The organism is Pseudomonas sp. JY-Q, from assembly GCF_001655295.1.
Taxonomy (GTDB): Bacteria; Pseudomonadota; Gammaproteobacteria; order Pseudomonadales; family Pseudomonadaceae; genus Aquipseudomonas; species Aquipseudomonas alloputida.
This window is the reverse complement of record NZ_CP011525.1, coordinates 5,307,093-5,418,646: the sequence shown is the minus strand read 5'-3', so window position 1 is coordinate 5,418,646 and position 111,554 is coordinate 5,307,093. Positions and strand designations below refer to the sequence as shown.

102 protein-coding genes, 8 tRNA genes and 5 pseudogenes (2 of these 115 cut by a window edge) are annotated in these 111,554 nt (G+C 61.2%); 53 read left to right on the top strand and 62 right to left on the bottom strand.

The annotated features are described in order from the left end of the window. A protein-coding gene (gene thiO / locus AA098_RS24320; RefSeq protein WP_004577282.1) for a glycine oxidase ThiO crosses the window boundary here: on the top strand, positions 1-279 show its final stretch. It extends 819 nt beyond the left edge of the window; the window shows 279 of its 1,098 coding nt (coding positions 820-1,098); its start codon lies off the left edge, out of view; its stop codon occupies positions 277-279. Positions 280-637: 358 nt separating this feature from the next. Here the strand turns inward: thiO and AA098_RS24315 are convergent, their stop codons facing one another. From AA098_RS24315 to AA098_RS24270, 10 genes are all read right to left on the bottom strand, one after another. Continuing rightward, positions 638-2,047, bottom strand: a complete 1,410-nt coding sequence (locus AA098_RS24315) for an amidase (RefSeq protein WP_064615062.1) — start codon at positions 2,045-2,047, stop codon at positions 638-640. A gap of 1 nt (position 2,048) precedes the next feature. Beyond that, positions 2,049-3,326 carry a Zn-dependent hydrolase gene (locus AA098_RS24310; protein WP_064615061.1) on the bottom strand — a complete coding sequence of 426 codons (1,278 nt, stop codon included), beginning with the start codon at positions 3,324-3,326 and terminating at the stop codon, positions 2,049-2,051. A 113-nt stretch (positions 3,327-3,439) separates the two neighbouring features. Continuing rightward, entirely contained in the window at positions 3,440-4,135 is a 696-nt protein-coding gene (locus tag AA098_RS24305) for an ABC transporter ATP-binding protein (RefSeq protein ID WP_003247569.1), read from the bottom strand. Continuing rightward, a complete protein-coding gene (locus AA098_RS24300) occupies positions 4,135-4,887 on the bottom strand; it encodes an ABC transporter ATP-binding protein (protein WP_060538610.1) in 753 nt (250 codons plus the stop codon). The genes AA098_RS24305 and AA098_RS24300 overlap by 1 nt, the downstream gene beginning before the upstream one ends. After that, positions 4,887-5,906 (bottom strand): branched-chain amino acid ABC transporter permease, encoded by a 1,020-nt coding sequence (locus tag AA098_RS24295; protein WP_003247567.1) that lies wholly within the window; start codon positions 5,904-5,906, stop codon positions 4,887-4,889. The genes AA098_RS24300 and AA098_RS24295 overlap by 1 nt, the downstream gene beginning before the upstream one ends. Position 5,907: 1 nt before the next feature. Continuing rightward, complete coding sequence (locus AA098_RS24290) at positions 5,908-6,768, bottom strand: branched-chain amino acid ABC transporter permease (protein ID WP_003247565.1); 861 nt, start codon at positions 6,766-6,768, stop codon at positions 5,908-5,910. 65 nt (positions 6,769-6,833) lie between these two features. Beyond that, on the bottom strand, positions 6,834-8,036 hold the full coding sequence (locus tag AA098_RS24285) for an ABC transporter substrate-binding protein (RefSeq protein ID WP_003247562.1): 1,203 nt from the start codon (positions 8,034-8,036) through the stop codon (positions 6,834-6,836). 90 nt (positions 8,037-8,126) lie between these two features. Continuing rightward, positions 8,127-8,891, bottom strand: coding sequence for a FadR/GntR family transcriptional regulator (locus AA098_RS24280; RefSeq protein WP_003247561.1), 765 nt, complete (start codon positions 8,889-8,891; stop codon positions 8,127-8,129). A 221-nt stretch (positions 8,892-9,112) separates the two neighbouring features. Next, positions 9,113-9,343: a PP0621 family protein gene (locus AA098_RS24275; RefSeq protein ID WP_003247559.1), complete on the bottom strand. Its 231-nt coding sequence runs from the start codon at positions 9,341-9,343 to the stop codon at positions 9,113-9,115. 94 nt (positions 9,344-9,437) lie between these two features. Then, positions 9,438-10,457, bottom strand: coding sequence for an outer membrane protein assembly factor BamD (locus tag AA098_RS24270; RefSeq protein WP_004577276.1), 1,020 nt, complete (start codon positions 10,455-10,457; stop codon positions 9,438-9,440). A gap of 147 nt (positions 10,458-10,604) precedes the next feature. On the opposite strand from AA098_RS24270, the gene rluD reads away from it, so the two are divergent. The 8 genes from rluD to AA098_RS24230 all read left to right on the top strand — a co-directional run bounded on the left by rluD (position 10,605) and on the right by AA098_RS24230 (position 16,005). After that, on the top strand, positions 10,605-11,567 hold the full coding sequence (rluD, locus tag AA098_RS24265) for a 23S rRNA pseudouridine(1911/1915/1917) synthase RluD (protein ID WP_064615265.1): 963 nt from the start codon (positions 10,605-10,607) through the stop codon (positions 11,565-11,567). After that, positions 11,564-12,304 (top strand): peptidoglycan editing factor PgeF, encoded by a 741-nt coding sequence (gene pgeF, locus AA098_RS24260; RefSeq protein WP_003247552.1) that lies wholly within the window; start codon positions 11,564-11,566, stop codon positions 12,302-12,304. Before rluD ends, pgeF begins: the two co-directional genes overlap by 4 nt. 249 nt (positions 12,305-12,553) lie before the next feature. Continuing rightward, complete coding sequence (gene clpB / locus AA098_RS24255; RefSeq protein ID WP_064615060.1) at positions 12,554-15,118, top strand: ATP-dependent chaperone ClpB; 2,565 nt, start codon at positions 12,554-12,556, stop codon at positions 15,116-15,118. Between the two features lie 444 nt (positions 15,119-15,562). Next, positions 15,563-15,638 (top strand) — tRNA-Asn (locus AA098_RS24250). Positions 15,639-15,642: 4 nt separating this feature from the next. Beyond that, positions 15,643-15,719 (top strand) — tRNA-Pro (locus tag AA098_RS24245). A gap of 6 nt (positions 15,720-15,725) precedes the next feature. Then, positions 15,726-15,801 (top strand) — tRNA-Lys (locus AA098_RS24240). A 46-nt stretch (positions 15,802-15,847) separates the two neighbouring features. Continuing rightward, positions 15,848-15,924 (top strand) — tRNA-Pro (locus tag AA098_RS24235). A 5-nt stretch (positions 15,925-15,929) separates the two neighbouring features. Next, positions 15,930-16,005: transfer RNA gene (locus tag AA098_RS24230), tRNA-Lys, on the top strand. Positions 16,006-16,195: 190 nt separating this feature from the next. Here AA098_RS24230 and AA098_RS24225 read toward each other — a convergent pair. The 4 genes from AA098_RS24225 to AA098_RS24210 all read right to left on the bottom strand — a co-directional run bounded on the left by AA098_RS24225 (position 16,196) and on the right by AA098_RS24210 (position 18,998). Continuing rightward, a complete protein-coding gene (locus tag AA098_RS24225; RefSeq protein ID WP_003247549.1) occupies positions 16,196-17,491 on the bottom strand; it encodes an NAD(P)/FAD-dependent oxidoreductase in 1,296 nt (431 codons plus the stop codon). Positions 17,492-17,575: 84 nt separating this feature from the next. Next, positions 17,576-17,749, bottom strand: a complete 174-nt coding sequence (locus AA098_RS24220) for a DUF3094 domain-containing protein (protein WP_008091951.1) — start codon at positions 17,747-17,749, stop codon at positions 17,576-17,578. Positions 17,750-17,881: 132 nt separating this feature from the next. After that, a complete protein-coding gene (locus AA098_RS24215; RefSeq protein WP_003247546.1) occupies positions 17,882-18,511 on the bottom strand; it encodes a DUF1780 domain-containing protein in 630 nt (209 codons plus the stop codon). A gap of 55 nt (positions 18,512-18,566) precedes the next feature. Continuing rightward, complete coding sequence (locus tag AA098_RS24210; protein ID WP_060538607.1) at positions 18,567-18,998, bottom strand: hypothetical protein; 432 nt, start codon at positions 18,996-18,998, stop codon at positions 18,567-18,569. Positions 18,999-19,108: 110 nt separating this feature from the next. Between AA098_RS24210 and AA098_RS24205 the strand changes: the two genes are divergently transcribed. Beyond that, on the top strand, positions 19,109-19,792 hold the full coding sequence (locus tag AA098_RS24205; RefSeq protein ID WP_003247542.1) for an energy-coupling factor ABC transporter permease: 684 nt from the start codon (positions 19,109-19,111) through the stop codon (positions 19,790-19,792). Between the two features lie 109 nt (positions 19,793-19,901). On the opposite strand, the gene yacG is transcribed toward AA098_RS24205, so the two are convergent. From yacG to AA098_RS24185, 4 genes and pseudogenes are all read right to left on the bottom strand, one after another. Next, positions 19,902-20,102 (bottom strand): DNA gyrase inhibitor YacG, encoded by a 201-nt coding sequence (gene yacG, locus AA098_RS24200; protein WP_064615059.1) that lies wholly within the window; start codon positions 20,100-20,102, stop codon positions 19,902-19,904. Then, positions 20,099-20,722 carry a dephospho-CoA kinase gene (gene coaE, locus AA098_RS24195; protein WP_004575721.1) on the bottom strand — a complete coding sequence of 208 codons (624 nt, stop codon included), beginning with the start codon at positions 20,720-20,722 and terminating at the stop codon, positions 20,099-20,101. Before coaE ends, yacG begins: the two co-directional genes overlap by 4 nt. Continuing rightward, positions 20,722-21,588 carry an A24 family peptidase gene (locus tag AA098_RS24190; RefSeq protein WP_003247536.1) on the bottom strand — a complete coding sequence of 289 codons (867 nt, stop codon included), beginning with the start codon at positions 21,586-21,588 and terminating at the stop codon, positions 20,722-20,724. Before AA098_RS24190 ends, coaE begins: the two co-directional genes overlap by 1 nt. 2 nt (positions 21,589-21,590) lie before the next feature. Then, positions 21,591-22,798, bottom strand: a pseudogene (locus tag AA098_RS24185) (type II secretion system F family protein). A 216-nt stretch (positions 22,799-23,014) separates the two neighbouring features. Here AA098_RS24185 and AA098_RS24180 point away from each other — a divergent pair. From AA098_RS24180 to AA098_RS29965, 3 genes and pseudogenes are all read left to right on the top strand, one after another. Then, positions 23,015-23,425, top strand: a complete 411-nt coding sequence (locus AA098_RS24180; protein ID WP_012051131.1) for a pilin — start codon at positions 23,015-23,017, stop codon at positions 23,423-23,425. Positions 23,426-23,496: 71 nt separating this feature from the next. Continuing rightward, positions 23,497-23,572: transfer RNA gene (locus AA098_RS24175), tRNA-Thr, on the top strand. Positions 23,573-23,733: 161 nt separating this feature from the next. Then, positions 23,734-23,928: pseudogene (locus AA098_RS29965) on the top strand (integrase arm-type DNA-binding domain-containing protein); the annotation flags it as partial. Between the two features lies 1 nt (position 23,929). On the opposite strand, the gene AA098_RS29370 reads toward AA098_RS29965, so the two are convergent. From AA098_RS29370 to AA098_RS24155, 5 genes are all read right to left on the bottom strand, one after another. Continuing rightward, positions 23,930-24,550: a hypothetical protein gene (locus AA098_RS29370; protein WP_156747533.1), complete on the bottom strand. Its 621-nt coding sequence runs from the start codon at positions 24,548-24,550 to the stop codon at positions 23,930-23,932. A 173-nt stretch (positions 24,551-24,723) separates the two neighbouring features. Beyond that, positions 24,724-25,212 (bottom strand): hypothetical protein, encoded by a 489-nt coding sequence (locus AA098_RS28935; RefSeq protein WP_082916925.1) that lies wholly within the window; start codon positions 25,210-25,212, stop codon positions 24,724-24,726. A 338-nt stretch (positions 25,213-25,550) separates the two neighbouring features. After that, positions 25,551-27,290 carry a hypothetical protein gene (locus tag AA098_RS24165; protein WP_156747532.1) on the bottom strand — a complete coding sequence of 580 codons (1,740 nt, stop codon included), beginning with the start codon at positions 27,288-27,290 and terminating at the stop codon, positions 25,551-25,553. 116 nt (positions 27,291-27,406) lie between these two features. Then, the gene (locus tag AA098_RS24160) at positions 27,407-28,435 is read right to left on the bottom strand and encodes an IS30-like element ISPsp7 family transposase (RefSeq protein ID WP_011911495.1); all 1,029 of its coding nucleotides are present in this window, start codon (positions 28,433-28,435) and stop codon (positions 27,407-27,409) included. A gap of 37 nt (positions 28,436-28,472) precedes the next feature. Next, on the bottom strand, positions 28,473-30,581 hold the full coding sequence (locus AA098_RS24155) for a hypothetical protein (protein ID WP_064615056.1): 2,109 nt from the start codon (positions 30,579-30,581) through the stop codon (positions 28,473-28,475). Positions 30,582-32,019: 1,438 nt separating this feature from the next. Here AA098_RS24155 and AA098_RS29960 point away from each other — a divergent pair. The 3 genes and pseudogenes from AA098_RS29960 to AA098_RS29955 form a co-directional block, all read left to right on the top strand. Continuing rightward, positions 32,020-32,421, top strand: a complete 402-nt coding sequence (locus tag AA098_RS29960; RefSeq protein ID WP_371914708.1) for a HipA domain-containing protein — start codon at positions 32,020-32,022, stop codon at positions 32,419-32,421. After that, a complete protein-coding gene (locus tag AA098_RS24145) occupies positions 32,418-32,855 on the top strand; it encodes a helix-turn-helix domain-containing protein (protein ID WP_064615054.1) in 438 nt (145 codons plus the stop codon). Before AA098_RS29960 ends, AA098_RS24145 begins: the two co-directional genes overlap by 4 nt. 500 nt (positions 32,856-33,355) lie before the next feature. Further along, a pseudogene (locus AA098_RS29955) lies at positions 33,356-33,522 on the top strand (integrase); the annotation flags it as partial. A gap of 170 nt (positions 33,523-33,692) precedes the next feature. On the opposite strand, the gene AA098_RS29365 reads toward AA098_RS29955, so the two are convergent. The 3 genes and pseudogenes from AA098_RS29365 to AA098_RS28920 all read right to left on the bottom strand — a co-directional run. Beyond that, complete coding sequence (locus AA098_RS29365) at positions 33,693-34,157, bottom strand: hypothetical protein (RefSeq protein WP_156747531.1); 465 nt, start codon at positions 34,155-34,157, stop codon at positions 33,693-33,695. A 45-nt stretch (positions 34,158-34,202) separates the two neighbouring features. Next, entirely contained in the window at positions 34,203-35,024 is an 822-nt protein-coding gene (locus AA098_RS24140; RefSeq protein WP_064615053.1) for a hypothetical protein, read from the bottom strand. A gap of 125 nt (positions 35,025-35,149) precedes the next feature. Continuing rightward, positions 35,150-35,387, bottom strand: a pseudogene (locus tag AA098_RS28920) (IS3 family transposase); the annotation flags it as partial. Positions 35,388-35,595: 208 nt separating this feature from the next. Here AA098_RS28920 and AA098_RS24135 point away from each other — a divergent pair. The 3 genes from AA098_RS24135 to AA098_RS24125 all read left to right on the top strand — a co-directional run bounded on the left by AA098_RS24135 (position 35,596) and on the right by AA098_RS24125 (position 37,579). Next, positions 35,596-35,835 carry a DUF2188 domain-containing protein gene (locus AA098_RS24135; protein WP_064615052.1) on the top strand — a complete coding sequence of 80 codons (240 nt, stop codon included), beginning with the start codon at positions 35,596-35,598 and terminating at the stop codon, positions 35,833-35,835. 587 nt (positions 35,836-36,422) lie between these two features. After that, positions 36,423-36,635 (top strand): hypothetical protein, encoded by a 213-nt coding sequence (locus tag AA098_RS24130; protein ID WP_014589611.1) that lies wholly within the window; start codon positions 36,423-36,425, stop codon positions 36,633-36,635. 245 nt (positions 36,636-36,880) lie between these two features. Beyond that, complete coding sequence (locus AA098_RS24125) at positions 36,881-37,579, top strand: hypothetical protein (RefSeq protein ID WP_047605121.1); 699 nt, start codon at positions 36,881-36,883, stop codon at positions 37,577-37,579. Between the two features lie 96 nt (positions 37,580-37,675). On the opposite strand, the gene AA098_RS24120 is transcribed toward AA098_RS24125, so the two are convergent. Further along, a complete protein-coding gene (locus AA098_RS24120; protein WP_064615051.1) occupies positions 37,676-39,061 on the bottom strand; it encodes a GntP family permease in 1,386 nt (461 codons plus the stop codon). A 432-nt stretch (positions 39,062-39,493) separates the two neighbouring features. Here AA098_RS24120 and AA098_RS24115 point away from each other — a divergent pair, with 432 nt between their 5' ends. Beyond that, positions 39,494-40,423, top strand: a complete 930-nt coding sequence (locus AA098_RS24115; RefSeq protein WP_064615050.1) for a malate dehydrogenase — start codon at positions 39,494-39,496, stop codon at positions 40,421-40,423. 105 nt (positions 40,424-40,528) lie between these two features. On the opposite strand, the gene AA098_RS24110 is transcribed toward AA098_RS24115, so the two are convergent. Together AA098_RS24110 and AA098_RS24105 are read right to left on the bottom strand one after the other, a co-directional pair. Then, positions 40,529-41,350, bottom strand: a complete 822-nt coding sequence (locus tag AA098_RS24110) for an amino acid ABC transporter permease (protein WP_003247513.1) — start codon at positions 41,348-41,350, stop codon at positions 40,529-40,531. Beyond that, complete coding sequence (locus AA098_RS24105) at positions 41,347-42,168, bottom strand: ABC transporter substrate-binding protein (RefSeq protein ID WP_003247511.1); 822 nt, start codon at positions 42,166-42,168, stop codon at positions 41,347-41,349. Before AA098_RS24105 ends, AA098_RS24110 begins: the two co-directional genes overlap by 4 nt. 118 nt (positions 42,169-42,286) lie before the next feature. Between AA098_RS24105 and AA098_RS24100 the strand changes: the two genes are divergently transcribed. Continuing rightward, on the top strand, positions 42,287-43,171 hold the full coding sequence (locus tag AA098_RS24100; protein ID WP_177342687.1) for a homocysteine S-methyltransferase family protein: 885 nt from the start codon (positions 42,287-42,289) through the stop codon (positions 43,169-43,171). Positions 43,172-43,318: 147 nt separating this feature from the next. Here AA098_RS24100 and AA098_RS24095 read toward each other — a convergent pair whose 3' ends face one another. The 3 genes from AA098_RS24095 to AA098_RS24085 all read right to left on the bottom strand — a co-directional run bounded on the left by AA098_RS24095 (position 43,319) and on the right by AA098_RS24085 (position 49,947). Continuing rightward, positions 43,319-44,272 (bottom strand): arsenic resistance protein, encoded by a 954-nt coding sequence (locus AA098_RS24095; protein ID WP_064615049.1) that lies wholly within the window; start codon positions 44,270-44,272, stop codon positions 43,319-43,321. A gap of 285 nt (positions 44,273-44,557) precedes the next feature. Then, positions 44,558-45,811 carry a serine hydroxymethyltransferase gene (gene glyA / locus AA098_RS24090; RefSeq protein ID WP_003247505.1) on the bottom strand — a complete coding sequence of 418 codons (1,254 nt, stop codon included), beginning with the start codon at positions 45,809-45,811 and terminating at the stop codon, positions 44,558-44,560. Between the two features lie 305 nt (positions 45,812-46,116). Continuing rightward, entirely contained in the window at positions 46,117-49,947 is a 3,831-nt protein-coding gene (locus AA098_RS24085; protein ID WP_064615048.1) for an EAL domain-containing protein, read from the bottom strand. A 248-nt stretch (positions 49,948-50,195) separates the two neighbouring features. On the opposite strand from AA098_RS24085, the gene AA098_RS24080 reads away from it, so the two are divergent. From AA098_RS24080 to gdhA, 3 genes are all read left to right on the top strand, one after another. Then, positions 50,196-50,600: a hypothetical protein gene (locus AA098_RS24080; RefSeq protein ID WP_004575714.1), complete on the top strand. Its 405-nt coding sequence runs from the start codon at positions 50,196-50,198 to the stop codon at positions 50,598-50,600. 304 nt (positions 50,601-50,904) lie between these two features. Continuing rightward, complete coding sequence (ettA, locus tag AA098_RS24075; protein WP_003247499.1) at positions 50,905-52,572, top strand: energy-dependent translational throttle protein EttA; 1,668 nt, start codon at positions 50,905-50,907, stop codon at positions 52,570-52,572. Positions 52,573-52,794: 222 nt separating this feature from the next. Further along, positions 52,795-54,135, top strand: coding sequence for an NADP-specific glutamate dehydrogenase (gdhA, locus tag AA098_RS24070; RefSeq protein WP_003247498.1), 1,341 nt, complete (start codon positions 52,795-52,797; stop codon positions 54,133-54,135). A gap of 216 nt (positions 54,136-54,351) precedes the next feature. On the opposite strand, the gene AA098_RS24065 is transcribed toward gdhA, so the two are convergent. The 4 genes from AA098_RS24065 to AA098_RS24050 all read right to left on the bottom strand — a co-directional run bounded on the left by AA098_RS24065 (position 54,352) and on the right by AA098_RS24050 (position 57,840). Further along, positions 54,352-54,849: a GreA/GreB family elongation factor gene (locus tag AA098_RS24065; protein WP_060546121.1), complete on the bottom strand. Its 498-nt coding sequence runs from the start codon at positions 54,847-54,849 to the stop codon at positions 54,352-54,354. 67 nt (positions 54,850-54,916) lie between these two features. After that, the gene (locus AA098_RS24060) at positions 54,917-55,273 is read right to left on the bottom strand and encodes a lipoprotein (RefSeq protein WP_003247495.1); all 357 of its coding nucleotides are present in this window, start codon (positions 55,271-55,273) and stop codon (positions 54,917-54,919) included. Between the two features lie 153 nt (positions 55,274-55,426). After that, entirely contained in the window at positions 55,427-57,280 is a 1,854-nt protein-coding gene (locus tag AA098_RS24055; protein ID WP_004575711.1) for a DUF4105 domain-containing protein, read from the bottom strand. 71 nt (positions 57,281-57,351) lie between these two features. Further along, positions 57,352-57,840, bottom strand: coding sequence for a DUF3015 domain-containing protein (locus AA098_RS24050; protein ID WP_003247492.1), 489 nt, complete (start codon positions 57,838-57,840; stop codon positions 57,352-57,354). Positions 57,841-58,089: 249 nt separating this feature from the next. On the opposite strand from AA098_RS24050, the gene AA098_RS24045 reads away from it, so the two are divergent. The 5 genes from AA098_RS24045 (at position 58,090) to AA098_RS24025 (ending at position 62,845) form a co-directional block, all read left to right on the top strand. Then, positions 58,090-60,528: a Lon protease family protein gene (locus AA098_RS24045; protein ID WP_004575710.1), complete on the top strand. Its 2,439-nt coding sequence runs from the start codon at positions 58,090-58,092 to the stop codon at positions 60,526-60,528. A gap of 162 nt (positions 60,529-60,690) precedes the next feature. Beyond that, complete coding sequence (locus AA098_RS24040) at positions 60,691-61,029, top strand: hypothetical protein (protein WP_003247487.1); 339 nt, start codon at positions 60,691-60,693, stop codon at positions 61,027-61,029. Between the two features lie 190 nt (positions 61,030-61,219). After that, positions 61,220-61,708: a TIGR00645 family protein gene (locus AA098_RS24035; RefSeq protein ID WP_003247486.1), complete on the top strand. Its 489-nt coding sequence runs from the start codon at positions 61,220-61,222 to the stop codon at positions 61,706-61,708. Between the two features lie 128 nt (positions 61,709-61,836). After that, positions 61,837-62,142, top strand: a complete 306-nt coding sequence (locus tag AA098_RS24030; RefSeq protein WP_003247483.1) for a DUF6482 family protein — start codon at positions 61,837-61,839, stop codon at positions 62,140-62,142. Between the two features lie 85 nt (positions 62,143-62,227). Next, entirely contained in the window at positions 62,228-62,845 is a 618-nt protein-coding gene (locus tag AA098_RS24025) for an FKBP-type peptidyl-prolyl cis-trans isomerase (RefSeq protein WP_003247482.1), read from the top strand. A gap of 26 nt (positions 62,846-62,871) precedes the next feature. On the opposite strand, the gene AA098_RS24020 is transcribed toward AA098_RS24025, so the two are convergent. From AA098_RS24020 to AA098_RS24010, 3 genes are all read right to left on the bottom strand, one after another. After that, complete coding sequence (locus AA098_RS24020) at positions 62,872-63,072, bottom strand: hypothetical protein (protein WP_256545467.1); 201 nt, start codon at positions 63,070-63,072, stop codon at positions 62,872-62,874. A gap of 129 nt (positions 63,073-63,201) precedes the next feature. Next, positions 63,202-63,543 carry a zinc ribbon domain-containing protein YjdM gene (locus AA098_RS24015; protein WP_003247477.1) on the bottom strand — a complete coding sequence of 114 codons (342 nt, stop codon included), beginning with the start codon at positions 63,541-63,543 and terminating at the stop codon, positions 63,202-63,204. A 159-nt stretch (positions 63,544-63,702) separates the two neighbouring features. Continuing rightward, positions 63,703-64,671 (bottom strand): polyprenyl synthetase family protein, encoded by a 969-nt coding sequence (locus AA098_RS24010; protein WP_003247469.1) that lies wholly within the window; start codon positions 64,669-64,671, stop codon positions 63,703-63,705. Positions 64,672-64,915: 244 nt separating this feature from the next. Here AA098_RS24010 and rplU point away from each other — a divergent pair, with 244 nt between their 5' ends. From rplU to AA098_RS23985, 5 genes are all read left to right on the top strand, one after another. Then, on the top strand, positions 64,916-65,230 hold the full coding sequence (rplU, locus tag AA098_RS24005) for a 50S ribosomal protein L21 (RefSeq protein ID WP_003247466.1): 315 nt from the start codon (positions 64,916-64,918) through the stop codon (positions 65,228-65,230). A 38-nt stretch (positions 65,231-65,268) separates the two neighbouring features. Beyond that, complete coding sequence (gene rpmA / locus AA098_RS24000) at positions 65,269-65,526, top strand: 50S ribosomal protein L27 (protein WP_003247464.1); 258 nt, start codon at positions 65,269-65,271, stop codon at positions 65,524-65,526. A gap of 188 nt (positions 65,527-65,714) precedes the next feature. Continuing rightward, complete coding sequence (cgtA, locus tag AA098_RS23995) at positions 65,715-66,941, top strand: Obg family GTPase CgtA (RefSeq protein WP_003247460.1); 1,227 nt, start codon at positions 65,715-65,717, stop codon at positions 66,939-66,941. An 85-nt stretch (positions 66,942-67,026) separates the two neighbouring features. Next, positions 67,027-68,145 (top strand): glutamate 5-kinase, encoded by a 1,119-nt coding sequence (proB, locus tag AA098_RS23990; RefSeq protein WP_003247458.1) that lies wholly within the window; start codon positions 67,027-67,029, stop codon positions 68,143-68,145. Beyond that, on the top strand, positions 68,142-68,603 hold the full coding sequence (locus AA098_RS23985) for a CreA family protein (RefSeq protein WP_003247456.1): 462 nt from the start codon (positions 68,142-68,144) through the stop codon (positions 68,601-68,603). Before proB ends, AA098_RS23985 begins: the two co-directional genes overlap by 4 nt. 92 nt (positions 68,604-68,695) lie before the next feature. Here the strand turns inward: AA098_RS23985 and mksF are convergent, their stop codons facing one another. The 3 genes from mksF to mksB are packed head-to-tail and all read right to left on the bottom strand — an operon-like array spanning position 68,696 to position 73,510. Next, entirely contained in the window at positions 68,696-71,527 is a 2,832-nt protein-coding gene (gene mksF / locus AA098_RS23980; RefSeq protein WP_003247454.1) for an Mks condensin complex protein MksF, read from the bottom strand. Further along, complete coding sequence (mksE, locus tag AA098_RS23975) at positions 71,524-72,231, bottom strand: Mks condensin complex protein MksE (RefSeq protein WP_003247452.1); 708 nt, start codon at positions 72,229-72,231, stop codon at positions 71,524-71,526. The genes mksF and mksE overlap by 4 nt, the downstream gene beginning before the upstream one ends. Further along, entirely contained in the window at positions 72,221-73,510 is a 1,290-nt protein-coding gene (gene mksB, locus AA098_RS23970) for an Mks condensin complex protein MksB (protein WP_003247449.1), read from the bottom strand. The genes mksE and mksB overlap by 11 nt, the downstream gene beginning before the upstream one ends. A 238-nt stretch (positions 73,511-73,748) precedes the next feature. Between mksB and AA098_RS23965 the strand changes: the two genes are divergently transcribed. The 3 genes from AA098_RS23965 (at position 73,749) to AA098_RS23955 (ending at position 75,700) form a co-directional block, all read left to right on the top strand. Beyond that, positions 73,749-74,534: a hypothetical protein gene (locus tag AA098_RS23965; RefSeq protein ID WP_003247448.1), complete on the top strand. Its 786-nt coding sequence runs from the start codon at positions 73,749-73,751 to the stop codon at positions 74,532-74,534. Next, a complete protein-coding gene (gene rimI / locus AA098_RS23960) occupies positions 74,531-74,986 on the top strand; it encodes a ribosomal protein S18-alanine N-acetyltransferase (RefSeq protein ID WP_003247446.1) in 456 nt (151 codons plus the stop codon). The genes AA098_RS23965 and rimI overlap by 4 nt, the downstream gene beginning before the upstream one ends. A 138-nt stretch (positions 74,987-75,124) precedes the next feature. Beyond that, a complete protein-coding gene (locus tag AA098_RS23955; RefSeq protein WP_033725220.1) occupies positions 75,125-75,700 on the top strand; it encodes a D-Ala-D-Ala carboxypeptidase family metallohydrolase in 576 nt (191 codons plus the stop codon). Here the strand turns inward: AA098_RS23955 and AA098_RS23950 are convergent. Beyond that, positions 75,640-76,557 (bottom strand): annotated as a pseudogene (locus tag AA098_RS23950) (LysR substrate-binding domain-containing protein). The gene AA098_RS23955 and the pseudogene AA098_RS23950 sit on opposite strands and share 61 nt — an antisense overlap. Positions 76,558-76,784: 227 nt before the next feature. Here AA098_RS23950 and AA098_RS23945 point away from each other — a divergent pair. After that, positions 76,785-77,399 carry a LysE family translocator gene (locus AA098_RS23945; RefSeq protein ID WP_004575706.1) on the top strand — a complete coding sequence of 205 codons (615 nt, stop codon included), beginning with the start codon at positions 76,785-76,787 and terminating at the stop codon, positions 77,397-77,399. Between the two features lie 130 nt (positions 77,400-77,529). Here AA098_RS23945 and AA098_RS23940 read toward each other — a convergent pair. Together AA098_RS23940 and AA098_RS23935 are read right to left on the bottom strand one after the other, a co-directional pair. Next, positions 77,530-77,606, bottom strand: a tRNA-Met gene (locus tag AA098_RS23940). Positions 77,607-77,701: 95 nt separating this feature from the next. Next, positions 77,702-78,625 carry a FecR domain-containing protein gene (locus tag AA098_RS23935; RefSeq protein ID WP_054888541.1) on the bottom strand — a complete coding sequence of 308 codons (924 nt, stop codon included), beginning with the start codon at positions 78,623-78,625 and terminating at the stop codon, positions 77,702-77,704. A 193-nt stretch (positions 78,626-78,818) separates the two neighbouring features. Between AA098_RS23935 and AA098_RS23930 the strand changes: the two genes are divergently transcribed. From AA098_RS23930 to AA098_RS23925, 3 genes are all read left to right on the top strand, one after another. After that, positions 78,819-80,033 carry an MFS transporter gene (locus AA098_RS23930; RefSeq protein WP_003247436.1) on the top strand — a complete coding sequence of 405 codons (1,215 nt, stop codon included), beginning with the start codon at positions 78,819-78,821 and terminating at the stop codon, positions 80,031-80,033. Positions 80,034-80,136: 103 nt separating this feature from the next. Beyond that, complete coding sequence (locus AA098_RS29615; protein WP_003247435.1) at positions 80,137-80,274, top strand: hypothetical protein; 138 nt, start codon at positions 80,137-80,139, stop codon at positions 80,272-80,274. An 83-nt stretch (positions 80,275-80,357) separates the two neighbouring features. Continuing rightward, positions 80,358-81,515, top strand: a complete 1,158-nt coding sequence (locus AA098_RS23925) for an MFS transporter (protein WP_019750431.1) — start codon at positions 80,358-80,360, stop codon at positions 81,513-81,515. 7 nt (positions 81,516-81,522) lie between these two features. On the opposite strand, the gene AA098_RS23920 is transcribed toward AA098_RS23925, so the two are convergent. Together AA098_RS23920 and AA098_RS23915 are read right to left on the bottom strand one after the other, a co-directional pair. Then, positions 81,523-82,479, bottom strand: a complete 957-nt coding sequence (locus tag AA098_RS23920; protein ID WP_064615047.1) for a FecR domain-containing protein — start codon at positions 82,477-82,479, stop codon at positions 81,523-81,525. Then, positions 82,466-82,981, bottom strand: coding sequence for a sigma-70 family RNA polymerase sigma factor (locus AA098_RS23915; protein WP_003247432.1), 516 nt, complete (start codon positions 82,979-82,981; stop codon positions 82,466-82,468). Before AA098_RS23915 ends, AA098_RS23920 begins: the two co-directional genes overlap by 14 nt. 171 nt (positions 82,982-83,152) lie before the next feature. On the opposite strand from AA098_RS23915, the gene AA098_RS23910 reads away from it, so the two are divergent. Genes AA098_RS23910 through AA098_RS23900 form a run of 3 tightly spaced genes read left to right on the top strand, consistent with a single transcriptional unit; the run spans position 83,153 to position 87,347 of the window. Beyond that, positions 83,153-83,779 carry a DNA-3-methyladenine glycosylase gene (locus AA098_RS23910; RefSeq protein WP_003247431.1) on the top strand — a complete coding sequence of 209 codons (627 nt, stop codon included), beginning with the start codon at positions 83,153-83,155 and terminating at the stop codon, positions 83,777-83,779. A 47-nt stretch (positions 83,780-83,826) separates the two neighbouring features. Next, positions 83,827-84,879, top strand: a complete 1,053-nt coding sequence (gene ada, locus AA098_RS23905) for a bifunctional DNA-binding transcriptional regulator/O6-methylguanine-DNA methyltransferase Ada (protein WP_060538633.1) — start codon at positions 83,827-83,829, stop codon at positions 84,877-84,879. 56 nt (positions 84,880-84,935) lie between these two features. After that, positions 84,936-87,347, top strand: coding sequence for a DUF3772 domain-containing protein (locus tag AA098_RS23900; RefSeq protein WP_064615046.1), 2,412 nt, complete (start codon positions 84,936-84,938; stop codon positions 87,345-87,347). 24 nt (positions 87,348-87,371) lie between these two features. Here the strand turns inward: AA098_RS23900 and AA098_RS23895 are convergent, their stop codons facing one another. The 5 genes from AA098_RS23895 to AA098_RS23880 all read right to left on the bottom strand — a co-directional run bounded on the left by AA098_RS23895 (position 87,372) and on the right by AA098_RS23880 (position 92,591). Beyond that, entirely contained in the window at positions 87,372-88,589 is a 1,218-nt protein-coding gene (locus tag AA098_RS23895) for a DUF3422 domain-containing protein (RefSeq protein ID WP_003247428.1), read from the bottom strand. Positions 88,590-88,986: 397 nt separating this feature from the next. After that, positions 88,987-89,148 carry a hypothetical protein gene (locus AA098_RS29360; protein WP_156336270.1) on the bottom strand — a complete coding sequence of 54 codons (162 nt, stop codon included), beginning with the start codon at positions 89,146-89,148 and terminating at the stop codon, positions 88,987-88,989. 17 nt (positions 89,149-89,165) lie between these two features. Beyond that, a complete protein-coding gene (locus tag AA098_RS23890; RefSeq protein WP_060546132.1) occupies positions 89,166-90,596 on the bottom strand; it encodes an aldehyde dehydrogenase family protein in 1,431 nt (476 codons plus the stop codon). Between the two features lie 13 nt (positions 90,597-90,609). After that, complete coding sequence (locus AA098_RS23885; RefSeq protein ID WP_004575698.1) at positions 90,610-92,109, bottom strand: cytosine permease; 1,500 nt, start codon at positions 92,107-92,109, stop codon at positions 90,610-90,612. Between the two features lie 92 nt (positions 92,110-92,201). Next, positions 92,202-92,591 carry a nuclear transport factor 2 family protein gene (locus tag AA098_RS23880; RefSeq protein ID WP_004575697.1) on the bottom strand — a complete coding sequence of 130 codons (390 nt, stop codon included), beginning with the start codon at positions 92,589-92,591 and terminating at the stop codon, positions 92,202-92,204. Between the two features lie 210 nt (positions 92,592-92,801). On the opposite strand from AA098_RS23880, the gene ycaC reads away from it, so the two are divergent. From ycaC to AA098_RS23845, 7 genes are all read left to right on the top strand, one after another. Further along, on the top strand, positions 92,802-93,422 hold the full coding sequence (gene ycaC / locus AA098_RS23875; RefSeq protein ID WP_003247424.1) for an isochorismate family cysteine hydrolase YcaC: 621 nt from the start codon (positions 92,802-92,804) through the stop codon (positions 93,420-93,422). A gap of 106 nt (positions 93,423-93,528) precedes the next feature. Next, on the top strand, positions 93,529-94,344 hold the full coding sequence (ppk2, locus tag AA098_RS23870; protein ID WP_010951960.1) for a polyphosphate kinase 2: 816 nt from the start codon (positions 93,529-93,531) through the stop codon (positions 94,342-94,344). A 36-nt stretch (positions 94,345-94,380) separates the two neighbouring features. Further along, positions 94,381-95,577 carry a monovalent cation:proton antiporter-2 (CPA2) family protein gene (locus AA098_RS23865; protein ID WP_064615045.1) on the top strand — a complete coding sequence of 399 codons (1,197 nt, stop codon included), beginning with the start codon at positions 94,381-94,383 and terminating at the stop codon, positions 95,575-95,577. Between the two features lie 40 nt (positions 95,578-95,617). Continuing rightward, on the top strand, positions 95,618-96,715 hold the full coding sequence (locus AA098_RS23860) for an AI-2E family transporter (RefSeq protein WP_003247421.1): 1,098 nt from the start codon (positions 95,618-95,620) through the stop codon (positions 96,713-96,715). A gap of 3 nt (positions 96,716-96,718) precedes the next feature. Beyond that, on the top strand, positions 96,719-98,233 hold the full coding sequence (locus tag AA098_RS23855; protein WP_064615044.1) for an efflux transporter outer membrane subunit: 1,515 nt from the start codon (positions 96,719-96,721) through the stop codon (positions 98,231-98,233). Then, entirely contained in the window at positions 98,230-99,327 is a 1,098-nt protein-coding gene (locus tag AA098_RS23850) for an HlyD family secretion protein (RefSeq protein ID WP_003247419.1), read from the top strand. The genes AA098_RS23855 and AA098_RS23850 overlap by 4 nt, the downstream gene beginning before the upstream one ends. After that, positions 99,317-100,339, top strand: coding sequence for a DUF2955 domain-containing protein (locus AA098_RS23845; protein WP_003247418.1), 1,023 nt, complete (start codon positions 99,317-99,319; stop codon positions 100,337-100,339). Before AA098_RS23850 ends, AA098_RS23845 begins: the two co-directional genes overlap by 11 nt. 19 nt (positions 100,340-100,358) lie before the next feature. Here AA098_RS23845 and AA098_RS23840 read toward each other — a convergent pair whose 3' ends face one another. Further along, the gene (locus AA098_RS23840; protein WP_004575691.1) at positions 100,359-102,071 is read right to left on the bottom strand and encodes a SulP family inorganic anion transporter; all 1,713 of its coding nucleotides are present in this window, start codon (positions 102,069-102,071) and stop codon (positions 100,359-100,361) included. A 38-nt stretch (positions 102,072-102,109) separates the two neighbouring features. After that, positions 102,110-103,033 (bottom strand): LysR family transcriptional regulator, encoded by a 924-nt coding sequence (locus tag AA098_RS23835; RefSeq protein WP_004575690.1) that lies wholly within the window; start codon positions 103,031-103,033, stop codon positions 102,110-102,112. Positions 103,034-103,149: 116 nt separating this feature from the next. On the opposite strand from AA098_RS23835, the gene AA098_RS23830 reads away from it, so the two are divergent. Beyond that, positions 103,150-103,998, top strand: coding sequence for a type 1 glutamine amidotransferase domain-containing protein (locus AA098_RS23830; RefSeq protein WP_054888548.1), 849 nt, complete (start codon positions 103,150-103,152; stop codon positions 103,996-103,998). A gap of 15 nt (positions 103,999-104,013) precedes the next feature. Next, positions 104,014-104,736, top strand: a complete 723-nt coding sequence (locus AA098_RS23825; RefSeq protein ID WP_047605079.1) for an SDR family oxidoreductase — start codon at positions 104,014-104,016, stop codon at positions 104,734-104,736. 123 nt (positions 104,737-104,859) lie between these two features. On the opposite strand, the gene ychF is transcribed toward AA098_RS23825, so the two are convergent. From ychF to AA098_RS23785, 8 genes are all read right to left on the bottom strand, one after another. Further along, positions 104,860-105,960, bottom strand: a complete 1,101-nt coding sequence (gene ychF, locus AA098_RS23820) for a redox-regulated ATPase YchF (protein ID WP_003247414.1) — start codon at positions 105,958-105,960, stop codon at positions 104,860-104,862. Between the two features lie 24 nt (positions 105,961-105,984). After that, positions 105,985-106,569: an aminoacyl-tRNA hydrolase gene (gene pth / locus AA098_RS23815; protein WP_003247413.1), complete on the bottom strand. Its 585-nt coding sequence runs from the start codon at positions 106,567-106,569 to the stop codon at positions 105,985-105,987. Positions 106,570-106,648: 79 nt separating this feature from the next. Beyond that, entirely contained in the window at positions 106,649-107,242 is a 594-nt protein-coding gene (locus AA098_RS23810) for a 50S ribosomal protein L25/general stress protein Ctc (protein ID WP_003247411.1), read from the bottom strand. 118 nt (positions 107,243-107,360) lie between these two features. Then, a complete protein-coding gene (locus AA098_RS23805) occupies positions 107,361-108,302 on the bottom strand; it encodes a ribose-phosphate pyrophosphokinase (RefSeq protein ID WP_003247410.1) in 942 nt (313 codons plus the stop codon). A gap of 48 nt (positions 108,303-108,350) precedes the next feature. Next, a tRNA-Gln gene (locus tag AA098_RS23800) sits at positions 108,351-108,425 on the bottom strand. Positions 108,426-108,445: 20 nt separating this feature from the next. After that, entirely contained in the window at positions 108,446-109,306 is an 861-nt protein-coding gene (gene ispE, locus AA098_RS23795) for a 4-(cytidine 5'-diphospho)-2-C-methyl-D-erythritol kinase (protein WP_019750445.1), read from the bottom strand. A gap of 4 nt (positions 109,307-109,310) precedes the next feature. Continuing rightward, positions 109,311-109,928, bottom strand: coding sequence for a lipoprotein insertase outer membrane protein LolB (gene lolB / locus AA098_RS23790; protein WP_003247402.1), 618 nt, complete (start codon positions 109,926-109,928; stop codon positions 109,311-109,313). A gap of 4 nt (positions 109,929-109,932) precedes the next feature. Beyond that, positions 109,933-111,554, bottom strand: partial view of a tetratricopeptide repeat protein gene (locus AA098_RS23785; RefSeq protein WP_003247399.1) — the 3' portion only. The gene runs 100 nt beyond the window's last position; the window shows 1,622 of its 1,722 coding nt (coding positions 101-1,722); its start codon lies beyond the right edge, outside the window; its stop codon occupies positions 109,933-109,935.

Sequence of the window (111,554 nt, the reverse complement as noted above, 5' to 3'; positions counted from 1 at the left end):
GCGCTGGAAAGCCTGAAGGCATCGGCGGTGGAGTTGTTGCCTGAGCTTGAAGGCGCCACAGTGGTGGCGCACTGGGCGGGGCTGCGGCCGGGGTCGCCAGAAGGCATCCCTTACATTGGGCCTGTGCCAGGGCATGAAGGGTTGTGGCTGAACTGCGGGCATTATCGCAATGGGCTGGTGCTGGCGCCGGCTTCGTGCCAGCTGTTTACCGATTTGCTGACAGGGGCCGAGCCGATTATCGACCCGGCGCCGTATGCGCCAGAAGGGCGTTTGGGCTGAGGGCCTCTTCGCGGGTAAACCCGCTCCTACAAGTACGTGTAGGAGCAGGTTCACCCGCGAAAGGGCCGCAGAGGCCAATACAGATTTCAGCCAGTAATCGGTGCGTGTAGGAGCGGGTTCACCCGCGAAAGGGCCGCAGAAGCCCATACAGATTTCAGCCAGTAATCGGTGCGTGTAGGAGCGGGTTCACCCGCGAAAGGGCCGCAGAAGCCCATACAGATTTCAGCCAGTAATCGGTGCGTGTAGGAGCGGGTTCACCCGCGAAAGGGCCACAGAGGCCCATACAGATTTCAGCCAGTAATCGGTGCGTGTAGGAGCGGGTTCACCCGCGAAAGGGCCGCAGAGGCCCATACAGATTTCAGCCAGTAATCGGTGCTTGCAAGTGCCGGCTCGGATAATGCTGCTCATACACCTTGCACACCCGCAGCACTTGCTCATCGGCAAAGCGCCCGGCCACCACCTGCAGCCCCACCGGCAACCCCTCGCGGGTAAACCCGCAGGGCACCGAGGCTGCCGGCTGCTGGGTCAGGTTGAACGGGTAGCTGAACGGCGTCCACTCCATCCATTGCGCCATCCCCGACCCAGGCGGCACGTTGTGTCCGGCTTCGAACGCCACCAACGGCAGCATCGGCGATACCAACACGTCATATCGCTGATGAAAGGCATTCATCTTCGCAATCAATTCTGCCCGTGCCTCTAGCGCCTGGGTGTATTCGCCAAGGCTGATCTGTGCGCCTTGTTCGGCAATCCAGCGCAGCCCCGGGTCAAGCAACGCTTTCTGCTCATCGCTCAAGGCACTGGCCAACCGCGCCGCACCGGCAAACCACAGGGTATTGAAGGTTTCCAGCGGGTCGCTGAAGCCCGGGTCCACTTCCTCTACCTGCGCACCCAACCGCACCAGGCGCTGCACCGCTTGCGCCACCAGTGCCTGGATCTGTGGGTCGACCTGCACGTAACCGAAGTTGGCGCTGTAGGCGATGCGTAGCCCACTCAGATCTTGCTGCTGGCTGAGCCAAGGCGCCTGCCGGGGTGCGCCGGCCAAACCGTCGCGGGCATCGGGGCGCGCTACGCAGTCGAGCATCAGCACCGAGTCGTCCACGGTACGCGTCATCGGCCCCAGGTGCGACAGCACGGTCATGGCGCTGGCCGGCCATTGCGGCACATAGCCGAAGGTCGGTTTGATGCCGAAGGTGCCGGTGAAGGCGCAAGGGATGCGAATCGAACCACCGGCATCGCTGCCCTGATGCAGCACCCCCAGGTTCAGCGCGGCGGCTGCCGCAGCACCACCAGACGAACCACCGGCAGTCAGCCTGGTATCCCAAGGGTTGCGGGTAATGCCGTACAGCGGGTTGTCGGTCACGCCTTTCCAGCCGAACTCCGGCGTGGTGGTCTTGCCCACCAGCACAGCACCGGCTTCACGCATGAAGGCGCTGAAGGGCGCATCGATTTCCCACGGGCCGGTACCCGAGGTTGTACGCGAGCCTTTGCGGGTGGGCATGCCGCGGGTCAGGGTCAGGTCCTTGATCGAGGCGGGTACGCCATCCAGTTGGCCACAGGGCTCGCCGCGCTGCCAGCGTTGTTCGCTGGCGCGGGCGGCGGCGCGGGCACCTTCGCCGTCGACATGGCAGTAGGCGTTGACCGCCGGGTTATGCAGGTCGATGCGCGCCAGCACATCGTCGACCACCTCGACGGGTGACAACTGGCGGCGCTGGTACAGTTCGAGCAGTTCGACGGCGGTGAGTTCGCCAATCGCGGTTTTCTGGGTCATTTCAACGGGCTCCTGGGTTGGCGGCCTGGAACATGGCGCGCAACAGGACGTCGCAACCATCGGCCAGGTCCTGGGGCGCGGCATTTTCGATTTCGTTGTGGCTGATGCCGCCTTCGCATGGCACGAAGATCATCCCGGCCGGGCCCAGCTCGGCGAGGAAGATTGCATCGTGACCGGCGCCGCTGACGATATCCATGTGGCTCAGGCCCAGCGCACGCGCCCCCTGGCGCACGGCATCCACGCACTGCTCGGCGAAGTACAGCGGCGGGAAGTCGGCTGTCGGGGTTAGCTGATAGCTCAGGCCATGTTTCGCCGTGCTGTTTTCGATGGCTGCGCGCACTTCGCTGACCATGGCGTCGAGGTGCCCAGGGTCGAGGTGGCGCAGGTCGATGGTCATGTGCACCTGGCCGGGGATGACGTTGCGCGAGCCTGGGTGCAAGGTCAGGCAGCCGACCGTGCCGCAGGCATGTGGCTGGTGCGCGTGAGCGACGCGGTTGACCGCAGCCACCACCTCGGCAGCGCCGACCAATGCGTCCTTGCGCAGGTGCATGGGCGTGGGGCCTGCATGCGCCTCGACGCCGGTAAGGGTCAGGTCGAACCATTTTTGCCCCAGGCAGCCCTGGACCACGCCGATGGTGGTGCGTTGGTCTTCCAGCACCGGGCCTTGCTCGATATGCGCTTCGAAGTAGGCGCCCACGGCATGCCCGGTGGGCACGCGCGGGCCGGCGTAGCCGATGCGTTGCAACTCAGCGCCGACCGACAGACCTTGGTCATCGACCTTGTCCAGGGTTTCCTGCAGGCCGAACTTACCGGCAAACACGCCCGAGCCCATCATGCAGGGCGGGAAGCGCGAACCTTCTTCGTTGGTCCATACCACCACTTCCAGCGGGGCTTCGGTGGTCAGGTGCAGGTCGTTGAGCGTGCGCATCACTTCGAGGCCGGCCATGACGCCGTAGCAGCCATCGAACTTGCCGCCGGTGGGTTGGGTATCGATGTGGCTGCCGGTCATCACTGGCGCCAGGGCAGGGTTACGGCCGGGGCGGCGGGCGAAGATGTTACCGATGGCGTCGACGCTAACCGTGCAGCCGGCCTCTTCGCACCAGTGGACGAACAGGTCGCGCGCCTGGCGGTCGAGGTCGGTCAGGGCCAGACGGCATACGCCGCCCTTGGCGGTGGCGCCGAGTTGGGCCAGGTCCATCAATGATTGCCAAAGGCGCTCGCGGTTGATCAGAGGGCCTTGGCCGAGCAGGTGCTGCGAGGGATCGATGCGGGTGTTCATGGTTCAGCTCTCCTGAAAGTAATCAGTTGCTTGTACTGGCCTCTTCGCGGGCAAGCCCGCTCCTACAGGTCATCCACAGGCCAGAGGTCTTTGCGGGCGTGCTTCTCTGCTGATCAGGCGCTAAGGGCCAGGTAACGGTTCTTGATGCTCGGGTCCTCGCGGAACTGCGCTGCACTGCCTTGGTAAGCGACGCGGCCCTGCTCCAGCACATAGTGGCGATCAGCAAGGGCATCGCAGACCATCAGGTTCTGCTCTACCAGCAGGATCGACAGCCCTTCGTCCTTGATCCGCCGCAATATCTTCACCAGTTCATCGACAATCACCGGGGCCAGGCCTTCGGTGGGCTCGTCGAGGATCAGCAGCCTGGGGCCGTTGAGCAGGGCGCGGGCGATAGCGAGCATCTGTTGCTCGCCACCGGACAGGGCAAAACCACCGTTGCGGCGACGCTCCTTCAGGCGCGGGAACATGCTGTACACGTCCTCCAACTGCCAGCGGCTGGTCTTGCGCACGGCAATCTTCAGGTTCTCCTCGACGCTGAGCTGGCGAAAGATGCCGCGGTGCTCCGGCACCAGGGCAATGCCCTGCCGGGCGATATCGAAGATTTCGCGGCCGACCAGTTGCTGGCCGTTGAAGCTGATCTGCCCCTGCCGTGGGCGGACGATGCCAAGGATGCTGCGCAAGGTGGTGGTCTTGCCTGCGCCGTTGCGCCCCAGCAGCGTTACCAGTTCGCCAGCCTCAACCTTGAGCGAGACACCTTCGAGCACATGGCTCTTGTCGTAGTAGGAATGGATCGAATCGACGTTGAGCATCAGGCGGCCTCTCCAAGGTAGGCGGTGCGTACGCGCTCGTCGTTGCGCACCTGTTCAGGGGTACCCTCGACCAGGATCTGGCCGTGACTCATCACCGTGATGCGCTGGCTGATCGACATGACAATGCTCATGTTGTGCTCGATCAGTAGCACGGTATGGTCGCGGCCAAGGTCGCTGATCAGGTCGGTCATCACCGGGATGTCGTCGATGCCCATGCCCGAAGTGGGTTCGTCGAGCATCAGCAGGGAGGGCTTGGCGCAGATCGACATGCCCACTTCCAGCACCCTTTGCTGGCCGTGCGACAGCTCGCCCGCCAGTGTTTCGGCACGGGCGCTCAGTTTCAGGCGCTCCAGCACCTGGTCGGCGGTGTTCCAGTGGCTGCGCTTGTGCTCGACGCTGCGCCAGAAGTTCAGCGCGCCCAGGCCATCACGGCCTTGGGCGGCCAGGCGCAGGTTCTCGCGCACTGAAAGGTTCTGGAACAGGCTGGTGAGCTGAAACGAACGCGCCATGCCAAGTGCCACCCGCCCGTGGGACGGCTTGCGAATGATGTCCTGGCCATTGAACAGGATCTTGCCGGCAGTGGCCTGACGTTCGCCGGTCAGGCAGTGGAACAGGCTGGTCTTGCCGGCGCCGTTGGGGCCGATAATGGTGTGGATGGTGCCGGCTCGCACTTTGAGGTCAACGCCCGCGACCGCCTTGAACGGCCCGTAGGCCAGCTCCAGGTCGCGGGTTTCCAGGAGGTAGTCGCTCATCACAGGGTCTCCTTGGTCTTGGCCTGGGGTTTGTCATCGGCATTGCGGGTGGCCAGCAGGCGCTTGCCCAGTTCGGTCAGGCCGCCCCACAGGCCGCCACGCATGAACACCACCACCAGAATCAGGATCACCCCCAGCAGCATCAGCCAGCGTGGCCAAAGTTCCGACAGCACGTCACCCAGCAGCACGATGGCGCCGGCCCCCAGCAGCGAGCCGAACAGTGAGCCGGTGCCGCCGACGATGGTCATGATCAGGATGTTCTCGCTCATCATCAGGTCGATGTTCGACAGCGGCGCAAAGTGCAGCAGCATGGCGTACAGCGCCCCGGCGATGCCGGTGATGGCGCCCGACAGCATGAACACCAGAATCTTGAAATGGCGGGTGTCGTAGCCGATGGCGGCGGCGCGGGTCTCGTTCTCACGGATAGCCAGCAGGGTGCTGCCGAATGGCGAACGGATCACCCGCAGGGCTGCGGCGAAGATCAACAGGAACAGCACCGCGACGAACACATAGAAGTGCCGCGGATCGGCCAGGTCGACCAGCACATGGCCGGCGATTTCGATATTCGGCCGTGGCACATCAAGCAGGCCGTTGTCACCGCCGGTCCAGCCGCTGAGGGTATAGGCCAGGAAGTAGGCCATCTGGCTGAAGGCCAGGGTCAGCATGACGAAGTAGATGCCCGTGCGACGGATCGCCAGTGCGCCCACCAGCAGCGCGAGGAAGGCGCCGAACACAGCTGCGCCAAGCAGCGCGGCGAACATGCCCCACTGCAGGTGGATCATCAGCAGCGCTGCGCCATAGGCGCCCACGCCAAAGAAGATGCCCTGGCCGAACGACAGCAGTCCGGTGTAGCCGAGCAGCAGGTTGCAGGCCAGTGCGGCCATGGCAAAGATCAGGATCTCGGTGGCCAGGGTGGCCGAGGGCAGCAACAGCGGCAGCGCCACCAGGCTGGCAACTACCAGCGACAGCAGCGCCGGGGCGCGGCCCTTGGCGACTGGCAATGGGTTTTTCTCGCTCATCTCAGGCTCTCCCGAACAGGCCGTAGGGACGGACCAGAATCACTGCTGCCATGGCGCCATAGATCATCAGGCTGGCGCCTTGCGGCCAGAGACTGGTCATCATGCTTTGCACCACACCCACCAGCAGGCCGCCAACCAGCGCCCCGCCGAACGACCCCATGCCGCCAATCACCACCACCACGAAGGCAATGCCGAGGATTTCCGGGCCGACGAAGGGCTGGGCGCCCCGTAGCGGCGCAAACAGCACACCCGCCACACCTGCCAGGCCCACGCCCAGGGCGAATGTCAGGGAGAACAGGCGGAAAATGTTGGTGCCCAACAGCGACACGGTCTCGGTGCTTTCGCTACCGGCCCGCACCAGTGCGCCGAAACGGGTGCGTTCCAGCAGCAGCCACAGGCCAATACCGATCAGCGCTGCGAAGCCGATCAGGAACAAGCGGTAGTAGGGGTAGATGAAGTCGCCAAGTATCAGCACCCCGCGCAGTTCAGGTGGTACGGCAATGTTCTTGCCCACCGGGCCCCAGATCAGCACCGACGCTTCCTGGATGATCAGCGCGATGCCGAGGGTGACGAGGATCTGGAAGGTGTGCGGCAGGTGGTAGATGCGTTTGATCAACAGGCGCTCGACCGCCCAGGCCAGCGCGGCCACCACCAGTGGCGCAATCAGCAGCGCCAGCCAGAAGTTGCCGGTGACGGCCACGGCGGTGTAGCACAGGTAGGCGCCCAGCAAGAAAAACGCGCCGTGGGCGAAGTTGACGAAGTTGAGCAGGCCGAAAATGATCGTCAGGCCCACGGCGATGAGGAAGTAGATCATCCCCAGGCCCAGGCCGTTGAGCAGTTGGAACAGGTACAAATCGAGCATGAGCGTGCCCTCGACAGCGCGCCGGGCGGCTGCCTGTACAAGTGTTTGTGACTAACGCCGCAGCTTCAGGCCAGGGCGCAACCGGTGTGATCGACCTCGACGAACGAGCGGCCCGAACTGATGACTTCGGCCAGGTCGTCCTCGTCGCGCATCTGCCCCTGGGGCTTGCCGCGCAGCAGGTAGTAATCCTTGAGCACCTGGTGGTCACCCGGGCGGATCAGTTCTTCGCCGGTCGGGCCCTGGAAGCGCATGCCCTGCAATGCCGCAGACACGGCGGCCCCGTCCAGGCTGCCGGCCTTGACGATGGCCTCGAGCATCACCTTGGTGCCGATGTAGTCGGCGGCCAGCGGGTAGTTGGGGTTGATGCCATAGGCCTTGCGGGTGGCGGCGACCAACTGTTTGTTCAGCGGGGTGTCGACCTGGTGCCAGTACTGCGCACCCAGGTACACGCCCTCGAGCACGTCGCTGCCCAGCTCCTGGAACTGGTCGAGGCCGGCAGACCACACCATCAGCACTTTCATGCGGTCCTTGATGCCGAAGTTGACCGCCTGGCGCAGGGCGTTGGAGGCCTGGCTACCGAAGTTGAGCAGCACCAGCACGTCGGGCTTGGCGGCGATGGCGTTGGTCAGGTAGCCGGAAAATTCCTGCTCCTGCAGCGAGTGGTAGCTGTTGCCGATGTGTTCCACGCCGAGCTCGGCGAACACTTTGCGGGCGTTGTCCAGCAGGGCATCGCCGAATACATATTGCGGGGTGATGGTGTACCAGCGCTTGGCCTGGGGCAGCTGGCGGCTCATCGGCACCAGGGTTTCGCGGATGGCACCATAGGTGGGCACCGACCAGCGGAAGGTTGAGGCATTGCAGTCCTTGCCGGTGATTTCATCGGCGCCCACAGGCGTCATGAACACGCCGCCGGCTTTGTGGATTTCCTTGGACACCGCCAGTGCCGAAGACGACAGGGTGCACCCCTGGAAGAAGCGTGCGCCATCCTGGCCGATGGCTTCCTGCACCTTGCGCACCGCCTTGCCGGCGTTGCCTTCGGTGTCGATGACTTTGTACTTGAGCGGGTGGCCGAGCAACTGCGGATGCTCGGCGATGGCCAGGCGCGAGCCCATGTCGGCGTACTTGCCGTAGCTGGCGAAGGCGCCCGACATGGACTTGAGCCCATAGAAGGTCAGCGGTTGGTCGGCGAATGCCCGGTGTGCCCCCAAGGGGAGGCTACCTAAGGCACCCAGGGCAAGGCCTGCCTTGAGCAGGGTACGTCTTTGCATGAGTAACTCCTTGTTTGTGGTTATTAGGCAGGAGTGGCAATGACAAAGCGGGTACGGCCGGGCCTGTGTGCAGGCCTCTTTACAGGCGCATCAGTGGTGGTGATCGAACTCCAGCAGGAAGTTACGGGCAACCTCGCCTTCCAGCGCGGTCATATGGTGCTCGGCGTCGCACATGTGTTCGTGCATCAGCCGGCGTACGGCGGGTTCGTCGCTGGCGCGCAAGGCGGTCAGCAGTTGCTTGTGGTAGTCGATGTTGGCGGCGGCGAACTGCTGGCGCTTGGGCAGGTAGGCCTTTTTCAGCACCACCAGGTCGCGCAGCAGGTCGTTGAGGAACACCGCCATGAAACGCAGCAACGGGTTGGGGCAGCGGTCGGCCAGCAGGGTGTGGAATTCAAGCTCCGCCAAGCGCTGCTCACGCTGGCCTTCTTCGCTGTCTTCCGGCGCGCTGCAGAAGTCGATGTTGGCCTGCAGCGCGGCATAATCGGCCTCGCTCAGCTTGCCCATCACCGACACCGCCAGTTCTACCTCGATGACTTTGCGCAGCTGGTACACCTGTTCGCCGTCCAGGTGCTGGAAATGCAGGTAGTTGCGCAGCGCGCGGCTGGCTGGCTCGGTGCCCACTTCGTTCAGGTAGGCGCCCCCGGTCGGGCCGGTGCGGGTGCTGACCAGGCCTTCGACTTCGAGCGCCTTGAGCGCTTCGCGGGCGGTGCCCTTGGAACATTCGAAATGCTCCATCAGCTCACGTTCGGTGGGCAGGCGGTCGCCGGGGTGCAGCGCTTCGGTGACGATCGAGCGCTTGACTGATTCGACGATCACATCGGACAGCTTCTGGCGCTTGCGTTTGGGTTTGAGCATTTCGCTATTTTTCATATTTATGCGGATAAATAGGATTTAGCGAGTTTTGCCCAGGCGGGTCAATGCTGGCGGTGGGGAGGGGTCGTAAATGGTGTGAAAGGGTCGGGGAGGGATATGTGGGGAGGGGCTGTAAGGGGGGGGCCGCGAATGCTGCAGTGGCGCTACTGACGCATTCGCGGGTGAACCCGCTCCTACACAGGGGGGCTGGGTGTACCCGGGGATCAGCCCTTGTGGCCAGGGCCCTGCTGCAGGTGGGCCTGGCTGCAATACCACTCATTACCCTGCTGCAGCGCCCGGTCGTTGGGCAGGTGCACGCCGCAATGGGCACAGCGCACCATCTTCAGCGGCGCATCCAGCTTCGCCTCGGGGTGCGACTGCTGGCTGACTTTGAACTTGCGCCACAGCCAGAACGCGGCGGCGATCAGGGCGATCCAGAAAAGTAGGCGAACCATGGTGTCCAGCTTGTCGATTGAAGAAGCCAACAGTCTAGGACGCGGCCAATAAAAAAGGGAGGCCCAAGGCCTCCCTTTCATTCACCGCTGAAGGTCAGTCGAACAGACCAAAGGTCATGTAGCTGAACCAGGAACGGTCTTTCTCGGCTTCTTTCGGGCCTTCCGGCACGATCGGGTCGCCGTTCTCGTCTTTAGGCAGCAGCTCTCGCGGCATCTCGTCGCGCGCGTCCTGGAACTGCTTGACCACGTCCTGGTTGGCGCGGGTTTCGCCTGGCGGCAGCGGGGTATCGGTTTCGATCAGGCCCAAGGTGGCCTTGGACAGCCAGCCGCGGCCGTCAGACTCGGTCTGCTTGGGCTGGAACTCGCCATCGACCAGGCTCGGGTGGTCCGGGTAGTTGAGTTTGAGGGTTTCCAGGCTCGTGGCGGCCAGTTCGTCCAGGTGCAGCTTCTGGTACGACTCGACCATCACCGCCAGGCCGTCACCGACGGACGGGGTTTCCTGGAAGTTTTCGACCACGTAGCGGCCACGGTTGGCAGCCGCTACATAAGCCTGGCGGCTCAGGTAGTAGTCGGCCACGTGGATTTCGTACGAAGCCAGCAGGTTGCGCAGGTAGATCATGCGCTGCTTGGCGTCTGGCGCGTAGCGGCTGTTGGGGAAACGGCTGGTCAGCTGGGCGAACTCGTTGTACGAGTCGCGGGCGGCACCCGGGTCGCGTTTGGTCATGTCCAGCGGCAGGAAGCGCGCCAGCAGGCCACGGTCCTGGTCGAACGAGGTCAGGCCCTTGAGATAGTAGGCGTAATCGACGTTCGGGTGCTGCGGGTGCAGGCGGATAAAGCGCTCGGCGGCCGACTTGGCGGCCTCGGGCTCAGAATTCTTGTAGTTGGCGTAGATCAGCTCGAGCTGCGCCTGATCGGCATAGCGGCCGAACGGGTAGCGCGACTCCAGGGCCTTGAGCTTGTTCACGGCGCTGGTGTAGCTGGAGTTGTCCAGATCAGCCTGGGCCTGCTGGTACAGTTCGGCCTCGCTGAGGTTCTCGTCAATGACCTCTTTATTAGAGGAACAGGCCGCGGTAAGCCCGAGGATGGCGATCAGCAGCAGGTGTTTCACTCGCATGGCGGCTTGCGTCCCTTTGACGGCCGCTGTCTTGGGCGGTGCCGTCCTGTTATGATGAGCGCCCCGGCCAACCCCGGGACAAAAGAAGCCGTATTTAACCACAAGCTCGCAGCCGAAACCAAAGGCTGTGCGCCCGCCGAATCGAGCATGTCCGAGATCATTCAACTTAGCGCAGAGGTACCGTCCGAACTGGGCGGCCAACGCCTCGACCAGGTCGCCGCCCAATTGTTCGCCGAGTACTCGCGTTCGCGGCTAACTTCGTGGATCAAAGAGGGCCGCCTGACGGTCGATGGTGCAGTCGTGCGCCCTCGAGACCTTGTTCATGGTGGCTCTCTGCTTGCCCTGGAGGCCGAACAAGAGGCCCAGGGCGAGTGGATCGCAGAAGATATCGAACTGGATATCGTCTACGAAGACGACCACATCCTGGTGATCAACAAGCCTGCCGGGCTGGTTGTGCACCCGGCGGCCGGGCATGCCAGCGGCACCCTGCTCAACGCGCTGCTGCACCATGTGCCAGACATCGTCAACGTGCCGCGCGCCGGTATCGTGCACCGCCTGGACAAGGACACCACCGGCCTGATGGTGGTGGCCAAGACCCTGCAGGCGCAGACCAAGCTGGTCGAGCAGATGCAGGCCCGCAAGGTCAGCCGCATCTACGAGTGCATCGTGATTGGCGTGGTGACTGCCGGTGGCAAGATCGACGCGCCCATCGGCCGTCACGGCGGCATGCGCCAGCGCATGGCTGTAACCGACGGCGGCAAGCCGGCGGTCAGCCACTACCGCGTACTCAAGCGCTTCCGCTCGCACACCCATGTGCGGGTCAAGCTGGAAACCGGCCGTACCCACCAGATTCGCGTGCACATGGCCCACGTGGGTTTCCCGCTGGTTGGCGACCAGACGTACGGCGGGCGCTTCCGTATTCCGCCCGCTGCCAGCCCGACCATGGTCGAGGCGGTCAAGACCTTCCCGCGCCAGGCGCTGCATGCGCGTTTCCTTGCCTTGGTCCACCCGATTACCGGTGAAGTCATGAAGTGGGAATCGCCACTGCCGGATGACTTCGTCTGGTTGCTGTCGCTGCTGAACCAAGACCACGAGAGCTTCATCGGATGAGTGACCTGACGCAGGCCTTGCTGTTCCCCGACTGGCCGGCCCCGGCCTCGGTACGCGCCTGTGTCACCACCCGTCAGGGCGGCGTCAGCTTGCCGCCTTACGAAACCTTCAACCTCGGCGACCATGTTGGGGATGACCCTGCCGCGGTCGCCGAGAACCGCCGCCGCCTGAGCGAACAGTTCACCATCCAACCGGCCTGGCTCAAACAGGTGCATGGGCGGGTGGTGGCGGATGCCGACCCGGCGGTGGTCGCCGAGGCCGATGCCAGCTGGACCCACCAGCCTGGCATTGCCTGCACCGTGATGACCGCCGATTGCCTGCCTGCGCTGTTCTGCGACCGTGCCGGCACCCGCGTGGCGGCGGCACATGCGGGCTGGCGCGGGCTGGCGGGTGGCGTGCTGGAAGCCACGCTGGACCGGCTGGCGCTGCCGCCAGAAGAGGTGCTGGTGTGGTTGGGGCCTGCCATCGGCCCGCAAGCGTTCGAAGTGGGGCTGGAAGTGCGTGATGCCTTTACCGCCGTGCACCCGCAAGCAGCTCGGGCATTCGTCGACGGCGAACGGCCAGGCAAGCTGTTGGCGGATATCTATGAGCTGGCGCGTATTCGCCTGGCTGCCCGTGGCGTGACTGCTGTTTATGGCGGTGGTTTGTGCACGGTCAGTGATGCGCGGTTCTTCTCCTATCGCCGTACCCCGCAGGGTGGGCGTTTTGCATCGTTGGTCTGGCTGGACCCGCGCTAGCCTGTACCGGCCTCTTCGCTGGCACGCCCGCTCCTACAGTGATTCTGCAAACATTGAAACCGGTGGTGTACCTGTGGGGGCGAGCATGCCCGCGAATGGCCCCCGTTAATCCAACAGGTTGACTTTGGTCAACCCCGCTACGCTTGAATCTTCCAGAATCAGCCTTATCTATAAAGTCATCTCAGGCAGGTTTCTTTATAAACAGGCGCTGTCCATCGCTCCGACCTGCCCTTTAAAGGAAGGTACACCATGCGAATAGACCGTTTAACCAGCAAGCTGCAACTTGCAATATCCGATGCCCAATCTTTGGCCGTTGGCATGGACCACCCTGCCATCGAGCCCGTGCACCTGTTACAGGCGCTGCTCGAACAGCAGGGCGGCTCCATCAAACCGCTGCTGATGCAGGTAGGCTTCGACATCAATGGCCTGCGCCAGGGGCTGGTGAAAGAGCTCGACCAACTGCCAAAAATACAGAACCCTACCGGCGACGTGAACATGTCGCAGGACTTGGCACGCCTGCTTAACCAGGCAGACCGCCTGGCACAGCAGAAGGGCGACCAGTTCATTTCCAGCGAGCTTGTGCTGTTGGCCGCCATGGACGAAAACAGCAAGCTCGGCAAGCTGCTGCTGAGCCAAGGCGTGAGCAAGAAAGCGCTGGAAAATGCCATCAACAACCTGCGTGGCGGCGCGGCAGTGAATGACGCCAACGCCGAGGAATCGCGCCAGGCGCTGGACAAATACACCGTCGACCTGACCAAGCGTGCCGAAGAGGGCAAGCTGGACCCGGTCATTGGCCGTGACGATGAAATCCGCCGTACCGTGCAGGTGCTGCAACGCCGTACCAAGAACAACCCGGTGCTGATCGGTGAGCCTGGCGTGGGTAAAACCGCCATCGCCGAAGGCCTGGCCCAGCGCATCATCAATGGTGAAGTGCCCGACGGCCTCAAAGGCAAGCGGCTGCTGGCGCTGGACATGGGCGCGCTGATTGCCGGTGCCAAGTACCGCGGTGAGTTCGAAGAGCGCTTGAAAAGCCTGCTGAACGAACTGTCCAAGCAGGAAGGCCAGATCATCCTGTTCATCGACGAACTGCACACCATGGTCGGCGCCGGCAAAGGCGAGGGTGCCATGGACGCCGGCAACATGCTCAAGCCGGCCCTGGCCCGCGGCGAGCTGCATTGCGTAGGTGCCACCACGCTGAACGAGTACCGCCAGTTCATCGAAAAGGACGCCGCCCTGGAGCGCCGCTTCCAGAAGGTGCTGGTCGAGGAGCCGAGCGAGGAAGACACCATCGCCATCCTGCGTGGCCTGAAAGAGCGCTATGAAGTGCACCACAAGGTGGCCATCACCGACGGTGCAATCATCGCTGCGGCCAAGCTCAGCCACCGCTACATTACCGACCGCCAGCTGCCGGACAAGGCCATTGACCTGATCGACGAAGCGGCCAGCCGCATCCGCATGGAGATTGACTCCAAGCCAGAAGTGCTCGACCGCCTTGATCGCCGCCTGATCCAGCTGAAGGTGGAGTCGCAGGCGCTGAAGAAAGAAGAAGACGAAGCGGCGAAAAAGCGCCTAGAGAAGCTGACCGAGGAAATCGAGCGGCTGGAGCGTGAGTATTCCGACCTGGAAGAAATCTGGGCTTCGGAGAAAGCTGAAGTGCAGGGCTCGGCGCAGATCCAGCAAAAGATCGAGCAGTCTCGCCAGGAGCTGGAAGCCGCCCGTCGCAAAGGCGACCTGAACCGCATGGCCGAACTGCAGTACGGGGTGATCCCGGACCTGGAGCGCAGCCTGCAGATGGTCGACCAGCACGGCAAGACCGAAAACCAGTTGCTGCGCAACAAGGTCACCGAGGAAGAAATTGCCGAAGTGGTGTCGAAGTGGACCGGCATTCCTGTGGCCAAGATGCTCGAAGGCGAGCGTGAGAAGCTGCTGAAGATGGAAGAGCTGCTGCACCAGCGCGTGATTGGCCAGAGCGAGGCGGTAACCGCCGTAGCCAACGCCGTACGCCGCTCACGTGCCGGGCTGTCCGACCCGAACCGGCCAAGTGGTTCGTTCCTGTTCCTCGGCCCGACCGGTGTGGGCAAGACCGAACTGTGCAAGGCGCTGGCCGAGTTCCTGTTCGACACCGAAGAGGCGATGGTGCGCATCGACATGTCCGAATTCATGGAGAAGCACTCCGTCGCGCGCCTGATCGGTGCACCGCCAGGCTATGTAGGGTATGAAGAGGGCGGTTACCTGACCGAGGCCGTGCGGCGCAAGCCTTACTCGGTGGTGCTGCTGGACGAGGTGGAAAAAGCCCACCCGGATGTGTTCAACGTGCTGTTGCAGGTGCTGGAAGACGGCCGCCTGACCGACAGCCACGGGCGCACCGTGGACTTCCGCAACACCGTGATCGTGATGACCTCCAACCTGGGCTCGGCGCAGATTCAGGAACTGGTGGGTGACCGCGAGGCACAGCGTGCGGCAGTGATGGATGCGGTGGGGGCGCACTTCCGTCCCGAGTTCATCAACCGCATCGACGAAGTGGTGGTGTTCGAGCCATTGGGCCGCGAGCAGATTGCCGGTATTACCGAAATCCAACTCGGCCGCCTGCGCAGCCGCCTGCTGGAGCGCGAACTGTCGCTGAGCCTGAGCCCAGAGGCGTTGGACAAGCTGATTGCCGTGGGTTACGACCCGGTGTACGGCGCACGGCCGCTGAAGCGGGCGATCCAGCGCTGGATCGAGAACCCGCTGGCGCAGCTGATTCTGGCCGGCAAGTTCCTGCCCGGTACGGCGATCACCGCCAAGGTGGAAGACGACGAAATCGTCTTCGGCTGATTGTGTTGCACCATGAGCCCCGCGTTTGCGGGGCTTTTTTCTGCCTGTTGCCCATGCCGGCCCCTTCGCGGCCAACCCTGCGCAGATTTTTGCAGGCTAGGCAGCCCCTCGTAGGCGCGGGTTTAGCCGTGAAAGGGCCGGCACAGCCCAGCTATTTCGGGCCTTTGCGCCAATCTTGGATAACCGCCTGAAATTTTTGAAATTTTTGCTTGCATCAAATTTAGAGTGCCCCTAATATACGCCGCGTTGTCAGGCACTAAGCGAATCACCAGCAACATCAGTGATCGCAAAACAACTTACAAATCAGTAAGTTGAATGAAAAAAAGTGGTTGACAAGCAAAACGAAGAATGTAGAATAGCCGGCCTCAGCAGCGACAACGCGAAAGCGAAGAAGCTAAAGAGTCCGAAGCGAACACAGTCTTCGGAGTTGTACCGAAGTTCAGTTCCGCGATAGCTCAGTCGGTAGAGCAAATGACTGTTAATCATTGGGTCCCTGGTTCGAGTCCAGGTCGCGGAGCCAATCTCGGGGTGTAGCGCAGTCCGGTAGCGCGCCTGCTTTGGGAGCAGGATGTCAGGAGTTCGAATCCCCTCACCCCGACCATTTTCCGGGTCGTTAGCTCAGTTGGTAGAGCAGTTGGCTTTTAACCAATTGGTCGTAGGTTCGAATCCTACACGACCCACCATGTAGAAAAGGGCATCTCAAAGAGATGCCCTTTTTTTTGAAACACTCGGGGTGTAGCGCAGTCCGGTAGCGCGCCTGCTTTGGGAGCAGGATGTCAGGAGTTCGAATCCCCTCACCCCGACCATTTTTGGGTCGTTAGCTCAGTTGGTAGAGCAGTTGGCTTTTAACCAATTGGTCGTAGGTTCGAATCCTACACGACCCACCATGAACAAAGGGCATCTCGCATGAGATGCCCTTTTTCTTTTGCCTCGAAAAATGCGCCCATCGGTGCAATCCCACCTGCATCTATTTGCCACACCACCCCTTTGTAGGAGCGGGTTCACCCGCGAATGCGGCAGTGCAGCCACCATCGCATTCACAGGTAAACCCGCGCCTACAGGGCATGGGGGCGCCTGTTAGTGCAACTTCAGGCGCGGCTCGGTACCCCGGCCAATCTTGCTGCCCAGCATCATCAACGCCGTGCGGAAGAACCCGTACAGCGCCATCTGGTGCATGCGGTACAGCGACACATAGAACATCCGCGCCAGCCAGCCTTCCAGCTTCACGCTGCCCATCAGGTTACCCATCAGGTTGCCCACCGCCGAGAAGCGCGATAGCGACACCAGCGAGCCATAGTCCTTGTACTCGTACGTCGGCAGGGCCTTGTTCTCCAGGCGCGCCTTCAGGCTTTGCGCCAGCATCGAAGCCTGCTGGTGCGCCGCCTGTGCGCGCGGCGGCACGTTGCGGTCGCTGCCAGGCTGCGGGCAGGCGGCGCAGTCACCGAAGGCGAAGATGTTGTCGTCGCGGGTGGTTTGCAGGGTAGGGCGCACGACCAGCTGGTTGATGCGGTTGGTTTCCAGGCCATCGATGTCCTTGAGGAAACCTGGCGCTCGGATACCGGCTGCCCACACTTTCAGGCTGGCCTGGATCACTTCACCGTCCTTGGTTTTCAGGCCGTCCTCGGTCACTTCACTGACTGCGGCGTTGGTCATCACCTTCACCCCGAGTTTTTCCAGGGTTTTGTGAACCGGTACGCTGATGCGCTCCGGCAGCGCCGGCAGAACGCGCGGGCCCGCCTCGATAAGGGTGATGTGCATGTCCTTGGGCTGGATGCGGTCCAGGCCATAGGCCGCCAGCTCGTGGGCAGCGTGGTGCAGCTCGGCCGCCAGCTCTACACCGGTGGCACCGGCGCCGACAATGGCCACGCTGATTTTCTCGCTGGCCACGTCGCCGGCGTGGGCACGCAGGTAGTGGTTCAGCAGTTGCTGGTGGAAACGCTCTGCCTGCTTGCGGGTATCCAGGAACAGGCAGTGCTGCGCTGCGCCCAGGGTGCCGAAGTCGTTGGTGTTGGAGCCCACGGCAATCACCAGGGTGTCGTAGCCCAGGGTGCGCGCAGGCAGCAGCTCGCGGCCCTCTTCGTCGAGGGTGGCAGCCAGTTGAATCTGCTTGCCTTCACGGTCCAGGCCGCTCATGCGCCCCAGCTGGAAATTGAAGTGGTTCCACTTGGCCTGAGCCACGTAGTTCAGTTCGTCTTCCGAGGAGTTCAGCGAGCCGGCGGCCACTTCGTGCAGCAGTGGCTTCCAGATGTGCGTGAGGTTGGTGTCCACCAAGGTGATTTCGGCCTGCTTGCGCTTGCCCAGGCTTTTACCCAGGCGGGTCGCCAGTTCCAGGCCGCCGGCGCCGCCGCCGACAATCACGATGCGATGAGTCATGGGAATATCTCATAAGGTTTACGGAATTCGTGGCCCTGGGGGCCGGCCGCAAACTGCGCGAGGGGAGGGCGAGCGCGAAGCAGCTCATAGCACCAGTCCACTCAGCAGGCGGCTGATGAGACCCAACCCGATGGTCACGGCCAGCACCAGCACAAGGAGCAGCCACGGCCGGAAGGGCCTGCGCTCGACTTGGTGCTGGGGGGCTCGCAGATACTCATCGACACGACGCTGATCTTCCGGGTTCAGGCGACTGGTCATGGTGGGCCTCGTCAGGTAGACGTTTGTGACTGCGCAAACGCTACAGCGTTCGCGCAGGCGCTTGAAACAAATGATAATGCTTTCTATCCCTGGCGCCGAGTGTACGCCATCGCAAACAGTCGCTGCACTGGATCAAAGACTGATGCCTACGTCGAAGACGATGCTGCGGCCCAGGTTGCCGCGCAGGAAATCCGGCGCATCAGGGTGGGCAAACAGTACCCGGGCAAAGGTTGGCCCGACCAGCGACAGCGAGCGCCAGCCTTGGCGCAGGTATTCGGTAGGCGGCGGGAAGTGGGTGTTGAGGTCGAGCACTTCGCGCTTGAGGCTGGAGAACGCGATGATGTCCAGCTCGTTCAGCTCCAGCCCGCGTTCCCGGTAATTGTGTGCCTTTTTGCGCAAGGTGGGCGCCAGGCGCCCCAGCAGTTCGGTGGCACTGATGCGCCGTGGGCGTGCTTCGCGGCGTACCAGCTGTGCCAGGGAAAACGCACTGCGTCGCCGCTGCAGCTCCTCGCGCCATTCATCGTTCAGCCTGCGGCCCTCGTCGAGCACGAAAAACACCTCGAAGGCGGCGTCGCGGAACAGCACGTCTGGTGGCTCCTGCCCCGCCGGGGTGAAGTCCTCGCTGCGGTAGGGAATGTTCAGCCCCTGCAACAGGCGCTGGCACACCCAACGCTCCCGCTCCCACTTACGGGCGTTGGAGAGAAAGGCATTGGCTTGTTCGGCCTGGATGGTAAGCAGGCGCAGGTAGTCTGAGTCATCCATGCAGACAAGCTTAGCCGCTAATCGATGACGGTAAGATGCTGTTTAAGCGTGAAAATCAGCCCAGCACCGGCCACTGCTGCACCAGCCCGACCAGATGCACCACGCCAAAGCCCAGGCAAATCAGCGAACTGACCACGATAAAACGCTGCGAACGCCCGGTGCCCGCCAGCAATCCTGGCCCCAGCAGGCCGCGTAGCAAGTACACCAGGGTGATCAGGCAAATGACTGGCAGCAGCAAGGGCAGCCGCCCGATCGCCCCGGCAGCCGATAGCGCATAGGCCGACCAGGCCAGCAACACGCAGGCGATGGCGGCGGTGATCAGCGCCGGGTAGCAGCGGCCCTTTTCGGCGGCCACCGCCATGCGCTCACCGGCCCCGAACAAACGGTACCAACGCGGCCCCACGGCGATGATGGCCAGGTGAAGTACGCCGATGATGGCGTTGAGTGCCGCTGCCAGTAGCAGGGTGGGGTTGGTTCCTTCCAGCATGACCAATGCTTCCTGCATCGAATGGAAGCGTCAGCCTACCGCAGCCGAAGGAATGGGAGAATGGGTGTAGACTCGGTTTTATCCACATGGCTGCAAAGGGTATTGTTTAGGTGATCAGCGCGCAGGTGTTATCCGGCACCACCCTTACCCTTGGCTGGCTGGGTTATGTGCCGTTGTTGATCTGGGCGGTGAGCCGGGTTCGCTGGGTTGAACTGTTTACCGACCGGCGCCGCCAGCATTTGCTGTTTGGCACGGTGTTCTGCCTGTTTGCGCTGTGGCTGGTGCGGCGCGACTTTGATACCGGGGTGTCGTACCACTTTATTGGCATGACGGCGGTCACCCTGTTGCTGGACTGGCCGCTGGCGGTGCTGGGTGGCTTCATGGCCCAGCTTGGCTTGCTGGCGCTTGGGCGACAAGACCTGGCGGCGTTGGGGGTGAACGGCTTGTTGCTGATTGGTTTGCCGGTGCTGATTACCGAGGTGTGCGCGATAGTGGTCGAGCGCGCCCAGCCGCGAAACCTGTTCGTTTATATCTTCTGTTCGGGGTTCTTCCCGGCAGCGCTCACCGTGCTGGTTTGCGTACCGGCGGCGCTAGGGTTGTTGTGGCTCGACGGGCGGTTTGCCCTGCCGGAGTGGCTCAGCGACTTTGTCGGCTACCTGTGGCTGATGATGTTCCCCGAGGCGTTCATCAACGGCATGGTGATCAGTGCGCTGGTGGTGTTTTGCCCCGAGTGGCTGGAAACCTTCAACCGGACGCGGTACCTGCAGGCGCCGTGGAAGGAAGAGGAGCGATGATCATGCGGCGGCTCTGCCATCACATCTAAAACCTGACGCGGTCTCTGTGGGAGCGGCCTTGTGTCGCGAAAGGGCTCCCACAGGCCGGCACAGCCGCCTTGCAATCAGCTCAATGCCGCGGCTCCAGGTCCCCCGAATACAGCTCATCTTCGGACCCTTCCGACCCCGCAAGCTTGTGCTCCTCGGCTGCCCAGGCGCCCAGGTCGATCAGCTTGCAACGGTCCGAACAAAACGGTCGGAACGCGTTTTTTTCGCTCCATTCCACAGGCGCGCCGCAAGTTGGGCAATCGACGGTCAATGGCTGGCTCATGGCTGGCCTCCTTTCAAAGTCAGGTAAAAGTGGTGCAGGCGGTCAATCTGCTCATGCAGCGCGGCCAGGCCGCCGTCGTTGACCACCACATCATCGGCATGGCGCAGGCGATCCTCACGGGCCAACTGCGCCTGCAAAATGGCCTGCACGTGCTCGGCACTGGTGTTGTCCCGCGCCAGGGTTCGGGCTATTTGCAGGTCCTGCGGCGCATCGATCACCAGTACGCGTTGGGTCTTGTGGTGCTGGCCCGATTCGATCAGCAGCGGCGACACATAGACCGCATAAGGCGACTGCGCCTTGGCCAGATAGCTGAAAATCTCCTGACCGATCAGCGGGTGCAGCAGTTGCTCCAGCCACTTGCGTTGCGCCGGGTCGGCGAAAATCAGCTGGCGCAGGGCGGCGCGATCGAGCTGGCCGTCGCCCTGCAGCACGCCCGGGCCGAAGCGCTCGACGATGCTGGCCAGGGCCGGGCGGCCAGGTTCGACAACCCAGCGCGCGGCCTGGTCGGCATCGACCAGGTGCACGCCAAGCTCGACAAAGCGCTCGGCAGCGGCACTTTTGCCGCTACCAATGCCGCCGGTCAGGCCGAGAATCCAGGGGGTAAAGGCCGCAGTGGTCATCAGTATCCAAGCAGTTGTATGTATGAGGCGTATATTTCATCACCCCAGAGCACGGCAATCCACCCCGCAATTGCCAGATAAGGGCCAAACGGGATAGCCGTGCCCAAGGCATGCCGGCGAAAACGCAGCAAGCACAGGCCAACAAGCGCCCCCACCACCGACGACAACAGCAGCGTCAACGGCAGCACCTGCCAACCCCCCCACGCCCCGATCAGCGCCATCAGCTTGAAATCGCCATAGCCCATGCCTTCCTTGCCGGTGACCAGCCTGAACACCCAGTACACCGTCCACAGGCTGAGGTACCCGGCCACTGCGCCCCACAGTGCGTCGGCCAGGGGCACATGGATGCCAAAGGCATTGACGATCAGCCCTAGCCACATGGTCGGCAGCACCAGCACATCCGGCAGCAGCTGGTGGTCCGCATCGATCAGGCTCAGCGCCAGCAGGCACCAGGTCAGCGGCAACGCCAGCAACGCCTCTACCGAAGCGCCGAAGCGCCAGGCCACTACCAGCGACAGCAGCGCGCTGGCCACTTCCACTACCGGGTAACGCAGGCTGATGCGGTTTTTGCAGGACGAACAGCGCCCGCCCAAGGCCAGGTAGCTGATGACCGGAATGTTCTCCCACGCACGAATCCGGTGCGCGCAGTGTGGGCACCGGGAGGCGGGCAGGCACAGGTCGAAACGCGGGTGCTGCGTGGTCGGCAGCCCCAATACCTCTTGCGCCTCACGCTGCCATTGGCGCTCCAGCATGATCGGCAGGCGATATACCAGCACGTTGATAAAGCTGCCCACCAGCAGGCCGAGCACCGTGGCAAGGGTGAGGAAATACGCTGGCTGTTCAGCCAGCAAAGCCCATAAAGTCATGTTCAGATCAAACTACCCAACTGGAAGATCGGCAGGTACATCGCCACCACCAGGCCACCCACCAGCAAGCCCAGGATCAGCACGATGGCCGGCTCCAGCAGGCTGGTCAACTGGTCCAGCGCCTGGCTGACCTGTTCCTCGTAATGGCTGGCGGCTTTTTCCAGCATCTGGTCCAGCGTGCCGCTGGATTCACCGATGGCCGTCAACTGCACTAGCAAGGGGGGAAACAGCGGTTCACCGGCCATCGCCTGGTTCAGCCCTTGCCCATTGGCCATGCCTTGGCGCAGCCGCAACACCGCCTGCTCGTGCAGGTCGCCACCTGTTACCCGCGCCACCGTCCCCAGCGCATCCAGCAACGGCACCCCGGCGCCGTAGGACGTTGCCAGGCTGCGCGCAAACCGCGCCAACGCGGCCTGCCCCAGCAACTTGCCAAACACGGGCAAGCCCAGCACCCGCCCAGAGATCCACAGGCGCGCTGGCGCGTGCTGCCGGTAAAGCTGGCGCACGGCAACACCCAGCATTAAGCCCATCACCAGCAGCAGCGGCGCAAACCGGCTCAGCCCTGTGGACAAGTTGATCACCCATTGGGTAAATGCCGGCAACGCCGCGCCCATGCCCGAGAACATGCTCTCGAATTTCGGAATCACCTCCAGCAACAAGATCGCCGACACCCCGAGCCCGGTCAGCAACAGCAGCAGCGGGTAGATCATCGCCTTGCGCACCTTCTTGTGCAGCACCCGACGCTGTTCCAGCATGCCGGCCAGCTGCTCCAGCTGCCGGTCGAGCGTACCGGACTGCTCGCCCACCCGTACCAGGTTGCAATACAGCGCATCGAACCATGCCGGGTGACGCTGCAACGCATCCGCCAACCCCAGGCCCGAGGCCACATCCTGTTTCAATCTTCCAACAGCGCCGCCTGCGCCGCATCGCAACCACTGCGGCCCATCACCTCGAACGCCTGCAGCAGCGGCACCCCGGCCTTGAGCAACGTCGCCAACTGCCGGCTGAACCCCGCCGGGTCAGCCTTTTCGCGCCGCTTTGGCAAGCTGAACGCCAGCCCGCTGGCCGGCCGCAAACTCGCCACCGTGATGCCCTGGCGAATCAGCCCGGCGCGCACATAAGCCGGGCTGCGCCCGGGTGTTTGACCGCTGACCGGCGCGCCATTGGCGTCGGTGCCGTGCCAGCGGTAGAGAAGTGAAGATGAAGTCATGCAAAGGTCCTTGTTCAGCCCCGGCGACAAGCCTGGAAACAGCTTGCCGCGTCCATGCAAGGGCACGCGTCCGTGATGCTCACTAGAGTAGTTCAGCGAAGATGACGCCCGTGCGGGCAGGGGTGACAAAAGGTGTCTGTTCAGGCCTACTGCGCCGCTGCCGGTTGGGGCGCAACTGACCTCAATGTGTAAGCGAATCAAAAAGGAACTACGTTCATGAAAGGGCAACGCGGTATCACCCTGATCGAACTGATGATCGTCGTCGCGATCATCGGCATTCTGGCGACCATCGCCTTACCGATGTACACCAACCACCAGGCACGCTCCAAGGCCGCGGCCGGGTTGCTGGAGATCAGCGCGCTGAAGACGGCGATGGATCTGCGGCTGAATGATGGAAAGGATGTCGCGGATGTAGCCGCCCTGGGTGGCCAGCCGGCGACGGCGCATTGTGCGATCACGGCGAGCGGCAAGGCCGCGGATGGTAGCGGCAGCATTGTATGCACCCTGGTGGATGCGCCTGCCAACGCACTGGGCAAGGCCCTGACCCTGACGCGTTCGGCCAGCGGCTGGGCGTGCACGACCGACATCGAGGAAGACCTGGCGCCCAAAGGGTGCAAGGGGGCTTGAGGGCAGGGCAATAAACCAGTGGAAACAGGGGTTTGCGTTACGGGTGTGAGCAGTGGTACGTTGCGCTACACGCCGGTGTAGCTCAGTCGGTAGAGCAGCGCACTCGTAACGCGAAGGTCGCAGGTTCGATTCCTGTCTCCGGCACCATTCTATTGTTCCGATATGTCTCTTCTTGTACACGGAATCCCCTGAAAAGCCCGCCAAGTGCGGGCTTTCTTGTCTCTGGCTGTCTCATTCTGTCACTAGGCATCTACCGATTTTAGGTATACGTTAAGGTATACGCCGGTTCGACGAGAAAACGTATACCTATGGCACGCACCGTTACGCCCCTCTCAGACCCCAAATGCGAGGCCGCCAAGCCGCGGGACAAGGACTACACCCTGTTCGACGGTCAGGGCCTGTTCCTGCTGGTCAAGAAGAACGGCAGCAAGATCTGGCGCATGAAGTTCAAGCGGCCGGATGGCAGAGAGGGGCTGGCCACCTTCGGCAACTACCCAGCGCTGATTAGTTTTTTTGTCGTTCACGATTGGCTTCGGTATTCAAACTCTCAAGCAAGTACTCCGCGTCATGTAAGAAACCGTTTCGGATTGCCATTTTAGTTTTTTCCAAGCTTCCAAGCATATGATTTACAGGTACTTTGGTATTGCCAAATATGAATGAGGTTGAGTCGGAAACTCTTTGGCGCTCGTTCACGGGGCTGGCGATCACTGCGAAGAGCAAAGATCCAAGTAATGCCAAAGGAAACTGCACTCTGCCATTGAGTATGCCGACCTTGGGAGCGTTGACAAACTCTACTTTATCCGAGAGTTCGCCATCATGGAGTAAGGAGCAGCGCATCACTTTGTAGACAAGGTCTTCGAATTCAATGCATTCCCCAGAATCTCTAGAGGTCGAAACTTCGAATGAAAGGCTGGTAGTTTTAGCTGGTGTTCCATTTGTCAGTGACCAGAGAATGAAAGGAAGGCTGTCTTTCAAGAATTTTTTACAGCGCTCAGATGTCTTCTTTCCTGGATAAAGCAGCTTGGCTGTGCCATCGATGGCAATTGCGAGTTGGATGAACGCATTCTCGGCATCTCCTAGAGCAAGCTTTGCTGTGCATTCCTGAATTCGCGCTGCAATGGTCAAAAGTTAATCTCCAGAGGTATCCCTTGCTTACGATGATCTTCAGCTTTCCAAACCGGGCTACCGTTGTGGTTGTAGAGCTATGTGTCAGATACCGTAGACTCCGGCCTATAGCTGCCTACGGGAGTCGGCTGAAATTGATTCGAAGCCAACGACAGCCTGTAACAGAACGGCACTCACTCCCTGGTGTGCCGTGTTTGATAAGCTGTTGAGCTTATGCCAGAGGCAAACCAAACACATACCATCGAGGTAAAGAGATCTAGAATTTCCCTAGGCTCGGTTGGTTGCTCAAGTTCAGGCCCGCAACACTTTTTCAGGTAATGAGACAGCGGAAGCAAGTCCGCACAACCTATCTTGAAATCGATATTGTGGCTGAGCTTGTTCCGAAGATTGTTCAAATGTTTTATCGCGGGAATAGAATTGTATTCTTCCGGGTAATTGTCTGTGGCAAGTAGCGCTACTTTTTGCCCGAATGTTTGCCTCGATGCTCCCCAGTCCAATTTTGGATATCGGGTCTTTAGATACTCATCAAGGTAGTGTTCGATTATGAGGTGGCAGGATAAGAAATAACCAAGTAATTCATAATTCAGGTTGTCTAGGCGCTGCCAAGTGACTTTGCCATCTCGAATATCTTCTACTAGCGGAGGGAGACTATTCTTCGTCATTAGCTGACTCTGCTCTGAATTCAATGGCCTTTATGGCTATGCTCGTGGTTCAGCGAGCAAAGGAAGGCCCATCCTAGGCTTGATAGCTGTCTGATATCAACCTTTGATGATGCCTTTCGTTATAACTCATGTACGAAGCCCTGTCAGTAGTGCTACCCACAGGGCGGGTTAAGAGGGTTGAACGCGCGACCGGCTGAGGCTTCTGAAGGACCTCCTCTGGCCGTGCACGTAGCTATGGGTGGAAAGCTGCCGCTCATGGAGGGCAGCTTTCGGCCAGAAGCGAACACTAAGCATTGTTAACTTCCGGGTGAGTCATTTATAAATACGACTCATCGCACTCAATGCGAATTGAGACGACGTCTTACTCCCGCATTTGTATCTTCCCTGAGAGCGTCATAGTCATAACTTGTCGCTAAGTTTAATAGTAGTTGGGAGGAAACAAACGGGTGAGAAATTCTCAGCGCCTCACTCCATGAACGGTATTTTTCTGCAAGTTCGCGCTCCTGTGCACCATCCTCACCACGGAAATGGGCTCCGCGCATATTGAAAGTGCCGATCTGGGCACCGTGTACCATTTTTTCCGACTGGATGTGTTCAATTACTTCGCGTACGGGTTCGCATGGCCATACACCATCCATGCCCACAGGCGCATGCGCTAGTAGTTCTCCGATCCAATAGTCGGCTTTACCGTATCGGCTATACATGTCGCAGGCATCCCGAACGGCGACAACCCAACTTAATAGCAACGTCGCTTCCAACTCTCCATCTTCATTGTGTCCAGGGATGTTGTTCAGCGAGTGAAGCAATTTCATTCCTCGTTTTGCCATGACTCGCCTTTGATCTTCCATGACCTGTAGTTCAACTGGGTCTGCTCCTTCATCACTTCGCTTGTATATCCAACAGATCGCTTTAACAAAAAACTCTGGATGCGATTCAATATATCGCTCGAGATTAGGTATTTGATAGCCCTCCTGGCGCCCTAAAGACTCCCCTAAGATATCAATATAAGCAAATTCCAGGCTTGCCATTTGGTCAACTGTTGAAATGCCACTATCATTAAGTTGTTTGAAGGCTTCTTGCACATAATACATATCAAGCATGTAGTGACCTGCCTGCTCTTTCCCAGGCTGAATTACGGCCCATAATAGCTTTGCAAGAATATCCGGGTTAATTTTCTTTAATGAGTGACATACTCCCGAGAAAGCTGCTCGCGGTCTACCATGGTTCAACAATCTTTCGACGCTCTCATTGCATTCGGACGGCGAGTCATGGATATGCTCAGGCGTTACCTCCTCCCAATATTTGCTCTGACTTTCAACACTGAGAGTATCTACCCAAGCCCAAGTATCCCTGGAAAATGTCGAGAGCAAAAGAATTTCTACTACTTGTACTTCCGGATGCCCTTTGGTGACGCTCTCAATAACACCCCTACGTAGGTCGTTATCTGCCAAAGAGCGAATTAGCCCTCTAACTAAATTTTTATATAGACCTGCGTACTCACTATTCTCTTTTATGCAAGGCAGAGTGAAAGTCAACAGTTCTTCAAGGTCTTTTCTCGAAAGGACATAGTTCGCCAATAGTGATCCAACTATCCAAGAAGCCTGACCCAGTTTGGCAAGCTCTAGGATTCCGGCTGAACCTTGAAGTTCAAATATTTCGCGCAACGCATTGACTCTCATATCTTGCGTTCGCTCTTCCCTAGCTTTAAAGTCTACTTCTTCTAGTTTTTCGGAGTCATCTGCCGACTCTTGGATCCATCCACTTCGGAATAACCAAGAGTGCTTATTGATAATTTCAAGAGGTTCTAATGCTGCGTACACCTCTTTTCTAGTGGCGGCTAAACCCAATGTATTACCATTCTTTTTTGTATGTATTAAGGCACGGCGGGAGAGAGTGGTCACACGGATTTTTTCGCGCATTGCGGCTTTATCGCTATCACTAGCAGTTTGCTGGGCCCACTTGACGATTATTTTCCAGACGTGACTTTGATCTTCTTCTGAAAAGAAAGATATTTGCTCAACTAGATTGTATAGTTTATCAATAGAGTAACTATGCCAATCCAATACCATGTCCGTCATTTCGCGGATGAACTCGATTCGCGGTTCCAATCTAGTCAAAGGTTCGCCAAATCCGTACCCGTCTGGACGCCACCGTGGCTTATGGCTGGCGGTTGCAGGAGCTGAGTGCAACACGGTTATTGAATTGAAACCGGAGCATCATGCCGCATTGCCATGGCATTTTGCATGACCTCTCCCATCACCTCGATGGGGCATTTGAAGTCGAAGCGCTTGCGCGGTCGCATGTTCAGTTGCAGCGCAATGGCGTCCAGCTCCTCCTGGCTATGTACCGACAGGTCTGTGCCCTTGGGCAAGTACTGGCGAATCAGGCCGTTGATGTTTTCGTTGCTGCCGCGCTGCCAGGGGCTGTGCGGGTCGCAGAAGTAGATCGCCACGCCGGTTCTTTGGGTGATCTCGGCGTGTCGCGCCATCTCCCGGCCCTGGTCGTAAGTCATGCTCTTGCGCATCTCCAGCGGCATGCTATTGAGCGCGGCGCTGAAGCCTTCCAGCGCCGAAGTCGCCGTTGCGTCGTTCATCTTCACCAACATCAGGTAGCCACTGGTGCGTTCCACCAGCGTACCGACGGACGAGGCGTTGGCCTTACCCTTGATGAGGTCGCCTTCCCAATGCCCCGGCATCAGCCTGTCTTCAATCTCCGGCGGGCGCACATGAATACTGACCATCTCGGGGATCTGGCCGCGCCGATCCACGCCACCAGAGCGCGGCCGGCGCGTCGTCTTGCCTTGGCGCAGACAGATGATCAGCTCCTTACGCAGCTCACCCACTGGCAGGGCATAGATCGCGTTGTAGATCGTCTCGCGACAGACGTAGGCATCTCGCAGGTTGGGTATGTTCATGCTGCGCAGCTTGCCGGCAATCTGCTCGGGAGACAAACGCTCACGCAGCATATGGGTCACCAGTTCGAAGCGCTCGCTACCCGGCAACAGTTTTCGCATCGGTCGACAAACCTGGCGGCGGGCCTGCATTTGCTGCTGAGCCAGACGGGCCGAGTAGCCACCGCAAGCACCTCGGTTACGGCGCAGCTCACGGCTGATGGTCGAAGGGGATCGGTTGATCAAGCAGGCAATCCTGCGCAGGCTGAAGCCTTGGGTACGACCGATTTGAATGGTGGCGCGCTCTTCAACGCTGAGTTCGGTATAAGACATAGGGGCAGCACCGTACCGGAAAGGTCAGGTGTTGCACTCAGTTTTTGCCGCCGCCGCTGTATTCCCCAAATTGTGCGTGGGTGCCAAATTGGGCGATACAAATTTTCCAGGCAACGTCTGGAAACCGTTCAGCTAGCCTTTTCATTAGGGCTATTCGATCTTGTAGGTTCGCTGCGGTTTGCGGCATCCACGACCGAAAAATGGACTCCAACGAGTGGGCGGGTTTATTCACCCAATTATCATTTATTTCGATTTGCGCGAGCCGCGCTAAGATAAACGCTGCGCGAGGCAACGTATTGGGGGCCCATGCAAGTCCTTCCAGTGCCCACAGCAGCCCTGTACGGCTCGGGCTGCTCCCAAAAACACCTGAATTAGCTGGGCGGAGAAGACCGAAAACAGCAGGATTCTCAGAGTTTAAATCCCGCTCGATGATGGAGAGAAATTCGTCGGGAGCGGCTTCTGCATAGGTAGCTAAATCGTGGTCATTTGCTTCTAAGATCCTTGTTGTTAACGGCGTCGGCAGCAACTCCCTTATCGTACATATGACCTCAGTATTTGTTTGAACGCCTAACCGAATGTCAAATAACTGCTGACCATGTACCGCAAGCAATACGAGTGTTTCAGATATTCCTTGCCTAAAGGCGCTTGAAAATTCACGCGTCTTGCCATGAATTGATGCTGCCCACCGCTGGTCTTCCTCAAGATCGAGGGCAGGATCATCTTCTCCTAGCACCATTCGAGCGACAGTGAAATAACGATCAAGGTCGGCAGCCGTTACAACTCCTGCAATTGTATATAGCAGGTCAATCTTTGATACCACTCCCCTAAAGGTGCCAATTGACCAGACTGGAGAATCATTTAAGTGGCAAAGGCCCTGAAGTTCCTTTTCAATATCATCAAAATTACGACCTCCGCTTAAAAGGTTCAGCCCAATCTGATCCGACTGGTTAGAAGTGTCCCATGCACCGACAAAAAGAAATGGAATAAGCTGTAATGCAATTGAGCCGTCCACGGCCCACTCCGGCATCTGTACGGCTGGAACTGTCGAAAGCTTGCGCCTAAGAACCGTTAATGAACGTCCAGACGCGTCAGAAAGCCGCGAGATTTCATCTCGGTTTTTTCCCATACTTTCTAATGCAGTACTGAATGTATCTTGACTGACCGGTTCCAAAATAATGTCCGGCTTGTTGTTTAATGCGTTCCGGGGGTATATAACTAAAGAGTGAACTAGGTTTGCATGAGTTGCTAGTTCAAGTTCTACATCTCGGCTGAATACTACTGGAATAAATGTTTTTTTCTCAGCCGTCAATCTTGGCAAGACTCCTGTCTGGTCGATTATTATAACTTGTTCCCGATATACGCTGAGTTCCTTGCCACCCAATTCGCCGAAAAGTTGCGAGATGAACGCGAGAGCTTCCTCGGCAGAATCAGCGGTAATTAGAAGGGGCTTCTCGGGCGGCTGTGATATCCAAGACAGAACTGTTCGCTTTGAGGCTTCAATCGCGGAGCTAAACAGAGAACCTACGAGAGGGGGCGTAGCGACCTTTGCCCATTCGTCCCAGCCCACGTCCAACGTGCGAAAGCTGATGCCAGATGAACGCTCCAGATGACTTTTAATTTCATTCAGTTCGCTGGTAATACCTAGATGTGAGGCGGTGATGAGAGCGCCCCCGCCTCGGTCATCTACTTGGGACTTTACCGAGGCGGCGAGAATAGCAATTACTGTTTCAACCAGCCCCTTGGCTTCGCGAACTTCAGCAAAGGCGATTTTGATGAAAGACGTTTCAAGATGCTTTATGAGATCTGTAGGCGGCTCAGTTCCTAGCAACTTTGCGGCCACAGCTCTTCTGAGTCCAGCTTTTACGTCCGGTACTGAGAGCCATGTGCCAAGGTTTGGTGATTTTAAAAAAGAAGGTGTAGACAATAGACCAGTTACGTTGCTGACACACTTCTGAATCAACGATTCGTCTAGCTGACCAGCTGCCATGCGGCGCATCGCAGAGTCGAAAATCTCCTCATCGATAGGGTTCGCGCTGCTAGGGTCGATAGCTGCAGCGCGTTCAGCTCGAAAAATATTCAAACGTCTCCATGTGGCCTTCAGCACCGGAAGTATTGCTCGAAGCCCCGCTGTGATTCCTGGTTCCATGTTTCATCCTTGCGCACACTGGTACGCGCTAACTACGTTCATCGCAGTTTAGCGGTAACTCAAAGGCATTTGGAATTCAACACAAAAGGGTATGAGACAGAACCAACTGGTGACCAAGCTGGGCCTAGCTGCTCGGCCGTGAAGCGTCACTGGCACCTGCTCACCGACCTTTGCACTGGTATGAAGTCCCAATCTGGGTGACAGCATATCCACCTCAAGCCCCATCCATATATCTCCACCTGGGTCTTGCAGGTGCAGGAACACTTTTTGTGTTCCTGCACCTTCGTGTTCCACATTTTTCGCAATGGTGTTCCTCGGCTAAAGGCCCTGTGGTTTGTGGCTTCCAGCGTTGTCGGAACACTAAGAACACCGGTGTTTACCATTACCCTCCCCATGCCCCGGGAAGGGTAAACGCCAGCAGCGCGGCAAGCCCCTACACGGCTCGAACTGACCGGCGAGCTTGGCTGCTTGGCGGGGTACGAACCGGGAAGACCGCAGCCTTTTTTAGCGCCCATTTCATTGGCTTAGATGCCGGGGTGGAGCGTCTGTTGTTGCCGCTTTTAGGGTCCTCTACACCCCCCCCTCCCTACACGGGTACGGGGACTCGCGGTTTCCCTGCAGCTGAGATTTTCCTTGGGATGTCCGTCTTCTGTTTCATTCGGCTGAGGCCCAAACGATTCCGAAAGCTTGACTTGACGCTTGTTGCCAGGGCGCGGTCGCATCTCAGCTGTTAGCCGGTCGGCCAGCTAAGCGGTCAGAAGACAGGCAGGCAGAGTTACTGCTCGGCGGGTTGTGTCTTGCCATGCCGCCGAGGCAGGGGAGGGTGAATTGGGTTTTAGGTATATGGTTAGGTATACGGTTTGGAAATATAGAGGACAGAGGTCAATAAATACGGGGTCTATGGGTGCCTTATTCGACTCCTGTCTCCGCACCAGACAATTTGGCCGATGGTGATTTTTGCTATCGGGCCATCAATGTAAGCCAGCCTAATGCGGGCTTTCTTATGCCTGTCTTTTCTCATCAGGCCTGCAAACCTCGGACTTAGCCGTTCCCCCCCCCTGTAGGAGCGGGGTTACCCGCGAACACGGGCGAAGCCCGTGCCATCCACCACCTACCCAACGCAATTAAACATGGTCCTATAACCCAAAGGCCGAATCACATGCAGCTCCTGCTTCCCAGGCGCAGCAACGACCTCTAAACCCACCGGCGCGCTGTGAATGCATAATCGGTAGTGTGGTGCCGGTTTTGCCCGCACTTAAGCTTTTAATCGGCAAAATATTGCCGGTTCCTGCCGTGCGCACTAGTTTAATCGGCATTCAAATGCTGATTAATGGTGTCGCGATGCCGCTCAGACTCACGATCCGGGCTTCTCCGATGGCGCATGGCGCGAGGCAGCGACACTCTCGGTTGAGAACCCCGAGCGTGTTGCTGATGGAAGCTGCCTTGTCGCCTACGACGACTACATCATCGCGATCTGCTGAACCGCATTCTAGGGAGCACCGATAACCACGGCCGCAACACCTGCATCATGCGTGTGGGTGGGAGGTTTCGTTTGGCGCCAATCTATGACCTCGCGCCAATGATCCGGGATGAAGAGGGCATCACACGGACGACGAACTGGGCGGCGGAGCGCAAGGGGTCTTCCAATTGGCACGACAACTGCGCTGAGCTTGTTGGTTACACTGATCCCGATGTCCTGCTGCAACGGTTGATGCATGCGGCTGAGGCATTCAGGGCGTTGCCCGATCTGTTGACCGATGCGCCTGAATCGATGCGCAATGCAGCCTCTCTACCTGTAAATAACCTGGATAAACGACTCGTGGAGTGGGGACTGCGATGAAAAAACTACAGCCTGAAGAGCGCGCCCAGCTCGTAGAGGATATCGTCAAGCGCAACGCGGCGGGGTTCGATCCAATTGGGACATCCATCCGCCGTCTGCGGCTCGAAGTCACCGGGCTTGATCAAAAGACCTTCGCGGCCATGTGCAAGATGTCCACGAAAAGCCTGTACGAACTGGAAAGCGGGAAGTCGAATCCGAAGCTCAGCACTTTGGAGGCCGTGCTGCGTCTCTTTGGCGTGCGGATGGGTATGGTGATGACTGCCAAAGATAAGCCCACTGCAACGCTCGTCGGCAACAATGTCGGTCCGTTGAAGGCTGGTGGGCCAAACGCTGTGGCCGCGCCGCTGGCCAGTTCCTACGTGGTGGCCGGACCGAAACGAGGGAAAAGCCCTGCGGCAGCCAAAGCGAAGAAGGCAGTGTCGAGGCCGACGTAGCCACGGGCACGGAAAAGCAGTCAGGAACAGTGAGATTGATGTGGGATGCAAATGAAGTCTCATCCCATTTTCCTCTTACTGATCGGTTGCGGTATTAAGTCTGGTTGCTCGCAGTGGTTCTGAACCACGACGGCTTCATGCTTGTAACGATCATGGGCGCTCGTGCGCTAAACACACCGTATCTCGCTGCCCTGCAGGAACCTATTCGCTTGGTCGACTATTGCGCCAACCTGTGCCTGTCTCTTTCTCTGGAAAGAGACGGGCACTTCTAGCACTGCTGCAGCCCTCTTCGCATTTGGGGTTGCGGCAACTCCCCTCGTGACATCGGCGTGACAAACGCCGATGTCACCAGCAATAGCGCTCTAGATGATGGTGCCGCAGACCAAGGAATGGATTGCACCTGACTGACAGTCAGGCATGCCCCGGTCATCGCATGGCTGCTTGCGCCCGCCTCAGAATCTCGCGGCACAGGTCTTGTCATCCAATGCAGCCTCCACCCGCCCACCGGTAACGGCGCTCAAAAGGCCGTGTTGAGCGACTATGCGGCGTATCTACGCGACTTAGAAGATTCGGTGGCCTTGCTGTCAGCACCGCGCCAAACCGACTATCCAGCGTCAGCAGGACCATGGCCGCACTTCGCGGTGATCAATACCTGAAGTTGGCCAGTCATGAGGCGGGTGGCGGTGTGTCGTTTAAACTGAAACTGTGGAGCAGGTGATAGTTAATTAGGCTTTCATGGGTTTGAAAAAACGCTCCAGCATCCAGAGCGGTGCCTGTCAATTTTTTGTTTGGCGAAGTGGTCGAAGAAGGCTTCCTATTTTGGCGAGTTTCCAATACTCAAAGCGCATCTTGCTCACTTTGCTCTTGGCTCTCCCCGTCAGCTTCATCTTGAGTGCGTACCCAACTCCCAGAGAACATCGCAGAAACGCCGCAATACTCGCTTGGCATGGACGACGTAATTTCTGCTATTGACCTTTTAAACACGACATCAAAAGTTTCATCAGTGACTTTTTTATTTTCATCTACCACTCGCATCGTTGTGGAAACCTCACCATTGGATTCGATTCTGGCTACAGTATTTTCCATAGCCCATACATCACATTCATGATGAGTGCTCGTATCTACGGTCTGAATGTGGACTGCGATGGGTTGTACTGGGGTGCCATGTGCAAATTCGTTTGCAACAAGCATTCTCCCGGCGTATCCACCTTCTTGGTATGAGAAGTAGGTGAACGGCTCGGAAAATGCAAGCGTAGAAAAACTTGAAATTGCCGCGATGGTAAGACATTTAAATAGTTTCACAGAGGTTCCTTTTTATAGATGCTGTATAGGTCGGATTTAAATTTGCTATAGGGATTTAAATGTCATTTTATGGCTTAGGTCAAAAATTAGCGGGTCAATGACTATGTTTCTTGTATTAGGGTCGCCTATGACTTGCCCTTTAGCTATAAAGTAAATGCCTTCTACCTTCACCCTTTTTCCATTCAGTGCTTTGAATGTTTCGGCCTCGTCACCGTCAACGCCAGCGACTTGTGCTATTCCGATGCCGTATTGTTCGCCTCGTCGTGCTTCCCATTCAAAATACAACCAGTCTTTCCAAGGTCCGACACCTATCTTTACTTGACCTATAAACCTTCCGTTCTCTCGTCGGTATTCCTCTGTGCCCGGTATCAAATATCCCGGGGTTGCGTTTATTACATAGTCAAAATTAGTTATTGGAAAATCTATGGCAACATCTTTCGCATACGCTATAGTTCTTTCTGAAACAGCATTGGCTTTGATAAATGCATCAGCGATAGCAGCATTCTTCAGGCCGTCAGCATATACGGTGAGATTTAGTTTTTGCGAGAATAAGATATTTGGCTTGCCCGCACTCCCACCAGATGGACCTCCGGATTTGAAATACGCATATAGAGTTTCGTCCAAACTATAGCCGGCTTTTGCGAAAGCTTTGTTCATATATTTAGCGTAAACATATGACTGTTCCGGTGTCGGGAATACGGATTGTGCTACTTTAGACATATCATGTTTAAAATCTTCCTCATAATGAGCTCTGAATATGTTTGCCACTTCTTGCGCCCCAGAAATTGTCAAGGGAGCGGCTGGCAAAGCGGCATGGGTCAATGAACATAGCAGCGTGAAACAGAGCGTCAAACAGAGTCTGAGCATATCTAATTTCCTTATCAGTATTCAGTTAATGGTTTTTATAATTGGTATTTTATTGCGAGTAAGTTCATGTTTGAATCGCCCCTGGTTTTCTAGGCACTCTCCAAGCTCAGAAAATGGCGTTTCTCCTACTCTGCTGGCGACAGCTGCATAGCGCTGCTGTGTCGGCGTTCAGGATTATAAAACATCTCGATGGAATCGAAAATATCACTACGGGCTTCGGCACGTGTTGCATAGATCTTTCGTCGGATCCGCTCCCGCTTCAAAAGCTGGAAAAGCTCTCGGCTACGTATGGCAGTTTCCTCGGCGGCTCATGCTGCTGATCACATTGTTGGCCTTCAGGAAGCTTTGCCAATCTGAGTTACTGAGGTGTCTAGGAAACCAGGGGCGATTAATGAGTCGTTACGTGAAGTGTTAGGTCTGAATGCTAAAGCTCAGCAATCCGCTGACTTCCGGACTTGAGCCAGAAATAAGTGTGCTGATTAAAACTTATACGACTAAAGTTTAGTACAGCGAGCAGGCAAAAGGTGATTTTCTGGTCTATATGAGAGGACCCCATCATAGGAGCTTCATCATGAGCAAACCTCAAGACCGCACCATTTCCCAGCGCCCAGATGGAAAGTGGGAGAACAAGCGGAACGATTCTGACCGCGCTTCAAGCGTCCACGATACACAGGCCGAGGCTCAGCAGGCCGCACGAGAAATGCTACAAAACCAGGGTGGTGGTGAGATGACGACTAAAGGGCGCGACGGACAATTCCGAGCCAAGGACACCATCAAGCCGGGTAATGATCCACGTAATATCAAAGGCTGAGGTATTGGCCCCTAAGAGGTGGAGAGTCCAGCTACGTTGAAGTCGAAACCACGGCTGCTCTGGCAGATTAGCGAATAATCCTTAGCAGATTGCTATAGGCGCAGAAGTCGCTGGTTTTTAAGGGTTGTCATCCAATTCGGCGCGATTCATACGTAATTCGTAGACGTTTCCTACAAGTTATCCTATTGCCCGACCAACCAATGTGAGGCTAAATCTCTCCGTCACGGTAAATCCCGTGACCGGGCGTAGGAACCCGTTGGTAAACTTGGCGCACGCACTAGGCGCCCCTGCATCACAGCTGGCGCTTTTTTTGCGTCTGCCGTGCTGTGTCATGGCGGCTGTGTGTGGGCAGGCTTCGGCCTGGCCGGGTTTCCAAGTTTCCCGGTATTCCTACCCCGCACACAGCTGCCACCCAATCCCGTAGGAAGGATCGTGGCAGCTCCAACTAAAACTTGGAGCCTCATGCATGCTTATCTCAAGTCCAAGCGGGACCCTCGCATCCGTTCTCCTCCGCCGTTCTTCAACGGCCCCCAGCTATTTCACCCTCAACCAACCCCGCTTCGTCTCTACCCAACCGGAGGCCCGCCATGTCTGACCAAGAACGCCTCTCCACCATCCAAAGCTACGCCTGGACCCTCGAACTGCTAGGCGAGGCCCTGGTCCAGCACGACGAAATGCTGGAATGCGAACACAACCCGCGTCTGAGCTTTCGCAACACGGCCGGTATCCACCAGGCGATCCGGATCATCAGCCGGTTGGCCAGTGAGCAGTGTGGGAAGGTGATGGAGCAGGGTGGGTAGGACCCAGCTGATTAGTGGGCACCGCGGAAGAGGGCATGGCACTCCGGTGTGGATGCATGAACTGCTGCTTTGCAGTCCTTGGACATGCAACACAAAAGCAGCCCCTTCTGCGGGGATGGTAGCAACTGCCTCAAGTTGAGTAGAACGCTCGCGCCTCTGTAGTGCATGGTAATCAGGCAAAGCGCACTTAAAGCGCTTTGCCCTGACCATTTGCCTGGCCATGTGCCAACTACCGAGGATTCTGCATGGATCAAAACAGAGACAGCCTGAAAACCACCAACCCTATTGCCGGGCTGCCGGGCGCGGTGTTCGAAAAGGCGTGGGAAGTACGCTGGGCATTGAAGCTGGCCTATGTAGGCTTGTTCATCGATATCGCGCTCATGCACTCACTGGGTACAACCTTGCTGGGTTTCTCAGGGGACATGGCGATCGTCTGGGAAAATGTCGGGCGTATATTCGTGGGCATCATGGTCTTCTGCCTGGTGGTGTCGGTGGTAATCCCGGTGCTGGCGCAGGTGGCGGCGATCTTGGGCAGCTTCATCCCGTGGCATCGGCTTCAGGGTCCGCGAGATTATTCGCTGTTTCCCAACTACGTGACCTTCAGTGCACTGCGAGAGCACAGCCTTCGTGAAGGCAACGAATTCCTCTACAACTATTGGAAACGCAGGACCATGCAGCGCGAGGAGTGGCGGCAACAGCGCTTCCAAGCCGGGGTACTGGTGTTCGGCCTGGTGCTGATGGCAATTGCAAATGCTGGGGTGAGTGCTCATTTCCAGCTGCCCGGGTTGATGGCCTATATCACCTTTTGGTTTGGCTGGAAGGGCTATGCGCTACTGAGCATCGTCACCCTGTACCTGCTGCACTGGGCGTGGTGGTCATCGGATGAGATCGGCCAGATCTACTATCCGCCCTTGGCCGAGAAGTTGAAGAAAAACCAGTACTGATGTCAGTGTGAACCTGCTTTGCAGCCCATCGCGACCCAAGGTCCGCACCGTCCGTGCAGACCTTTGAATGATCTCGGGCAGTTGTTGCAAGGCGGTTCAGCTCACAGCAATCGCCGCGTTCAGCAGCAACACCACCATCAAGCCAACCACCGCCACAATCGACTGCACCACCGAGATGGTCTTGGTGGCTTCGCCCATGGTCATGCCAAACGACTCCTTCACCATCCAGAAGCCTGCATGGTTCGCATAGTTGAAGAACAGCGAACCGCAGCCGATGGACAAGGCCAGCAAAGGCAGGTTGAGGCTGGGGTCTGCACCTGCCAGCGGTGCCAGCAAGCCGGCAGCCCCTACGATACCGACCGTGGCGGAACCGGTAGACACCGAGAGCAGCATCGCGATCAGCCACCCCAGAATCAGGGGAGGGAAGGCAGATTGCTGGGTCAGGTGCACAATGGCATCGCCTACCTTGGCGCTGGTCAGCATCTCCTGGAAGGCACCGCCACCGGCAATGATCATGATGATCGAGGCGATTGGCTTGAGGCTTTTGCCCAGTGCATCGCGCAGCTGTTCGGCGTCGCCGCCGCGCGCAAGCACCAGGCTGGCGCCGGCGAACAGCACGCCCAGCAGCATGGCGATCAGCGGGTTGCCCAGGAAACTGGCCAGTTCCAGCAGCGCATTGCCTTTGGGCAGCAGCATCTCGGCGACGGCATGCACCAGCATCAGGATGGCCGGCAGCAATGCGGCCAGCATGCCGACCATTACCCCGGGGCGGGGTTGGCCATCGGCTTTTTCGGCCAGTGTGAACTGGTCCAGCAATGCCTGATCGGGCCGCGTGTTCATGCGCGGTGAAATGAACATGCCGTACAGCGGGCCGCCCAGGATCATTGCCGGAATGGCGGCAAGGAAGCCATAGAGCATGGTGGGCCCCACCGAGGTCTTGAGCACGGCAATGGCGGTCAGGGGGCCTGGGTGTGGCGGTACCATGCCGTGCATGGCGGCAAGCGCCGAAATGACCGGCACACCTACATACACATACGCCGAGCCTTTGAAGCGCGCCTTGCTTTCCAGTTTGCGCGCCACGCTGAATATCAGCGGCAGCATGATCACCAGGCCGACTTCGAAAAACATGGGGATGCCAATGACGAAGGCAACCAGCATCATGGCCCAAGGGATCATGCGGTCGGAGGTGCGCTTGAGGATGACATCCGCGACCTGTTCCGTGACGCCTGCGTCAGCCAGGATCTTGCCGAGCATCGCACCCAGCGCGATCACCACCCCCACTGCGCCCAGTGTCTTGCCGGCGCCGGTGAGCAGGTGGGAGACGATGCTGCCTGGCGCCATATGCGTCGCGAAGCCCACGCCAATGGACACCACCAGCAAGGCCAGCAGCGGGTGCATCTTCAGGCGCGAAACGATGAGCGCCACCAACACCAGAACACTGGCCAAGGCTGTCAGTAATAGCTGTATATCTAAGGGAGTCATTCAAGGAGTCTCGGTTGGGCTGGCGCTCGGCTGCACTCAGGGTTTGAAGGCATGACGGGCGTTTCCACGGGGCATGCCCAGGTGGCTGCCGTTGGGGCTGCTGCTACGGTTTCGAGGAAGGGAACGCGGCGTTGCGCTAGCTGCCGCTCACAGGCGGGCGCCTGGCAACGGAAGATGGGCAGCAGGGAGGCGTGGCGCTGAGGCCGGTGGGCGGCGGTGTGGCGACGGGGCGCTTGGGCAGCATGGTCATCGATTGATTCACCTTGTTGTATGGTCATCTATATGAATATGGCCAAAGTATTCGCGCTGCCATGGAATACTGTCAAGTGAAGGTAGTCGCATCGTCTTGGGTGGCCATTTAGCCCCGGCAGGCAATACTTCTCTCTATACGCAGGCGTGTTCCTGGTGGCGCGCGCCGCTGGGAGGTGTCTGGTGAACAAATTAACGATTGTGGGTGCCGGCCTGGTCGGCGAGGCGGCGGCGCAGATCATCGCCCGCGATGAGTTGTGCCGTGAGCTGGTGCTGATGGACGTGCAGGGTGAGCTGGCGCAGGGCAAGGCGCTGGACGTTTGGCAGGCGGCTGTGGATTCAGGTTCCGATACCCATGTTCACGGCGGGGCCAAAGCCGAAATGCTGGAGGGGTCCGAGCTGGTGGTGATCACGGCGGGCGTGCCGCGCAAGCCCGGCCAGTCGCGCCAGGATGTATTGAGTACCAACCTGCCAATCCTCGACAGCATCATGGCGGATATCAAGCACCACGCGCCGACAGCGACGGTGCTGGTGGTGTCCAACCCGGTCGATGTGCTCACCTACCGCGCCTGGCGCGTGAGCGGGCTAGGGCGCGACAAGGTGTTCGGGCAGGCGGGGGTGCTGGATACCGCGCGCATGAAGTGCTTCATCGCCGAGCAAACCGGGTTTTCTGCACGGGATATCACGGCGCTGGTGCTGGGCGGGCATGGCGACAGCATGGTGCCGCTGATGCGCTACTGCCAGATCGGCTCGGTGCCGCTGTCGCACTTCCTGTCCAGCGAGCAGATCGAACAGATTGTCGAGCGCACCCGTAAGGGCGGCGGCGAGATTCTGGGGTTGAAGAAGACGGGGAGCGCCTGCGATGCACCGGGCGTGGCCATTGCGCAGATGGTTGATGCGATCGCCAATGGGCGGAACCGTATTTTGCCGGCGGTTGCGATTCTTGAGGGCGAGTATGGGCGAACGGATATCGCCATGGGGGTGCCCTGCGTACTGGCAGAGAAGGGGCTTGAGCGGATTATCGAGTTGCCGCTGGATGCGCAGGAACAGGCGATGTTCGACCACTCTGCAGACCAGGTGGCGCGGGATATTGCCGAGATGAAAGCTTTGTGAGCGGCAAAGCGGCTTCAGTTGACGCGTTCGATGCAGGAGCGCCCTGGTGGCGCTCCTGCACGTCGTGCCTGCATAGATGATTCTGCAAGGGGCCGTGTGCAGCCCTCAGCGCTGATAAGCCTTGCCGAAATGCCGTTCCAGGCGTGCCTGCAGCAGCTCCAGCAGTATCGACAGCACCCAGTAGATCACGGCGGCGGTGGTCAGCATTTCCAGGTAGCGATAGCTCGAACGCCCATACGACTGCGCCAGAAACATCACCTCCCAAACCCCCATCACGGAAATCAGCGACGAGTCCTTGAGCATCGAAATGAACTGGTTGGCGGTGGGCGGAATGATCACCCGCATGGCCTGGGGCAGGATGATGTGGCAGAAGATCTGCGGTGTGCGCATGCCCAGTGCCAATGCTGCTTCACGTTGCCCACGGGCCACACCGAGGATGCCGGCGCGGAAGATCTCGCTCAGGTAGGCCCCGTAGTTCAGCGACAAGGCAATGATGCCGGCGCTGATGGCGCCGGGTACCAGGCCCACCTGCGGCAGCCCCAGGTAGATCAGCAGAATCTGGATCAGCAGCGGCGTGCCACGGAAGAACGAGGTGTAGAAGCTGGCCACACCCACCAGCACCGCGCTGTTGGATAACCGTGCCAGCGCGGCGGCAAAGCCGAGCAGCACGGATACCACCATCGAGCACAGGCACAGGAACAGGGTCAGTGCGGCGCCTTGCAGAAAACCATTGGGCCCCAGCTTGAAACCGGCCAGGTTGGGAAACTTCTCCAGAATGATGGCGAACTTCAGGTCAAAGCTGAGGAAGAAGGCGACAAACAGCCCGAACAGCGCCAGCCAGGTCAGCAGTAACCGGGTGCGAAAGCCGAACAGGCCGGCGCCCGCTGGCTTTGCCACGGGCTTGGGGGAGGGGGGGAAGGTGCTCATTTGCTGATGTCGGCGCCAATCCATTTCTGCGACAGCTTGGCCAGGGTGCCATCAGCCTTCAGCTCGGCGAACACCTGGCGTACCTTGGCATCCCACTCAGGGTCGCCTTTTTCGATGGCCACCGCGTTGGGCTCTTCATACAGCGGCGCGCCGGCCAGCTTGAAGCGCTTGTCTTGCTGCAGGCGCGGCTGCGCGGTCACCAGGTTGGTAATGATGGCGTCCAGGCGCACGCCAGTGCCCAGGCCCAAGTCCTGGAAGGCGACGTTTTCAGTGTCGTAGGGCGCAGCCTGCACGAAGTCGAACGGGTAATCGATCTTCTGGTCTTCCTTGCCTTCAATGACCAGGTTCTTGTTCAGGTAGCTTTCGTAGCTCGATGCACTGATCGAACCCACCTTGCGGCCTTCCAGGTCTTTGGCGCCATGGATGCGCTCATCCGAGGCATTGACCACGATCACGGCGGGCGATGCGTAGTACTCCACGGGGAAGTCGAACACCTCGGCGCGTGCCTTGCTCGGGGTCATCGAGCAAATGCAGATGTCGTAGCGCCCGCTCCAGCGGCCAGCGGCAATCACGTCCCAGGACGGTGTTTCCAGGCGCAGTTTGACGCCGAGCTTGTCGGCCACTGCCTTGGCCACGTCCACGTCGTAACCGTCGAGCTGGTTGTGGTCATTGAGGAAGGAAAACGGCGGGTAGCTTTCCATCAGCACGTTAACCATTTCCTTGCGCGATTCAACCCGCTCCAACGTGGCGCCAGCAAAGGCTTGGGTGGCAGTTGCGAGCAGTACAAGGCCCGCACCCAGCAGAGAAGAAAATCGCATGTACATACCTGACATGTTGGGCAAATGGGTGATAGGGTATTTAATAGTTATAACCCCAATCCCCATAATGAATTTTATTCATAAGAACCTTCAGAGAAGTTATATGGCAGAGCGAACGATGGTAATTCTGGACGGTGGCATGGGCCGAGAGCTGCAGCGCAGCGGTGCACCGTTTCGCCAGCCCGAGTGGTCGGCGCTGGCGCTGAGCGAGGCGCCGGAGGCGGTCGTGGGCGTGCATGCAGCCTTCATCGATGCGGGTGCGCAGGTCATCACCAGCAACAGCTATGCAGTAGTGCCGTTCCACATCGGTGAAGAACGCTTTGCCGCCGAAGGGCGACAGCTGGCCCATATCGCAGGCCAGCTTGCGCGGCACGCGGCAGATAGCGGTGCGCACCCGGTCAGGGTGGCCGGTTCGCTGCCGCCGCTGTTCGGGTCCTACCGCCCCGACCTGTTCCAGCCCGAGCGTGTGGCAGAGGTGCTGACCCCGTTGCTCCAGGGCCTGGCCCCGCATGTTGACCTGTGGCTGGCCGAAACCCAGAGTTCCGTGGCCGAAGTGCGGGCCATTCATAGCCATTTGCCGGCAGACGGCAGGCCGTTCTGGGTGTCCTTCACCCTGCAGGACGAGGACGTCGACGACGTTCCGCGCCTGCGCTCCGGTGAACCGGTGGCCGACGCCATCGAAGCCGCAGTCAGCCTGGGGGTGGCTGCGGTGTTGTTCAACTGCAGCCAGCCTGAGGTGATCGGCGCCGCCATTGATGTCGCGCGCTCGGTCATCGAGCGGCACAACGCCGAGATTGCCATTGGTGCCTATGCCAACGCCTTCCCGCCGCAGCCCAAAGAAGCCACTGCCAACGATGGCCTGGACGAACTGCGCGAAGACCTCGATCCGCCGGGTTACCTGGCATGGGCCAAGGACTGGCGTGCGCGCGGTGCCAGCATGGTCGGCGGTTGCTGTGGCATCGGCCCGGAGCACATCGCCGAGCTGAAACGCAACCTGGCTTAAGCGCCCACGTGGCCGGGCGGCTTTGCTAGAGTCGAACAGTCGCTGACGTTGAGCCTGGCCCGGCGTATCGAGGTCGGCTATCTGGAAGAGGTGCGGATGTTTGCTATGTGCCTCGAATAGTCTTTTCTCTATGACGAGTGCCACGGGTCAACGCACAAACCGTGGTACCGCCCGTACATAGATCAGTTCGCTCACCAGCTCTACCAGGGTTTGTGTGATCACCGCCGCTGCCGCCAACCCGCGCATCTCTTCTGGCAACGCCAGCGCCAGCGGCAGCACCACCAGCGAGTTGCGCGTGGCTGCGCTGAAGGTCACCGAGCGTGCCTCGCTGGCCGGCAGGCGCAGCAGGCGCGCACAGATGAAGCCGAGCACCGGCGCCAGCAGCATGAAGCCGATGTATACCGGAATCACCGGCAGCAAACGGTCGAAATCACGCAGTACCACGGCAATCTGCGAAGCGATTACCACCATCAGCACCAAGGCCATCGCCGGCACCGGCAACCACGCCCAGGCGTCGTTCCAGGTCGCCACTGCGCGCGAGCGCCGGGCACCGGCGCTGGTGAGCACCGCGAGGGCCATCGGCAACACGATCAACAGCGCGAAGGCTTCCACGAACGGGGTGATGGAAATTGCCACCTGGCTGCTGCCACCCAGCATCAGGGCCAGGTACACCGGCAGCAGCACCAGTTGCGCCAGCAATAACAGGGGGGTTGCGGCCAGTGTCAGGCGTGAGTCGCCTTTGCCAATGTGGGTGAACACCACAACGTAGTCGATGCAGGGCGTGAGCAGCACCAGCAAGGCCCCGACGAGGATCGCCGGGTGTTCCACCAGCCCGCGGGTGATGGCCCAGACAAGCAGCGGAACGAGCATGAAATTGGCCAATAGCAGGGCCGTGATGAAGCGGCGGTTACCCAGGCCCTGGCGCAGGTCGAGGAAGGGTATTTGCAGGAACATTGCGTACATCAACACGGCGATGGCGGGAGTGATCAGGGCTTCCAGATGCCGTGCGCTGTGGCTGGCCATCAAGCCGAAGGCAACGGCTGCGAGCACGGCAGCGAAGTAGATCGGGATCTGGTGGGTCTCGAGTTGTTCTCTGGTCAACGTGTGGCCTGTGCGGTGGTGAACTGGGAACGCGGTCTTTGTGGGAGCGGCCTTGCGTCGCGATAGGGCCGCAAAGCGGCCCCTGCAATCTATGCATGATGCCGCGATCCTGGGGCCGCTGCGCGACCCTATCGCGACGCAAGGCCGCTCCCACAGGGATCGCGCCAGCTTTTACAAATTGAGCAAGACAGTTGCTCCTCCAAAGAGCAGCAGTGGTGAAACAAACGAAATCAAACGAAAAAGCCCGGCACTGGGCCGGGCTTTTTCACTTCAGGCTAGCGCCAATCAGTTGCCGTAAACCGGCAGCTTCTTGCAGATGGCCTTGACCTTCTCACGGACGGCGTCGATCACCGCTTCGTTGTTCAGGTCGGCCAGGATGTCGCAGATCCAGCCGGCCAGTTCCTTGCACTCGGCTTCCTTGAAACCACGGGTGGTCACGGCTGGGGTGCCGAAGCGCAGGCCCGAGGTGACGAACGGCGAACGCGGGTCGTTCGGGACCGAGTTCTTGTTGACGGTGATGAAGGCTTTGCCCAGTGCGGCGTCAGCATCCTTACCGGAGATTTCCTGCTTGATCAGCGACAGCAGGAACAGGTGGTTCTGGGTGCCACCGGAAACCACGTCGAAACCGCGCTCGATGAACACGCTGGCCATGGCCTGGGCGTTCTTCACGACCTGCTGCTGGTAAGCCTTGAACTCTGGCTGCAGGGCTTCCTTGAAGCAGATGGCCTTGGCCGCGATGACGTGCTCCAGCGGGCCGCCCTGGGCGCCCGGGAAGACGGCGGAGTTCAGCTTCTTCTCGATGTCGGCGTTGGCACGGGCCAGGATCAGGCCGCCGCGCGGGCCGCGCAGGGTCTTGTGGGTGGTGGTGGTGACCACGTCGGCGAACGGAACAGGGTTCGGGTACACGCCAGCGGCAACCAGGCCGGCAACGTGGGCCATGTCGACGAACAGGTAGGCACCGACCTTGTCGGCGATGGCGCGGAAGCGGGCGAAGTCCAGAACCTGCGAGTAGGCCGAGAAGCCGGCAACGATCATCTTGGGCTTGTGCTCGACAGCCAGGCGCTCGACTTCGTCGTAGTCGATCAGGCCATTGCCGTCGATGCCGTACTGGATGGCGTTGTACAGCTTGCCCGAGGAGCTTACCGAAGCACCGTGGGTCAGGTGGCCACCGTGGGCCAGGCTCATGCCCAGGATGGTGTCACCGGCCGACAGCAGGGCCAGGTAGACGGCAGCGTTGGCCTGGGAGCCAGCGTGCGGCTGTACGTTGGCGTAGTCGGCGCCGAACAGCTCCTTGGCACGGTCGATGGCCAGTTGCTCGACGACGTCGACGTACTCGCAACCGCCGTAGTAGCGCTTGCCTGGGTAGCCTTCGGCGTACTTGTTGGTCAGGACCGAGCCCTGGGCTTCCATGACTGCCGGGCTGGTGTAGTTTTCCGAAGCGATCAGCTCGATATGCTCTTCCTGGCGCAGAGCTTCTTGCTGCATGGCTTCGAAGAGCTCGGCGTCGTACTTGGCAATGGTCAAATCACGGCTGAACATGGCGGTCCTCAAGGATCGGGGTAATTTGGGTGTGCATTCTAACCGATTGATTCGCGGCTGGCATATGAAGTGGCGTCAAGTCGCAGACCAATGGGCTTCATCTTGCATCCCGCGCCGTTTCTGGGCTGGGCGGGGGCAGGAGTTGACCTGGAAGTCCGCTTTTTATGCAGGATTGTGTCGCGACACCGTACGTGTAGGCGCGGGTTTACCCGCGAAGAAGCCGGCGCGGTAGATGGCACCGGCTTCGCCGGTGTTCGCGGGTAAACCCGGTCCTACCGGGACCTTGCGAGCAGGCAGCGTGCGGGTCAATGGAACATGAACAAGGTCTCGTTGGAGAATTGCGCCTCGAACTGATGCGCCGGCATCGGCCGCCCGAACAGATAGCCCTGCACCTCGTCGCAACCATGCTCGCGCAGAAACTCCAGCTGTTCGTGGGTTTCCACGCCCTCGGCGATGACTGCCAGGTTGAGGCTGTGGGCCATGGCGATGATCGCCCGGGCAATCTGCGCGTCCTGCTCGCCTTCGGGCAGGCCGTCGACGAAGGTACGGTCGATCTTCAGGACGTCGATGGGGAACTGCTTGAGGTAGTTGAGCGACGAGTAGCCGGTGCCGAAGTCGTCTACCGCAATGCTCAGGCCGAGGTTCTTCAGGCTGGCAAGAATCTGCAGCGCCTCGTTCACCTCACGCATCAGGATACTTTCGGTCAACTCCAGTTCCAGGCACGCCGGCGGCAGGCCGCTTTCTTCCAGGATGTTGGCAATCCGCGTGCCCAGTTGGCCGTCTGAGAACTGCCGCGCCGAAATATTCACCGACACTTTCGGCACTCGCACCTTGGCCTTGTGCCAGGCCTTGAGCTGGCGGCTGGCCTCGCGCAGCACCCAGTCGCCCACGTCCACCACCAGGCCCAGTTCTTCGATCACCGGGATGAAGTCACCCGGCGGCACCAGGCCACGGGTTGGGTGACGCCAGCGCAGCAGCGCCTCGGCGCCGGTCAGGCGCTTGCCGTCGCCGCTGAACTGCGGCTGGTAGTAGAGGATGAACTCGTTCTGCTCCATGGCATGGCGCAGGTCGCTTTCCAGCTCCAGACGCTCCAGGGCGCTGGCGTTCATTTCGGCCTGGTAGAACTGGAAGTTGTTCTTGCCGCGCTCCTTGGCGTGGTACATGGCGGTGTCGGCGTTCTTCATCAGTTGGCTCAGCTCACTGCCATCCTGCGGGCTGAGGGCGATGCCGATGCTGGCGGTGACGAAGAACTCGCGGTTTTCCAGCACGAACGGCCGCACCAGGCTGCCGAGGATGTTCTCGGCCACGTGGATGGCGCGGTTCAGGGCCATTTCGCGGGTGGGGCGCGGCTGCAGCAGCAGGGTGAACTCGTCGCCGCCCATGCGTGCCACCGTGTCGTCGTCATCCACGCAGGCCAGCAGGCGCAGGGCCATGTCCTTGAGCATGCGGTCGCCGGCCGCATGGCCGAGGGAGTCGTTGATCGGTTTGAAGCGGTCGAGGTCGAGGAACATCAGCACCACCCAGGCCTTCTGCCGCTCGGCCTGCTGCAGGGCATTGTACAAACGGTCCTGGAACAGTGTGCGGTTGGGCAGGTGGGTAAGGGCGTCGTAGTAGGCCAGGCGGTGGATGCGCTGTTCGCTGGCCTTGCGTTCGCTGATGTCGGTGAAGAAGCACACGTAGCTGGCCAGGTCGCCTTCGTCGTCCAGTACCGCAGTGATGCCGACCCAGGCCGGGTAGTGGTCGCCGTCACGGCGCTTGAGCCACACCTCACCTTCCCAGCTGCCGCGCTGGTGCAGTTGCTTGACCACATAGCGCAGGTGGCCTTCCTGCTGTTCGTCGACAGTGAGCATGCCCGGCAATTGGTCGAGCACTTCACTGACGGCGTAACCGCTGACGCGGCTGAACGCCTCGTTGGCCTGGACGATATAGCCGGCCGGGTCGGTGATGAGGATCGCCGACGTGGAATGTTCGAATACGGTCGCGGCCATGCGCAGGTCTTTTTCGGCACGACGTTGCTGGCTGATGTCGCGGCCCACCCCGAGTACGCCTTCGAAGCGCTGGTCATCGTCCCACACCAGCACCAGGCGCAGCTCGATCGGGATCTTGCGGCCATCGGCACGCAGGCAGTCGAACAGGAACAGTTGGGTGGGTAACTGGCTGCACAGTTGCGCCATCTGCGCCGGATCGCCCATGGCCTTGCTGACACGCTCCATCAGGCTGTAGACGCCGGTGAGCTGGGCCGGGTTGGCGACGATCGACTGCCAGCCGTTGGCGAAGATCCAGTCGGCCTGGTAGCCCAGCACGCTCTGTACCGAGGGGCTGACATAGTTGAGCTTGAGCTGGTTGTCGGTGGAAAAGATCACGTCACTGATGCTTTCGGCGAGCATGCGGTAGCGTTGCTCGCTGTCACGTAGCGACTGGCTGGCCTCGATCTGAACGGTCACATCCTTGCCCACACCGATGATGCGCGTCACCAGGCCTTCGGCGTTGCGGGTCAGCACTTGCTCGCGGATGTCGTAGCAGCGCCAGCTTCCGTCGCGGTGGCGGAAGCGCAGCTGGCAGTGCAGCGGTTGGTCATGACCGCTGTCGCGCTGTTGCTGGCGCAGTGCCTGGTAGTGTGCGGCGTCCTCGGGGTGCAGCAGCAGCTCCCAGAAGCGGTCGCCCATCTGTGCCAGCTCGGTGCGGTCGTAGCCCAGGGTCTGGCCGAGGTGGCGGTTGCTGAAGATCATCCGCTGGCTGGGCACATCCTGCACATACAACTGGTCGGGTACGGTGCGTACCACGTCCGACCAGAAGCTTTCGCGTTCCAGTAGCGACAGCTCCACCTGTTTGCGGCTGGTGATATCGCTGATGCTGAGGATCACCGCCTGGTGATCACGACGCTGCAGCGGCAGGCGGGCCATCAGCCACAGGTGCAGCTCGTCGCCCTGCGGTGTCGGCAAGCGCACTTCCAGCTCCAGCAGCGGGCGTTGTTCGATCAGTGCGTCGATCAGTTGCATGCCGACGCTGTCTCGGCTGTCGCCAGTGCCATTGATCAGCCGCTGCCAGGCACCTTCGTGGCAGTCGATGTTCAGCAGCTGGCGCGCCACTTGGTTGACCTCGGTGATCTTCAGCTCCAGCAGCAGCGAGCGGCGCAGGTTCGGGTCCAGCGCCAGGCTGTGCTTGAGTGCGGCCCGGTTACGCAGGTGGTAGCGATCGAGCTGGCCAGGCAGGCTGGACAGGTCGAGCACGCACAGGGCAACGCCGGTGCCTTCAAAAATTTCCTGATAACGCCGACGGTCTTCCTGCAGCGCCCGCTGGCGGCGACGCATGTTGATCAGCGCCAGCACCGGCAGCAGGGCGCAGAACAGCACCAGCAGGCATTTGCCAAACAGCGCCGGCAATAATTTTTGTCGGGCCAGTTTGGCGTCGAACAGACCGCGTAGCTGCCAGGTGCTGTTTTCGATAAAGGCCAGCATCACGCTTTGCAGCGGCTCGTCGCTGGTGTCGGTTGCGGTATGGCGCTGCAGCACCTCGCCGCTGCGGCTGTTTTCCAGCAGCCACTGCGGGTGGCCACTGCCCTCGAGGTGGAGGGTGAGCTCGCGGTAATAGTCCGGTGACAGGCGCAGTAGCCAGTAGCCGCTACCCTGTGAGGCATCCTGGCGCAGCAACAGGTACAGGATGTGGTTGTCGGCCGAATTGGTGAAGAAGTACGGGCGTCCCTGGCTCAGCACGAGCAACTCGTCAAGCGACTGGCGGTCGGGGCTGCCGGCCAGGCTGTCGGCGCGTAGCTGCCCGGTGTTGTTCAGCCAGGCCATGCTCTGCAGGGCGGGGAGGCGCTCGCGCAGGGTACCGAGCAGGCTGGGCAGGGCGGCAGGTGTTGGTGCATCAAGGTAGGGTTGCACCACGTTTACGGCCTGTTGCGCCTTGAGCGCCATGTTCAGGCTCAGGTGGTCGGCCAGTTCCGCGGAGGCGTCCAGGCTCTGTTTGCGCAATTCGGCCTGGGTATGATTGAACTGGGCGAACAGCTGCCACAGCAGCAGGCCCAGCAGGATCAGGGCCAGCAGCGCCAGCGCACCCTTGATCGACCCGCGCAGGATAGTTGCGGGTGCTTGTGGGGCGGAACGCAATGACGACGGATGAGTAAGGTTGGTCAAGCGTTGATCCTGCGATTGGGCTGGCGATGGCAGGGAATGATCGTGCACGGAGCGTGCCGGCGCCGGGCTTGCGCACCGCGGTGGCGCACTATAAGGCCGGACACCCGAAACCGGCTAGCATGCCTCGGATTATGGCGAAGTGCCAGCCATGTTGACCGGTGGTGCCTGCCGGGTGGTTCGGCAAGCCCCTGTAACCTGTGCGAGAATAGCGCCCGCTATACATGACAACGCATCGGAGATGTTCGCTTTTGGTTACTCACTTTTCCTCCAATGGCCTCGATTCCGCCTGCGGGCGCAGCAGTCAGACCCTTGTCAGTACTGCCGTGACCGAGGACGTATCCTGCAAGTCTTGCCAGCGTTCGCTGGGCAAACCCGAGGCGGCCGCTGCCGCCAAAAGCAAGGCCCCATCGCTGGCTGAACTGCGCAAGACCGCCAAGGTGGCAGCAGAGCCGGCGGTTGCAGTACCGGCGGTCAAGCCGGCAGCCAAGGTGGTCAGCACTGCGCCTGCACCTGGCAAACCGGCCAAGGCGGCCGAGCAGCACCCTGCCCGCAGCGGCGGCTTCAGCGTGAAGTCCGCCTGGGCCGCACGCCTGGCCGAGCAGGGCGACCGTTGCCGCTTGCCGCGGGGCAAGGCCAAGCAGCGTCACGTCTGAGTCTCTTCGGCTGCTGTGCCGGCCCTTTCGCGGCTAAAGGCGCTCCCACAGGTACTGCATTGCCCTTGAAGGCAGTCAGATCCCTGTAGGAGCGGCTTTAGCCGCGAAGAGGCCAGCACAGGCAATAGATTCCCCCCAGGGATCACCCCGATCACACCCCACTATCGGCCCCTCCTATGCAACGCCGCGCGTTGGCGTAGAATGGTCGACTTTGTTCAATGACACCCCGTAAACACATCCCACTGGCCACCGCGTGCCGGGGCGATCGGCGATGTCTTTACCTATCTGATTAGAGGGCTTGGTTTTGGCTCAATACGTCTACACCATGCATCGGCTGAGCAAGGTCGTGCCGCCGAAGCGGGAAATTCTCAAGAACATTTCCCTGTCGTTCTTCCCTGGCGCCAAGATTGGCGTACTTGGCCTGAACGGCGCCGGTAAATCGACCCTGCTGCGGATCATGGCGGGCGTCGACAAGGAATTCGACGGCGAAGCCCGTCCGATGCCCGACATCAACGTGGGTTACCTGCCACAGGAACCGCAACTGGACCCAACCAAGACCGTGCGTGAAGTGGTCGAGGAGGCGGTCAGCGTAATCAAGGACGCCCAGGCCCGCCTGGACGAGGTCTACGCGGCCTACGCCGAGCCGGATGCCGACTTCGACAAGCTGGCCGCCGAGCAGGCCAAGCTGGAAGCCATCCTGCAGGCCGCTGATGGCCACAACCTGGAGCGCCAGCTGGACGTCGCTGCCGACGCCCTGCGCCTGCCCGCCTGGGATGCGCGCATCGAACACCTGTCCGGTGGTGAGAAGCGCCGTGTGGCCCTGTGCCGCCTGCTGCTGTCGGCCCCCGACATGCTGCTGCTGGACGAACCCACCAACCACTTGGACGCCGACTCGGTGGCCTGGTTGGAGCGCTTCCTGCACGACTTCCCGGGTACCGTGGTAGCCATTACCCACGACCGTTACTTCCTCGACAACGTCGCCGGCTGGATCCTGGAGCTGGACCGCGGCGCCGGCATCCCGTACGAAGGCAACTACTCGGGCTGGCTGGAAGCCAAGTCGGAGCGTCTGGCGCAGGAATCCAAGCAGCAGAGCGCCCACGAGAAGGCCATGAAAGAGGAACTGGAGTGGGTGCGCAAAGGCGCCAAAGCCCGCCAGTCCAAATCCAAGGCCCGTCTGCAGCGCTTTGAAGAAATGCAGTCGCAGGAATTCCAGAAGCGCAGCGAAACCAACGAAATCTACATCCCGGCCGGTCCGCGCCTGGGTGACAAGGTTATCGAGTTCAAGAACGTCACCAAGGGCTACGGTGACCGTGTGCTGATCGACAACCTGTCGTTCGCCATGCCCAAAGGCGCCATCGTTGGCGTGATCGGTGGTAACGGTGCCGGTAAGTCGACCCTGTTCCGCATGTTGATGGGCAAGGAGCAACCGGACTCGGGCAGCATCGAGATCGGTGAAACCGTGCAGTTGGCCTGTGTTGACCAAAGCCGCGAGGACCTGGACGGCGCCAAGACCGTGTTCCAGCAGATCTCCGACGGTTCCGACCAGATCCGCATCGGCAACTACGAGATCCCTTCACGTACCTACGTTGGCCGCTTCAACTTCAAAGGTGGCGATCAGCAGAAGTTCGTCAAGGACCTGTCCGGTGGTGAGCGTGGCCGCCTGCACCTGGCCCTGACCCTGAAGGAAGGCGGTAACGTTCTGCTGCTCGACGAACCGTCCAACGACCTCGACGTCGAAACCTTGCGTTCGCTGGAAGAAGCCCTGCTGGACTTCCCGGGCGCCGCGATCGTGATTTCCCACGACCGTTGGTTCCTGGACCGTGTGGCTACTCACATCCTGGCGTACGAAGACGACTCGAATGTGGTGTTCTTCGAAGGTAACTACACCGAGTACGAAGCCGACCGCAAGAAGCGTCTGGGTGATGCTGCAGCCCAGCCGCACCGTGTACGGCACAAGAAACTGGCACAGTAAGCCGGATTTCTGATGCACAAGAATGGGGCCCCAAGGGGCCCCATTTTTGTGCCTGGCGGACCGCTATAAAGGGCGAGGCGAAGGTGTATTTTGTATACACTTACATAAAAAGCACCAAATAATTTCAAAAAAACGACATTTCGCCCTATTCCGGTGCGATTGCTTCTTGGTACATTTCTGAAAAAAACCAATAAGTCCAATCCTCTTGGTGAGATGTCTACCATGATCGAATCTGTCGACAATTTCCTTGCACGCCTAAAGCAGCGTGACCCAGGCCAGCCGGAATTCCACCAGGCGGTGGAAGAGGTGCTGCGCACCCTGTGGCCATTCCTTGAAGCCAACCCCCACTACCTGCAGTCCGGCATCCTCGAGCGCATGGTCGAGCCCGAGCGCGCCGTACTGTTCCGCGTCTCGTGGGTCGACGACCAGGGCAAGGTGCAGGTCAACCGCGGTTACCGAATTCAGATGAGCAGTGCCATTGGCCCGTACAAGGGCGGGCTGCGCTTCCACCCGTCGGTGAACCTCAGCGTGCTGAAGTTCCTGGCGTTCGAACAGGTGTTCAAGAACTCGCTGACCTCGCTGCCCATGGGTGGCGGCAAGGGCGGCTCGGACTTTGACCCGAAAGGCAAGAGCGACGCCGAAGTGATGCGCTTCTGCCAGGCGTTCATGAGCGAGCTGTATCGACACATTGGCGCTGACTGCGACGTACCGGCCGGTGACATCGGCGTGGGTGCCCGCGAAATCGGCTTCATGTTCGGCCAGTACAAGCGCCTGGCCAACCAGTTCACCTCGGTGTTGACCGGCAAGGGCATGACCTATGGCGGCAGCCTGATCCGCCCGGAAGCCACCGGCTATGGCTGCGTTTACTTCGCCGAAGAAATGCTCAAGCGTCAGGACAAGCGTATCGACGGCCGCCGCGTGGCGGTGTCTGGTTCGGGCAACGTCGCCCAGTATGCTGCGCGTAAGGTCATGGACCTGGGCGGCAAGGTGATCTCGCTGTCTGACTCTGAAGGTACCTTGTATGCAGAAGCCGGCCTGACCGACGCCCAGTGGGACGCCTTGATGGAGCTGAAAAACGTCAAGCGTGGACGTATCAGCGAGCTGGCCGGGCAATTCGGCCTTGAGTTCCGCAAGGGCCAGACCCCGTGGAGCCTGCCGTGCGACATCGCCCTGCCATGCGCCACGCAGAACGAGCTGGGCGCCGAAGATGCCCGCACCTTGCTGCGTAACGGCTGTATCTGTGTGGCCGAAGGCGCCAACATGCCGACTACCCTCGAGGCTGTGGATATCTTCCTGGACGCCGGCATTCTGTACGCCCCGGGCAAGGCCTCCAATGCGGGCGGCGTAGCCGTGTCGGGCCTGGAAATGTCGCAGAACGCCATGCGCCTGCTGTGGACGGCCGGTGAAGTGGACAGCAAGCTGCACAACATCATGCAGTCTATTCACCATGCATGCGTGCACTACGGTGAAGAGGCGGATGGCCGTATCAACTACGTCAAAGGGGCGAACATCGCGGGCTTCGTGAAAGTGGCCGATGCGATGCTGGCTCAGGGCGTGGTCTGATCTGAGACCGTAGGGGGCCGCTTTGCGGCCCATCGCGACGCAAGGCCGCTCCCACAGGCTTTCACAGGCTCTCACGGGCTTTCACAGGCTCTCACAGGCTCTCACAGGCTCTCACAGGCTACCAAGGGTTGGATTGGTGTCCAATTTCTCGGTGGCAGTCCAGCTTGTGGGAGCGGCCTTGCGTCGCGATGGGCTGCAAAGCAGCCCCCAGGGCCCTCAACCCTCGCCCAGAATCTCAACCACCTCTATCACCTGTTCCCCCACCGGCCGCCGCCAGACCACCTCATCCCCCGGCCCAGCCCCGAGCAAAGCCCGCCCCAGTGGCGAACCCCAGTTGATCAACCCGTGCCCGGCATCCGCCTCATCCTCGCCTACCAGCCGCACCACCTGCTCCTGGTCCTGCGCGTCGACAAATCGCACCCGGCTACCAATCTGTACCTTGCTATGCGAAGTCGCTGCCGGTACCACCTGGGCGCTTTGCACCCGCGCGCTGAAGTAGCGCAGATCCCGCTCGGTATCGGCCAGCCGTTGTTTGTCGCCCTGTTCGCCCTGCGCCTGCAGTTCGCTGCGCAAGGCATTCAGCTCGGCCACCCGCGTTTGCAGCTGGCGCAGGCCGCTGGCCGTCACATAGTTGGGCTGTTCGCTGATGCGCCGCTCGACCGGCTGGTCGGCCTGGTCGGCGGCTTGGTCTTCGTTGACGAATGCTCGGCTCATGCAGGGCCTCCTTGTGCGTGAGACCATCATGGCAGGCCGCCGGTTTAAAGGAATGTCCGTTTGCGACTCAGTTGTGGCGATAGGCCTTGGCAGCGCCGCGGTCCTTTTCCTGTTCCCACTCGCGGTCGCGCTGGTCCCAGAAGCGCTCGTGGTATTGGCGCTGTTCTTCGCTGTTCTGCATGGCGTGACACTGGCGGAAGCCATCGTCCCAGCCGGTTTCGTACTGACGCTCGTGCAGGTAGCGCGGTACGTTTTTGCGAAAGTTGCCCACCATCAGCCCGGCCGCCTGGCGGCCACTGCTGCAGCCGTCCTGGAAGCCATCCGCATAGGCAGGAGGGTAACCGTGGTTGACCATCTGCTCGTGGGTGGTTTCGCAACCTGACAGCAACAACGCAATGCACACGCCAAACCAGTACCGCGACATAGCCACAAAGCCCTCCAGTTGATGATGGGAAGTCTAGGTGGCGGTTTGTCGGGTAGGTGTCAAAACAGTGTCAAAGAGTTGGTTCAGTCACACTGCTTTGCTGGCTTAACTGGCCAGTTCGCGGGCGTGCCCGCGAAAGGCCGCAAAACGGCCTCAGTAGTGATACCACTTCAGCTCCAGCATCACCTCGTTTTGCGCCGTAGCCAAGTGGCTGAATTCCCGCGAGGCACTCAACCGAAGCCCAAGGTTCTGGCTGATTTCCCACTGCTGGTTCAGGCTCACACTGCGTCGCACTTCGCCGTTGGTGAAGTAATCGCCCTTGGCCTCCAGCGTCATGTTGCCCAGTCCGTTGCGCCACAGCAGCCCGCCATTGAAGCCAGCCGCCGGGGCAATGAACTCAGCGAAGTCGTTGTGATGCTCGACCCGCACCGTGCCCAAGGCAAACCCCAGCAAACCGTCGGCCAGCTGCCAGGTGCCGCCAGCGCCACCATTCACATGGCTCACCAGCACTTCGTCATCATGCTTGCCCGGCACCCGCTCCAGCCCCCCAGCCACTTGCCATGACCAAGGCTTGAGCAGCTCGTTACGGGGTGTCAGTGAACGGATGGTGGCCAGGTCCAGGCGCTGCACCTGCCAATCGTTTCCTTCGTACTGGCGCAGCTTCAATTGCAGGATTTCGATCTGTGCGCCCAGCGGGAAGCCATAGGCGTTGTCATTCAGGTCGTGGTAGGCCATGCGCAGGCCATATTCGGCGTAGGCGCGGTCTTCACGGGTGCCCACGCCCAGTTGCCAGGTGCGCGAGTCATGGCCATCCTCGGGCAGGCCGGGGCGCTCGATCTGCAGGGGCGGCGGCGGGTTGCTGTTGATCGCCCGCAGCAACTCGAAGCTGCGTTTGGCCTGCCCTGGATCGCGTTCCTGGCCATTGGCCCGATACCGCTCAAGACGATACGCGGCATCTTGCACCAACGCTTGGCGTTCGCGAGGCAGGGCCTGGAATTCAGGGCTTTGCAATTGCGCAGTGTCGGCGCTTACAGCCAGCACCTGGCGCTTTTCGTTGGGGTCGAGTGGCTCGGCCCTGGCCAGCAATTCACGTTCGCGAGAGGGGCGGTAGGTTTCGCTGGCGACCAGGCCGGACTGCTTCACGGCTTTCACCGTGTCGGTGGGAATGGCGGTCAGCGGGAACTGAGACGTCAGGTCCAGGCTTGGCCGGGCCACTTGCAGCAGCTCCAGCAGGCGATAGGAGCAGTTTTCGTCAAAGAAGAAGTAGTCGAACTGGATCTGCTTCAGCTCCCACACATGCTCGACCATCCGTCCGGTTTCTTCGGGGGTCAGGTCCAGCTGGTATTCCCACAGGTCGCGGTTTTCCAGGCTGCGGTATTCGGACAGTTTTTCCTGGTAGGGCATCAGCGCGAACAGCCCCGGGTAGCCACCCATCAGGCCTTTCCAGGCGTACAGGATGCTGTTGTCGCTGCCTTCGATATAGGCACCGAAGTTGATGGCGTAGCTCAGCAGCGTGGTGTCGTCGCTGCGGGTGTTGGACTGGTCGATGCGCAGCAGGGTGTGCCCGAACATCGACGACGGGCTGTTCAGGTAGGCTGCCGGGAAGATCAACGCGGCGCTGTGCGGGTCGATCGACTGGTACCAGGTCTTGAATTCCTGGCAGTCCGGTTGTGGCAAGTCTTGCAGATCGAGCTGTTCGCGCAGCCAGCGGGTGCGCGCGGGGAATACGCACTGGGCGTGCTTGTCACCGAGGCTGGCCGGGGCATACAGCGCAGCGACCGTAGCCTTGAGTTCCTGGTCCGGATGGTGCGCGCCATCTTCGGCGAGGAAGAACGCATCATCGTCCACATAGCTGCGCCAGCCGCCGAGCTTGGCGGTTTCGTAATGTCCAATGGCGAGCCAGTAAGGGGTATTGGCCAATTGCTGGAGACGGCCTGGATCCAGCAGGGGGGCGGCATGAACAGGGGCGCAGGCACACAGCGCCAGGGCAGCGAGGCGTTTGAGCATATCGGGCAACTACTTCTTGACGATGCCGAAAAAGGCGAAACCCGCCCCGGGTGGGGCGGGAGCAGCTGTGCTTAGGCCTCGGTAGCGTATTTGGCCAGGCGGGGGTCGCTCTTCAGAACGGCCAGGGTGTTGCTGTGGACAGTTTCGGCAGTGACGTCGGCGCTGCTGAAGATCTGGTTGAAGTGCTGGTGGGTGACCGAGTTGAAGTAGCTGCGGTCCTCCGGTGCTACGCCGAGAACGACGGCATAGGTGGTCAGTGCTTCGCCCTGGCCCATGGCCATGTCTTCGGAAAGCTCGTTCATCATGCCGTTCATGGCGAACCAGGACTTGCCGCCGTAGGTCAGCGAAGCCTTGGTCGAGCAGCCGTTGGTGCCGGAGGTCATGCCGAAGGTGGCGTTACCGGAGGTGCCGTTGGTGGTAGAAGCCAGGAAGTGTGCCGGCGTGCCGCGCTGGCCTTCGAACAGCATGTTGCCCCAGCCGCAGTTCGGGCCGCCAGGCGCTTCGGCCATGGCGTTCAGCGAGACCACGGTGAACAGAGTACCCAGAAGAATCCGTTTCATAGCATTTGTTCTCTTTGTCTTAACCAAGGGTCAGGGTTTCTGGCAACTCGGTTGCCAGGTCGGGAAAGCTTTTCACCCACCCGCGCAGCTTGGAGTTTAGGCACGATCTAAAGGTTGCGTTGTTGATTGCGAAAAATTTGCTGTCACAGGACTGCACCGGCTGCGACATAAAGTCCCGTGGAGCCTTGCAAGGCGCGCGCGGGCAGCGCCAGAATGCTGCGTATCTGCCCGCCGAAGTAAGGAAACCCAATGCCCGATCCTGTCGCTGCGCGCCTGCGTCTTGCGCCTGAAGCCCTGACCCGGCGTTTCTCCCCCGAGCAGTTTGCTTTTACCCATACCGACGATCTGGAGCCGTTTCGCGGAGTTCTGGGCCAGGAACGTGCTGTCGAGGCCCTGCAGTTTGGCGTGGCCATGCCGCGTCCTGGTTACAATGTGTATGTGATGGGCGAGCCCGGCACCGGGCGCTTCTCGTTCGTCAAGCGCTACCTCAAGGCCGAGGGCAAGCGCCAGCAGACCCCGGCCGACTGGGTCTACGTCAACCACTTCGACGACACCCGTGAACCACGCGCACTGGAGCTGCCGTCCGGAAGCGCCGCCGAGTTCATCAGCGACATGGGCGGATTGATCGACAACCTGCTGTCGACGTTCCCGGCGGTGTTCGAACACCCGTCCTACCAGCAGAAGAAGGGCGCCATCGACCGCGCTTTCAACCAGCGTTATGACCGCGCTCTGGATGTGATCGAGCGCGCGTCGCTGGAAAAGGACGTGGCCTTGTACCGCGATGCCAGCAACGTCGCCTTCACGCCGATGGCTGATGGCAAGGCGCTGGATGAAGCTGAATTTGCCCAATTGCCGGAGGAGGTGCGCGAGCAGTTCCACGAGGACATTGCCCTGCTTGAGGAGCGCCTTAACGAAGAGCTGGCCAGCCTGCCGCAATGGAAGCGCGAATCGAACAACCAGCTGCGCCAGCTCAACGAAGAAACCATCACCCTGGCGCTGCAGCCGTTGCTGGCGCCGCTGTCGGAAAAGTACGCCGAAAACGCGGCGGTTTGCGCCTACCTGCAATCGGTGCAGTTGAACCTGTTGCGTACGCTGGTCGAGCAACTGGTCGATGACAGCAAGTCCGACGCCGTGGCCCGCAAGCTGCTCGAAGAGCAGTACGCGCCCAGCCTGGTGGTGGGCCATCACGCTGACGGTGGTGCGCCGGTGGTGTTCGAGCCGCACCCGACCTACGACAATCTGTTTGGCCGTATCGAATACAGCACCGACCAAGGTGCGCTGTATACCTCCTATCGCCAACTGCGCCCAGGCGCGCTGCACCGGGCCAACGGCGGCTTCCTGATTCTGGAAGCCGAGAAAATGCTGGGCGAGCCGTTCGTATGGGACGCGCTCAAGCGTGCGCTGCAGTCGCGCAAGCTGAAGATGGAGTCGCCGATCGGTGAGCTGGGCCGTGTTGCCACTGTCAGCCTGCAGCCGCAGGTGATTCCGCTGAACGTCAAGCTGGTGATCATCGGCTCGCGCCAGCTGTACTACGCACTGCAGGACCACGACCCGGACTTCCAGGAGATGTTCCGCGTGCTGGTGGACTTCGATGAAGACATGCCGATGGTCGACGAGAACCTGGAGCAGTTCGCCCAGCTGTTGCGCACCCGCACCAACGAAGAGGGCATGGCGCCGCTGACCAGTGACGCGGTGGCGCGTCTGGCCACCTACAGTGCGCGTCTGGCTGAAAACCAGTCACGCCTGTCGGCGCGTATCGGCGACCTGTTCCAGCTGGTCAGCGAGGCTGATTTCATTCGCCAGCTGGCCAGTGACGAAATGACCGACGCAGGCCACATCGAGCGTGCGCTCAAGGCCAAGGCCACCCGTACCGGCCGTGTGTCGCAACGGGTGCTGGACGACATGCTCGCCGGCATCATCCTGATCGACACAGAAGGCGCGGCCATCGGCAAGTGCAACGGCCTGACCGTGCTGGAAGTGGGTGACTCGGCGTTCGGCATGCCCGCGCGTATTTCGGCCACCGTCTACCCCGGCGGCAGCGGTATTGTCGATATCGAGCGTGAGGTCAACCTTGGCCAGCCGATCCACTCCAAAGGGGTGATGATCCTCACCGGTTACCTGGGCAGCCGCTATGCCCAGGAGTTCCCGCTGGCGATCTCCGCGAGCATCGCCCTGGAGCAGTCCTACGGCTACGTGGACGGCGACAGCGCCTCGCTGGGCGAAGCCTGTACGCTGATCTCGGCCTTGTCGCGCACGCCGCTCAAGCAGTGCTTCGCCATCACAGGTTCCATCAACCAGTTCGGTGAAGTGCAGGCGGTGGGTGGGGTGAACGAGAAGATCGAGGGCTTCTTCCGCCTCTGCGAGGCGCGTGGCCTGACCGGCGAGCAGGGGGTGATCATTCCGCGTGCCAACGTCGCCACCCTGATGCTTGATGAGCGCGTGTTGCAGGCGGTGGAGAACGGCATGTTCCACGTCTACGCGGTCAGCCAGGCTGATGAGGCGCTGAGCCTGCTGGTGGGCGAGGAGGCCGGGGTACTCGACGACAAGGGGCTGTTCACCGAGGGCAGCGTCAACGCTCGGGTGGTGGAGCGCCTGCGTGAAATTGCCGAGATGATCAGCGAGGAAGACATCGAGAAGGCAGAAAAGGAACGCCTGGAAGAGGTAATTGCCCAGGCCAAACCGGCCTGAGTCAATAAACTGGCGCTGGCGGCGATGTGCTACCGTTCAGCGCCAGTTTTCCATCTTTCTGTACTGTTCCTCTATGCTGGAACTTAAGGACGGTACAGCGTTCAGGATGGAAACAGCCTGAGGGTTTCGGGCTGAACAAGGCTCATTGGAGGGGACGCGGCCATGCGCAACCTCAGCCTCACACGCCAGTGCCTGGGCCTGGTGACCCGTATCGAATGCAGCATCCGCCCGCTGGCCGGTGACAACGGCATGTGGACGTTGCTGTTCGCCGCCGGCATGGCCGGTGAACAACCCTCCGCGATCAAGGCGCAGGGCCCGTTTCATGGGCCACTGGTGGCCGAGTCGGTGCTCAATGCCATTGTCGACAGCCTGACCCTGCATGGGTACCAGGTGGCCGAGGACCCGCAGATCTGGTGTTTGCATTTGCAGGCGCAGTTGCGACGGATCAATGGTGAGCGGTGTCGCAACCTGGGGGATTACCAGTTTCATCCTGAGACCTGAAAAATGCCGGGGCCGCTTTGCGGCCCATCGCGACACAAGGCCCTCCCACAGGTACAGCATCGCCTTGCTGTGGGAGTGTGGCCTTGTGTCGCGATCAGGCTGCGGAGCAGCCCCCGGGCTTTTGCTGTAACAGGTGGCTGGCTATACTCGCCGTCGTTTTTCAGTCACCTGACGAGTCTCAAAACCCTCCATGGAACGTATCCTCGAAAATGCGATGTACGCCTCGCGCTGGCTGCTCGCCCCGATCTACTTCGGCCTGTCCCTCGGCCTGCTGGCCCTGGCGCTGAAATTCTTCCAGGAAGTGGTCCACGTCCTGCCCAACGTCTTTGCCCTCAGCGAAGCCGACCTGATCCTGGTGATCCTGTCGCTGATCGACATGTCGCTGGTCGGTGGCCTGCTGGTGATGGTGATGATTTCCGGTTACGAAAACTTCGTCTCGCAGCTGGACATTGATGAAAGCAAGGAAAAGCTCAACTGGCTGGGCAAGATGGACTCCTCGTCGCTGAAGATGAAGGTTGCCGCGTCGATCGTGGCGATTTCGTCCATTCACCTGCTGCGGGTGTTCATGGATGCGCAGAACATCTCCACCGATTACCTGATGTGGTACGTGATCATCCACATGACCTTCGTGGTCTCGGCGTTCTGCATGGGCTACCTGGACAAGCTGACCAAGCACTGAGTCCGCTTGCTGTTTACACCGCTCGGCCGTTGCCAAACGGACGGGCGGTGTCGTTTCTGGCTTGTGCTTTTAGCCGGTCTGTACAAAAAATGAGCTCTCATGCGTGGTTCCTATCGCGAGGTGCTCCCATGAACCTGCATCAGCTCAATACCGAGGCCAGGGCTGGCCATGTCGACGAACTGAACCTGATCGCCATCGAAGGCGGTGACTACCTGCTCGAGGCTCGGGTCAAAGGCCATCCTCACCCCCTGTCCGATACCCGCGGTGAACGCTTGCGCGTGCACTCGGTGGAAGATGCGCGCAAGTTGCTGCAAACCATTCCCTTGCTCTCGATGAACCTGGTGCACTGGTCGGTGCAGGATGAAATGTGCGGCATGGGTACGCACCCGGAAGAAGACCTGAAGGTGCCGATTTCCCAGCGTTCGGCCTGGTAGCTGCTCGCAGCGCCCCAGTGTGCTAGGCTGCTCGCCCTTTTTATCAAGGGCGCGGCTGCATTGCGCCCTGCAGTGGAGCACGACAATGTCCGAACTCAACCTGTCTACCGACGAAACGCGCGTCAGCTACGGTATCGGCCGTCAGCTGGGCGGCCAGCTGCGCGACAACCCGCCACCAGGCGTTAGCCTGGAAGCCATCCTGGCCGGCCTGACCGACGCCTTCAACGGTGCCGACAGCCGCGTCAGCGAAGCCGACCTGTCGGCCAGCTTCAAGGTCATCCGTGAGGTGATGCAAGCCGAAGCTGCAGCCAAGGCCGAAGCCGCCGCTGCTGCTGGCAAGGAGTTCCTGGTCGAGAACGCCAAGCGTGAAGGCATCACCACGCTGGCTTCGGGCCTGCAGTTCGAAGTGCTGACCGCTGGCGAAGGCGCCAAGCCGACCCGCGAAGACAACGTGCGTACGCACTACCACGGCACCCTGATCGACGGCACCGTGTTCGACAGCTCCTACGAGCGTGGCCAGCCGGCTGAATTCCCGGTCGGCGGCGTGATCGCTGGCTGGACCGAAGCCCTGCAGCTGATGAACGCTGGCAGCAAATGGCGCCTGTACGTGCCAAGCGAGCTGGCTTACGGCGCCCAAGGCGTTGGCAGCATCCCGCCGCACAGCGTACTGGTGTTCGACGTCGAGCTGCTCGACGTTCTGTAATGCCCTAGAGGCCGGCCCTGCCGGCCTCAATTCCAGTCTGTCCCCTCAGGGCGCAATGCCCGCGCATAGCAGAACAGAAACAGATTCCGTACCAGTTCCTTGAGCACCCCCGGCTCACTCGAATTCAGCCCGCTCATGTCCAGGTCACCCTGGTCACGCAGTTCGTCGAGGGCTTCTTCTTCAAGCACCGCGCACACTTCGCCGGTTTCCCGATGAAGAATGCGCAGTTAGGGGTGAGGGCGTTCCAGCCAGGCGTCGATCAGATAAGTCATGGCTATTCTCCTTGGACAGCAATTCCAATGAGAATAATTCTTATTACGTAAATGGCAAGCGCCAATTGCCGGATTTTTGTGTAATCAGACTTTGCGGACGAACTCGGACTTCAGTTTCATGGCACCGATGCCGTCGATTTTGCAGTCGATGTCGTGGTCGCCGTCGCACAGGCGGATGTTCTTGACCTTGGTGCCAACCTTGACCACCAGGGACGAACCCTTGACCTTGAGGTCCTTGATCACGGTGACGGTGTCACCGTCTTGCAGGATGTTGCCGACCGAATCCTTTTTCACCACCTCGTCACTGGCCGCCTCGGCATCGCCGCCGGCCGACCACTCGTGGGCGCATTCAGGGCAGATCAGCTGAGTGCCATCCTCATAGGTGTATTCGGAGTTGCATTTTGGGCAGGGTGGCAGAGTGCTCACTTCGGTTCCTCAAACAAACAGACGGGCGGTTAAAAGCCCACATTGTAAAAGGTAATTTCCCGGAAGTGATTATGTCCGGACAAAAAGCATCGCGGGCAAGCCGGCTCCCACAAATGGTGTAGGAGCGGGCTTGCCCGCGAATGAAGGCGACTCGGTCTGTCAGTGCGTACGCGCGACCGCAAACTCGCTCAGTTCAACCAGCGCATCCCGGTATTCACTGGCAGGCAGCACTTCGAGGCAGGCGATGGCACGCTTCACGTAATCGCGCGCCAGCTCGGCGGTGTACTGCAGCGCGCCCGACTCTTCGACCGCGACGCGAATCTGTTCCAGATCTTCCAGGCCACCCTTCTGGATCGCCTGGCGTACCAGCGCCGCCTGCTCGGCAGTGCCTTCGCGCATGGTGTAGATCAGTGGCAGGGTAGGTTTGCCCTCGGCCAGGTCGTCACCGACGTTCTTGCCCAGGGTCTGCGAGTCACCCTTGTAGTCCAGCAGGTCGTCGACCAGTTGGAAGGCCACGCCCAGATGGTCGCCAAAGGTACGCAGGGCTTCGCGCTGCTCGTCGGTGGCCTGGGCCAGTGCCGCAGCACTGTGGGTAGACGCTTCGAACAGCATCGCCGTCTTGCCGCGAATGACCTCCATGTAGACTTCCTCGGTGGTGCTGGCGTCGCGTACGCGCGACAGTTGCAGCACTTCACCTTCGGCAATCACCCGGGTGGCCTTGGACAGAATCTGCATGACCGGCATCGAGCCCAGTTCGACCATCATTTCGAATGAGCGCGAATAAAGGAAGTCGCCCACCAGCACGCTCGGCGCGTTGCCCCACAGGGCATTGGCAGTAGAGCGGCCACGGCGCATGCCGGACATGTCGACCACGTCGTCGTGCAGCAGGGTGGCGGTGTGCAGGAACTCGATGGTGGCGGCCAGCAGGCGCAGGTCGTCGCCTTCGCGGCCCAGGGCCTTGCCACACAGCAGTACCAGCAGGGGACGCAGGCGCTTGCCACCGGCGGACGTGATATAGTCGCCGATCTTCGATACCAGCGGCACGCGCGAGGTCAGCTGCTTCTTGATGATCTCGTCGACGGCGCTGAAATCATCAGCCACCGCGCGGTAGAAGGTTTGGGGTTGCATCGGCTGCTCCAGTGAGGTTGCGCGGCATGCTAGGTCGCAGGTCCCGGTGTGTCAAGGCGCGGTGCCCGCAGGCCGGGGGCGGCACTTGCAAGCAAAACCGCGGTTGCGTACAATCGCGCACCCTAACTTCCTGGGCAGCACCTGCCTTACGCAATTGCGCCGGGCCGTTCCAGCCCTGTGCAGCCATGCCAGCCAATACTCATCATATAAAGCGCTGGGTGAGCAGGATTATCGGAGAAATACCATGTCTTACGCAGTAATCGTTACCGGCGGCAAGCAGTACAAAGTCGCTGAAGGTGAATTCCTCAAGATCGAAAAACTGGAAGTCGCCACTGGCGAATCCGTGACCTTCGATCGCGTTCTGCTGGTCGCCAACGGTGAAGAAGTCACCATCGGTGCTCCAGTTGTTGCTGGCGCTAAAGTAGTGGCCGAAGTCGTTTCGCAAGGCCGCCACGACAAGGTTCGCATCATCAAGTTCCGTCGTCGTAAGCACCACATGAAGCGTATGGGCCACCGCCAGTGGTTCACCGAGATCAAAATCACCGGCATCCAGGCTTAATCCCCTAGATCCCCTGAATTTATTTGGAGAATTGAACCATGGCTCACAAGAAGGCTGGTGGTAGTACTCGTAACGGTCGCGACTCAGAATCTAAACGCCTTGGCGTGAAGATGTATGGCGGCCAGGTTATCAAGCCAGGCAACATCATCGTCCGTCAGCGCGGTACCGAATTCCACGCTGGCTACGGCGTTGGCATGGGCAAGGACCACACCTTGTTCGCCAAGATCGAAGGCGTGATCAAGTTCGAGAAGAAAGGCGAGTTCATGCGCCGTTACGTGAGCATCGTCGCCGCTTAATCGCGACGTCGCTCCAGAAGCCCCGTCATGCGACGGGGCTTTTTCGTTTGTGGTGAGCCTCTTGCAAAGCTGTTTGTCTGGGTTGCCGGCGTTGGTTTGTACGGTCGTACGGGGCCGCCGCGCTCATTTTTGCAAGAGCCTCATGTTTTTGAGTCATTCAGCTCGTCTACCGACGAGAGGCGGTTTTAATGAAGTTTGTTGACGAAGTATCCATTCGGGTCAAGGCCGGTGACGGTGGCAACGGTTGCATGAGCTTCCGTCGCGAGAAGTTCATCGAGAACGGCGGCCCTAACGGCGGTGACGGCGGTGACGGTGGCTCGGTGTACATGATTGCCGACGAAAACCTGAACACCCTGGTCGACTACCGCTACACCCGTCACCATGAAGCCCAGCGTGGCTCCAACGGCGGTAGCACTGACTGCACCGGCAAGAAGGGTGAAGACCTGTTCCTGCGCGTGCCGGTCGGCACCACCGTGATCGATGCTTCCACACAGGAAGTGATCGGTGACCTGGTTACCCCCGGCCAGAAGCTGATGGTCGCGCAAGGTGGCTGGCACGGGCTGGGCAACACCCGTTTCAAGTCGAGCACCAACCGTGCACCGCGCCAGACCACCCCAGGCAAACCGGGTGAGCAGCGTGACCTGAAGATGGAAATGAAGGTGTTGGCCGACGTCGGCCTGCTGGGCTTGCCGAACGCTGGCAAGAGTACCTTCATCCGTTCGGTCTCGGCCGCCAAGCCGAAAGTCGCCGACTACCCGTTCACTACCCTGGTGCCAAACCTGGGCGTGGTCAGCGTCGACCGCTGGAAGAGCTTCGTCATCGCCGACATCCCCGGCCTGATCGAAGGCGCCTCTGAAGGTGCCGGTCTGGGTATCCGCTTCCTCAAGCACCTGGCGCGTACGCGCGTGCTGCTGCACCTGGTGGACATCGCGCCGCTGGACGAAAGCAGCCCGGCCGATGCCGCCGAAGTCATCGTCAACGAGCTGACCCGCTTCAGCCCGTCGCTGGCCGAGCGTGAGCGCTGGCTGGTGCTGAACAAGGCCGATATGGTCATGGACGACGAGCGCGACGAGCGTGTGCAGGAAGTGATCGATCGTCTGGAGTGGGAAGGCCCGGTCTACGTGATCTCGGCTATTTCCAAGCAGGGCACCGACAAGCTCAGCCACGACCTGATGCGCTACCTTGAAGACCGCGCCGACCGCCTGGCCAACGACCCGGCCTACGCCGAAGAGTTGGCCGACCTCGACCAGCGTATCGAAGACGAAGCCCGTGCCCAGTTGCAGGCCCTGGACGACGCCCGTACCTTGCGCCGTACCGGCGTCAAGAGCGTGCACGACATTGGCGACGATGACGGTTGGGACGATGATTTCGAGGACGACGAAGACGGTCCGGAAATCATTTACGTGCGCGACTGATCGGTTGCAGTACACTAAACGCCGCTCTCTGGAGCGGCGTTTTTGTATCCACGGTATCTACAGATTCGACATAGGTTGGAAGAAGATGCGAAGCAAGGTGACGGGCGCCAAGCGCTGGGTCGTTAAGATTGGCAGTGCTCTGCTGACCGCCGATGGCAAGGGCCTCGACCGCGGTGCAATGGCCGTTTGGGTCGAGCAGATGGTCGCGCTGCGTGAGGCAGGCGTGGAGTTGGTACTGGTCTCCTCCGGGGCCGTGGCTGCCGGCATGAGCCAGCTGGGCTGGACCAAGCGACCGAGTGCGATGAACGAGCTGCAGGCGGCTGCCTCGCTCGGCCAGATGCGCCTGGTGCAGGCCTGGGAGTCGAGCTTCGGGGAGCACGGGAAGCACACCGCGCAGATCCTGCTGACCCATGACGACCTGTCCGACCGCAAGCGTTACCTGAATGCCCGCAGCACCCTGCGCACCTTGGTCGATCTGGGTGTGGTGCCGGTGATCAACGAAAACGACACCGTGGTCACCGACGAGATCCGCTTTGGCGACAACGACACCCTGGCGGCGCTGGTGGCCAACCTGGTCGAGGCCGACCTGCTGGTGATCCTCACCGACCGCGATGGTATGTTCGATGCCGACCCGCGCAACAACCCCGAGGCGCAGTTGATCTACGAAGCCCGTGCCGACGACCCCTCGCTGGATGCCGTGGCCGGTGGTACCGGTGGTGCCCTGGGCCGTGGCGGCATGCAGACCAAGCTGCGTGCGGCGCGCCTGGCTGCCCGTTCCGGTGCCCACACCATCATTATCGGTGGCCGCATCGAGCGCGTGCTGGACCGTCTGAAGGCGGGCGAGCGCCTGGGCACCTTGCTGTCCCCTGAGCGTGGCATGCTCGCTGCGCGCAAGCAGTGGTTGGCCGGTCACCTGCAAACCCGTGGCACCCTGGTGCTGGATGCCGGTGCCGTGCAAGCGCTGCGTCAGGCCAACAAGAGCTTGCTGCCGGTTGGCGTGAAGACAGTGCAGGGCAGCTTCCGTCGTGGCGAGATGGTGGTGTGCGTCGGCCCGGACGGTGTTGAAGTGGCTCGCGGCCTGGCCAACTACAGCGCCCTGGAGGCGCAGAAGATCATTGGTCAGTCGTCCGAAGCCATCGAGTCGATCCTTGGCTATAGCGCCGAGCCGGAACTTGTACACCGCGACAACCTGGTGCTGGTATGAGCCTGCTGAAGAGCGTAATCGCGGTGGCAGCGTGCGTGCTGCCGATGTTGGCTGGCGCCGAAGAGATCGGCCAGGTGTCCACCGTGTTCAAGTTCCTCGGGCCGAACGATCGCATTGTGGTCGAGGCGTTCGATGACCCTAAGGTTGAGGGTGTGACGTGCTACCTGTCACGTGCCAAGACGGGCGGAGTGAAGGGGGGCTTGGGGCTGGCCGAGGACCGGGCGGAGGCATCGATTGCCTGTCGTCAGGTCGGGCCGATCAACTTCAAGGGTGAGCTCAAGGATGGCGAGGAAGTGTTCAAGGAGCGCACCTCGCTGGTGTTCAAGACCATGCAGGTGGTGCGTTTTCTCGACAAGAAGCGCAATACGCTGGTGTACCTGGTGTACAGCGACCGCATGATCGAAGGCAGCCCGCAGAATGCGGTGACTGCCATTCCGATCCTGCCTTGGGCTCATTGATAGCCCGCGCCTACATACGCTCGGTGGTTGGACGCAGGCCGGCGTAGGAGCGGGTTCACCCGCGAAAGGGCCGCAACGCGGCCCCGGCTATCTCAGGCCAGCTCCTCGGCCTGATCCTCACGCACAACCGCCTTCACTTCATCCAGCCGGCTGATGAACTTCCAGTCCGCCTCGTCGATGTAGATGCCGTTCGGCCCGCTGCCACCTTCCAGGTCGATCGCAACGTGCGCCGAGACCTGTGGTTTCACACTCGCCAGGATCGGTACGAAGCCCAGTTGCTGGCTGGTTTCCAGCAGTGCCGCCTGGTTGCGTTCGTCGATGTCTGCTGCTTCGTCCAGGTAGTACGGCAGGCGAATGCGCCCAGCCAGGTCACGGTCCATCAGGTGCAGCAACAGGTACATGTTGGTCAGCGCCTTGATGGTCATGGTGGTGCCGTTGGACGCCGCACCGTCGATGTCGGCGTGGATGATCGGCTGGCCATTGACCTTGGTGATCTCGAACGCCAGCTCGAACAGGTCCTTCAGGCCCAGCTGGTTGTGGTTGGCCGCCACCAGCCGTGCCAGGTACTCCTTGGCCTCTTCGTTCTTGTTGTCCTGGTCTGCGCTTTGGGTCAGGTCGAAGACCGACAGGGTTTCGCCTTCTTCGTACTGGCCGGCACTGTGGATAATCTGGTCGATGTGCTTGAGCGCTTCCTTGTTCGGCGCCAGTACCACGCGGAAGCTTTCCAGGTTGGACACCTGGCGCTTGTTGATCTCGCGGTTGAACAGGGCCAGCTGGTGCTCAAGGCTGTCGTAGTCGCTGCGGATGTTGCGCAGGGTTCGGGCGATGTCGGTGACCGCAGCGCGGCGTGCCTTGGCCAAGGTCAGGGCTTCGTCGGTACGGTGCGCGTAGGCGTTCACCAGCAGTTGCAGGCGGCGTTCCATGTCGTCTTCGCTGTCGAACTTGGCCACGCCTTTGAGGCGCACCTGGGCGTACAGCGCCTCGATCTGGTTGTCCACCCGCTGCAGGCCTTGCCAGCTGTCCTGGTAGTCATTGAGCAGCGGCAGCAGGTTGTCCATCGAGTCGTCGATGGCTTCCATGTATGGCGTGCCGTAGGGCAGGTCGGCCGGCAGCAGCTGGCGACGGCGCAGGGCGTCTTCCAGGGTGCGCTGCTTGGACTCGAGGTCGCCGAGCTGACGGCCGACCAGTTGCAACTTGGCTGACAGCTGCTGGACGCGCTCGGTGAAGGCGTCGCTGGAGCGCTTGAGTTCGTCCTGGGCCGCTTCCAGCTGCGAGAGCTGTTCCAGCTTCTCGGGCTCTTCGGCGGTGAGGGTTTGGCTACGGCGGAAGTCTTCCAGCGCCTTCTGCGCGTCCAGCACTTCCTGGTACAGGGTTTCGGTCTGCGCTTTGGACGCGGAGCGGTCGGCGGCCACGGCCTGCTGGGTCTTGAGCTGCTTGAGTTCTTTTTCCAGGCGCTCTTTCTGGTCGCGCAGGGCGGCGCGGTCGGCCAGGGCCTGCAGGGCCGGTGGGTCGATGTGGGTCAGGTCGATGGCCAGGCCTGGGGCCTCGAAGCGCTCGCCCTTGAAGCCGTCCAGCACCGCTTCCAGCGATTTTACCCACAGGTCGCTGTCGTCCAGCTCGATGCCGCGGTCGCCCAGCGGCAGGCTGAACAGCGCACCGTTGAACAGGCGCATCAGGCGGTCGACGTCCTGCTGCGAGAACTCCTCGCGCAGGCGGGCATAGCTGTTGTTGTCAGCGTGATCCAGCTGCTGCTTGACCTGCTTCAGGCGTTTTTCCAGGTCGCGTACGCGCTCGTCGAGGTCTTCGGCACTGAACTGCCGTGACTGGGCCAGGGCGCCGGCCAGCTCGTCGTGGGCGTCTTTGGCTGCCAGCAGTTGCTGCTCCAGCACCTTGACGTCATCGACCAGCGCAAAGCGGTGCTTGAGCACCGACAGCTCGCCTAGCCAGCGCTGGATACCGGTAATTTCACGCTCCAGGCGCATCAGCTCCTGGGTGCCGCCGCGCTGGTCGTTCTGCAGGCGGTCCTGCTCGCCACGGTAGTGCTCGGACTGGATGACCAGCTCTTCCTTGCGCGCCATGGCGTATTCCTGCCAGGTGCCCAGCAGGGTGTCGAGCACAGGCGAAATGCGGTGCAGCTTGCCACGCAGGATGTCGCGCTGGGCCACGCCACCGGCCAGGGCCTCGACCAACGGGCCGGCAGCCACCAGGGCGTTGTAGTCCTGCTCCATGCGGCGTACGTCGCGGAAGGCTTCCTCGCACGCAGCGATGTAGTCGACGCTGCCCGAGCGCAGGCTGTGCTCGAAGGCGTCGAGGAACAGCTGCTTGAGCTTGGCGGCGGTGATCTCACGCATGTGCAGCAGGTTGATGAACAGCGCGCGGAAGGTTTTCAGGCTTTGCTCGCTGGTGGAGCGCAGCGGGATCATGGTCAGGTCCAGCGGCACCGAAGTGTGTCCGCCCACCAGCAGCCGGCGCAGTTCGTCCGGCTTCAGTTCGTAAGCCTTGATCCCCAGGCGTTCAAGGTTGGTGAACAGCTCTTTCTGACGCAGGCAGGTGTCGTTCTTCTGGTAGTGGGCCAGGTCCAGTTCGCCCTTGTAGGCGAAGAACTGGTGGCCGAAACCGCCACCCGGGCCGCGCCCGACCACACCAATCACGTGCGTGCCGTGGGGCAGGCTCAGTTCGCAAAGAATGTACGACGTGTCGCTGGCGAAGTAGAAGCGGCGCGATTGCTCAAGGCTGTACTTGCCGAAACTCATGTCCGACATACGTGCCAGGATCGGGAACTGCAGGGCATTGATCGAAGCCGATTTACCCAGGTTGTTGGCGCCGTATACCGACAGCGGGTGCTCCAGCGGGAACAGGCCAAGGCTGTAGCCGGCGGTGTTGAGCAATGCGAAGCGGCGGATGCCGTAGCGTTCCTGGCTCATGCGTCAATCTCCTGTTGCTCTTCGCGGATGGCCCGGGCCAGGGCGTCCTCTTCGCTTTCCTCGCCCTGGAAAGGCGTGAGGTCGAGCGGGTCGTCGGTACGGTTGAGTTCTTCGGCGCTTTCTTCCTCGACCAGTACCGGGGTCGGCAGCGGCAGGGCGCTGTGCAGGGTGGCGGCCAGGTCGCGGTCCTGCTGCACCGAAAGGCACACATCGAGGAAGCGGTGCATGGGCGGCAGGAAGCGGTAGATGCCGCCTTCCTCATGGGCGAAGCCGAGCTGGGTCATGCGCCGCAGGATTTTTTCTTCCAGCTCGTCCACGGTCTGCACTTCGGCCTGCAGGAACAGGTCGCGGTACTTGTCCAGCAGCGAGGGCAGTTCGTCGCGACCGATGCTGCCGCCATCGAGCACGGCCATCGGGTCGCGGCCCTGGTCAGCAAGGTGCTCGACCAGGATGAAGGTGAACAGCGACAGGCGCTGCGCGGTCTTGTTGACCTGCGCGGCGGTCATGTCGGGCACGAAGTAATAGAAGCCACGGGTATCGCACACCAGCTCGAAGCCCAGGGCCTTGAACAGGGTGCGGTACTGGTCCTGGAAGTTCGACAGCTGGGCGTACAGCTCAGGGTCGCGCCGGCTGACGTGGAAGCCTTTGAACAGCTCGCGGAAGATCGGCGCGAGCTGGGACAGTTCGGAAAGATCAAGATGCATGGGCTGGGCTCGCGTTGGGTTCGGTAGGCGCGCTAGGGGCGTCTTCGCGGCTGGAGGTCAGGGCGAACGAATGCAGGCTGACCAAATGTTCCTGAGTGGTGTATTCGCGGCGGTCGAGGCGTTCGCGCTTGAAGCGCTTTTCCCGCGACAGGCGCGAGAACCAGTACAGCAGCTCGTCGGTGGCGCCTTCGGGCTCCTGCTCCAGCAGCCAGACCATCAAGTCGGGCAGTGGCAGGGCCTGTTCGCAGCGTTCGGCCATTTCCTTGACCGTGCGCGGGGCACGGGGCAGGGCGCCGGACTGGGTCTTGTGGGCTTTGGGGAAGCGCGCCGGTTTGGGCTCGAAGCGGGCCAGTGCGTAAACGTAGGCCTCGACCTGGCTGGCACTGCCAAGGAAGGTGCTTTGCGGGCGGGTGAACATCGGCATGGCCGCCTGCGGCACGGCATCGATGCCCTTGCGCCGGATCACCGACAGGGCCAGTGCAGCGCCGCGGGTCACGGCGTTGTGGCGGCGGGCTTCTTCGCGCAGCGGCAGCAGCAGTTCGCGGGCGTGGCGCAGGGTCAACTGGGCGCTGGTCTGCATTTCCAGAATGCGCGCGTGGGTGCGCAGCAGCATGTCGTCGTCGACCAGGTGGCCCAGGCGCGCCTGTTCGCCCAGCAGTTTCAGCAGCACGGTCTCGACCTTGCGTACACCCTGTTCGAAGGCGCCGTCGGCGTTGACCAGCTGGATCATCGGCTCGACGTATTCGTCCCAGGTGGCCAGCACTTCGGCATAACGCTGGCGCAGCGGAATCTGGCGGTTGCTAGTCTTGGCCCGTTCGGCCACGGCCACCAGTGCCTGCTCGTCGTTGTCGAGCTTTTTCAGCACATCGCGCACACGCATGTCGAGCAGGCGCAACTGGCGTGCCAGGTCGTCGCTGTCGCGGTTGTCGAAGGCATCCTGGATGTGCCCGGCCAGGCGCTCCAGGTGGCGCAAGTAGGCTTCGATCTCCAGACACAGGCCCAGCCGGTGTTCGCGGCGCAGGTAGGCGAGGAAGTCGTGGATCTGCGCGTTGAGCTCGAAACGGTTCGGGCTCTTGGCCACTGGGACCAGGATATCCAGGCGGATCCACACGTCGAGTAGCTGGGTGATGTCCTGCGGGGTGCTTTCGAGCTGCTGGCGGGCCACATGCTGGCGCAGTTCGACCAGGCTCAGGGTGCCCTGGTCGAAACGCTCGCACAGCGGCTCGATCAGGGCCCAGTGTTCGGCTAGGGCGCGCAGGACGCGCTTGGGTTCGATCATTGGCTTCGACTCGTTGCCAAGAAAAAGGGGGCGATTGTACTGCATTCGCGGGGGTGGTTTTTACCCCTTGGTCTGTAATGAGAGATAACCTTTAGGTTTGTGGGTATATGTCGTTGTTCTAGTGGCACTCGTGAGATCGAGCGCCGCCCGCGCGGCGCTCGGTCTGATAGGCGCTGCAAAAACCACGGCGTACACGTTAGAATGCCCAATTGCCTTCACCCCCTCGGATATCCGCCCCTTGCTGACCGAACCCCGTCGCCGCGCCTACCTTTCCGCCATGCAAGTGGTGCACTGGCTGCCGCGCGCCGAGCTGCCGTTCGCCGCACCGTCGCGGCCCGAGCTGCTGCTGCCGGTTGTGCCAGTCGAGGACATCGATTTCGAGGTCAGGCCGGCATCGGTAACCAACGAAGCGCCTGTCACCCCCCAGGCCCGCTCCGGCGAGCGGCCGAAAATCGAGATCCCACGCCCGGGCAGTGTGGCAAAACCCGCCGTCAAGCCTGCCGAGGCACAAGAGCAGCCCGCTGCTCCGCGCCCGGCACCGGTGCCGCCACCGCGCTTCTCGCTGCAGTTGTTGCGCGCCGGCAGTTGCCTGCTGCTGGTTGAACTGGCCACCGGTCAGCCCTTCCAGAGCCGCGATCCGTCCTATCTGCTGCTCAAGGACATGCTGCGCGCCGCCGGCCTGCCCGACGCCCCGCAGATCATCGGCGAGCCGGTACGCTGGCCACTGTTGGTGCGCGGCAACATGGACCAGGGGCCGGAGGCTGCGCGCGATTTCGTCCAGGGCTTCGTTCAGGCGCGCCTGGAAGACGCCCCGTGTACCTGTCTGTGGCTGGTCGGCCTGCCGGCACTGCGTTTTGCCGCCAATGTCGACGCCGACGCCTATTACCAAACCCTGACGCTCGACAGCCTGGGCGACGCCTGGGCATTGCCGGGCCTTGAACTGTTGATGGACGAGCCGCAGCGCAAGGCGGACGTCTGGAAAGCCATGCGCCAGCTGATGGCGCGCTGGAAGAGCGTTGAATGAGTGACTCGATCAGCTTCCGCCCGATGACCGAGGCGGATCTGGATGCCGTACTTAAGATCGAATATGCCGCATTCAGTCATCCCTGGACCCGTGGAATCTTTCAGGATGCGCTCAAGTCGTACGAAGTCTGGCTGATGTTCGATGGCCAGCAGCAAGTGGGCCATGGTGTGATCAATGTGATCATCGATGAAGCGCACCTGCTCAACATCACCGTAAAACCGGAAAACCAAGGTTGCGGCCTGGGCCTGCGCCTGCTCGAACACCTGATGGCCCGGGCCTATCAGCTCAATGGCCGCGAATGCTTCCTGGAAGTACGCGCCAGCAACCAGTCGGCCTATCGTTTATACGAACGTTACGGGTTCAACGAAATTGGCCGCCGCCGCGACTATTATCCGGTCGCCGGCGGCCGTGAAGACGCCCTGGTGATGGCCTGTACCCTGTTCGAAGACTGACTTTCCAGCGGCTTACCCCGTCACGCAGGCACCCCTCTGCTTCGGCCACCCGCTGACGCTGCAGTAACGGTTGCACGTTGAACTAGTATGAGTTCCGGTGGGAGTGCAGGCTTTGTTCTCAGCAGGGACGGATAAAGAATGAGAAAACTGCTTTTGGCAGCGGGCCTGTGTTTAGCGAGCGTTGCCCACGCTGACGAGCGCGACGTGTGGATGTTCGCCCAGTGGGCGGGTGATCATCAAACCCGCCCTTTCCGCGAAATGCTGGTAGATGCCCGGCTTTACGGTGTAGTGCCAATTCACCAGTTGCTGCGCTCGGCTTCGGACTGGAAACTGTGCCACGCATCGCCTTTCGCTGTACCGCCCCCCGGCAATTGGGCGGCTGTACGCTCGACCCTCGCGTTGATCAGGGCACTCGACGATCAAGGCATCCTGCGCCAGTTCGAGGTGGTTTCGGCTTACCGTGAGCCGCGCCTGAACGCCTGTGCGGGCGGGGCAGCCAACAGTGCGCATACCCGCGCGTTCGCCGTCGATATACTGCTGCCGGCCTGGGCCGACCCCAATCCGCTGTGCCGTTTCTGGCAGCAGCACGGCCAAGCCTGGAACATGGGCCTGGGCCGCTACCCATCAGGCCGCATTCATGTGGATACCGCCGGCTATCGCACCTGGGGCGGCGATGGCAGTGCGGGGTCGTCGTTCTGCGTCAAACCCAAATGAGCCAGGCAACCCCGGCATTCGTCCATTAGCCACTCTGCGAAGCGCTGGCACTTGCTGCTGTCGGCCAGAGGCTGTGGGCTAAGCAGGTGGTAGGCCGAGCCATCGCGCACAAAACCGTACGGCGCCTGCAACTGCCCGCTGTCGAGTTCGTCGCACACCATCAGGGCTGAGGCCATGGCCAGGCCCAGGCCGGCGTTGGCGGCCTGGATCGACAGGTAGAAATGCTCGTAGTCGCTGCGTTCGCAGTGCCGCGCCTGTTGGCCGCTCAGGCGCAGTCAGGTGGGCCAGGCAGCAGGGCGTGTGGTGCTGTGCAGCAGCCGTTGGCCATCGAGTCTGGCGCTGGCGGCGGGGTGGCACACCGGGCCGATCCATTCATCGCAGACCTTCTGGTTGAACAGCTGGTTATTCCAGTGGAAGTCGTCACGGCGGATGGCCATGTCGACCCCACTGCGGGCGAAGTCCAGCGGCCCGCCGGCAGCCACCAGGTGTAACTGCAGGTCGGGATGGGTGGCATGGAAGCGCGGCAGGCGCGGGATCAGCCAGCGCATGGCGATGGTCGGTTCGCAGGACAGCACAAGCACATTGTCGCGGACCTGGTGCTGCAAACGCTGCACGGCGCCTTCCAGCTGCTCGAAGATCGCCTGGGTGGTGCCATGCAGGGCGCGCCCGGCAGGGGTGAGGAAAATGGCCCTGTTGCGCCGTTCGAACAGTTCCACGCCAAGGCTTTCTTCCAGCAGGCGTATTTGGCGGCTGACCGCGCCGTGAGTGACGTGCAAGTGCTCGGCGGCGCGCACGAAGCTCTCGGTCTGGGCGGCAATGTCGAAGTAGCGGAAGGCGTTGAGTGGCGGCAGTTTCATGATTTCCCTGCTCAGCTGTGCCGGCCTCTTCGCGGGTAAACCCGCTGCTACATGGCCACATAGTTCCCTGTAGGAGCGGGTTTAGCCGCGAAGAGGCCAAGGCAGGCTGTACGTATCTGTGAGCAAAACTATCAGATTCATCTCAGCATAAATCGATTTTTCCGCATCTGTAAGCGCTCGATAATCGGCGGTCTGTGCATTTCCATCGCCTATCGAGAGCCATCAGCATGACCGAACTCATCGCCGTCGCCCTGTTTACCCTGCTCGCCGTCATCAGCCCTGGCGCCGATTTCGCCATGGTCACCCGCAGCAGTTATGCGCAGGGCCGCAAGGCCGGGCTGGCGGCCGCCATAGGTATCGCACTGGGGGTGCAGGTGCATGTGTTGTACACGGTGTTGGGCATTGCCGTAATCATCAGCCAGAGCCCGGCGCTGTTCCTCGTCATGAAAGTGCTGGGTGCGGGCTACCTGATCTACCTCGGGTACAAGTCATTGACCAACACCCGACGCATCAGCCTGGACGGGGTTGGCCAGTCTGCTGCCAGCGTACTGCAAGCGCTGCGCACCGGCTTTTTGACCAACGCCCTCAACCCCAAGACCCTGTTGTTTGTCATCAGTGCCTTCACCCAGGTGGTACAGCCTGGCAGCCCGCTGACGCTGAACTTCGCCTACGGTGCGTTCATGTCCGTTGCCCATTGGCTATGGTTCAGCCTGGTGGCGGTATTTTTTTCCAGCACGGCATTGCGCAAGGCGATGATCGAACGGCAAGTGCTGGTGGACCGGGCCATTGGTCTGGCATTGATCGGGCTTGGCCTGGCTGTGGCGGTGACCGGAATACGTTGAGGCGACGATAGCAGCGCCGAACCCTGTGATTCGGCGCCCGGCTGCTGCTGGATGGGTTCGCGCGGGCACCAGCAACTTTTTCGCAGGCAAAGAAAAAGGGCTTACCTTGCGGTAAGCCCTTCGTCTTGTTTGGTGGCTACACAGGGACTTGAACCCCGGACCCCAGCATTATGAATGCTATGCTCTAACCAACTGAGCTATGTAGCCGATGGCGCGCATTATTCTCTTGAACGCCCCCTCTGTCAACACTCATTTCAAAAAAAATTTGCACGCTTTCAAAAACTTAGCGGCCAGCCCCGGTTTCAGCGCACCACAAGCCAGTGCCCGAGCACGCCCAGCAACTGCAACTGCTGGGCTGCAGCCAGGGATTGCAGGCTTTGGTCAGGCCGGTCGAGGTTGAAGTGGCCGCTTACACGGCGATGAGCCACTTGTTCATCCATCATCCACAGACGCTGCCCTTGGTAACCGGCAAGGCGCTCCAGCACCTGCCTCAATGGCATGTCTGTGGCTTTAAGGCGGCCGTTGCGCCAACTGTCAGCGGTTTTCAGATCAGCCTTACGCACCGGGTCGATGCGTGTGTCATCGAAGGTTACCCGCTCACCTGCCGAGACCATTCGCTGCTCACCCCCCTGGGTGACCATGGCCTTGCCACTGAATACCACGAGTTCGTCACGCCCTGCATGGCGGGCTATCTGCAAGCGAGTGCCGTATACCTGGATGCGTGCGTTGCCCACTTCCACGTCCATGGCCCGCCCGTCGAGCACGACTTCCATATGCACCTGGCCCTGCACCAGGTGCAGTTGGCGGGTGCGGCCGCGCAGGTCGACGTTCATCGCGCTGGCGCTGTCCAGGTTCAATGTCGTGCCATCCGCCAAGCGTATGCTGCGGCGCTCTCCCACATCGGTGTGCAGCTCGCTGGCCAGACGCTGTATCAGCGGCCAGTACAGGTAAGCAGCAGCGCCTAACCCTAGCAAGAACACAAGCGCCAACCCTTTACCCAGGTGACTGCGACGGACAGTGACATGCCGTGGGTGAGGGCGGGCAGGTGCGGGTTGCAGCTGTTGCCAGAACGTCTCCAGCTCGGCGTAGGCGTGGGCGTTCTCTTGTACCTGGCACCAGGCTGCAAATGCCTGGCGCTGGGTTTCGTCGCAACCGGGCTGGCGCAGCAACGAAAACCACGCCAACGCTTCCTGTTGTGGGTCGGGCTGCAGCTGCTTGGCGGACATCGGGCTCATGGGGGCGGTCTGCTCACGATAGGGGCCGTTTGGCCTAACGATGACAGGGGTCATTGGCAGAGGATGCTAATTATATTGAGAACCATTTTCAAGTGCGTGGCGACAGGGGGATAAAAAAGGTAGCTATGTATCTATTTGATTCCTGATAATCGGATCCCAAACCAGAGGACGGAGATTCAGGCAAATGGCCACCAGTAGTGCCTCCACCGCATCCACCCCGGCAGCGGCAAGCCAAGCCTCGCCGATGGTGATGCGCATCATCGGTTTCTGCGCCTTGGCGCATTTGATCAACGACCTGATCCAGTCGGTGCTGCCGGCGATCTACCCGATGCTCAAGGCCAACTACGACCTGAGCTTCGCCCAGATCGGCATGATCACGCTCACGTTCCAGATCACCGCCTCGCTGTTGCAGCCTTGGGTCGGCTTCTTCACCGACCGCCGGCCCACGCCAAATCTGTTGCCGCTAGGCACCCTGTGCACGTTGGTGGGGATCGTGATGCTGGCCTTCGTTGGCAGTTTCCCGATGATCCTGCTGGCGTCGGCGCTGGTGGGCATTGGCTCGTCGACCTTCCACCCGGAAACCTCGCGTATTGCACGGCTGGCCTCGGGCGGGCGCTTCGGCCTGGCCCAGTCGACCTTCCAGGTCGGTGGCAACACCGGCTCCGCTCTGGGCCCGCTGCTGGCAGCGGCCATCGTCATTCCGTTCGGCCAGACCCATGTGGCCTGGTTCGGCCTGGCCGGGCTGTTCTTCCTCGGCGTTACCCTGATGCTGCGCGGTTGGTACAAGGAGCACCTCAATCAGGCCAAGGCGCGCAAGACGGTTCAGGCCACCCACGGCATTTCGCGCAATCGGGTAATTGCGGCGCTGATCGTGCTGGGCTTGCTGGTGTTCTCCAAGTACTTCTACATGGCCAGCTTCACCAGCTACTTCACCTTTTACCTGATCGAGAAGTTCGGTGTGTCGGTGGCCAGCTCGCAGCTGCATCTGTTCCTGTTCCTCGGCGCGGTGGCGGCGGGCACCTTCTTCGGCGGGCCGATCGGTGACCGTATCGGGCGCAAGGCAGTCATCTGGTTTTCAATACTGGGCGTGGCGCCGTTCACGCTGGCGCTGCCGTATGCCGACTTGTTCTGGACCACGGTGCTGAGCGTGGTGATCGGCTTTATCCTGGCTTCTGCGTTTTCTGCGATCGTGGTGTATGCGCAGGAGCTGGTGCCGGGCAGCGTGGGCATGATTGCCGGGATCTTCTTTGGCCTGATGTTCGGTTTTGGCGGCATTGGTGCTGCGCTGTTGGGGTACGTAGCGGACCTGCGTGGTATCGAATACGTGTATGGGTTGTGCTCGTTCCTGCCATTGTTCGGGTTGTTGGCGGTGTTTCTGCCAAGTACAGGTAAACGCTGAACGCGCCGGGGGCCTGGCAGAGGCCCCTGGGCAATTGACGAGCCCCCCGGAGGTGGCTAGAGTGCCGCCTCTTTTTTCAATCACCTGCGTAGTAGCCAAAGCAATGCGCCGTACCCAGTCCCTCCCACACGCCCGCCAGCCTGCCTTCCAGGCACTGCGTCGTGCATGGCCGAGTGACACGGTGCTCAAGCGCCGCCGCAGCGTGCTGTTTGCCTTCACCTTCTCGCCACACCTCGCCTGAACTGATCTGCGCTTTCGCGTCGCTCGCCGTTCCGGCGTGCGCGCCTGTTTCTGCACGTCTTTTCGGTTTGCCAGGAGTGGTACATGAACATGCGTTTATTGGCGGGCTTGTTGTTCGCCGTTTCTGTCGTGGGTTTCAGTTTGGGGGCCAGTTTGCCGCTGGTGTCGTTGCGCCTGCATGAAGCGGGGGCGAGCACCCTGGAAATCGGCATCATCTCGGCCATCCCTGCCGCCGGCATGATGCTCTCGGCTTTTCTGGTCGACATCTGCTGCCGCCATCTCACCCGGCGCACTATCTATCTGCTGTGTTTCAGCCTGTGCACGGTCAGCATCGCCTTGCTCGAGTCCGCGTTCGGCTCGTTGTGGCTGCTGGCGTTGCTGCGCCTGGGCCTGGGGCTTGGCATGGGGATCGCCATCATCCTCGGCGAGTCGTGGGTCAACGAACTGTGCCCCGAACATAACCGCGGCAAGATCATGGCCTTGTACGCCACCAGCTTTACGGGCTTTCAGGTGCTGGGCCCGGCCATGCTGGCAGTGTTGGGCGCCGATAGCCCGTGGATCACGGGTGTCGTCACGGTCTGTTATGGGCTGGCGTTGCTGTGCATTGTGCTGACGGTGCCCAACGACCATGTCGAGCACGAAGAGGGCGAAAAAAGCTTCGGCCTGGCCGGGTTCTTCCGTGTGGCACCGGCGTTGTGCATGGCGGTGCTGTTCTTCTCGTTCTTCGATGCCGTGGTGCTGTCGCTGCTGCCGGTGTACGCCACCAGCCATGGCTTTGCCGTTGGCGTGGCAGCGTTGATGGTGACGGTGGTGTTTGCCGGCGACATGCTGTTCCAGCTGCCGCTGGGCTGGCTGGCCGATCGGGTTGAGCGCACGGGGCTGCACCTGGCGTGCGGGCTGGTGGCGATGGTGATCGGCATCGGTTTGCCTTGGCTGCTGAATCTGACCTGGCTGCTGTGGCCGCTGCTGGTGGTGCTGGGCGCGGTGGCGGGGGGCATCTATACCTTGGCGCTGGTGCTGATCGGGCAGCGCTTCAAGGGCCAGGACCTGGTCACTGCCAACGCCAGTGTGGGCTTGCTCTGGGGCGTAGGCAGCCTGGTCGGGCCGCTGGTCAGTGGGGCGGCCATGAATGTCGCGCCCCACGGTTTGCCCATGGCGCTGGCCCTGATGGCCGGGCTGTTCGTGTGCTTTGCCAGGCAGTCATACCGGCGCCGTGGGCGGATGCGGGCTGTGGCGCAGTGATATCCCTTTACGCCGCGCCGATGCTGACCCAATAGCGCGTCCTGTACTCGACCCGCACGGGCAGGCTGCGGGTGAGCAGTTGCAGGATTTGCCCGGTGTCAGCCAACTGATAGGTGCCGGAAACCTTCAAGCCCGCCACTTCTGGAGCGCAGCACAACAGGCCCGGTCGGTAGCGGCCGAGTTCGCTGACAAACTCGGCAAGCGGCATCTGCTGCACGCTGAGCACACCTTCGGTCCAACCCCAGGGATCGTTGTGCAGTGTTCTGGCCTGAATGCTGCCGTTGGCGCTGACTTGCAAAGTTTCACCGGGCAGCACCTGCCTCGCTGAGGCCGAGGCAGGGAACAGCGTGACTTCACCACGCCGCACCGACAGCAGCAGGCCCTGGCTGTTTTCGCGCAGCAACAGCTGGCCATCGAAGGTGGTCAGCGGGCCGACAGGGGTGGCGACGTGGAATGGGCGGTTGTCGTTGGGGTTGCTGTCCAGGCTGACCTCGCCATGGATCAGTTTCAGCTGGCGTTGGTCTGCACTGTAGTGCAAGTCGATGGCACTGGCAGTGTTGAGCTGGATGCGGCTGCCGTCACTGCCTTGCCATTGGCGCCGTTCACCGGTGGCGGTGCTGGTGTCGGCCAGCAGCAGTGGCAGGCCTAGCGGTTCGCGCGCGGCCCAGCCCAGGCTGCCGCCCACGGCCAACAGCCCCAGTAACTTCAGGTGGTCCCTGCGGCTGGCTTTGGGGTGCTGGCTAGCGTCCAGGGTGCGCCGGCTCAGGTCCTTGGGCAGCCCGGCCAGTTCATCGCCCAGATGACTGACCCGCTGCCAGGCCAGGCGGTTGTGTGGGTGGCTGGCCAGCCAGTGTTGAAACTGCTGCTCGGTGCGCGGGCTGGGGGTGTCGAAACGCAGCTTTACCAGCCAGTCGATGGCCTGATCGACTTGCGTTTGAGCGGGCGTACCATCAGGCATCGGCATAGCGCAACCGGTAGCAGACGCCCAGGGCCTTGGCCAGATCGCGCTCAACGGTGGCCCTGGACACCTCCAGACGTTGGGCGACCTGCACGATGCTCAAACCGTCTAGCTGGGCCAGCAGGAACGCTTGGCGGACGCGCGGTTTCAACTGGTGCAAGGCGCGGTCGAGGCGTTCCAGGCTATCGAGGATGACAAGCTTATCCTCTTCGCTGGGCACTTCTGCTTCGGGCAGGTGTGCCAGGCTCTCCTGGTAGGCCCGCTCCAGCGCGCGGCGGCGGAACTGGTCGATCATCAAGCCACGGGCGATGCTGCTGAGGTAGGCGCGCGGTTCTTTGAGCGGCGACACGTGGCGGGCGCGCAACAACCGCACGAAGGTATCCTGGGCCAGGTCTGCGGCATGTTCACTGCAACCGACCCGGCTGCGTAACCAGCCACGCAACCAGGCATGGTGGGACTGGTAGAGCAGAGCGACCTCGGTGGGCTTGAGCGTGTCGTTGATCTGCATCGTAGAGAAGGCCCAGTCCAGTGATGTGTGCGATTGTGAATAGTTCTCAATTCTATGCGGGGAAGATGGCGCGGAGCAATGGAATGCCAAAGATTAGCTGCGCAAGAACCGGCGTTTGCCCGATGAACGGCTGCGCTAAGCTGGACCTGCAATCGACTTGATGGAGGTGCCATGATGCTGGCCGACCTTTCGCCTGAGGCCTATCACGAGGCCACGCAACACCTGGCGGCACTTGACCCGGACTGGTCGCGGCATATCGCAGCGATCGGGCCCTGCCTGCACCAGGCTACGCCGGGACGTGAGCCTTATGAGGCATTGGTGCGGGCGATTGCCTACCAGCAACTGCACGCCCGCGCCGCCGAGGCGATCCTGGGGCGTTTGCTGGCACTGTTCCCGGCAGATGATTTTCCGCAGCCTGAGCAGTTGTTGGCGGTAACCCCGGAAACCCTGCGTGCCTGCGGCTTTTCGGCGAGCAAGCTGGTGACGGTCCAGGGCATTGCTCAAGCCACCCTGGAGGGCTTGGTACCGACGCGGGAGCAGGCGTTAACCATGGCTGACGAGGCGTTGATCGAACGCCTGGTGGCGTTGCGTGGGGTAGGGCGGTGGACGGTGGAGATGCTGCTGATCTATAGCCTGGGGCGTTCTGACATTCTGCCGGTGGACGATTTTGGCGTGCGCGAGGGGTATCGGCGGCTCAAAGGGCTGGAGACGGCGCCGACTCCGGCGCAAATGCGTTCGCTGGGCGGCGCCTGGCGGCCGTTTCGTACCGTGGCGGCCTGGTACCTGTGGCGGGCCTGAGGTTTTTGCATCGCCCGTACAGGCAACAACATATCCGGGAAACAAAGATGAACCCCTACACCACCCCCGACCAACGCTGGCAAGCCGTAGAGAGCCGCGACGCTGCCGCCACAGGCCACTTTGTCTACGCCGTACGTACCACTGGCGTCTACTGCCACCCCGGCTGCAAATCACGCCAGGCCAAGCGCGTGAACGTCGAGTTCTACGACACTGCCGCGGGTGCCGAGGCTGCCGGCTACCGTGCTTGCAAACGCTGTATCAGCAAGGCCAGCGCCACCCGCCATAGCCAGCTGGTTACCCACGCCTGCCGCTTGATCGAAACCAGCGACCCCGCGCCAAGCCTCGACCAACTCAGTGCACAGCTGGCCGTCAGCCCCTTCCACCTGCATCGGCTGTTCAAGGCCGAAACTGGGGTCACCCCCAAGGCCTACGCCACAGCCTTCCGGGCCCGGCGCCTGCGTGCGCATCTGGAAGACGGCCAGCACTCTGTCACCGATGCTATTTACAACGCCGGCTACAACTCCAACAGCCGCTTCTACGAAAGCGCCGACCAGCGCCTGGGCATGCGCCCCCGGCAATACCGCGCCGGCGGTGCCGGGGCAACCATTCACTTCGCCCTTGGGCAGTGCTCGCTGGGTGCAATATTGGTCGCCCAGAGCGACAAGGGTATCTGCGCGATTCTGCTGGGCGACGACCCCGAGGGCTTGTTGCTCGAGTTGCAGGATCAGTTCCCCAAGGCCCACCTGATTGGCGGCGACAGCGCCTACGAACAGAGGGTGGCCGAAGTGATCGGTTTCGTCGAAGCGCCCGCCTTGGGCCTGGCCCTGCCGCTGGATGTACAAGGCACCGCGTTTCAGGAGCGAGTGTGGCAGGCGCTGCGTGAGGTGCCGGCCGGCAGCCGGGTCAGCTACACCGACATCGCCGAGCGCATTGGCGCCCCCAAGGCCGTGCGGGCGGTAGCCATGGCCTGCGCGGCCAACCGTATTGCCGTGGCCATCCCTTGCCACCGCGTAGTGCGCCGGGATGGCGACATCAGCGGTTACCGCTGGGGCGTGGAGCGCAAACAGCAATTGCTGAAGCGAGAAACGGCACTCTCCTGACGGCCCGAAGCCGCGTAGAATCCCCCGCCAAATCGAATTGCAAAGAGGAATATTCGATGAGGCGTGTCAGCCTTGCCCGTTATTGCCCAGGTCTGATTGCCCTGCTGGCCCTGATGCTGTTGCTTGTCAGCCCGGCCTGGTCGGCCCCGGCCACGCCATTGTCCAACTTGGCGGCTGCCGAAGCGCCCGCACTGGACGAAAACGCCAGCCTCGAACAGCTGAGTGACCGCTTGGACCTGATCCGCCAAGGCGTCACCAGCGAGGCCAACGACGACGTGCTGTCGCAACTGCGCCTGGGCGCGATGCAGGTTCAGCGTCAAGCTGATGCACTGAGTACACAGCGCACTGCCGATGTGGGAAAACTCGACGACCAGCTTAAGGTCATCGGCCCGGCCCAGCCGGACGAGGCTGCTACCCTGACACAGCAGCGCAAAGCGCTGGAGGCCGAGAAAAAGGCGCTGGTAGCCCAGCAGGATCAGGCCACCAAGCTGACCCAGTCGGCCCGTGACCTGTCCACGCAAATCGTCAACCTGCGCCGCAGCCAGTTCAACTCGCAAATCACCAGCCGTGCAGCCTCGCCGCTGAGCCCAGCCTTCTGGCAGAGCATCATCCGCCCCACCCAGGACGACGTGGCGCGCCTGCGTGACCTGCGCAGCGAGGCGGCCGATGCCATCAGCAGCGCCTTCAGCGCCGAAAACCGCTGGCTGTTCGTTGCCAGCCTGGTGGCGGCGATTCTGGTGTGGACGTTGGTGCGGCGCGTGCTTGAACGCTTGCTGGCCAGTGCCATGGTCCACTGGCTGCCGGAGGGCCGCCTGCGCCGCAGCGCCTTGGCTCTGGGCGTTAGCCTGGCAACCCTGGGCACCATCGCCGGCTCGGTGTCGTTGCTGCGCTGGGGGCTGGAAAGCAATGCACGCTTGGGTTCGGATATCGCCAGCCTGACCAATCACATTCTCACCCTGGTGGTGTTCAGTGCCTTCATCACAGGCCTGGGCCGCGCCATGCTGATGCTGCAGCGTCCGTCCTGGCGGTTGCCGGCGATCCACGACGAAGTCGCCAGTGCGCTGGGCTGGTTCCCGAAGGTGCTGGCACTGGCACTGATGGTCATGATGACCATGGAGCGCATGAACAGCGTGATCGGCGCCAGCCTGGCGCTGACGGTGGCCGTCAACGGGCTGACCGCGCTGGTGGTGGCGCTCACCTTTGCAGGCGCGCTGCTGTGTTACCGCCGCACCCTGCGCAAGCATGGCCTGGAGCGCCCGACGGGCCTGGCCGGGCTGATCCCGTTCGTGATGGTCATCTGGCTGACGTTGATCCTGCTGGCACTGCTCACCGGCTACCTGACACTCGCCTATTTCCTCACCGCCAAGCTGTTGTGGGTCAGCCTGGTGATCACCTGTGCCTACTTGCTGACTACCTTCTTCGGCGACCTGTGCGAAACCCTGCTGTCACCCCGCCAGCCCGGTGGCCTGGCACTGGCGTCGACCCTGGGCCTGGCGCCTCGCCACCAGGCCCAGGCCAGTACCATACTGGCCGGCATTGGCCGCACGGTCGTGCTGTTCCTGGCACTGTTGCTGGTGTTGATGCCGTCGGGCACCAGCCCTAGCGAATTGCTGTTGAGTCTGGGCGACTGGGATGGGACCGGCGGCAAGCTGCTCGGTAACCTGAACATCGTGCCGCAGGACATCCTGCTGGCCTTGGCCATCTTCCTCGGCGGCCTGTTCGCCATCCGTGTGGTCAAGCGCTGGCTGAGCGACCGCCTGCTGCCGGAAACCGAGATGGACGCCGGCATGCGGGCCTCGCTGGTGACCCTGGTGGGCTACCTGGGTTTCCTGTTCCTGGCCATGCTGGTGATGTCGACCTTGCGTATCAACCTCACCAGCCTGACCTGGGTGGTCAGTGCCCTGTCGGTCGGTATCGGTTTCGGTTTGCAGCAGATCGTGCAGAACTTCATTTCCGGCCTGATCCTGCTGACCGAGCGCCCGGTGAAGGTCGGCGACTGGGTCAGCCTGGCGGGTGTCGAGGGTGATATCCGCCGCATCAACGTGCGCGCCACGGAAATCCAGATGTCTGACCGTTCCACGGTGATCGTGCCCAATTCGCAGTTCATCTCGCAGAACGTGCGCAACGTGACCATGGGCAACGCGCTGGGCGTGGTCAGCATTACCCTGACACTGCCGCTGGAGACCGATGCCAACCGTGTGCGTGAGCTGCTGCTGGCGGCTTACCATGAGCATGAGGCGATTCTGGATGCGCCAGCTACCTCGGTGTCGTTCAAGGACCTGACGGCCAGCGGCATGGTGATTGGTGTGAGTGGCTATGTGGCCGGGCCGCGGCAGGTATCGGGAGCCCGCAGCGACCTGCTGTTCACCATTCTTGGCCGGTTGCGTGATGAAGGCATTCCACTGTCTTCGCCGCAGAGCATGGTGCTGGTGCAGGAAGGTACGCGGCCGGCTGACGAGTCGGTGTAGGCATCGGGGGCAAGGCCCCCCAACTCAATGCTGTTTGGCCTGCCTGATACGCAGCAGTATCACCAGCAGCACCAGCAGGACTGGCGGCGCCATGGCCATCAAGCCATCGCGCGCCGTCAGTCCCAACCCCAGTACATTCAGCCCGCCATACAAAAGCTTGAACAGATTCAGCAGGTAATAGGTGATGGCGATGATCGACAGCCCCTCCACCGCTCGCTGGATTTTCACCTGGGCATCTGCCCGGGCATTGAGGCTGCGCAAGATCTCGGCGTTCTGCTCCTCCATCTCAACTTGCACCCGCGCCTGCAGCAAGTCGCCCAGGTTGGCCACGTTCTTCGCCAACTGCTCCAGCCGTTGCTCGGTGGCTGCGCAGTAGCGCACGGTCGGCTTGAACCGGCGCTCGATGAATACCCCAAGGCGCTGGCAGTCACCCACATGGCTTTCCCGCAACTCCCCCAGGCGTTCGAACACCAGCTGTGCGTAGGCCTGGGTGGCGCCAAAGCGGTGACGGGTTTTTACCGTGCGGCTTACAACCTGACGTGACAGGTGGGCAATGGCTTCCAAGAGCCCTTTGGAATCATGGCCATCGACCCCGGCACTGCGCTCGGAGAGGCAGACCAGGGTCTTGTCGAAGGCATCCAGTTCCTGGCTCAGTTGCTTGGCCGTGCTCAGGGTCAGCGAAGCCATCATGCGGTACGTCTCGATTTCCAGCAGGCGGCGGATCATGCGGCCCTGGCGGTAGGCATTGAGGCGCCTGTTGATGAACAGGAAGCGGTTGGTGCCATCCTCGGTCAGGCGGAAGTCGCTCCACACCACCGCATCGCCACCACCCACGCACGAGCCGCACGGGTCTTTGAAACCATAGTGGGCCAGGTTCAGGTCCTGTTCGTGACGTACCAGCACCTGCACTGCATTGATCACCTGCGCCGCCTGCGGCGCAATCGCCTCGGCCAGCACCGGCGGTAGGGTTTGCCATGTGGTATCGGCTGTGGTGCATGGCACAACCAGCGTCAACGTGAAGAACTCGGTGTGCCGCTCCCATTTGAACGGGTGGCCATCCATGTCAGTGATGCCTTGTGCGGCACCGGTGTCCGAAACATCAGGGCAGCAGCGTTGTAGCAATGCTGTACAGGCAGCATCGCCGCCGAGCAAGGCCAGGTGGAAGACATGCGCCGGGCCGTCGAAATAGAGTGACGGACGGGCGTGCAGTTCATTGTGCAAGGCGGTGCGTTGAGGGTGCATGGGTGGTCCGGCCTGGTGTTGTGATTATGGGGGTACCAGGAAGTGGGACTTTGCGGGCACTGGAGAAAGTCACGCGGGGGGAATGTTTGTATGGCCTGTACCGGCCTCTTCGCGGGTGAACTGCTCGTGGGCGCTCAACAGTTGAAAAGCCTTCGCGGTCGCCTGTAGGCGCGGGTTTACCCGCGAAAGGGCCGGCCCTGCTGGCCAATTTCCACCGGCCGCTCACCGTCGCAGCCGCCACCGTATTCGGGGGTAAACCCGCTCCTACACACGCACAGGTCGTTGTAGGCGCGGGTTTACCCCCGAACACCGGCAGAGCCGGTGCCATCCACCGCGTTGGTTTCTTCGCGGGCATGCCCGCTCCCACAAGATGACCACAGGCCTGAGGTGTTGTGGATTACCTGTGGGGGTTTACCCGCGAGGAGGCCGGAAAACCATAGATTTCGCCTTGCCCCACGGTTTGATGATTAATCACCTCGATTTCAAAGCCTTTCCAGGCATTGCCGCCGTTGAAGCTGCAGGTTGCTGCCTGTCGACTGACACCGGTGAGAAGCTTCAAGGCGGCCCCTTGCGATATCAGCCCAGACAGCGGGTTACATGCTTGACCGACTGATAGGCTGACAACCCCCAAGGCCCCAGCTCACGGCCGATCCCGCTGCCCTTGGTGCCCCCCCAGGACGTTTCGACGAACACCGCCTGCACCGAGTTGATCCACACATGGCCAACCTCCAGCGCATCGGCCACGCGCTCGGCGCGTTCCAGGTCGGCGGAGCACACCGTGGCGACCAGCCCGAAGCGGCTGTCATTGGCTTCGGCAATGGCCTGTTCCTCGGTGGCAAAGCGCCGTGCGCAGAGCACCGGGCCAAAGATTTCCTCGGTCCACAGGCGGCTGTCTTTCGGCACATCGGTATACAGCGTCGGGCTGACGAACCAGCCTTCACGGTCCAGTGCATGGCCGCCAGCCAGGCACTGCAAACCTTCTTCCCGCGCCGTGGCAAAGTAGCTGGCCACCTTCAGCCATTGCGCCTGGCTGGTCAGCGGGCCCATGTCGACCTCTTCGGTCAAAGGATTACCCACCCGCAGGTTTTCCAGTGCCGCCTGCAAGCGCTGCAGCAGTGCATCGGCAATGCCGTCCTGCACCAGCAGCCGCGATGTGGCCGAACACATCTGGCCGGCGTTCCAGCTGATGCCGGCAACAATCCATTCCACCGCCTGGTCGACATCGCAATCATCGAACACCACGATGGCCGACTTGCCGCCCAGTTCCAGCGTCACCGGCCGGCACTGCGCCGACGCGCTGCGCATCACCTGGCTGCCGACGCTGTTGCTACCTGTGAAGGACAACTTGTCCAGGCCGTTGTGGTTGCTCAGTGCGGCGCCGGTCTCGGCCTTGCCGTTGACGATGTTCAGCACCCCGGCGGGCAGGCCCAGGGCGTCGGCGATCTGGCCGTAGGCCTGCTCGATCAGCGGGGTGACCTCTGAAGGCTTGAGCACCACGGTGCAACCGGCGGCCAAGGCCGGAGCAAGTTTCCAGGCGCTGGTCACCAACGGGAAGTTCCACGGCACGATCAGGCCGACCACGCCCACCGGTTCAAGGCGGGTGCGGGCGGTGAAACCCGGCGCAGCCAGCGGCACAGTGCGGTTTTTCGATGGCAGTTGCTCGGCCAGCTCGGCGTAATAGCCAAAGGTGGCGATGGCGTCATCCAGGTCGATTTCCGCTTCGTGACGCGGTTTGCCGTTATTGCGCATCTGCAGGGCGACAAGCGCTTCACGGCGTTGCCCGAGCTGTTCGGCAAAACCACGCAGGAAGGCGGCACGTTCACTGGCGCAGGTGCTTTTCCAGGCGGGCAGGGCGCTGCGGGCAGCGGCGACGGCCTGGTCGACCTGGCTCACGCTGGCGGCCATCAGCTCGGCGAACGGTTGCCCCAGTGCAGGGTCGTTGACACTGATGCAGTCGCTGCCTTGGCCTTCGACCCAATGGCCGGCGATATAGTGGGAAGTGGTCATGGTCGGTTTCCAGTCAGGCCATTTCGGCAGTGGTCACAGGCGTATGCGCGGTGCTTTTGCAACGCACCCATCGCGGGCCCAAGGGGCCATACACGCCAGCAGGTTCAGGGAACAGGTTGAGCAACAGCAGGTACAGCACGCCAGCCAGCCCCAGCGTGACCGGCAGGCTCAGGTCGATGCCGCCAGCCAGGTCACCCAGTGGGCCGACGAACTGCCCCGGCAGGTTGACGAAGCACAGGCCGACCGCCGCGCTGGGGATCCACGCCCCCATGCCGCGCCAGTTCCAACCGTGCAGGAACCAGTAGTGGCCACCACGCTGGCCGCGGGTGAATACCTGCAGGTCGTCGGCGTGGTAGAAGCCGCGGCGGGTAATCAGGCCAAGGATCATGATCACCATCCACGGGCTGGTGCAGGTAATGATCAGCACGGCAAAGGTCGATACGCTCTGCACGAGGTTGAAGGTGAAGCGGCCAATGAAGATGAAGCCGATCGCCAGCACGCCGATCAGCAGGGTGGCGCCGGCTCGGCTGAGCAAGCGTGGGAACACGCTGGACATGTCCAGGCCGGTGCCATACAGCGCGGTGGTGCCGGTGGACATGCCGCCGATCACCGCAATCAGGCACACCGGCAGGAAGAACCAGCTTGGCGCTACCGCCAGCAGTCCGCCCACATAATTGTTGGCGGCGATGTAGTCTGGAGCCTGGGTGGCGACCAGGGTGGCCGTACACAGGCCGAACAGGAACGGAATCAGCGTCGCCCCCTGTGCCGCGATCACTGCCAGCATGATGCGTGCCTTGGGGGTTTCGCGTGGAATGTAGCGCGACCAGTCACCCAGGAAGGCGCCAAACGACACCGGGTTGCTCATGGCCAGGATCGCCGCGCCGACGAACGCAGCCCAGAAGCCTGCCTGGCCAAGGTTGACGCTGCCTGCGTAGCCGGCATCGAAGGGCCCGGCAAAGGCGACGATGCCCAGCAGGAACAGCAGGCTCGAGGCCCAAACGGCAATCTTGTTGACCCACAGCATGAAGCGGAAGCCAAAGATGCAGACCACCAGGACCAGCACCGCGAACACACCGTAGGCCAGCCCCAGGGTCAGGTCGGTCTCTGGCAGACCGGCCAGGCGCTTGGCACCACCGACCAATGCATCGCCCGAGCTCCACACCGAGAGCGAGAAAAACGCCACCGCCGTGAGCAGCGACAGGAACGAGCCGACGATACGCCCGTGTACGCCAAAGTGCGCGCCCGATGAAACGGCGTTGTTGGTGCCGTTAAGCGCGCCGAACAGCCCCATCGGTGCAAGGATCAGCGCGCCGATGCCAACGCCAAGCAGAATCGCCCACACACCCGCCTGGAATGACAACCCGAAAAGCACCGGGAAGCTGCCCAGTACGGCGGTAGCGAAGGTATTGGCACCGCCGAAGATCAGGCGGAACAGGTCCAGCGGGGAGGCGTCGCGTTGATCGGCGGGGATCTGTTCGACGCCGTTGGTCTCGATACCGGTCGAGTGGCTCATGGTGGTGCTCCAGCGCGGTTGTTGTAGCCAGCGCAGTGCGCGGGCCTTTTTGTGGGTGCGATGGCAGGGCGGCAGCGCCGCGTAAAGGGTGATCAGGCCGGTGTTACGACCGACAGGTGCTCGTGGCAGGCCAGCCACTGGTCACCATGGCGGCGGAAGACAATGGTCTCGCGCTCGCTCAACGGGTGCTCTTCACCGCCGATGCGGATACGCGTGGCCACATCGTGCATGAAAACAGCCACGTCGCCTTGCAGGCTTACATGGGCGTTGCCCGATTCGCAGGCAAGCACGGTAAAGCCCTCGGCCTGCCACTGGGCCCACAGCTCTTCATAGGCGCGACGCGACAGCAGCGGATACGGCAAGGTGTGAAACAGAAAGGTGGCGTCTTCGCTGAAGCAGGCGAAATAGCGTGCGGTGTCGTTGCTGGCGAACGCCGCGACGAGGTCGGCGGCAGCTTGCCGCACTTGGAGTGTCTGGTCCACGGGAGTGGCCTCACGGTTTTTTGTGATTGTGGTGAAGCGATTCTGGTGGCGGTTGGCGAGGGGAAAAATCGCTGGCGGCAAATAATCAGTTCAGGAATTTGTGAAGTGATGGGGCACATGGCAGTACAGGCAAGCCGACTGACGGTCTCTCCCACCCTCCATCCTTGCCTACGCTGATACTCCCAACCCGCTGAAGCAAGGAGATCCACTGTGACCTTCCAATACAAGCGTCTGGACAAGAACAACGCAGCCGTACTGCTGGTCGACCACCAGACCGGCTTGCTCTCGCTGGTAAGGGACATCGACCCCGACCGCTTCAAGAACAACGTCTTGGCCCTGTCTGACCTGGCCAAATACTTCAAGCTGCCGACCATCCTCACCACCAGCTTCGAGACGGGGCCCAACGGCCCGCTGGTGCCGGAGCTGAAAGAGCAGTTCCCTGATGCCCCCTACATTGCACGCCCGGGCAACATCAACGCCTGGGACAACGAAGATTTCGTCAAAGCGGTAAAAGCCACCGGCAAGAAACAGCTGCTGATTGCTGGCGTGGTCACTGAAGTATGCGTGGCTTTCCCGGCCCTGTCGGCGTTGGAGGAGGGCTTCGAGGTATTCGTCGTCACCGACGCCTCTGGCACGTTCAACGAACTGACCCGTGATTCGGCCTGGCGACGCATGGAGGCTGCCGGGGCGCAGCTGATGACCTGGTTCGGCGTGGCCTGCGAACTGCACCGTGACTGGCGCAACGACATCGAAGGGCTGGGTACCCTGTTCTCCAACCATATCCCGGACTACCGCAACCTGATGACCAGTTACAACAAGCTGGCCAAATAGTGCCTCCCGGGGGCTGCACGACAGCCCCCACATCAATCTGCAAGCGAAGCGGCAAACTGGCATTAATCGACCATACTCACTCTTCATTCGCCTTCAGGAGCGTGTCATGTCGAAGCCGTCCAGGAAGCCCCCCAAAAAACAGCCAGAAAAGCTGGGCGGCAAGGCGTACGAAAAAGCGCTCAAGAACCTGCATGTAGAGTTGGTGAAGCTACAGGAGTGGGTGGTCGCCAAGGGCCTGAAGGTCTGCATTGTCTTCGAAGGCCGCGATGGCGCCGGCAAGGGCGGCACCATCAAGGCCATTACCGAGCGTGTCAGCCCGCGGGTGTTTCGTGTGGTGGCGCTGCCCGCACCGACCGAGCGGGAAAAGACCCAGATGTACGTGCAGCGTTACCTGGGCCATCTGCCTGCGGCGGGTGAAGTGGTGATCTTCGATCGCAGCTGGTACAACCGTGCGGGCGTTGAGCGGGTAATGGGCTTTTGCTCTGGCGAGCAAGTGGACAAGTTTCTGACCGGAGTACCCGGGTTCGAAAGGGTCATGGTCGATTCAGGGATCATCCTCATCAAGTACTGGCTTGAAGTCAGCGCCGATGAGCAGACCCGGCGCCTGCAGGATCGCATCAACGACGGCCGCAAGCTGTGGAAGTTGTCGCCGATGGACCTCAAGTCGTATAGCCGCTGGGATGAATACACCCAAGCGCGTGACGAAATGTTCCAGGCGTCGGATACCGCTTGGGCACCGTGGTTCATGGCCAATTCCAACGACAAACGTCGCGCCCGGCTGAATATCATCAGCCACCTGCTCAGCCGTATTCCCTACAAGGACATAACCCGCGACCAGCAGGTGAAGCTGCCCAAACGCGGCAAGATCGGCAAGTACAAGGCGGTCGCCTACCCGTTCAAGTTCGTCGAAGAACGTTTCTGAACCCCTCCCTGCAGGGAGCTGCGAAGGTACGAGCTCATGCCACATGACGGCAGCCTGTTGCAGGCGACGGTGGTATTCCTTTTGGCTGTGGTGCTTCTGGTACCGCTGGCGCAGCGTCTGAAAATGGGCGCAGTACCGGGATACCTCTTGGCGGGTATCCTGATTGGTCCGTCGGTGTTTGGCCTGCTCGGCAACCCGGACAACGTGGCGCGGCTGTCGGAAATGGGCGTGGTCATGCTGTTGTTCGTGATTGGCCTGGAGTTGTCCCCAAGGCGCCTGTGGACCATGCGCCGGGCGCTATTTGGCGTCGGCAGTTTGCAAGTGGGGCTGACCGCCGTGCTGCTTGGGCTACTGGCATTCTGGCTGTTCGACCAATCGAAACCCGCCGCCATCGTGCTGGGGCTGGGCCTGGCGCTGTCGTCCACCGCTTTTGGCTTGCAGGTACTGGCCGAGCGCAAGGACCTGGGCAAACCTCATGGCCGCCTGGCCGTGGCCATCCTGCTGTTCCAGGACATTGCCGCCATTCCCTTGATTGCCGTGGTGCCGCTGCTCGGTGGCGATGTCAGCACTGCTGACGAAGGTGCCTGGCCTTTGTTGGCTGTAGCTGTCGGCATTGGAGTGCTGATTGTTTTTGGCCGTTATCTGCTGACCCCGATATTCAAGTGGACGGTGGGTTCGGGCCTGCCTGAGCTGTCGACCGCCACGGCCTTGCTGGTCGTGCTGGGCACCGCTTGGTTGATGGAGCATGTGGGTGTGTCGATGGCGCTGGGGGCGTTTCTGGCCGGTGTGCTGATGGCCGAGTCGCCGTTCCGCCACGAACTGGAAACCCAGATCGAGCCGATCAAAGGCCTGCTGCTTGGATTGTTCTTCGTTGGCGTAGGTATGAGTGCCGACCTGCGTCTGCTGTTCGGCATGCCGCTGATGGTGCTGGGCCTCACCGTGCTGCTGGTGGCCATCAAGCTGCCCTTGCTGTATGGCCTGGGGCATACGGCCGGAGGGCTCAACCAGGCCCAGGCGTTATGCCTGGGCGTGGTGTTGGCTTCGGGTGGCGAGTTTGCCTTCGTGGTGTTCAAGCTGGCGCTGGAGCACCAGGTACTCACCCAGCAGGTACACGACCTGCTGGTGCTGGCCATCACCTTGTCGATGGCGGTGGTGCCCTTGGTCATGATGGCCCTGGCGCGGCAGCTGTGCGATGACAGCCCTGTACAGGCATCCCCTGAAACGGGCCAGTGAATTGCGCCTTGCTGGCGCATTGGGTATCGGGAGGTGAATCATGCAGTCGAGTTTCAAGCTGGACAGCGCCCTTTCGCGGGGCTTGCTCGATGTGCTCATCAAGGCCGGTCTGGTAGCAGCCTTGGTGATCTTCGCTTTCCAGGTGTTTCAGCCGTTCCTGGAGTTGATGATGTGGGCGGTGATCCTGGCGGTTACGTTGTACCCGTTGCATTGCCGTATCCAGCGCCGCACCGGGCTCAAGCAAGGCTATGTGGCGACGCTGGTGGTGCTACTGGTTCTGGTGCTGCTGCTGGTACCTATCTACCTGGTGATGATGTCCATTGGCGAATCGGTGGACAGCCTGGTGACGCTGCTCAAGAGCGGCGCCTGGAGCGTGCCGGTCCCGCCTGATTCCGTGGCGACCTGGCCACTGATCGGGCCGAAGGTGCATGCGCTGTGGTTGGCGGCCTCCGAAAACATGGCCAGTGTGCTGAATCAGTGGATGCCCCAGATCAAGGGGGCCGGGCTAACGGTGCTGGGCGCTGCGGCCAGCGCCGGTGGGGCTTTCCTTCTGTTCATCGGTGCAATCATCATTTCCGGGGTCATCATGGCCTTCGGTGAACGCGGTGAAATCGCTGCCCAGCGCATCGCCATGCGGGTTTCAGGCGCAGAGCGCGGGAAACCCCTGGCCACGCTGTGTACGGCTACCATTCGCGCGGTGGCACAAGGGGTGATTGGCATTGCCTTCATCCAGATGCTGCTGATCGGTGTTGGTTTTATCGTCAAAGGGGTTCCCGGTGCCGGGATGCTGGCCATCGTCATCCTCATGCTGGGCATTGCACAGGCCCCGGCGACGCTGGTGACCTTGCCGGTGATCATTTATGTGTTCAACGCCGAAGGCTTCACGGTGGCGACCATCATTTTTGCCGTCTACACCTTTGTCGCCGGCCTTGCCGACAACGTGCTCAAGCCGCTGCTGCTGGGGCGCGGGGTCGATGTACCAATGCCGGTGGTACTGATCGGCGCATTGGGCGGGATGGTGGTCAAAGGCATCATCGGCTTGTTCATCGGCCCGGTAATCCTTGGCGTGGCCTACGTGTTGTTCTGGCAATGGGTTGCGCTGCAGGTGCCGGAGCAACCGGCACCACCTGCCGCCTGAGCCATGCCCAACCGCTGCTGTGGCCTGGGGCTGCTGATGGTGCTGGCCGGTTGCACCCAAGTCGGCCCGGATTATGAAAAGCCCCAAACGCCGTGGTTGGGCAGCTGGAGCACGCCAATGCTGGAGCAGGCCGGGCGCAGCGCGGCGGCGCCCGACCTGCGCCAGTGGTGGGCGGTGTTTGCCGACCCGACGCTGGATACGCTGATAGCTGAGGCCGATGCCAACAACACCAACCTGCGCGTGGCTGGCCTGCGTATCGCTGAAGCCCGTGCCCAGTTGGCCATCGTGCAAACCGGGCGTTATCCGCAGCTGCAGCAACTGAGTGCGCAAAGCCTGTACCTGAAGCAGGATCAGTCTGGTACGCCTTCGGCCCGTGATTCGGTGTTCTGGCAATCCAGCGTGGGCTTCGACATCGGCTGGGAAATTGACTTCTGGGGCCGCTTCAGTCGCGCCATCGAAAGCGCCGATGCCGTCTACTTCGCCTCCCAGGCCAACTACGCCGATGCCATGTTGCTGCTACGTGCGCAGGTGGCTGACACCTACTTTGCCCTGCGCACTGCCGAGGCGCGGCTGGCTATTGCACAAGAGAACGCCAAGCGCCAGGCGCGTAGCCTGGAGATCACCGAGCGGTTGTTCCGCCACGGTGAAAATGACGAACTCGACTGGCAGCAGGCGCGTACTCAATACCTGGCGACCCAGGCCACCATTCCCGAGTTCGAGAACCAGCTCAATGCCCTGCGCAATGTGCTGTGTTCGCTGCTCGGCCGCCCGCCCGGGCCGCTGCCGCAGCTAGAGGCCGGGCATGGCCAACTGCCCTTGCCCAACCGGGCAGTGTTGCAGGATGTACCGGCCAGCCTGCTGCAGCGCCGCCCGGACATCCGTGCCGCCGAGCAGGCAGTGGCGGCGCAGTCGGCGCTGGTCGGGGTGGCCGAGGCCGATCTTTATCCACAGCTGAGCTTGCTTGGCAGTATCGGCTGGACCTTTTTATCGGCCAATCATCTGCCCGACACCTTCGACCTGGCGGCTGGCCCAAGCCTGATCTGGAACCCGTTCGACTATGGCCGGCGCAAGAACACCGTACGCGTGGAAGATGCCCGCTTGCAGCAACTGATCGAGTTGTACCACCAGGGCGTGCGCGAAGCCGCCCGTGAGGCCGACGATGCTGCCAGCGGGCTGGTGCGCTCGCTGCAGAGTGCAACCATTCGCGACCAGGCCTCTCAGGCTGCGCAGCGCTCGCTGAATCTGGCCAGCTCGCAATACCGCGAAGGCTTCGCTGATTTTCAACGGGTGCTCGATGCTCAGCAACTGCTGTTGCAGCAACAGGACGGTTACCTGGTCAGCCGTGGCAACGCGGTCAGCAGCCTGGTGACTTTGTACAAGGCCCTGGGTGGTGGTTGGGACGCCAGCCGCGCGCCGATCGACCCGGCGACCCGCCAGCAAATGCAGCAACGCACCGACTGGGGCGAATTGCTCGACGAGCCAGCCCCCTCCGCGCATGCACAAGGTGAAACCGAATGAGCGACGCCACGCCCACGCCGCCCCCGTCAGCCCCGGATCGCGGCATGCGCTGGGTGCTGTTGCTGATTGCCGTCAGCCTGCTCTGGTACTTGCTGGCTGACCGCTATACGCCGTACACCCAGCAAGCTCGCCTGCAGGCTTACGTGGTCCCGGTGGCCGCCGAAGTGGCCGGGCAGATCAAGCGTGTGGCCGTAGGCAACAACCAGGAGGTGCGCCAGGGCGATGTGCTGTTCGAACTCGATCAGGAGCAGTACCGCATTGCCTTGGCCCGTGCCGAAGCCGACCTCGATACCGTGCGCCGGCAGATCGGCGCCAGTACCGCCGGCATCGATTCGGCGCAGGCAGCGCTGGTGGCCGCCCAGGCCAACGAACGTAAGGCACGGCAGGACGCCGAGCGCCTCAAACGGCTGATTGACGAGGACCCCGGTACGGTGTCGGTGCGCCGCCTGGAAGGCGCCCAGGCCACCCGCGACCAGGCCATCAGCCAAGTGGCGGCAGCCCGCGCAGAGGTAGAGCGCGCCCGTGAGCAGCAGGGCGGGGCACAGGAAGACAACGCCCAGCTGCGCAGTGCTGCGGCCAATGTGGAAAAGGCCCGCCTGGACCTTGCCCGTACCGTGGTGCGTGCCGACGCGAACGGGTTGATCACCGACCTGCGCACAGACGTTGGCCACTATGTCGGGGCGGGCAGCCCGATGATGACCCTGATCAGTATCCATGATGTGTGGATAAGTGCCGACATGACCGAGAACAACCTCGGTCGCTTGCGCCCTGAAACCCCGGTGCTGGTGGTGCTCGATGCGCTGCCGGGCACCGTGTTGAAAGGGCGTATCCGCAGCATTGGCTATGGCGTGAGCGTGGGCCAGAGCACGCCGCCGGGTACGCTGCCGACCGTGCAGAATAGCCGCGAGTGGCTGCGTTCGGCGCAGCGCTTTCCGGTGATTGTCCAGCTGGAGCGCGACCAGCTTCAGGACAAGACCGTGCTGCGGGTCGGTGGTCAGGCCGAGGTCATGGCCCTGCCCAGCGAAGGCAACCCACTGAACCTGCTGGGCCGGTTGTTCATGTGGCTGATGAGCTGGCTGTCGTATGCCTATTGAATGGCGCCGCTTGCGGGCGCTGCGCCTGGCCTGGGGTGTGGCGTTGTGCCTGGCGGTGAGCTTTGGTATCGGCTTGCCGGTGCCGATCCTGGCGCCGGTGTTTGCGGTGCTGTTACTGGCCATGCGCAGTCAGCCATTGCCGCTGCGTGCGGCACCGGCCCTGGCGTTACTGGTGCTGCTCGCTTGCGGCAGCGGGTTGCTGCTGATTCCGCTGTTGCGCCATGCTCCGTTGGCCGGGGTGTTACTGGTCGGGGTGGGTGTTTTCCTGACCTTGCGCTATGCACTGAAGGGCGGCAACGGCCTGCTGGCCAACCTGCTGGTGGTCGGCCTGACCATGATCGCCGCTGCCGGCACCAGTGACTTCACCCTGGCATTGTCGGTGGTCGAAGCGCTGGCCAAAGGCATGCTGCTGGCAGTGCTGGGCACGTCAGTGGCGCACAGGTTGTTCCCCGAACCTGCCAATGCGCCAGCGCCGCCGGTGCCGCCGCTGCTGGGCAGCGAGCATGTCAGCTGGGTGGCGCTGCGTGCCACGTTGATCGTGATGCCGGCCTTTCTGCTGGCATTGATCGCCCCTGACCAGTACATGCCGTTGATCATGAAGGCCGTGAGCGTGGGGCAACAAGCCGGTGAAACCCGCGCGCGGCACGCCAGCCGCGAGCTGATCGGTTCAACCGTGCTTGCCGGGGTGTTGGCGATAGTGCTGTGGGTAGCGCTGAGCCTGTTCGTTCACCTGTGGATGTTCTTTTTGTGGGTACTGCTGTTCGCCCTCTGGCAGGCTCGGCGCCTGTACCAGGCGGTGCCGAGCCGGCAGAGCCCGGCGTACTGGGTCAGTTGCCTGACGACCATGTTGATCTTGCTGGGGCAGTCGGTGCAGGACAGTGCAGGTGGGCAGGATGTGTACAAGGCATTTGCGGTGCGTATGGCGCTGTTTCTGGCGGTGTCGGTGTATGCCAGCGCCATGTTGATCTGGATTGACCGGCTTCGGAGTCGGCGCGGGCTTCTTCGCAGTTAAGCCCGCTCCCCCAGGCCATTCAGGGCTGCCAATCAACCCCACTCTCTTCCAGATAGGCATCCACCGCTGCGCCCACCGTTGGATGAAAGGCCTTCTCCCCCATATGCTCGAACAACTCGAACTGCCGCATCTTGTCCTTCACCGGGTCCTTCATTTCGGCGAACTGCAACTCCACCCCCCGCGCCTCCAATGCCCGGTCCAGCTCGGCCAGCATGTCCGCCGAAGTGATATCGATACTGGTCACAGGCTCAGCGGCAATTACCACCCGTTGCACCGGCGTTGGCGACGCGTCTACCGCCGCCATCACTGTGTTCTGGAACTGCTCGGCGTTGGCAAAGAACAACGGCGCGTCCCAGCGCAGCAGCACCAGCCCTGGAATACGCCGGGCCTGTGGATAACGCTGCATGTCATGGTAACCGCGCAGCCCATCCGCCCGGCCAAGCACCGCGTGGTGCGGCCGCCAGCCGTCCCACAGGAACTCGATCACCGACACCACCACGGCAATGCAGATACCGGGAATGGCACCGAACACTGCCACGCCGACAAAGCAGGTGAACGACAGCCAGAACTCCCACTGCTGCATGCGGAAGATACGCTTGAGGTCGGCAAACTCGAACAGCCCCAGTGCAGCGGCAATCACCACCGCAGCCAAAGCGCTGTTGGGCAGGTGCTGCATCAGATTGGGCGCTACCAGCAGCAACAGGGTTACCGCCAGGGCGCCGATGATGCCGGTGAGCTGGGTCTGCGAGCCGGCAGCTTCGGCCACTGGGGTGCGCGACGAACTGCTGCTGATCGGTATGCCCTGGAACAGCCCCGAGGCCAGGTTGGCCACGCCCAGGCCGAACATTTCCTGGTTGGGGTTTACCCGCATCTTGAGGCGCGCGGCATAGGAGCGTGACAGTACACTGGTGTCGGCGAACGACACCAGCGCCACTGCGATCCCGCCCAGTAGCACCTCGACCAGGTCAATGCCGCTGACCCAGGGGAAGACGAAGCCGGGCAGGCCCTGGGGCAATTGCCCGAGTACCTTGACGCCCATCTGATCGAGGTTGAACACGCTCACTGCCAGCGTCGCCAGTACCACGGCGATCAGGATGCCCGGCAGGCGCTTGAACGGTTTGAGCAGCAGAATCAGCGCCAGGCTACCGGCACCCACGACAAAGCTTGGCCAGTGCCCTTGGCCGGCGTATAGCGCCTGGCCCAAGGACCAAAGGTCGCGCAAGGGCCCTTCGCTGTCGACTTTGATGCCGAACAGCTTGGGCAACTGGCTGATCAATACGGTCAGGGCGATGCCGTTCATGTACCCATAGCGGATGGGCTTGGACAGCAACTCGGTGATAAAGCCCAGGCGCAGCAGCCCGGCAATCACACAGAACGCCCCGGCGACCAAGGCCATCATGCTGGCGATGGCGATCGCCCGCTGCGGGTCGCTGGCCGCGTATTGCACCACCACCGCCAGGATAGGCGCGGCCAGCGCCGAGTCCGGGCCCAGCACCAGAATACGGCTGGGACCGAACAGGGCATAGGCCAGCAGAGGGATGATGGTGGCGTACAGGCCATAGATGCCGGGGACGCCGGAAGCCTCGGCGTAGGCGATGCCCACAGGCACCAGCATGGTGGTGAGTACCAGGCCGGCGGCGATGTCCTTGGGTAGCCAGGCTGCCTTGTAGTGGAGCAGGGTGACCAGGCCGGGTAACCAGCGTTGCCAGTCGAAACGAGTGGGGTGGGGCATGGTGTCGGCTCTGGGCGAGAAGGGCGCTGAACCTCAGCTTAGATGCTGGGATCGAGTGCCGCTTTGCGGCCCGTTGTCATCAAAGAATCGATCAATGCCCTGCTGGCCCCCGACAGCTGGCGATGTGGCGGATAGATGACCGAGAAGGGCCGTCGGGCCCCCTCGTAATCCTCCAGCAAGCGCACCAACCGGCCCCGCTGCAGGCGTTCTGCGACTATGAACTCGTAGGTCTGGCAGATCCCGACACCTTGCTCGGCCAGTGAGATGCACCCCAGCACATCGTCCGCCACCACCGGATTTCCCTGCGGAACGAAGAGCAGTTCCTCCTCTCCTTGACGGAACTGCCAAACGCCTGGCCTGCCATTGCTGGGCATGATGAAAGGCAGGCAGTTGTGTCCGGCCAGTTCCGCCAGTGATTGCGGCCTGCCGGCACGCGCGAGGTAAGCTGGCGCGGCCACCAGGCATAGTCGAGCCTCCTCTAGCCGACGCGCCACCAGGCTACTGTCCGGCAGGTCGCCAAGGCGAATAGCCAGGTCATACCCTTCGGCCACCAGGTCGACATTACGATTGGTGATGTTCAACTCGACCTGCACTTTCGGATAGCGCAGGGCGAAGGCTGCCAGCATGGCCGGCAACCGGTGATGCCCATAAGTGGTCGGTGCGCTCAGGCGCACACGGCCCTGTACTTCGCCATGGCCGCTCAGGGCTTGCTCTGCGCTGGCGATCTGCTGGAACGCAGCGCGCGCCTGCTCGACGTATTCCAGGCCACTGTCGGTGAGGCTCAAGCGACGCGTGGTACGGCGTAGTAACTGCACCCCCAGGTGCAACTCAAGCCGCGAAATGGCCCGACTAACCACCGACGGGGTGGTCGCCAAGGCCACCGCTGCCGCACTGAGCGAGCCACGTTCGACCACTTCCAGCAGCGCCTCGACATCCCCCAGGTGACCAAACCGTCGCGCCATTTTGTTCTCCAAAGCAAAAATGCTTTTCTACAGGCCCAATTTATCGCTTGTCTGATCGCCAATAAAGTGTCGGTCAGTGCACGGCATCCCGCCTGTGCCTGAATGGAGGGAATGCTATGCGCACTTACCAACGACTGGCCCTGGCTGCTGTCATAGGCAGCGCGAGTCTGGGCGCTCATGCGGCGAACGTCCTTGTGGTACTGTCTGACGAGAGCCACCTGGAGCTTCGCGACGGCAAGGCATTTGCAACCGGTTTCTACCTCAACGAACTGCTGGAGCCGACCAAAACGCTGCTGGACGCAGGCCATCAAGTTACCTTCGCTACTCCCCTCGGTCGCGCGCCGACGTTGGACCGCAGCTCGGCCGCGGCCCAGTACTTCGGCAACGATCCGAAGCAACTGGAGCAATATCAGGCGCTGCTGGATCAGCTGCAGCTTACTTCTGCGAAGCATTCGCCAGTGATCAGCCTGTCCCGCGTGGAGCAGATTGGTTATGGCAACTTCGATGCAGTCTATGTGCCTGGCGGCCACGCCCCGATGCAAGACCTGCTCGCCGACCCGGCGCTGGGGCGTCTGCTTCGCGCTTTCCACGCCGAGGGTAAAACCACCGCGCTGGTTTGCCACGGTCCCATTGCTCTGCTCTCGGCGCTGGAACGGCCGCAGAAGCTGATCCAGGCACTGGAGAGCGGGAACCGGACAGCAACGCCCGAAGACTGGATTTATGCCGGCTATCGCATGACAGTCATCAGCAATCAGGAAGAAGAACAGGCCAAGGGCCTGCTCGGCGGAGGGCAGATGAAGTTCTATCCGCAGACCGCCCTGGAGCGCGCCGGCGGGCAGTATCAAAGCAACCCATCGCCGTGGGCGCCTAATGTTGTCATCGACCGCGAATTGATCACTGGGCAGAACCCGGCGTCAGCGGCCCAGGTGGGCCAAGCCATATTGCATCGTCTGCAAAAACACTAACGGTAGAGACATACCATGACGCAACGTACTTTTCTTGTTACAGGAGCCAGCAAAGGCATCGGCCGGGCAATCTCCGAGCAACTGGTGGAGGAGGGCCATCAAGTCGTTGGTATCGCCCGCCAGGCTGCGGATGCCAGCTTCCCCGGCGAACTGATCGCCACCGACTTGAGCGACTCAGAGCGTTTGATTGCGACACTGGCCGACTTGACCAACCGCTATGCATTCGACGGCCTGGTAAACAATGTGGGCCTGGTCCGTCCCCAGCCACTGGGCGAAATTGACTTGGCAAGCTTCGATGAAGTAATGCGGGTTAACTTGCACCCCGCGCTGCAGGCGACCCAAGCGCTGCTGCCAGGGATGCGCGGGCGCTGTTGGGGCCGCGTGGTGAATATCTCCAGCCTGACCGTGCTCGGCATTCGCCAGCGCACTTCTTACGCCGCTGCAAAGGCAGCGCTGGTCAGCTTCACTCGCAGTTGGGCGCTGGAACTGGCCCAGACAGGAATCACGGTTAATGCAGTTGCTCCAGGGCCGATCGAGACCGAACTGTTCCGCAGTGGTAACCCGGTAGGCAGTGCTGGCGAAGCCGCCTATATCGACGGCGTGCCGATGGGGCGGCTCGGGCAGCCACACGAGGTCGCTTCGGCAGTCACCTTCCTGCTCGGGGATCGCAGCGCTTTCATTACCGGACAGACAATCTACGTAGATGGTGGCGCCTCTATCGGTCGCAGCGGTCTTTGATGACAGGGGGCAGGTGGCTACCCATGGGAATACGGTAGAACGAATGTTCCCACCCTGCATCCCAGAAAAACAAAACCCCTGAGGTGCAGACCTCAAGGGTTTGTAGTTACAGCAGGCTAACGCTTAGACGTTGAAGCGGAAGTGCATCACGTCGCCGTCTTTGACGATGTAATCCTTGCCTTCCAGACGCCACTTACCGGCTTCCTTGGCACCGGCTTCACCCTTGAACTGGATGAAGTCGTCATAGGCCACCACTTCAGCGCGGATGAAGCCTTTTTCGAAGTCGGTGTGGATAACGCCGGCTGCCTGCGGGGCAGTGGCTCCGACGCGAACGGTCCAGGCGCGTACTTCCTGCACGCCGGCAGTGAAGTAGGTCTGCAGGTTCAGCAGCTCGTAACCGGCGCGGATCACGCGGTTCAGGCCAGGCTCTTCCAGGCCCAGGGCCTCGAGGAACATGTCCTTCTCTTCACCGTCTTCCAGCTCGGCGATTTCCGCTTCGATCTTGTTGCACACCGGCACCACGACCGCGCCTTCTTCCTCGGCAATGGCCTTGACCACGTCCAGGTGCGGGTTGTTGTCGAAGCCGTCTTCGGCCACGTTGGCGATGTACATCACCGGTTTGCTGGTCAGCAAGTGGAAGCCACGGATGACGGCCTTTTCGTCGTCAGCCATGTGCTTCATCAGGCTGCGCGCAGGCTTGCCTTCGGTAAAGTGCGGGATCAGCTTTTCCAGAATGGCCTTTTGCGCCAAGGCATCCTTGTCGCCGCCCTTGGCGTTGCGGGCTACCTTCTGCAGTTGCTTTTCGCAGCTGTCGAGGTCGGCGAAGATCAGTTCGAGGTCGATGATCTCGATGTCACGCTTGGGGTCGACGCTGTTGGAAACGTGGATCACGTTCTCGTCTTCGAAGCAGCGCACCACGTGGGCAATGGCGTCGGTCTCGCGGATGTTGGCGAGGAACTTGTTGCCCAGGCCTTCGCCTTTCGAGGCACCGGCAACCAGGCCGGCGATGTCGACGAATTCCATGGTGGTCGGCAGGATGCGGTTTGGCTTGACGATTTCAGCCAGCGCAGCCAGGCGAGCGTCGGGCATAGGCACGATGCCGCTGTTCGGCTCGATGGTGCAGAAAGGGAAATTCTCCGCCGCGATGCCAGACTTGGTCAGGGCGTTGAACAGGGTGGACTTGCCGACGTTGGGCAGGCCGACGATGCCGCAATTGAAACCCATGGGTATTCCCCTCTCTAAAGGAAATCAGGCCTTCTGGCTGTGCAGCTCGCGCATCGCCTTGGCGAAATCGCCGGCAAGCACGTCCGGCAGCACGCCGAGGGCAAAATCGATGCTGGCGTCGAGCTTCTCCTGCTCGGCGCGCGGCGCGCGGCCCAGGACGAAGTTGGATACCAGTTTGGCGTCACCCGGGTGGCCGATGCCAAGCCGCAGGCGGTGGAAGTCGTTCTGGTTACCGAGCTGCGCGATGATGTCGCGCAGGCCGTTGTGCCCACCATGGCCGCCGCCGCGCTTGAGCTTGGCAACGCCCGGGGGCAGATCGAGTTCGTCGTGTGCCACCAGTATCGCTTCCGGCTTGATGCGGAAGAAATTGGCCAAGGCCGCTACGGACTGGCCGCTGCGGTTCATGTAGGTGGTGGGGATCAACAAACGAACGTCGTTGCCCTGATGGCTGAATTTAGCCGTCAGGCCGAAATACTTTTTGTCAGCGGTCAGCGAAACACGCTGGGCGCTGGCAAGGCGTTCAACGAAAAGAGCCCCTGCGTTATGCCGGGTCTGTTCGTATTCGGGGCCGGGGTTACCCAGGCCAACGATCAACTGGATGGCGGTCACGTCAGGGGCTCTTCCTTGGAGTTGGTGGGTTACAGTGCGCGCGGCACTGTAACCCGATCAACGCCGGCGTGCGAGTGGATTACTCGGCAGCGCCTTCTGCTTCTGGAGCAACGCGTGGAGCGTGAACGTTGGCAACAGCTTTGTCATCACCGTGGGCCAGAGCGACGAACTCTACGCCTTTCGGAGCTTTCAGGTCCGACAGGTGGATGATGGTGCCGATTTCGGCGTTGCCCAGGTCAACTTCGATGAACTCAGGCAGGTCTTTGGCTTCGCAGGAAACTTCGATCTCGGACTCAACGTGGGAGATCTCGCCGCCTTTCTTGACCGGGGCTTCTTCGTTGATGAAGTGAACCGGAACCTTGGCGGTCAGCTTCTGGCCAGCAACGACGCGAACGAAGTCAGCGTGCATGATGAACTGCTTGGCTGGGTGGCGCTGCATGGCCTTGATGATGACGTTCTGCTTAACACCGTCAACGTTCAGTTCGATAACGTGGCTGAAGGCAGCTTCGTTTTCGAACAGCTTGGTGATTTCCTTGGCCAGGATGGTCAGGGATTGAGCTTCTTTATCACCACCGTAGACAACGGCTGGGATGCTCAGCGAGTGACGCAGGCGGCGGCTCGCACCTTTCCCCAGGTCAGTACGCGCTTGGGCGTTCAGAATAAAATCAGTCATTTTGTTTCTCCAAAATAGCCCCCCGAGGGCGTTTGCGACCAGCGCCAACGGGGATGGCAAAAAAGCCCCGCCCCAACACAGGTTGGGGCGGGGCGCTTCACATCAACACGTGTCCCGCTTAGCGGAACATCGCGCTGATCGATTCTTCGTTGCTGATGCGGCGTACCGCTTCAGCGACAACCGGTGCGATATCCAGCTGGCGGATACGATCACAGGCTTGAGCAGCGGCGGACAGCGGAACGGTGTTGGTCACCACCAGCTCGTCCAGTACCGACTTCTCGATGTTCTCGATGGCGCGGCCCGACAGGACAGGGTGCGTGCAATAGGCGTAAACCTTGGCAGCGCCGTGCTCTTTCAGGGCTTTGGCCGCGTGGCACAGGGTGCCGGCGGTGTCGACCATGTCGTCTACCAGGATGCAGGTGCGCCCTTCGACGTCGCCGATGATGTGCATAACCTCGGAGTGGTTAGCCTTTTCGCGGCGTTTGTCGATGATACCCAGATCGACGCCCAGGGACTTGGCGACAGCGCGTGCGCGCACGACACCACCGATGTCCGGGGAGACGATCATCAGGTTCTCGAAACGCTGGTCTTCGATGTCGTCAACCAGTACGGGCGAGCCGTAGATGTTGTCGACGGGGATATCGAAGAAGCCTTGGATCTGGTCAGCGTGCAGGTCGACGGTGAGTACACGGTCGATACCTACGACAGTGAGCATGTCAGCAACAACTTTGGCGCTGATGGCTACACGTGCCGAACGCGGACGGCGGTCCTGGCGGGCATATCCGAAGTAGGGAATCACGGCGGTGATTCGGGATGCTGAGGAGCGGCGGAAGGCGTCGGCCATCACTACCAGTTCCATCAGGTTATCGTTGGTCGGGGCACAGGTCGGCTGAATAATGAAAACGTCTTTACCGCGAACATTTTCATTGATCTCAGTACTGATCTCGCCGTCGGAGAATTTACCGACAGAGACGTCACCGAGAGGGATATGCAGCTGACGTACGACACGCCGAGCCAGATCGGGGTTAGCGTTCCCCGTAAAGACCATCATCTTGGACACGCGCAGTACCTGAAGGCTGAGGGTATACCTGGATGAGTATAAGGAAAATGGCAGGGGCGGCTGGATTCGAACCAACGCATGGCAGGATCAAAACCTGCTGCCTTACCGCTTGGCGACGCCCCTGTATCTGTTGCTGCGAACGCTCATGCGCTCGACTTCTTGACCAGACTTTGCAGCTTGCGATGCAACATCGAAATATTGCTTCCTTTCGCCACAAACCCTGTTTGGGTCGCTGAAAGAAGGGCCAGAACTTTATCAGCTTCGGCTTTGCTTGGGAAGGCCCCAAACACACAACTTCCAGTGCCGGTTAGTCGAGCCTCAGTGAATTTTCCCAGTGAATTCAACGCATTGCGAACTTCTGGGTAATTCTGCTCTACCACCGGTTGGCAGTCATTTCGACTGTTTCCCTCGGGAACGGGGCGCATCTTAAGGGGGAGAGAATCACGTGTCAACTGTGGATGTGAAAAAATTTCTACTGTGCTGACAGACACTTGCGGCACCAGCACGACATACCAGGGTTCGATCGGGTCGACCGGGGTCAGTTGTTCGCCTACGCCCTGCGCGAATGCTGCGTGGCCGCGTACGAACACCGGCACATCGGCGCCCAGGCTAAGCCCCAGTGCGGCCAGGCGGTCTTCGTCCCAGTCCAGTTGCCACAGGTGGGCCAGGGCGAGCAGGGTGGTCGCGGCGTCCGAGCTGCCACCGCCGATACCTCCGCCCATGGGCAGTACCTTGGTCAGCCAGATGTCGGCGCCAAGCGTGGTGCCCGATTGTGCTTGCAACATGCGCGCGGCCCGTACGATCAGGTTGCTGTCGTGGGGGACGGCCTCGATCTCGGTGTGCAAGCGGATCACGCCATCGTCACGCAGGGCAAAACTCAGTTCGTCGCCATGGTCTAGAAACTGAAACACCGTTTCCAGTTCGTGGTAACCGTCTGCGCGGCGGCCGATGATGTGCAGCCACAGGTTGAGCTTGGCCGGGGCGGGCAGGGTGAGCTTTTGCATGCGATCAATGCCCCAGCTGGCGCGGCTGCCAGTCCTTGACCACCAGGGTCACATCCAGGTCCTTGCCGTGCAGCTTCAGGCGCTCGGGCAACCAGTAGCCGTTCTGTTCGGTGTAGCTCAGGTACTGCACCTGCCAGCCATCCTGGTCGAGGCTGGCCAGGCGGCTGTCGCCATCCAGGGTCAGCTTGCTCTTGCTGTCGGGGGCGGGCAGGCCGCGCACCCACCAGACCAGGTGCGAAACCGGCAGTTGCCAGCCCAGTTGCTCTTCCAGCAGCGCTTCTGGGCTGGTGGCTTCGTAGCGGCCCTGGTTGGCCACTTCCAGCACCACGCCACCCGGGCGGCCGGTAAGGCGTGCGGCGCCACGGCCCAGCGGGCCGGCCAGGCGAATGTCGTAATAGTCCTGACGTTGCAGCCAGAACAGCGTGCCGCTGCCGGAATCGCGCGGGGCACGGATACCGACCTTGCCGTTGATCTGCCAGCCATCGAGGCTGCTCAGCTGCGCTTTGTGGGCGCGCCACTGCTGCGGGTCGCCGTGGCCCTGCAGGGCCTCGCGGCTACCGAAGCCGGCACAGCCGGCCAGCAGGGCGATCATGGTAAAGGTGATGCAATGGCGCAGGAACATGGCGTTAAAGAGTCTCGGATCCGGTCAGGCGCAAAAGGGTCTTGCGCAGGATAGGGCTGTCGGCCTGGGCCTCGAAGCCCTTGGCCCATACATGGCGAGCTTCGCGGCGCTTGCCGTTGGCCCACAGTACTTCGCCCAGGTGGGCGGCCACTTCGTGGTCGGGGAAGTTGGCAAAGGCCTGGCGCAGGTAGGTTTCAGCGACGTCGAGGTTGCCCAGGCGATAGTTGACCCAACCCAGGCTGTCGAGCACTGCCGGGTCATCGGGGGTCAATTGGTGGGCCTTGTCGATCAGTGCCTTGGCTTCGGCATAGCGGGTGGTGCGGTCGGCCAGGGTGTAGCCCAGGGCGTTCAGGGCCATGGCGTTTTCTGGCTCGCGGGCGATGATGGCGCGCAGGTCTTTTTCCATCTGCGTCAAATCGTTGCGCTTCTCGGCCAGCATGGCGCGGGTGTAAAGCAGGTTGAGGTCGTCCGGGTAGCGCTGGATGGCTTGCTGCAGCACCTGATTGGCCTGGGCGTCCTTGTTGTTGTTGCTGTAGCTTTCCGATTCGATCAGGAATAGCTGGATGGCGTAGTCTGGCTGGGCTTCGCGTGCTTCGGCCAGCAGGCGCGAGGCATCGCTGCCGCGACCGTTGGCGATCAGGATGTCGGCCTGACGCAGCTGTGCCGGCAGGTAGTCTGGGCCTGGGCCGACCAGGGCGTATTCATCCAGAGCGCCAGCAGGGTCGTGGCGCTCCTCGTGGATGCGGCCCAGGTTCAGGTGCGCGGCGTCAACGTAGCTGTCGCGCTCGATCAGCTCCTGCAAGTAGCCTTCGGCTTCATCCCAGTCTTTGTTCTCCAGGCACACCAGCGCCAGCGAGTAGCGCAATTCGTCATCATCGGGGTATTGCTGGACCAGGCTGATGAACTCGCCTTTGGCATCGGCGATACGGTCCTGTTCGACCAGGGTGCGAGCGTAGGTGAGGCGCAGGCGTTTGTCGTCCGGGTTGTCGCGAATCGCCCCGCGCAGCAGTGGCAGGGCCTCTGGACCACGGTCCAGGGCCTGTAGCAGACGGGCGCGCAGCAGGATCGGGGCGACTTCGCCGTTTTGTGCCGGGTGCGACTCAAGCAGTTCCAGGGCTTCTTCGGTCTTGCCGTCCTGGTTCAGCAGCAGGGCCTTGCCGAATATCAGCTGGCCGTTGTCGGGGTATTTCACCAGCAGGCGTTCGAAACTTTGCAGCAGGCCGTCGCGGGTGCTCTGGTCGGTTTCGGCTGCGGACAGGGCGAGGAAGTCGAAGTGGGTGTCGCCCTGGCCCTGCAGTACCTTTTCCATGTAGGCCATGGACTCGTCATAGCGGCCGGCGCGGGCCAGCTGGATGGCGGCGGCGCGCTGGGCGTCGAGGTTCTGCGGGTCGTTGCGCGCCCAGACCAGTGCATTCTCCAGTGACGGCTCGTCGGCGCCGAGGTACTCGGCAATGCGGTAGGCGCGCTCGGAAACTGCTGGGTCCTGGGTTTTTGCCGCCTGATCGGTGTAGTTGGCCAGGGCGATGTCGAAACGGTTGCGCTGGCCGGCCAGCTCTGCCACCAACAGGCTATAGAGTGTGTCCTGCTTGAACGAACCATACACCACGGGCTTTTCCGCCTCTGCCT

Bases quoted from the DNA above. Each gene is read 5' to 3' on its own strand.
- AA098_RS24315 (WP_064615062.1), bottom strand. From the start codon at position 2,047: ATGACCCAGAAAACCGCGATTGGCGAACTCACCGCCGTCGAACTGCTC.
- AA098_RS24310 (WP_064615061.1), bottom strand. From the start codon at position 3,326: ATGAACACCCGCATCGATCCCTCGCAGCACCTGCTCGGCCAAGGCCCT.
- AA098_RS24305 (WP_003247569.1), bottom strand. From the start codon at position 4,135: ATGCTCAACGTCGATTCGATCCATTCCTACTACGACAAGAGCCATGTG.
- AA098_RS24300 (WP_060538610.1), bottom strand. From the start codon at position 4,887: ATGAGCGACTACCTCCTGGAAACCCGCGACCTGGAGCTGGCCTACGGG.
- AA098_RS24295 (WP_003247567.1), bottom strand. From the start codon at position 5,906: ATGAGCGAGAAAAACCCATTGCCAGTCGCCAAGGGCCGCGCCCCGGCG.
- AA098_RS24290 (WP_003247565.1), bottom strand. From the start codon at position 6,768: ATGCTCGATTTGTACCTGTTCCAACTGCTCAACGGCCTGGGCCTGGGG.
- AA098_RS24285 (WP_003247562.1), bottom strand. From the start codon at position 8,036: ATGCAAAGACGTACCCTGCTCAAGGCAGGCCTTGCCCTGGGTGCCTTA.
- AA098_RS24280 (WP_003247561.1), bottom strand. From the start codon at position 8,891: ATGCTCAAACCCAAACGCAAGCGCCAGAAGCTGTCCGATGTGATCGTC.
- AA098_RS24275 (WP_003247559.1), bottom strand. From the start codon at position 9,343: ATGGTTCGCCTACTTTTCTGGATCGCCCTGATCGCCGCCGCGTTCTGG.
- AA098_RS24270 (WP_004577276.1), bottom strand. From the start codon at position 10,457: ATGCGAGTGAAACACCTGCTGCTGATCGCCATCCTCGGGCTTACCGCG.
- rluD (WP_064615265.1), top strand. From the start codon at position 10,605: ATGTCCGAGATCATTCAACTTAGCGCAGAGGTACCGTCCGAACTGGGC.
- pgeF (WP_003247552.1), top strand. From the start codon at position 11,564: ATGAGTGACCTGACGCAGGCCTTGCTGTTCCCCGACTGGCCGGCCCCG.
- clpB (WP_064615060.1), top strand. From the start codon at position 12,554: ATGCGAATAGACCGTTTAACCAGCAAGCTGCAACTTGCAATATCCGAT.
- AA098_RS24225 (WP_003247549.1), bottom strand. From the start codon at position 17,491: ATGACTCATCGCATCGTGATTGTCGGCGGCGGCGCCGGCGGCCTGGAA.
- AA098_RS24220 (WP_008091951.1), bottom strand. From the start codon at position 17,749: ATGACCAGTCGCCTGAACCCGGAAGATCAGCGTCGTGTCGATGAGTAT.
- AA098_RS24215 (WP_003247546.1), bottom strand. From the start codon at position 18,511: ATGGATGACTCAGACTACCTGCGCCTGCTTACCATCCAGGCCGAACAA.
- AA098_RS24210 (WP_060538607.1), bottom strand. From the start codon at position 18,998: ATGCTGGAAGGAACCAACCCCACCCTGCTACTGGCAGCGGCACTCAAC.
- yacG (WP_064615059.1), bottom strand. From the start codon at position 20,102: ATGAGCCAGCCATTGACCGTCGATTGCCCAACTTGCGGCGCGCCTGTG.
- coaE (WP_004575721.1), bottom strand. From the start codon at position 20,722: ATGACCACTGCGGCCTTTACCCCCTGGATTCTCGGCCTGACCGGCGGC.
- AA098_RS24190 (WP_003247536.1), bottom strand. From the start codon at position 21,588: ATGACTTTATGGGCTTTGCTGGCTGAACAGCCAGCGTATTTCCTCACC.
- AA098_RS24180 (WP_012051131.1), top strand. From the start codon at position 23,015: ATGAAAGGGCAACGCGGTATCACCCTGATCGAACTGATGATCGTCGTC.
- AA098_RS28935 (WP_082916925.1), bottom strand. From the start codon at position 25,212: ATGACGAAGAATAGTCTCCCTCCGCTAGTAGAAGATATTCGAGATGGC.
- AA098_RS24165 (WP_156747532.1), bottom strand. From the start codon at position 27,290: ATGACGGACATGGTATTGGATTGGCATAGTTACTCTATTGATAAACTA.
- AA098_RS24160 (WP_011911495.1), bottom strand. From the start codon at position 28,435: ATGTCTTATACCGAACTCAGCGTTGAAGAGCGCGCCACCATTCAAATC.
- AA098_RS24155 (WP_064615056.1), bottom strand. From the start codon at position 30,581: ATGGAACCAGGAATCACAGCGGGGCTTCGAGCAATACTTCCGGTGCTG.
- AA098_RS24145 (WP_064615054.1), top strand. From the start codon at position 32,418: ATGAAAAAACTACAGCCTGAAGAGCGCGCCCAGCTCGTAGAGGATATC.
- AA098_RS24140 (WP_064615053.1), bottom strand. From the start codon at position 35,024: ATGCTCAGACTCTGTTTGACGCTCTGTTTCACGCTGCTATGTTCATTG.
- AA098_RS24135 (WP_064615052.1), top strand. From the start codon at position 35,596: ATGAGCAAACCTCAAGACCGCACCATTTCCCAGCGCCCAGATGGAAAG.
- AA098_RS24130 (WP_014589611.1), top strand. From the start codon at position 36,423: ATGTCTGACCAAGAACGCCTCTCCACCATCCAAAGCTACGCCTGGACC.
- AA098_RS24125 (WP_047605121.1), top strand. From the start codon at position 36,881: ATGGATCAAAACAGAGACAGCCTGAAAACCACCAACCCTATTGCCGGG.
- AA098_RS24120 (WP_064615051.1), bottom strand. From the start codon at position 39,061: ATGACTCCCTTAGATATACAGCTATTACTGACAGCCTTGGCCAGTGTT.
- AA098_RS24110 (WP_003247513.1), bottom strand. From the start codon at position 41,350: ATGAGCACCTTCCCCCCCTCCCCCAAGCCCGTGGCAAAGCCAGCGGGC.
- AA098_RS24105 (WP_003247511.1), bottom strand. From the start codon at position 42,168: ATGCGATTTTCTTCTCTGCTGGGTGCGGGCCTTGTACTGCTCGCAACT.
- AA098_RS24100 (WP_177342687.1), top strand. From the start codon at position 42,287: ATGGTAATTCTGGACGGTGGCATGGGCCGAGAGCTGCAGCGCAGCGGT.
- glyA (WP_003247505.1), bottom strand. From the start codon at position 45,811: ATGTTCAGCCGTGATTTGACCATTGCCAAGTACGACGCCGAGCTCTTC.
- gdhA (WP_003247498.1), top strand. From the start codon at position 52,795: ATGATCGAATCTGTCGACAATTTCCTTGCACGCCTAAAGCAGCGTGAC.
- AA098_RS24065 (WP_060546121.1), bottom strand. From the start codon at position 54,849: ATGAGCCGAGCATTCGTCAACGAAGACCAAGCCGCCGACCAGGCCGAC.
- AA098_RS24060 (WP_003247495.1), bottom strand. From the start codon at position 55,273: ATGTCGCGGTACTGGTTTGGCGTGTGCATTGCGTTGTTGCTGTCAGGT.
- AA098_RS24055 (WP_004575711.1), bottom strand. From the start codon at position 57,280: ATGCTCAAACGCCTCGCTGCCCTGGCGCTGTGTGCCTGCGCCCCTGTT.
- AA098_RS24050 (WP_003247492.1), bottom strand. From the start codon at position 57,840: ATGAAACGGATTCTTCTGGGTACTCTGTTCACCGTGGTCTCGCTGAAC.
- AA098_RS24045 (WP_004575710.1), top strand. From the start codon at position 58,090: ATGCCCGATCCTGTCGCTGCGCGCCTGCGTCTTGCGCCTGAAGCCCTG.
- AA098_RS24040 (WP_003247487.1), top strand. From the start codon at position 60,691: ATGCGCAACCTCAGCCTCACACGCCAGTGCCTGGGCCTGGTGACCCGT.
- AA098_RS24035 (WP_003247486.1), top strand. From the start codon at position 61,220: ATGGAACGTATCCTCGAAAATGCGATGTACGCCTCGCGCTGGCTGCTC.
- AA098_RS24030 (WP_003247483.1), top strand. From the start codon at position 61,837: ATGAACCTGCATCAGCTCAATACCGAGGCCAGGGCTGGCCATGTCGAC.
- AA098_RS24025 (WP_003247482.1), top strand. From the start codon at position 62,228: ATGTCCGAACTCAACCTGTCTACCGACGAAACGCGCGTCAGCTACGGT.
- AA098_RS24010 (WP_003247469.1), bottom strand. From the start codon at position 64,671: ATGCAACCCCAAACCTTCTACCGCGCGGTGGCTGATGATTTCAGCGCC.
- rplU (WP_003247466.1), top strand. From the start codon at position 64,916: ATGTCTTACGCAGTAATCGTTACCGGCGGCAAGCAGTACAAAGTCGCT.
- rpmA (WP_003247464.1), top strand. From the start codon at position 65,269: ATGGCTCACAAGAAGGCTGGTGGTAGTACTCGTAACGGTCGCGACTCA.
- cgtA (WP_003247460.1), top strand. From the start codon at position 65,715: ATGAAGTTTGTTGACGAAGTATCCATTCGGGTCAAGGCCGGTGACGGT.
- proB (WP_003247458.1), top strand. From the start codon at position 67,027: ATGCGAAGCAAGGTGACGGGCGCCAAGCGCTGGGTCGTTAAGATTGGC.
- AA098_RS23985 (WP_003247456.1), top strand. From the start codon at position 68,142: ATGAGCCTGCTGAAGAGCGTAATCGCGGTGGCAGCGTGCGTGCTGCCG.
- mksF (WP_003247454.1), bottom strand. From the start codon at position 71,527: ATGAGCCAGGAACGCTACGGCATCCGCCGCTTCGCATTGCTCAACACC.
- mksE (WP_003247452.1), bottom strand. From the start codon at position 72,231: ATGCATCTTGATCTTTCCGAACTGTCCCAGCTCGCGCCGATCTTCCGC.
- mksB (WP_003247449.1), bottom strand. From the start codon at position 73,510: ATGATCGAACCCAAGCGCGTCCTGCGCGCCCTAGCCGAACACTGGGCC.
- rimI (WP_003247446.1), top strand. From the start codon at position 74,531: ATGAGTGACTCGATCAGCTTCCGCCCGATGACCGAGGCGGATCTGGAT.
- AA098_RS23955 (WP_033725220.1), top strand. From the start codon at position 75,125: ATGAGAAAACTGCTTTTGGCAGCGGGCCTGTGTTTAGCGAGCGTTGCC.
- AA098_RS23945 (WP_004575706.1), top strand. From the start codon at position 76,785: ATGACCGAACTCATCGCCGTCGCCCTGTTTACCCTGCTCGCCGTCATC.
- AA098_RS23935 (WP_054888541.1), bottom strand. From the start codon at position 78,625: ATGTCCGCCAAGCAGCTGCAGCCCGACCCACAACAGGAAGCGTTGGCG.
- AA098_RS23930 (WP_003247436.1), top strand. From the start codon at position 78,819: ATGGCCACCAGTAGTGCCTCCACCGCATCCACCCCGGCAGCGGCAAGC.
- AA098_RS29615 (WP_003247435.1), top strand. From the start codon at position 80,137: ATGCGCCGTACCCAGTCCCTCCCACACGCCCGCCAGCCTGCCTTCCAG.
- AA098_RS23925 (WP_019750431.1), top strand. From the start codon at position 80,358: ATGAACATGCGTTTATTGGCGGGCTTGTTGTTCGCCGTTTCTGTCGTG.
- AA098_RS23920 (WP_064615047.1), bottom strand. From the start codon at position 82,479: ATGCCGATGCCTGATGGTACGCCCGCTCAAACGCAAGTCGATCAGGCC.
- AA098_RS23915 (WP_003247432.1), bottom strand. From the start codon at position 82,981: ATGCAGATCAACGACACGCTCAAGCCCACCGAGGTCGCTCTGCTCTAC.
- AA098_RS23910 (WP_003247431.1), top strand. From the start codon at position 83,153: ATGATGCTGGCCGACCTTTCGCCTGAGGCCTATCACGAGGCCACGCAA.
- ada (WP_060538633.1), top strand. From the start codon at position 83,827: ATGAACCCCTACACCACCCCCGACCAACGCTGGCAAGCCGTAGAGAGC.
- AA098_RS23900 (WP_064615046.1), top strand. From the start codon at position 84,936: ATGAGGCGTGTCAGCCTTGCCCGTTATTGCCCAGGTCTGATTGCCCTG.
- AA098_RS23895 (WP_003247428.1), bottom strand. From the start codon at position 88,589: ATGCACCCTCAACGCACCGCCTTGCACAATGAACTGCACGCCCGTCCG.
- AA098_RS23890 (WP_060546132.1), bottom strand. From the start codon at position 90,596: ATGACCACTTCCCACTATATCGCCGGCCATTGGGTCGAAGGCCAAGGC.
- AA098_RS23885 (WP_004575698.1), bottom strand. From the start codon at position 92,109: ATGAGCCACTCGACCGGTATCGAGACCAACGGCGTCGAACAGATCCCC.
- ppk2 (WP_010951960.1), top strand. From the start codon at position 93,529: ATGTCGAAGCCGTCCAGGAAGCCCCCCAAAAAACAGCCAGAAAAGCTG.
- AA098_RS23865 (WP_064615045.1), top strand. From the start codon at position 94,381: ATGCCACATGACGGCAGCCTGTTGCAGGCGACGGTGGTATTCCTTTTG.
- AA098_RS23860 (WP_003247421.1), top strand. From the start codon at position 95,618: ATGCAGTCGAGTTTCAAGCTGGACAGCGCCCTTTCGCGGGGCTTGCTC.
- AA098_RS23855 (WP_064615044.1), top strand. From the start codon at position 96,719: ATGCCCAACCGCTGCTGTGGCCTGGGGCTGCTGATGGTGCTGGCCGGT.
- AA098_RS23850 (WP_003247419.1), top strand. From the start codon at position 98,230: ATGAGCGACGCCACGCCCACGCCGCCCCCGTCAGCCCCGGATCGCGGC.
- AA098_RS23845 (WP_003247418.1), top strand. From the start codon at position 99,317: ATGCCTATTGAATGGCGCCGCTTGCGGGCGCTGCGCCTGGCCTGGGGT.
- AA098_RS23840 (WP_004575691.1), bottom strand. From the start codon at position 102,071: ATGCCCCACCCCACTCGTTTCGACTGGCAACGCTGGTTACCCGGCCTG.
- AA098_RS23835 (WP_004575690.1), bottom strand. From the start codon at position 103,033: ATGGCGCGACGGTTTGGTCACCTGGGGGATGTCGAGGCGCTGCTGGAA.
- AA098_RS23830 (WP_054888548.1), top strand. From the start codon at position 103,150: ATGCGCACTTACCAACGACTGGCCCTGGCTGCTGTCATAGGCAGCGCG.
- AA098_RS23825 (WP_047605079.1), top strand. From the start codon at position 104,014: ATGACGCAACGTACTTTTCTTGTTACAGGAGCCAGCAAAGGCATCGGC.
- ychF (WP_003247414.1), bottom strand. From the start codon at position 105,960: ATGGGTTTCAATTGCGGCATCGTCGGCCTGCCCAACGTCGGCAAGTCC.
- AA098_RS23810 (WP_003247411.1), bottom strand. From the start codon at position 107,242: ATGACTGATTTTATTCTGAACGCCCAAGCGCGTACTGACCTGGGGAAA.
- ispE (WP_019750445.1), bottom strand. From the start codon at position 109,306: ATGCAAAAGCTCACCCTGCCCGCCCCGGCCAAGCTCAACCTGTGGCTG.
- lolB (WP_003247402.1), bottom strand. From the start codon at position 109,928: ATGTTCCTGCGCCATTGCATCACCTTTACCATGATCGCCCTGCTGGCC.